Consider the following 112,250-nt stretch of genomic DNA (forward strand, 5'->3'; position numbering starts at 1 on the left):
AAAAAACAAACAACCACACCCTAAACGGGAAAAAGAGCGTGGCCAAAAACAACAAACAAAAACCACCAAACACACTATTGAGTTCTCAAACAACAGACATTTTTTGCTTTGTCACCCTGTTTTGGGGCAACCCCACCAGCTTAATCGGAATCTTGCCGGCAAGTCAAGTTGCTTCATTTTGGCTTATTTCATCCGGTCTGAGGCAACCTCGCCAGCTTAGTAGAATCTCAGCTGGCTTGTCAAGTCGCTCCGGTCCGGGGTGTTTCACCCGCTCCGCGGCGACTTCAAAAGATTAGCGCGACCCAGCCTGCAAGGTCAAATCGGCTGGTCAGGGCGATTTCGAGGCGGGCGGACCAGCTCGAACGTGCTGACTACGACCCTACTCTCTCGATCTCGGCACCGAGGCTCAACAGGTTTTCCACGAACAACGGGTAACCGCGATCGATGTGGAACACGTCGTGAACCTCGGTCTCCCCATCCGCGACCAAGCCGGCGAGGACCAGGCCGGCGCCGGCCCGGATATCCGAGGACCACACCGGGGCACTGGAAAGCTGCGGGATCCCCCGCACCACCGCGTGGTGGCCGTCGGTCCGCGCATCGGCACCGAGCCGGATCATCTCCTCGACAAACCGGAACCTGGCTTCGAACACGTTCTCGGTGATCATCGACGTGCCGTCGGCCACCGCCGCCAGCCCGATCGCCATCGGTTGCAGGTCCGTCGGGAAACCGGGGAACGGCAGCGTCGCCACGTTCACCGCTTTGGGACGCTCGTACTGAACCACCCGGAATCCGTCATCGTTCTGGGTCACGGTGGCGCCGGCGTCGTGCAACTTGTGCAGCACCAGCTGCAGGTGTTGCGGATCCACACCAGTCACCGAGATGTCTCCGCGCGTCATCGCCGCGGCGATCCCCCACGTGGCTGCCACGATCCGGTCACCGATCACCCGGTGTTGCGTGGGATAGAGCCGGTCGACACCCGTGATCGTCAGCGTCGATGTCCCCGCACCGCTGACCTTGGCGCCCATCTGGTTGAGCATCGCGCAGATGTCGACGATGTCGGGTTCGCGTGCAGCGTTGTGGATCGTGGTGACACCTTCAGCCAGTACCGCGGCCATCAGGATGTTCTCGGTAGCCCCCACTGACGGGAACTCCAGTTGGATCTCGGCACCCCGCAGATGATCGGCCTCGGCCACCACACAGCCGTGCTCGATATTGCAGGTCGCCCCCAGCTGGCGTAACCCGGACTGGTGCATGTCCAGGGGCCGCGACCCGATCGCGTCACCGCCTGGAAGCGCGACCTTCGCTTTCTTGCAGCGCCCTACCAGTGGTCCGAGCACGCATACCGAGGCGCGGAACTGGCGGACGGCCGCGAAATCCGCGTCGTACTTGGGTTCATCGGGCGACGTGATCCGCACGGTGTCACCGTCCAGCTCGACGGTGGCGCCCAACCCCCGCAGCACCTCGGCCATCAGCGGCACATCGAGGATGTCGGGGCAGTTGGTGATCGTGCTGGTGCCCTCGGCCAGCAATGAGGCCGCCATCAGTTTCAGCACACTGTTCTTTGCCCCGCCGACAGCAACTTCGCCTGATAACCGGTTTCCTCCGGTCACCAAGAAACGCTCGCTCACGCCGGTCAGTGTAGACAGCCTGCCGTCGAGTTTCCGCCTGCTCGGACAGATCCGGCGAGCCCGGCGGGCTTGTTCTCCCGCCCGGTACGGTTCAGCTATGGCGGTTCATCTCACCCGTATCTATACCCGCACCGGCGACGACGGCACGACCGGGCTGAGTGACTTCAGCAGGGTTTCCAAGAATGATTCGAGGTTGGCGGCCTACGCCGACTGTGACGAAGCCAACGCCGCCATCGGCGTCGCAGTCGCCCTCGGCGAACCCGATCAGCAAATCCTGGCGGTACTACGCCAGATTCAGAACGACCTGTTCGACGCGGGAGCAGATCTGTCCACCCCCGTGATCGAGAACCCCGAGCACCCGCCGTTGCGGATCTCCCAGGCCTACATCGACCGCCTGGAGAAGTGGTGCGACGAGTTCAATGAACCGCTGCCTGCGCTGAATTCGTTCATCCTGCCCGGCGGCAGTCCCCTGTCGGCACTGCTGCATGTCGCCCGCACAGTGGCTCGCCGTGCCGAACGGTCGGCGTGGATCGCGGTAGATGAGCACGGCGACTCGGTCAGTGTGCTGCCGGCGAAGTATCTCAACCGGCTATCGGATCTGTTGTTCATCCTGTCTCGGGTCGCGAACCCGGACGGAGATGTCCTCTGGAAGCCCGGATCGAATCAGTAATTCCGCCGGCGAGCTCGCGGCGAGGGCCGCGACTCGAGCCATGACGTGAACGCCGTCAGCGCACCCCGGTCCAGGGCGATCTCATAGCCTTGCCGGCGCTCGGGGCTGGTGTCGCGCAGTTCGAGAATCACGATCTGATCGGTCATGATGTCGAACTCGTCGCCACGCGGAGGGCGGCGCGACTCCACTTCCAGCCCCCGTCGGCTCAATCGTCGATCAGGCCACCACCGCATGCTGGACAGCCGGTAGAACCCGGCCTCCCCACCGCGGTAGCGCATCACTCCATGGCGCCAGCCGTGGCCGCCGTCGGCGGGAAAATCGCGCAGGATGGCCGCTGTACCGCCAACCTGACGCAACTTCCACAGTCGGTAGCTCAGGGCACCGACCGCCAGTAGCAGAACGCAGACGAGCGCGACCATGCCGATCATGGGCGCGCTCATCTGTCGTCTCTGTCGTCAGTCGATCTGGCCGAGAGCGCGCAGCCGCGCCCGACCCCATGCCGCTGTCTGCTCGTCGTCCGACTCTGCATCCTGCTTGGCAGAGTCAGCGTCGATCTCAGACTCGAACTGAGCGTTCTCCACCAGGATCCGGACCGTCTCCTCCGTCACCGAGAGGAAACCGCCGTCAACGGCGATCCGCAGATCGTCCTGGCCTTCACGCTCGACCCGCACCATGGCGTCGTCGACGAGCTCCGCGACCAACGGAATGTGCCGCGGCAGGATGCCGATCTCACCAGCGGTGGTCCGGGTGAAGACGAACGTAGCGGTGCCGGACCAGAGCTCACGCTCGACGGCAACGATCTCGACGTTCAAATCAGCCATTCCACACTCCCGTCCTTTGTGCTCCTCGCGTGCGCAGCCTTCGGGCTGGAGCTCTCATCACAGCTTGGCGCCGAGGCTTTCGGCCTTCTTCGCCAGGTCGTCCAGACCACCGATGAGGAAGAACGCCTGCTCGGGCAGGTGATCGAACTCGCCCTTGGCCAGCTTGTCGAAGGCCTCGATGGTCTCCTTGAGCGGCACGGTCGAACCCGGCTGGCCGGTGAACTGCTCGGCCGCCATCATGTTCTGGCTCAGGAAGCGCTCGATCTTACGGGCGCGGTACACCAGCACCTTGTCCTCTTCCGACAGTTCGTCGATACCGAGGATGGCGATGATGTCCTGGAGATCCTTGTAGCGCTGCAGGATCCGGATGACTTCCTGGGCGACGCGGTAGTGCTCGTCGCCGACGACGCTGGGGTGCAGGATCGTCGAGGACGATGCCAGCGGGTCCACCGCGGGGAAGATGCCCTTGGAGAACACCGCACGCGAGAGCTCCGTGGTGGCGTCCAGGTGGGCGAACGTGGTGGCCGGCGCCGGGTCGGTGTAATCGTCGGCGGGCACGTACACAGCCTGCATCGAGGTGATGGAACGGCCACGCGTCGAGGTGATGCGCTCCTGCAGTTCACCCATCTCGTCGGCCAGCGTCGGCTGGTAACCCACGGCCGAAGGCATACGACCCAGCAGGGTCGAAACCTCGGAACCGGCCTGGGTGAACCGGAAGATGTTGTCGATGAAGAGCAGCACGTCCTGGTTCTGCTCGTCGCGGAAGTACTCGGCCATGGTCAGGGCCGACAGGGCGACGCGCATACGGGTGCCTGGCGGCTCGTCCATCTGACCGAACACCAACGCGGTGTCCTTGAGGACGTTGGCGTCGGCGAGCTCGACCCACAGGTCGTTGCCCTCACGGGTGCGCTCACCCACGCCGGCGAACACCGAGGTACCACCGAAGTTGCGGGCAATGCGGTTGATCATCTCCTGGATCAGAACCGTCTTACCCACACCGGCGCCACCGAACAGGGCGATCTTGCCACCACGCACGTACGGCGTGAGCAGGTCGACGACCTTCAGACCGGTCTCCAGCATCTCGGTGCGGGGCTCCAGGTCGGCGAAGGCCGGCGGCTTGCGGTGGATCGACCAGTGATCGAAGTCCTTGCCGTAGCCAGGCTCGTCGAGGCAGTCGCCGAGCGCGTTGAACACGTGGCCCTTGACGCCGTCGCCGACCGGCACCGAGATCGAGCCGCCGGTGTCGCGAACGTCGGTGCCACGCACCAGGCCGTCGGTGGGCTGCATGGAGATGCAGCGCACCAGGCTGTCGCCGAGGTGCTGGGCAACCTCAAGCGTCAGGGTCTTCGCGAGCGCGCCATAGGTGATATCGGCGTGCAGTGCGTTGAACAGTTCGGGAACGGCACCGCGCGGGAACTCGATGTCCACCACCGGGCCGGTGATGCGGACTACGCGGCCCGCGGTCTTTTCTGCAGTAGCAGTCATTCTCTCTTCGCTTTCCTACGAGGCTCTGTCGTCTTTGGTCCGGCTAGCGCGCGTCGGCCAGCGCGTTCGCGCCGCCCACGATCTCGCTGATTTCCTGGGTGATCTGCGCCTGACGTTCGCGGTTGGCCGCAAGCGTGAGCGCCTTGATCAGATCGTCGGCGTTGTCCGTGGCCGACTTCATGGCGCGCCGGCGCGAAGCCGACTCCGAGGCGGCGGCCTCCAGCAGCGCTGCGTACACGCGGGTGGCGATGTAGCGCGGCAGGAGCGCGTCGAACAGGTCCTCGGCATTCGGCTCAAACGAATACAGCGTGTGCGGACCGGTTTCCGGCTCACCGACGTACTCGACGACCAACGGCGCAACCTGATGAGCCACCGCGGTCTGCGAGAGCATGGACCGGAATTCGGTGGACACGATGTGCAGTTCGTCGACGCCCAGGATGCCGTCGGCTCCGGCGTCATCGCCCTCGTCGTCAGCGCCGGACATGAACGCCGACACCAGGGTGTCAGCGATCTCCTTGGCGTTCTCGTAGGTGGGCCGCTCCGAGAACCCGGTCCACGATTCGGTCACCGTTCGCTGCCGGAAGCTGTAGTAGCCCAAGGCTTTCCGGCCGACGACGTAGAGCACCGGGCTTTTGCCCTGGTCCCGCAGCAGCGAGAACAGTTCTTCGGCCCGACGCAGCACGTTGGCGTTGTAACCGCCGCAGAGACCGCGGTCCGAGGACACCACGAGCACACCGGCCCGCTTGGGGTTCTCCCGCTCGACGAGCAGCGGGTGATCCAGCGCGCTGGCACCCGCAAGCTCGGTGAGCATGTTGGTGATCTCGGTGGAGTAGGGCCGGGCCGCGTCGACCCGGGCCTGCGCCTTGGCGATCCGCGACGTGGCGATCAGCTCCTGTGCCTTCGTGATCTTCTTGATCGACGAGGCGGATTTGATACGTCCGCGTAGTTCGCGAAGTGTGGCTGCCATTGGTTACCTAGGCCTTCTTGGGAGCCGGCTTGCGGACCTTGACCGATTCCTTCTCCAGGTCCTCGGGATTCAAGGCTTCGGCCTCTGCGTCCTTGACGACCACGGAGCTGCCGTCGGTGGCGGCGAAGCCCTTCTTGAACTCGTTGATGACCGAGACCAGCTTCTCCTCGTTCTCCTCGGAGAGCTTCTTGGTCTCCTTGATGCCGGCGAGGATCTCAGAGTGGCTGGCCTTCACGTGCTCCAGCAGCTCGTCGACGAAGCGGGTGACGTCCTCGGCCGGAACCGAATCCAGGTGCCCCTGAGTGCCGAGGAAGATCGAGACGACCTGATCTTCGACCGCCAGCGGGCTGTACTGCGCCTGCTTGAGCAGCTCGACCAGGCGCACACCACGATCCAGCTGGGCCTTGGAGGCCGCGTCCAGGTCCGAGGCGAAGGCCGCGAAGGCCTCCAGCTCGCGGTACTGCGACAGGTCCAGACGCAGCGAGCCTGCGACCTCTTTCATGGCCTTGATCTGCGCGGCACCACCGACACGGGACACCGACACGCCGACGTTGACTGCCGGTCGCACGCCCTGGTTGAACAGGTCGGACTCGAGGAAGCACTGACCGTCGGTGATCGAGATGACGTTGGTCGGGATGAACGCCGAGATGTCGTTGGCCTTGGTCTCGATGATCGGCAGACCCGTCATCGAACCGCCACCGAGTTCGTCGGAGAGCTTTGCGCAACGCTCCAGCAGGCGGGAGTGCAGGTAGAAGACGTCGCCGGGGAACGCCTCGCGACCCGGCGGGCGGCGCAGCAGCAGTGAGATCGCGCGGTAGGCGTCGGCCTGCTTGGAGAGGTCGTCGAAGACGATCAGCACGTGCTTGCCGTCGTACATCCAGTGCTGACCGATGGCCGAACCGGTGTACGGCGCCAGCCACTTGAAGCCGGCGGGGTCAGAGGCGGGGGCCGCGACGATGGTGGTGTACTCCATCGCGCCGCCCTCTTCCAGCGCGCGCTTCACGCTGGCGATGGTGGTGCCCTTCTGGCCGATGGCGACGTACACGCAGCGCACCTGCTGCTTCGGGTCGCCGGTCTCCCAGGCCTCACGCTGGTTGAGGATGGTGTCCACGCAGACCGCGGTCTTGCCGGTCTTGCGGTCACCGATGATCAGCTGGCGCTGGCCACGGCCGATCGGGGTCATGGCGTCGATGGCCTTGATACCGGTCTGCAGCGGCTCGGACACGCCCTGGCGCTGCACCACCGAAGGGGCCTGCAGCTCGAGGGCGCGCCGCTCTTCGGCGGCGATGTCGCCCTGGCCGTCGATCGGCTGACCGAGCGGGTTGACGACGCGACCGAGGAAGGCGTCACCGACCGGCACCGAGAGCACCTCGCCGGTGCGCTTGACCTGCTGGCCCTCTTCGATCTTCTCGAACTCACCCAGGATGACGGCGCCGACGCTGTGCTCGTCGAGGTTGAGCGCCACACCCAACACACCGCCCGGGAACTCGAGGAGCTCCTGGGTCATGACCGAGGGCAGGCCCTCGACGTGGGCGATGCCGTCACCGGCGTCGACGACGGTACCGATCTCTTCACGCTCGGTGTCGGCGGAAAACGAGGATACGTAGTCCTCGATGGCACCTTCGATATCAGCAGCCGAGATTGTCAACTCTGCCATGGTTTTTCGTCTTCCTACCTTGATCTTTGGGGTGGTCCTGGGGGTTCGTGGCTCGGGTCAGTCGGGCAACTGGGTCGCAGCGGCGGCCAGTCGGGACGAGATCGAGCCGTCGATCACTTCGTCACCGACGGTGATCGACAGACCACCGAGCAGTTCCGGGTCGACGTGCAACTGCACCGACACCGGGTGTCCGTAGATGCGGGTGAGCACCGCCGACAACCGGGTCCGCTGGGCATCGGTCAGGTCAGCCGCGGCAGTCACGTGAGCGACCACCTCACCGCGGCGGGACACTGCGAGCTCGGCGAGGTCGATGACCGCCTCGTCGGCGCGCTCGCCGCGAAGCAGTCCCACAGTCTGGGTCAGCAGCGCAGCTGCCGTCCCGTTCGCACCCGCGTTGCCGCCAAGCACCTTGTCCAGCAAGGCAACCCGGCCGTCGATCGGGGCGGTGTAGTCACTGAGCAGGGCCGAGAGCTTGGGCTCGGCGTCGAGCAGCCGGCCGAACCGGAACAGCTGGTCCTCCACCTCGTCGACCTCACCGGCGGTCTCGGCACGCTTGAGCAGCGCCAGACGTGCGGTGTGTTCAATCGCGTCGACCAGGTTCGATTCGGTCGACCAGCGCTGCGAGGCGGCGGTCCGCAGCACGTCGAGCGCAGGATTGCCAACCTTGCCGGACAGCAGGCGGTCGACCAACTCGACCTTGGCGGCACTGTCGTCGGTCGGCTCGGCCAGGTGCCGGTTCAACGTCGGCTCCGACAACAGCAGCCTGGCCACCGAGGTCAGTTCCTCGGCCAGCGTGGTCAGCCCGTCGGCATCCAGACCGCTTGCGACAGAGTCGAACTCGTCGACCACGACAGCCAGCGACTCGCGGCTGGCCGCACGCAGCTTCGCCGTGGCGGCGGTGTCGATCACCACTGCCGACGGCGCCATCTCGTCCAGCTCGGCGAGGAACCGGTCGACGGTGGCGGCCTGCGCGGCCGGGTCAGCGACGTGTGCCCGCACCAGAGCGTCGGCCCTTGCCACCGACTCCGATCCGAGACCGGTCCGCAGCTGCCGGATGAGTTGCTGGCGCATCAGCTGAACCTGCTGGACACCCTGCGCCTTGATCCGCTCGGCGTCCGTGCCGGCCTGCTCGGCCAACTGAGCGGCGATCCGCTCGGAGTCCTGCGAGGCCTCGCCGGTCACCTTGGCCGATTCGGCCTTCGCGTCGGCGAGCGCCTTGGCATGCATCTCGTCGGCATCGGCGAGCTTCTTCGCCGAATCGGCGCTCTCGGCGAGGGCGACCCGCACGGCTTCCTGCTGCTTCTGCATCAGAGCCCGCACCGGAGGCACCACCCACTTGACGATGATGTAGGCGATGACGGCAAAGCCGATCAGCTGCCCGATAAATATCGACATCTACTGCGTCCCACCTGATTTCACGTCGATGCCCAAAATTCGGTTGGCCAAGGTCTGCGAAAGTCCGTCCACCGACGACTCCAGGCCCGACCGCACCTCGGCACTCTGGGCAGCAAGCTGCTCGTCGGCCTGGCGGACATTCTCGGCCACCTCGGTGCTCGCCTCGGCGCGCTTGGCATCGACCACCTCGCGACCCGCCGCGCGGGCCTCGTCACGGATGGCCGACGCCTGGGTACGTGCCCCGGCCATCGCCTCGTCATAGTCGGCTTGGGCTGCGGCCACCTGCTCGGCTGACTTCCGATTGTCGGCGGCGGTCTTCGCCAGCATCGCTTCACGCTCTGCCAGCACCTTGCCGACCGGTGGCACAACCCATTTCGCGATCACGCCGAGCGTGATCAGGAAAATGATCAGCACGGCGAAGAAGGTGCCGTTGGGGACCAGGAAGTTGCTCTGGCCCCCACCGCCTTCTTCCGCTGCCTGGCTTGCAGCCAGGATCGTTGCGCTCAGTTCACCCATGCTGATGGACTACTGCAGGCCCGGGGTGGCGAAGACGAACAGCGCCATGAAGGCCAGGTTGATGAAGTACGCGGCCTCCACCAGACCGACGGTGATGAAGAACGGGGTGAAGAGCCGGCCCTGGGCCTCGGGCTGCCGGGCGATGCCGGAGATCAGCGCGTTACCCGCGATACCGTCACCGATACCAGCGCCGATGGCGCCGCCGCCCATGATCAAACCGCCACCGATCAGCGCGCCGGCCGTGATGAGGGCGTTGGGGTCGAGTTCCATTCCTTTTATCCTCCTTGATAACTGGTGGCTGTGCCGCCAGAGGTTCGTGTTGTGCAGTTGTAGAGATCAGTAGTGCGGGTCAGTGCGCGTGTTCTTCATCGTGGTCCAGCTCCATCGACTGGCTGAAGTACAGGATCGTCAGCAGCGAGAAGATGAATGCCTGGATCAGGCCGACGAACAGGTCGAAGGTCTTCCAGATCGCGTTGGGCGCCCACTGGATGTACCAGGGGAACATCGCGATCAGCGAGACCAGGATGCCGCCGGCGAAGATGTTGCCGAAAAGACGGAGGGCCAGCGAGATCGGCTTGGCGAGTTCCTCGACGATGTTGATCGGCGCGAGCAGGGCGACGTGACCCTTGACGACCTTGATCGGGTGCCCGATGATGCCGCGGCGCCAGATGCCGGCAGCGTGGTAGGCGAGGAACACGAACAAGGCGAGCGCCAGCACGAAGTTGATGTCGGAGGCCGGCGGCTTGTACCACTCGGCCGCGGCGCCGTCCGATCCCCCGTACTGCAGCGGCAGCACCGCCAACCAGTTGGAGACCAGGATGAAGACGAAGATCGTCACCGACAGTGGCAGCACGAACGGCGCCACCTTCATGCCGATCGCGCTCTCGATCTGGCCGCGCATCTGGATGGTCAGTGCCTCCCAGAACAGCTGCACACCGCCCGGCACGCCGGTCGAGGTGACCTTGGCCCGCAGCACGAACGCCAGCGCGATCACGATCACCGCGGTGACCGCGGTGGCCAGGATGGTGTCACCGTTGAACGTCATCCCGAACAGCTCGAACACCATCGTGTGGTGGCCGACGTGGATGGCGGCGCCACCCTCTTCGGCAGCGAGCACGGTCGTCGTCTGAGTCATATAGGTCAGCTCAACCCTTCGATTCCGTATCCAAGACATCCAGGCCGTTAGAGCGGATCTTCCGCAGCACGGGGATGCTGGTGCTCATCACCAGCAGAGCCTGGAAAATCGCCAGCCCGAACAGCACCGCGATGCCGCCCGAGGTTTTGAAGACAAATGCGATGCCGAGTGCGATCGCAGTGATGATCAGCAGCCGCGTCGCGGAGTTCACGGCCATCTTCTTCTTGAGCGGGTGATCCTCGGCCGTGATCGATTCGACGGCCCGGCGTACCAGCAGGGCGTTGACCAGACCGAGGCCCAGTCCGACCCCGAAGAAGACTCCGAAATAAATGTGTCCGGCGAACCCGGCGGCCACAACCGCCAGCGCGGACAGTGCCACGCAAACAATCAGGAGACGCAGCGGCCGGAAGGCCACCGATGGGAACACCAACGGCGCGTTCTGCGCTGGTGTCGTCACCACTTCACCCCAATCTCGCCGTTACGGAACGCTGTCCCCTCGGATGCGCCGGCGACGTACACCGCCTGGCAAAACCCTGTGCGTGCCCGACGAGAATATCGGAGGGCAACGGGCGGGCTGGAATCACCCACGGGGTAGCTCCCTTGTGTCGGTCGTTGATCGGCACCTGACGGTTCGTCGAACCGATGGGCCGGGCCGGCAACCCGCGAGGTTTTTCGGGTTCTGGCAGCACGGTACCACATGGTAGGCACCCTAAAACGGGGCCTACTACTTTTTGTCGTACTCGCCTTCGTGCTCGTCAGCGGACCCTTCATTCCCGCGTTGCAACAGCGGTATCAGCGTCACCACGATCGCCACCAGAATGGCCGCCACGACCACCGCTCCGGTGTAGCGCGGATCGAAGAAAATGGTCGCCGCCGCACCGAAGGCGATGATGCCCACCCACAGGTAGATCAGCAGGACCGCACGGCGATGCGAGTGCCCGATCTGCAGCAACCGATGATGCAGATGCATCTTGTCGGGGCTGAGCGGACTCCGGCCGGCCCGGGTGCGCCGCACGATGGCCAGCAACGTATCCAGGGCAGGCACCAGCATCACGGCGATCACCAAGAGGAACGGCGACATCAGCGCGAAGACGTCGCGGGCGCCATAGGCGTTCTGCGAGATCGGCCCGGCGGCCGTGGTCGATGCCGCGCCCAGCATCAGGCCGATGAGCATCGACCCGGAGTCGCCCATGAAGATCTTGGCCCGGTGGAAGTTGTGCGGGAGAAAGCCCAGACAGGCACCCGCCAGCACCACCGAGATGACGGCGGGCGGATAGAACAGGACGTCGCCGCCGTGGTCACGTAGCAGTCCGACCGAGAACACGCAGATGGCCAGGGCGGTGATCAGCCCGAGGCCGGCGGCCAGACCGTCGAGTCCGTCGACGAAGTTCATCGCGTTGACGATCGACACCGTCAGCGCAAGCGTCAGCAGGATCGACGACACCTGGTCGAGCACGATGGTGCCGACTCCCCCGAACGGGATGTAGAGCACGCTCCAGGCCACGCCCATGGTGACCAGCACGCTGGCCGCGGTGATCTGCCCGGCGAATTTCGTCAGGGCATCCAGGCCCCAGCGGTCGTCGATCAGCCCGATGGCCATGATCAGCCCACCCGCCACCACCACTGCGGGCATGCCGGTCGAATAGACGAAGCCACGCGTGAGTGCCGGTAGTTGGGAAGCCAGCAGCACCGCGGCGGCCACGCCGATGTACATCGCCAACCCACCCATGCGCGGGGTGGGCTGCACATGGACGTCACGCTCTCGGGGGTAGGCGACGGCGCCGAGCCGAATGGCGATCACGCGCACCCAGCCGGTGGCGAAATACGTGATGATCGCGGCGGTCAGCCCGACCAGCGCCAGCTCACGCAGCGGAACACCGGCGCCCCGGTCCGACAGAGCGAGAAGCCCGGAATTGACCGCGGGGACCACTGCGTCACCGGCCGACATCACCGATGAACCGTACTGCAGCAAGCTGAGATCACTCCGTAGGTGTTGTTGTGAGCGTGGACGTTTCCACGCCGACGACCCTGGCGATGTCGGCAGCACTGATCGGGCCGGTCCGCAGGATGCGCGGGTGGACGCCGGTGAGGTCGACGATGGTGGATGCGGCCTGTTGTTCGGCCGGCCCGCCGTCGAGATAGACCTCGACCTTGTCGCCGAGTTGCTCGTGGGCCGCAGCTGCCGTCGACGCAGCGGGCTGGCCCGAGACATTGGCACTGGACTGGGCCATCGGGCCGACTTCCCGCAGCAGCTCGATGGCCACCGGGTGCATGGGCATCCGGAGCATGACGCTGCCGTTGGCGTCCCCGAGGTCCCACTGCAGTGACGGCGCCTGCGTGACCACCAGGCTCAGTGCGCCCGGCCAGAATGCCCGGATCAATTCCCGGGCAGCCGGTGGCACCGAGTAGACCAGGCCGTCGATGGTGTTCCATGAGCCGACGAACACGCCGACCGGCATGTTGCGGCCACGGCCCTTGGCGGCGAGCAGACTGCCGACCGCATCGCGATCGAAGGCATCCGCACCGATCCCATAGACGGTGTCGGTCGGCATAACCACCAGCCGGCCGCCTTTCACCGCGCTGATCGCCGAGGCGATACCGGTCGCACGCTGTTCGGCATCGGTGCAATCGAAGATGGTCATGTCGGCTCCCCGGTCGGTGCGCGCATCAACTCAGCTTCTCCCAATCCGGGTCGCCGTCACAAAGCGGGGTCGTCCGACCAGGTCACGGCGCGCGGTGACCTCGGTGAAGTGCCCGTCGCGGACGAACGTCTCGACCGACAGCTCGGAGGTGGTGTCGTCATGCTCGACGGCGCAGGACGCACCGGCGCGCAGCCACCGGGCTGCGAGTGTGACGATCGGCCGGATCACGGACATGCCGTCGGGGCCGCCGAACAACGCGGGCGCGGGATCATGTTCGGCCACTTCGGGTTCCAGGACTGCGGCCTCTGGGATGTAGGGCGGGTTGGACACCAGCAGGTCCACCCGGTCGTCGAGTTCGGGCAGCAGACCCGGGGTGGTGACATCGGCGGCCAGGACCTCGACGCGCGTCCCCGCGGCGTTGCGGCGCGCGAACTCCAGGGCCGGGGGCGAGTTCTCGACTGCCAGCACGCGCGCGTCGGGCCACTGCGCGGCCAGTGCCAGCGCCAGCGCACCCGATCCCGTGCAGAGGTCGACGATCAGTGGTTGATGCGAAGGATGTTGCCCTAGACCTGATTTCAAGGCCCACTCGAGCAGCGCCTCGGTCTCCGGCCGCGGGATGAACACACCGGGGCCGACCGCGAGCGTCAACGGACCGAACGGCGCGGTGCCGGTCAGATGCTGGAGGGGAATCCGGCGGGACCGGGCGGCGACGAGTTCGCCGTAGGCCTGCTCGAACTGTTCACCGGCGTCGTCGAGAAACATCAGCCGCCCACGATCCACACCCGCCACATGCGCGGCCAGTAGCTCGGCGTCGATGCGCGGGGAGGCGACGCCGGCGGCGGCCAGCCGTGCCGTTGCGGCCTCGATCGCCTGCCGCACGGGGGTCATGACCTCGTCGGCGTGGCGGCTGATGTCTCCTGCTGTAGCCGGGCCTGCTTGTCAGCGGCGCCCAGCGCGTCGAGCAGCGCGTCCATGTCTCCGTCGAGCACCTGGTCGAGGTTGTGCGCCTTGAAGTTGATGCGGTGATCCGCGATCCGGTTCTCGGGGAAGTTGTAGGTGCGGATCCGTTCGCTGCGGTCGACCGTACGGATCTGGCTGGCCCGGTCGGCCGATGCGTCGGCCGACGCCTGCTCCTCGGCCAGCGCCTGCAGTCGAGCGGCGAGCACCACCATGGCCCGGGCCTTGTTCTGCAGCTGCGAGCGCTCGTTCTGGCAGGTCACGACGATGCCGGTGGGCAGGTGCGTGATGCGTACCGCCGAGTCGGTGGTGTTGACGCCCTGACCGCCCTTGCCGGAGGACCGGTAGACGTCGATGCGCAGGTCGGACTCGTCGATCTGCACCTGTTCGACGTCGTCTGGTTCGGGATATACGAGGACACCGGCCGCCGACGTATGCACGCGACCCTGCGATTCGGTGACCGGCACCCGCTGCACGCGGTGGACACCACCCTCGAACTTCATCCGCGACCACACGCCGTCGGCGGAATCGCCCTTGGCGGCGATGGTGATGGTGGCGTCCTTGTATCCGCCTAGGTCCGACCAGGTCTCGTCGAGCACGGTGACCGTCCAGCCGTGGCGCTCGGCGTACCGGATGTACATGCGGGCCAGATCGGCAGCGAACAGTGCCGATTCTTCCCCGCCTTCCCCGGACTTGACCTCCAGCACGATGTCATCGGCATCGTGGGGATCCCGCGGTGCCAGCTGATCGGTCAGCTGCGCATCGAGTTCGGCGACCTTGGCGGTCAGCTCGTCCACCTCGTCAGCGAAGCTGGCGTCGTCGGCGGCGAGCTCACGAGCCGCCTCCAGGTCGCCGCGCGCGGCTTCGAGCTTGCGGTAGGTGCCGACGACGGGTGAGATCTGGGCGAAGCGCCGGCCGACCTTGCGGGCGGCTGCGGCATCGGCATGCAGGTTGGGGTCGGCGAGTTGGCGCTCCAGGTCCGCGTGTTCGGCCAACAACGCCTCGATCGCGGGAGCAATGTCTGTCACGTCAGCCTCCTCGACATGGGTCCGGAAACGAGAACAGCGCCCGGATCTGACGCATATGCGACAGATCGGGCGCCGTTGACGTAGCTACTTGTCGGCTGCGGCAGCCTGATCACCGGCAGGCTTGCGCTTGCCGTACCGCTTCTCGAAGCGGGCCACGCGGCCGCCGCTGTCGAGGATCTTCTGCTTGCCGGTGTAGAACGGGTGGCACTGCGAGCAGACCTCGACCACGATCTGGCCGCTCTGCTTGGTGCTGTGGGTCTGGAAGGTATTGCCGCAACCACAGTGCACCGTGGTCTCGACATACTCAGGATGAATGCCTGTTTTCATGGTTCCTCTTCAATCGTTGGCCCGGGTCGCCCGCAATTCAGATGGACGTGAACCGGGACCGAGGGTCGGCGGTCCATTATGCCAGTTCAGCCGCCAGCATCCTAAACGCGGGATGACCGGTGCCTATTCCCCATCGGTGTCGGATCGAAGTTCGGACAATCGACGCTCCAGGAATCGACGTTCCGGGTCGGTCGTGGCCAGCAGCAGGGCCCGCTCGAAGGCGCCTTTTGCCTCGTCTGTTCGGCCCAGGCGGCGCAGCAATTCCGCCCGGCTGGAAGGTAGGTAGCGGTAATCGCCGAGCTCAAGCGCGTCCATGAGTTCGAGGGCGCGTCCGGGATCACCCGCCTCGGCGGTGGCCACCGCACGGTTCAGCCCGACCACCGCTGATCCGGTGAGCAGCTCGAGCCGCTCGTACAGCGCCACAACTGTGTGCCAGTCGATGTCCGGCTCGGTCTGCAGCGAGGCGATCGCGGCCTGCAGCACGTACGGCCCGCCGGGTCGCCGCAAGGCCAGTGCACGGTCGAGGGCGGCCCGCCCGTCATCGACCTTGGTCTGGTCGTGCAACGACCGGTCCTGTTCGGCGAGCGGGACCAGTGCGCCGGAGACGATCCGTGCCGCCCGTCGTGAATCGTGGAGCAGCATCAGTGCCAGTAGCCCGTGGGTCTCGGGCTCGTCGGCCTTCAGCCCGGCCACCAACCGCCCCAGCCGGATCGCCTCGGCGGCGAGGTCGTCGCGTTCGGTGAACCCCTGATTGAAGATCAGGTAGATCACCGCGAGCACGGCCGACAAGCGGTCCGGCAGAACACGGTCGGCCGGCAGCCCGAACGGGATGTTCGTCGCCTTGATCTTGGCCTTCGCCCGGGTGATCCGGCGTTTCATGGTCGCCTCGGATACCAGGAACGCCCGCCCTATCTCGGCCGTGGTGAGCCCGCCCAACGCCCGCAACGTGAGCGCCACCTGCGCCTCCGGAGCCAGTGCCGGATGGCAGCACATGAAGATCAGCTCGAGACGTTCGTCGGGGACGGCGCTGTCGTCGAGGTCGACGTCGTCGAGGTATGAGGGCTGCTGATCGGCCTTGAGCAGCCGGGTTTTGGTCCGAAGCGTCTGTTCCCGCCGCAACCGGTCGATCGCCACATTGCGCCCGGCGCGGACCAGCCAGGCCACGGGCGCCTCCGGCACGCCATCGCCGGGCCACCGCTCGGCCGCCCTGACGAACGCCTCCTGCGTGGCCTCCTCGGCGAGATCGAAATCGCCGAGGAAACCGATGAGTGAGGCCAGGACCCGGCCCCACTCACGCTGGAAGATCGCGTCGATCAGTGCCCCGCCTCCCCGGGAATGTCGACGAGTGGACGGACCTCAACCGCTCCACCGAGCCGCACCGCCGGTATCCGTTGGGCGAACTTCAGGGCTTCATCGAGGTCTGCGGCTTCGATCACGAAGTAGCCGGCGAACACCTCCTTGGTGTCGGCGTACGGCCCATCGGTGATCAGGCCCTCCCCCGGACCGTGTCGGACCGTGGTCGCGGTCTCGACCGGCTCCAGGTGGCCGCCACCGACGCAATGCGGCTCATGACGGAGGGCCATGTACTCCGCAGTCAATGCGACATGTTCGTCGGGCGTGAGGTCCTCGTCGTGGCTGCCGGGCCTGGTGTAGATCAGAGTTGCGTACTTCATCGTTGTCTCCTTCAAGGGGATCGTCTAACAGCATTGAGACGAACGGGAGACATTGAAAGGGACAGCAGCGGGGACAGTCAGCTCAAATTTGTGTGTAGGCCGTGCCGTCGCGCTTCCACAGCACCCGGCCGGCCGGATCGGTACCGAGCGCGACCAGTTCACGCTTGAGAATCTTGTTCGTCGCCGTGCTCGGCAGGTCGTCGGCCAGCCACACGTATCGCGGCCAGGATTTCGGTGACAGGTCCTGTTGCTGTGCCAGGAATGCGCTGAACTCGTCGGGCGCCAACTCCTGACCGTCACGCAGCACGACGGCGGCCATCACCTGGTCACCGACGAACTCGTCGGGGACCGGATAGACCGCCACCCGGCTGATCACCGGCTGCCGCAACAGGATTCGTTCGATCGGCGCCGCGGTGATGTTCTCGCCATCCACCCTCATCCAGTCGGCGGTGCGCCCGGCCAGGTAGATCCAGCCGTCGGCGTCGCGGTAGGCCAGATCGCCCGACCAGTACATGCCGTGGCGCAGCCGTTCGTCGGTCGCACCCTGGTCGTTGTGGTAGCCGCGGAACATCCCGCTGCCGTTGGTGTTGACCAGCTCACCGGTGGCAGCCTCGGCGTTGATCAGGGCCCCGGTGTCATCGAATTGTGCAGCCGCGCATTCTTCAAGGGTCTCCGGGTCGTAGATCGCCACCCCCGGGAAACCCTGACCGACGCTGCCGGCGGGGGTGCCCTCGGAACGGGTGATGATGATCGCCAGTTCCGTCGAGCCGAATCCGTCCCACACGCTGCACCCGAACCGGCGGCTGAATTCGTCGATGTCGCGGTCGGCGGCCTCGTTGCCGAAGGCCACACGCAGGGTGTTGTCGTGGTCATCGGGTTGCTCGGCGGTGGCCAGGATGTAGGCCAGCGGCTTGCCGACGTAGTTCATGTACGTCGCGCCGTAACGGCGGATGTCCGGGAGGAACCCGGATGCGGAGAACTGTGCCGGCGCCATGGCCGCGCCCGAGCTGAGCGCCACACCCCACCCGGCATACACCCCGTTCGAGTGGAACAGCGGCATGGCCAGGTAGCAGGTGTCCGCCTGGGTCAGGTCGTAGCGCTGCACCAGTGCGGCGGCCGAGAACAACACGATGGAATGCGGCACCTGAACGGCCTTGGGCTCGCCGCTGGTGCCCGAGGTGAAAATCATCATGAAGGTGTCGTCGGGCCCGACCTCGCGGTGCGGGGTGAGTTGCTGCGGCGACCAGGCGGTGTCCGATACATCGATGACGGTGACGCCCGGCAGGTCGAGGCCGTCGAGCAGCCCGCGATGGTGTTCATCGACCAGAACGACCTGACATCCGACCCGGGCGATGTCGCGGGCCAGCGCATCGCCCCGACGGGTGTTGTTGATGCCGCACAGCACGTAGCCGCCGAGGGCCGCGGCCGCCAGCGCTGTCAGCATGTCGGGCGTGTTACCCAAAAGCGTGCCGACATGCAGCGGACGCTGCGGGTCAGCCACCCCGATCAGCGTCGCAGCCTGAGCCTTCGCCTCGGCGATATGCTCACGCCAGGTCCAGGTCCGGTCGCCGTACTTGATGGCGACCGTGTCGCCTCCTTCACGTTCCCGGAGCAACTGCTGCAGCGTTTCGGCCATCGGAATGATCCCCAAGCTCGTTGAAGAGTGAACAGATTAGAAAAACTGTCTACCATGGATGTGGCGCGACACGAAGCACCCTTGGCAGAATCATGTACCTACTGCCCCGCAACCGCCCCCGAAGTTCAGGAGACGCCACAGTTGACCAGCACCACGGCACCCCGCAGCGTGCGAGATCGACTGATCGACGCTGCCGAAGAATGTCTGCGGACCAAGGGCATTCGTGCGACCACCGTCTCGGAGGTCGCCGAGGCCGCCGGAGTGTCCCGCGGATGGCTCTACCGCCATTTCCCGGACAAGGTGACGCTGCTCGGCGCCGTGATCGTGCGACTCAATGACACGTTCTGGTCGGAAGCCCAGGCCATGCTTCAGCAGATCGAGGGACTGGATCGTCAGATTGCCTGGGGTGTCGCCAACGGGCTCAGGGCGTACGACGATCCGGGCGCGGTGTTGATGAAACTCCGGACCGACGAACCCGAGGAATTCGCGGCCTGTGCGGGCGCCGGTGTGCAGGGCATGATCCCCGACCTTGCCGAGTTCTGGTCGCCCTATCTGGCGGCCGCCCGCGACCGTGGCGAGGTCCGCGCCGACATCGACATCCCCGAAGCGTCGGAATGGGTTGCGCGAGTCTTGATCTCGCTGGCGACAGTGCCGGGGAACACACTGGATCCCAGTGACGGGGACGCGGTCCTCGCCCAGGTTCGGCGCTACTTGATGCCCGGGTTGCGCCCGGACACAACTTCCTGACGGCACGCAAAAGGCCCCCGCGGACGGGGGCCTTGCGCGTCGGGATCCGGTCAGACCGGGGTTAGTCGACGTCCATCGAGCCCGGAGTGGTCTTGGAGACCTGCACCAGGAACTCGTAGTTGGTCTTGGTCTTGCGCAGCTGGCTCATCAGCAAGTCGATGGCCTGGTGGCTGTCGAGACCCGAGAGCACCCGGCGCAGCTTGTGCACGATCGCGAACTCATCCGGGCTGAGCAGCAGCTCGTCCTTGCGGGTACCGGACGGATTGACGTCGACCGCCGGGAACACCCGGCGCTCGGCGATCTTGCGATCGAGCTTGAGCTCGGCATTGCCGGTGCCCTTGAACTCCTCGAAGATCACGGTGTCACCCGTGGAGCCGGTCTCGACCATCGCGGTGGCGATGATGGTCAGCGAGCCACCGTGCTCGATGTTGCGGGCCGCGCCGAGGAAACGCTTCGGCGGGTACAGCGCGGTGGAGTCCACACCACCGGACAGGATGCGGCCCGAGGCCGGGGACGCGTTGTTGTACGCACGTCCCAGACGCGTGATCGAGTCCAGCAGCACGACGACGTCCTTGCCCTGCTCGACCAGGCGCTTGGCCCGCTCGATCGCGAGCTCGGCGGCCTGGGTGTGGTCTGACGGCGGGCGGTCGAAGGTCGAGGCGATGACCTCGCCCTTCACCGAACGCTGCATGTCGGTGACCTCTTCCGGGCGCTCGTCGACGAGCACCACCATGAGGTGGCATTCCGGGTTGTTCCTGGTGATCGCGTTGGCGATGTCCTGCATGATCGTGGTCTTACCGGCCTTGGGCGGTGACACGATCAGGGCTCGCTGTCCCTTACCGATCGGCATGATCAGATCGATGACGCGGGTGGTCAGCCGCTCGGGCGTGGTCTCCAGGCGCAGCCGCTGGTTCGGGTAGAGCGGGGTCAGCTTGGTGAAATCGGGACGGTTCTTGGCCGCCTCGACCGGACCGCCGTTGACACTGTCCAGGCGCACCAGCGGGTTGAACTTCTGCCGCGGGTTCTGCCCGCCGCCGCCCTCGCCCTCGCGGGCCACCCGGACCGCACCGGTGACCGCGTCACCACGGCGCAGACCGTTCTTGCGGACCATGTTCATCGACACGTAGACATCGTTCGGCCCGGCCAGGTAGCCCGAGGTGCGGACGAATGCGTAGTTGTCCAGCACATCGAGGATGCCGGCCACCGGCTGGACGACGTCGTCCTCGCGCAGTTCGGTGTCGTTACCGCCCTCAGCGCCACGCTCCCCACGACGGCGACGGTCGCGGTCGCGGAACCGGCGGCCGCGACGGCCCTGACGGCCGTCCCCGTCCCCATCGTCATCGAGGTTGGAAGAGGAGTTGCCGCCCCGGTTCTGCTGGTTGTCCTGCTGATCGGACTGCTCGCGGCCCTGGCCCTTGTCCTGCCTCTGGTCGCGGTCCTGCTTCTGGTCGCGGTCCTGCTTCTGGTCGCGGTCCTGCTTCTGGTCGCGGTCCTGCTTCTGGTCGCGCTTGTCGTCCTGCTTGTTGTCGGCCTTGTTCTCGGCCTTGTTGTCAGTGTCGGACTGCTCGCGCTTGTCGCGCCGGTCCTGTCGGTCGCGCTTGTCCTGCCTGGCAGGCTTCTCCTGCGGCTCGGCGGCGGACTCAGCGCTCTTGGTGCCGGCCTCGGCCGCGGAATCGGCCTTCGCCTCAGCCTTGGCGGATTCACCGGCGGCCTCGCTACCAGCGTCTTTACCGGCGTCGTCCTTGACGGCGTCGGCGGCCGGGGCACCGGCCTGACGCGTGGAACCGCGACGCTCACGGCGTCGCGTGGCCGGCTGCTCGGCAGTCTCGGCACCGGCGTCCGGCTGGACGTCAGCGGGGGCCTGCTTGGCCTCGGCGGTGGCACCGTTGGATTCGCCACGGTGGGCACGAATAGCTGCGATCAGCTCACTCTTACGCAAACCGGATGCGCCTTCAACACCGATTTCCTTGGCCAGCGCTCGCAGCTCAGGCAGCACCATGGTCGACAGCGACGCGGGCCGGGCGCTCGAAGCGCGCCGCGCGGTGTCCGATCCGGGCGCAGAGGCAGCAGCCGGCGCCGCAGTGTCAGCGGTCGCAGTGCTTTCAGATGTCACGGCGTTCGGCAAATCCCCAGTGCCATTGGCATTGTCAGCCGTGAAGAGGTCCGTATCTGTCACGGATTTCCTTTCTTTCCCTCGCTCATCAGGTCGTGCGAGGGTTCCCCAAAGGTCGATGCGCGTTCAGCTGAACCGCTGAGCGCGAGCTCACACCGTCGCCTGTGCAACGGCGATCGCCAGGATCCGCCGATATACGGCGAACCGTCAGTCCACGAGTAGAACACAAGAAGATTGGGTGGTCGTCCTGGTGTCGACGCAGGCAGAGACGCTGCGAGTGCTGGACGAGAGCGAGAATAACTCGCTTTGGTGAAGTAATCAAGCAACGTCAACACTGGGCGTGTGGCGCTGGGCTCTCCTTGTGTCGCACATCGTCAGTTCTTGGCGGCCACACCCGACGTCCAGCGGACGCCGGTTCCGACCGACATTTCCTTGACGGTGAACCCTCTGGCAGTGCCGTAATCCACGGCCTCATCAGGCAGTCCTACCTGCGAACTCAGCCCCAGAACCGTAGGTCCGGCCCCGGACAGCACTGCTGCAATGCCACAACGCCGGAGCAGCTGCAGGTATTCCGCCGAGGCCGGCATCGCCGCTGCGCGTTGTGGTTGATGCAACACATCCTGCGTGGCGGTCATCAACAGATCGGGCCGCTCGGTGAGCGCCACCACGAGTAGGGCGGCCCGGCTGACGTTGAAGCGGGCATCGACGTGGCTGACCTGCTCGGGTAGCACGGCCCGGGTCTCGGCGGTGGACGAGCGCTGCTGCGGAACCGCGGGGAACAGGCGGATATCCGGATGCACGCGCACCGGCGCCGCGCGGTACCTCGGTCGGCCGTCGTCATCGGTTTCGGTCCAGGACACCACGGCCCCGCCCAGCACCGCCGCTGCCGCGTTGTCCGGGTGACCCTCGAACTCGCTGGACAGCTGGATCAGCTGATCCTCAGTCATGGGATCCGAACCAGCTTGCGCCACAAGGCCATTGACTACTGCCAGGCCACCGACCACCGCAGCGGCCGACGATCCGAGCCCACGCGAATGTGGAATCTCGTTGCGGCAGCGCACGATCAGGCCGGCGGCACGGTGGCCCGTGGCCTGCAACCCGGCCTCGATGGCGCGAACCACAAGATGCGTCGCGTCCAGTGGAACCTGACCCGCACCCTCGCCCTCAACCTCCAGCTGGAGACCGGATTCAGTTGTCTCGACGATGATTTCGTCGTACAGGCTGAGCGCCAACCCCAGGCTGTCGAAGCCTGGTCCGAGGTTGGCACTGGAGGCTGCGACGACAGCAGTGGCCGTGAGCCCGGCGGGCAGGGTCTGATTCACCAGGCTCAGACCAGTCCGAGTTTGGCAACGACGGCGACGGGATCAACGGGCACCGGGGTGACGGTGGGCATGTCCTTGAGCGCGGTGTCGGGATCCTTGAGGCCGTTGCCGGTGACGGTGCAGACCACTGTCGAGCCACGCTTGACCCAACCGTCCTCGATCGACTTGAGCAGACCGGCGACGCTGGCCGCCGACGCGGGCTCGACGAACACGCCTTCGCTACGGGCGATCAGGTGGTACGCCGCGAGAATCTCATCGTCGGTGGCCGCCAGGAACCGGCCCTTCGACTGTTGCTGGGCCTCTACCGCTCCGGACCACGATGCCGGCGAACCGATCCGGATGGCGGTGGCGATGGTCTCGGGCTCCTTGACCGGCTCACCCAGCACCAGCGGGGCGGCTCCGGCCGCCTGGGTGCCGAGCATGCGCGGAAGCCGGTCCGACAGACCGTCGCGGTGGTACTCGGTGTAGCCCTTCCAGTAGGCGGTGATGTTGCCCGCGTTGCCCACCGGCAGCGCGTGCACGTCGGGGGCGGTGCCCAGCGCGTCGACGATCTCGAACGCAGCGGTCTTCTGCCCCTCGATGCGGTACGGATTGACCGAGTTCACCAGGGCGATGGTCGGGAAATCCGCGGTGATCTTGCGGGCCAGTTCCAGGCAGTCGTCGAAGTTGCCGTCGACCTGAATGATCTTGGCGCCGTACATGACGGCCTGCGCCAGCTTGCCCATCGCGATCTTGCCCTGCGGGATCAGCACCGCACAGGTGATGCCGGCCTGTGCGGCGTAGGCCGCCGCCGAGGCCGAGGTGTTGCCGGTGGAGGCACACATCACGGCCTGCTGTCCGCGGGCCAGCGACTCGGTGACGGCCACGGTCATGCCGCGGTCCTTGAAAGATCCGGTCGGGTTGAGGCCCTCGACCTTGAGATGCACTGTGCAGCCGGTGAGTTCACTCAGGCGCTTGGCATGGATAAGCGGCGTGCCGCCCTCGAGCAAGGTGATCGGCGTCCAGTTGTCGCCGACCGGCAGGCGGTCTCGGTAGGCCTCGATCAATCCCGGCCAGGGCCGGTGCACCGGCCCTGCACTGGTCTTTCCTTGAGTCCCGGGGTTCATGCGTTCGTTCCTTCCATACGCAGCACGCTGTTGATGGTCTGCACCGCGTCGAGATCGGCCAGCGCCTCGACGGTTTCCGAGAGCGCGGCATCAGTGGCCTGGTGGGTGACCACCACGATGCACGCACCACACGGCTGCCCGTCGTCGTCGACCATGCCCTCCTGGCGCACCTCGGCGATGCTGACCTCGCGCTTGGAGAATTCCGCTGCCACAGCGGACAACACGCCCGGCCGATCCGAGACGTTCATGTTCACGTAGTAGCGGGTGGGGATGAATCCGATCGGGGCGATCGGCAGCTTGGCGTACTTGGATTCCCGCGGACCACGGCCACCCTGGACCCGGTTGCGCGCGGCCATCACGACGTCGCCCATCACGGCCGACGCGGTCGGCGCTCCCCCGGCACCCTGGCCGTAGAACATCAGCCGACCGGCCGCCTCGGCCTCGACCACCACGGCATTGAAGGCGCCGTTGACCGCGGCCAGCGGGTGCGTCAACGGCACCAGCGCCGGGTAGACGCGCGCCGAAACACGTTGCTTACCTTCATCGGTGGTGAGCCGCTCGCAGATGGCCAGCAGTTTGATGGTGCAGCCGAGCGAGCGGGCGGACTCGAAGTCAGCCGCACTCACCTTGGTGATGCCTTCGCGGTAGACGTCGTCGGCGGTGACGCGCGTGTGGAAGGCGATCGAGGCCAGGATCGCGGCCTTGGCCGCGGCGTCGTAGCCCTCGACGTCGGCGGTGGGGTCGGCCTCGGCGTAACCCAGCGCACTGGCATCGGCCAGCGCCGAGCTGTAATCGGCTCCGGTGCTGTCCATCTCGGACAGGATGTAATTGGTGGTGCCGTTGACGATGCCCGCCACCCGCAGTACCGAATCACCGGCCAGCGACTGGGTCAGCGGACGGATGACGGGGATCGCACCGGCCACGGCGGCCTCGAAATACAGGTCGACGCGCGCCTTTTCGGCGGCCTGCGCCAGCTCGCCGGTGGACTGAGCCATCAGCGCCTTGTTGGCGGTGACCACTGACTTGCCCTGCTCGAGGGCGGCCAGGATGGCCTTGCGGGCCGGCTTCACCGGGCCCATCAACTCGACCACGATGTCCACGTCGTCACGCGACACCAACTCGACGATGTCGTCGGTGAGCAGCTCCTTGGGCACGCCACGGTCACCGGAGACCTTGCGCACCCCGATGCCACGCACCTCGAGCGGGGCGCCGATGCGGGCGGCAAGATCGGTGGCGCTCTCGTTGATGATGCGCACCACTTCGCTGCCGACGTTGCCCAGCCCCAGTACCGCTACGCCGATGGACTTCTCACTCATTGACCACTCACCTCCAGGCTCAAAAGATCGTCGACAGTCTCCCGACGGAGCACCAGCCGTGCCTTGCCGTCTTTCACCGCCACCACGGCGGGCCGGCACAGCAGGTTGTACCGGCTCGACATCGAGTAGCAGTAGGCGCCGGTCGCGGCCACCGCGAGCAGGTCCCCCGGCTCGATGTCATCGGACACCCACGTGTCGCGGACGACGATGTCGCCGGTCTCGCAGTGCTTTCCGACGATGCGCGCCAGAGCCGCGGGTGCGTCGCTGGTGCGGGACACCAGACGGGCGTCGTACTCGGCGTCATACAGCGCCGGGCGGATGTTGTCGCTCATTCCGCCGTCGACGCTCACGTAGCGTCGCTGCGCGGTGGTGCTGATCGCCACGTCCTTGACGGTGCCGACCTCGTACAGCGTGATGGTCCCCGGCCCGGCAATGGCGCGGCCCGGTTCCACCACGAGCTTCGGTGTCGGCAGTCCTACAGCCTCGGACTCGGCGCGCACGATGGCCTTGAGCTTGTCGGCGAGTTCCTTCATCGGCGGCGGGTCGTCGGCCGGGACGTACGAGATCCCCAGTCCCCCACCGAGGTCGATGACCGACATCTGCGATGTCTTCTCGACACCGAATTCGGAAACGACGTCACGCAGCAGGCCGATCACGCGGTGGGCGGCCACCTCGAACCCGGCGACGTCGAAGATCTGGCTGCCGATGTGGCTGTGCAATCCGACCAGTCGTAGGTTGTCGGCGGCGAACACCTTGCGTACCGCTTCCATCGCCGCACCACTGGCCAGCGACAGCCCGAACTTCTGGTCCTCGTGGGCGGTCGAGATGAACTCGTGGGTGTGCGCCTCCACGCCTGGGGTCACGCGAACCAGCACGTCCTGGACGATGCCCGCGGCGCCGGCGACACCGTCCAGACGCTCGATCTCGATCAGGGAATCGACCACCACATGCCCAACCCCGACCTTGACGGCAGTGGTGAGCTCAGCGACAGATTTGTTGTTGCCGTGCAGGGTGATTCGCCCCGTCGGGAAGTCGGCGTGCAGCGCCACCGCGAGCTCTCCCCCGGTCGCGACGTCCAGCGAAAGGCCCTCCTGATTGACCCAGCGGGCGATCTCGGTGCACAGGAACGCCTTGGCCGCGTAGTGCACGTAGTCGCCGCCACCGAAGGCCGCGGCGATGTCGCGGCAACGCGACCGGAAATCGTCTTCGTCGATCACGAACAACGGGGTGCCGTACTCGGCGGCAAGATCGGTGACCGCCACCCCGGCGACGGAGACCACGCCGTCGGTACCACGAACCAGGTTTCGCGGCCACACATTCGGGGCCAACAGCAGGATCTCGTCGGGGCTCTGCGGCTTGGCGGGGGCACCGGGATGGTGGATCTCTTCGGCGTGCCGGGGACCGGCGGGATGTGCGTTCACATCCGCTCCGGGGCGGTCACGCCGAGGATGCCCAGACCGTTGGCGATCACCTGGCGGGTGGCCTCACACAACGCAAGCCGGGCCGCGTTCAGGTCGCCGGGCTTCTCGTCGCCCTGTGGCAATACGCGGCAGGCGTCGTAGAACCGGTGATAGTCGCCGGCCAGGTCTTCCAGGTAGCGGCACACGCGGTGCGGTTCACGCAGTGCGGCAGCGGCTTTGAGCACACGCGGGAACTCACCCAGGTTGCGGATCAGGATGCCCTCTTTGTCGTGGGTCAGCAGATCCAGGTGAGCGGTGTCGGCGGTGACTCCGAGGTCGGCGGCGTTGCGGGCCAGCGCCGACAGCCGGGCGTGCGCGTATTGCACGTAGTAGACCGGGTTTTCGCTTGACGCACTGGACCACAGCGCCAGGTCGATGTCGATCGGGGTGTCCACCGAGGACCGGATGAGTGAATACCGCGCGGCGTCGACGCCGATGGCCTCGACCAGATCGTCGAGGGTGATGACGGTGCCGGCGCGCTTGCTCATCCGGACCGGCTGGCCGTCGCGGACCAGGTTGACCATCTGGCCGATCAGCACCTCGACGGTGTCCGGGTCGTCACCGAGCGCCGCCGCGGCCGCCTTCAGCCGGGCGATGTAGCCGTGGTGGTCGGCGCCGAGCATGTAGATGCACAGGTCGAACCCGCGCTGACGCTTGTCCAGGTAGTAGGCCAGATCGCCGGCGATGTAGGCCGCATTGCCGTCGCTCTTGATGACGACACGGTCCTTGTCGTCACCGAATTCGGTGGTGCGCAACCACGTTGCGCCATCCTTCTCGTAAATGTTGCCGGTCTCGCGCAGCTTGGCGATGGCTTGATCGACCCGGCCGGAGGTGTGCATCGAGTCTTCGTGGGTGTAGACGTCGAAGTCGGTGCCGAACTCGTGGAGCGATTCCTTGATGTGGGTGAACATCAGGTCCACGCCGATCTCGCGGAAGACTTCCTGCTGCTCGTCGGCGGGCAGGCTCATCGCATCGGGCCGCTTGGCCAGGACGTCAGCGGCGATGTCGTTGATGTAGGTGCCGGCGTACCCGTCCTCCGGAGCCGGCTCCCCCTTGGCCGCAGCGACCAACGACCGGGCGAACCGGTCGATCTGGGCGCCGTGGTCGTTGAAGTAGTACTCGCGGGTGACGTCGGCGCCCTGAGTCGACAGGAGCCGTCCCAGCGCATCGCCGACGGCGGCCCAACGGGTGCCGCCGATGTGGATGGGTCCGGTCGGGTTGGCCGAGACGAACTCCAGGTTGACCTTCTCGGCGAGCTCGACAGAGTTGCCGTAGCCCGTGCCCGCGGTCAGCACATTGGTGACGATGACGCCCTGCGCGGACGCCTCGATGCGCAGGTTGACGAAGCCGGGCCCGGCGACCTCGGCCGCGGCGATGCCGTCGGCGGCGGTCAGCGCGGTGGCCAGCCAGCCGGCCAGCTCGCGCGGGTTGACGCCGACCTTCTTGGCGAGCTGCAGCGCGAGGTTGGTCGCGTAGTCGCCGTGCTCAAGGTTGCGCGGGCGCTCGACCGTGACGGTGTCGGGCAGCGCGGCGGGGTCCAGGTCGTGTTCGGTCAGCACTGCGGCGGCAGTAGCCTTGAGCAGCTCTGCGAGGTCGGCGGGGGTCACGAGGGTCCATCCTATGGTCTGGGGTCGCTGCGCCCCGAATCAGTATTCGCCGCAGCATGCGCTACGCTATGCAAGCCCAATCGGCGCAGCTGGCCTCCAGCCCGCGCCCCCGTAGCTCAGGGGATAGAGCGTCTGCCTCCGGAGCAGAAGGCCGCAGGTTCGAATCCTGCCGGGGGCACCACGTCTGACCTGGTAAAACAGGGTATCACGGAGTGGCCTACCTATCCCCTACCCATCCGCTCGCCGCTGGTGCGTCGGGATGCGTTCGCTGGGCACCGACCCCCCACCCGCCCTGGCGTAGAGGCATGCGCCAGCCCGTCAGGCCTTAGGACCCCTCGTCATCGTGTAGACGATGTAGAGGTGATCGCTGGGGTTGGCCCAGGTGAAATTGATTCGTTTGCCGACGCCGTCGAGATTCCATTCGATGTAGTCGGGTCGCTCGACGCATCCGCGAAACCAATTCTTGACGCCGTTGGCTACCGTGTAGCCGCGGTAGATCGGAAGCACTGAGAGACCAAAACTGAACCCGTTGAGTTCGACAATTCCGCCGCCAAGTGTCTGGTCAGCGAGGCCGCTGCGAAATGTTTCGTCTTCATGCCAAAGTATCGGGTACGCCCCCCAAAAGTCCGTGAGGGTGTGTTCGAGTTTCGTGAATGGATCGAACTTCAGGCTCTCGTTCTGCGGATCGCCCGCGACGCACAGCCCCAGTCCTTTCGGCCACACCTTCTTGCCCAACAGATAGTCGATCGCAACAGGCGGAATCGGGCTATGGAGCCTGCCCTTATTCGCCGAGAATGCTTTGCCCGCCGCATGATTGAGCAAGAGCTTGAGCGCCCACCGCTCGAAGTCATCGCCCGAAATGGTGATCTCTTCGGGGCCGCCCCAGTCGCCCGCGCCGCCCAGAAAATCGAGTGCGATCTGCCGAACGAATGTCGCGAATTGTAAAGCGGCTGCATCGGCCCCACTCAGAGCGGTGTTGTGGTTGACGCATAGAGCGTTGACCACAAAATTCTTCGGACTCACGCCTGTCGGAATCCCGAAGCCGTGATTGTGCATAATCTTGGCTTCGGGGTCATCAAAGGTGTACAGCTTGATCATGGAGTGCGAGAAGTAATGCTCACCGGAAATCCTCGTGGAACATCCGCCGTGCAAATTCGCATAGCATTTTGGATGCTGGAAGTTTGGATCTTCGTCCGTCATGAGACTTTCCGAATGATCCAGATTGGCGTCCCTTTGCGCTCTCGGACAGAATCTCCGTCCGAATCGAACAACTCGATGACAACGCCGGAATCTTGATCGGTATGAGGCTTAATAAAAGCAATTCGCCAGGCCTGCCCTAGCTGGAATGTATCGTCATCGCCGGGGATACACCAGTCGCCAATACTGGCTTGCTCGACGGGCGTTCGAACGGCGTCGTCGGGGTTTGGCCGTATCCACGGATCGTCGCCGGGTCGGCCGGACAGTTGCCATTCGAGGTGGCTACGGGACTCACGGTTTTCCAACGCCTTCGCATTAGAGATCGCGCGTCGATATTGGCGTTCCTCGTCGTCATCGCCACCGTAGATCCAGACCCCTTCGTGCTCGGTGCCGAACTCTGCGAGCCTGCGATGTATGGCTTCGAGGCCTTTGTTTTGCTCCTTCTGTTGTTTTTCCAATGTTTTGACGAGGTCATGCACGGTCTTGATGTCGACCCATGTGGCGCCTTTGAATAGTTCGGAGTCAAGGACGGCCTTTGTCTCGAACTGTTTATCGTGACTGTCCTCGTACGTAACCGTTGCTTTATGAACGGGTGGCAGCGTCATGTCTTCGATAACTTGCTCATATGTATAAGTTTCGCCTGTGTAGCTCATGTGGGCCTGAATCGTAAGCTTCTGTTCGTCGGTCAACTCGGATTCGGTCTTTCCAGCAACCGGTGCCCATTTTTTTTGATGCTGTTTTCGCGAAATGGAATGATCCCAACCGGTGCGCCACTCCTGGCCGGGTGCGAGTATTGGGAATTCTGGTATGGGAACGTCGGCCAGCTTGCCTTTCGAAGCCAGGTTCGGCGTCGCCTTTAGCGGGGGATCAAACGCAGCTTTGACATGGTAGGCGGGTGTCGTGCCAAAATTCTTCACGACGATCTCGATGAATTGCTTTGCTGACGGGTTCAGTTCAGTAAACAAGACGACGTTTGGTTGCGCTTGTTCTTCGGCAATCCTGACCTGAGTTTCGATTGCCTCTCGCGCCTGGCGCTCTTGATCCAAGCGCGCTTCCCGCGCCTCACGGACTTGATCCTGCGCTTTATCGACTTGCTGTTTCGCGTATCGACCCGCGACAACGACGGTCGCGATTCCGACTAGCACCGCTACCCATGCCGCCGAGGCCGACCAGAAATCTGGCGATCTGGCAGCCAGGTTCTTGCCAATCGGGTTTAGTCGACCTGTCATGTCCAACGCGGCGGCTCCACCGAGGATCACCAAGACGCCGACCGGCCACCACTGTTTCACAATGTCGCTGCCTCGCCCCATCCCACAAACCTATTCGGCGCTACCGACAGTTTCGATCAGCCGCGCCGTTTGCAATGGCCGAGCGTTGAGATCTTTGGGAAGATCCCGAACTGATTGCTCGCTGCGGCGCGCCTGTCTCAGGGTGTCGGCACGCTCGATCAGAATTGATCCATGTCAACGCCCGATAGGAACATCATCAGGGCGGAGCCGTGCGTTCAGTGCGGAGCACCCGTTCAGTAGGTGATTCGCACGTTCACCGCTGCGGGTGGTGTGGAAGTGGGCGAGACAGAGTGAAAACCAGGTGCACCAATGGGTGCCTCGGACACGTCTAGACCCGCTGCCCCCAATCACCGGGCGAGACGGGTTACCTTCACTCGCGCCACCACGTCGACGCGGCGACCCGCCACCCGGTAGGAGACTCCCGCGTATCCACCGGAGCGGGTTACCTTCACCCGGCGACTACCAGGGATGACCCGACGCCGCGCTGCCTTGGACGACAGAGCACCACCGACCAGCGCGCCACCGACGACGTCGCGAGTGAACCGCCCGCGCGAGTCACGCGGACAAGAAGAACGGCGATCAGTGCAAGAATGCGGCGCTGTGCGGGGCGACGGACTGCAAATTTCACGGCGGCGCGGCTAAGCACGTACGCAATGCAGCGCGCGTAAGACTCGCCAATGCAGCCGACCGGATGGCCAAGGAATTGCTCAACATGGCGACCGACGAGAGCGTTTCGGATGCCGTGAAGCTCAATGCAATTCGGGATGGGCTCGACCGTGCTGGACTCAGGCCAGGCATCGAAGTTGAAATCGGAGTCAAGCCCATCGATCAAATCATGGACGGTCTTCGCGGTGTCGAAGGCGGGTCTGGCGGCCCTGACCGTATTACAAACTCTATAGAATATTTTCTATAGAGTTTTGCGAAAGGATGCCCGCAGTGATCACCTTGTCCGCCGAAGAGCAGGCCATCGTCGAAACCGTCCGCGACTTCGTCGACAAGCAGGTGCGCCCCGTCGTCCGCGAACTCGAACATGCCAACACCTACCCCGAAGAACTCATCGAGGCGATGAAGGAGATGGGCATCTTCGGCCTCGCGATCCCGGAACCGTATGGCTTCGCGGCGGTTTCGACGCCGTGCTACGCGCAGGTCACCGAGGAACTCGCACGTGGGTGGATGAGCTTGGCCGGCGCGATGGGCGGACACACCGTGGTCTCCAAGCTGCTGCTGCAGTTCGGCACCGAGGAGCAGAAGGAGAAGTACCTGCCGCGGATGGCCACCGGTGAGTTGCGGGCCACGATGGCGCTCACCGAACCCGGCGGCGGCTCCGATCTGCAGGCCATGCGCACCGTCGCAACGAGGGACGAGAGCGGCTATGCGATCAACGGGTCGAAGACCTGGATCAGCAATGCCCGCAAGGCCGGCCTCGTCGCGCTGCTGTGCAAGACCGATCCCGCCGCCTCCCCCGCCCACAAGGGTGTGTCGATCCTGTTGGTGGAGAAGGTTCCCGGTTTCACCGTCTCCAAGGATCTGCCGAAGCTCGGCTACAAGGGTGTCGAGAGCTGCGAGATCAATTTCGTTGACTGTCACGTGGATTCGGATGCAGTACTGGGCGGCGTCGAAGGTCGCGGCTTCGCCCAGATGATGAAGGGACTCGAGGTCGGCCGGATCCAGGTCGCCGCCAGGGCGACCGGGGTGGCGCGCGCAGCCTTCGATGACGCGCTGCAGTATGCCCAGGACCGCGAGAGCTTCGGGGTCCCGATCTGGAAGCACCAGTCAGTGGGCAACATGCTCGCCGATATGGGCACCAAGCTCTACGCCGCTCGCAGCCTCCTGCTCGATGCCGCTGAGCGCATCGACGGCGGCGGGCGTTGCGACATGGAGGCCGGTATGGCCAAGCTGTTCGCCTCCGAGACCGCGATGGAGATCGCGCTGAATGCCGTGCGCATCCACGGCGGCTACGGCTATTCCACCGAGTACGACGTGGAACGCTATTTCCGGGACGCTCCACTGATGATCGTCGGGGAGGGCACCAACGAGATCCAGCGCGGCGTGATCGCCAAGCAACTCGTCAAGCGCGGCGGACTCGACATCTGAGGCAGCCGACATGAATGGGAACTCGAAAAGACACGCGCCCATGCGGTTGTCCGACGTCGTCGCGGCCCACGTTCGCGAGCTCATCGTTTCGGGGCAACTGCATTCCGGCGAATTCATCCGCCCGGAGGCGGTCGCCGACGAACTCGGAGTCAGCGCCACGCCGGCGCGCGAAGGTCTGCTCCAACTACAGACCGAGGGCTTCCTGTCCGTCGAGCCTCGGCGCGGCTTCATGGTGACCGCCTTGTCCAGCGAGGACATCCGCGACATCTACGACGCCCAGGCGCTGCTGGGCGGCGAGCTCGCGGCCCGCGCCGCCGCGACGATCACGCCGGCAACGGTCGACGAACTCGAACGTATCCAGGATGCGCTCGAACGTGCCGCTGCCGCCGGCGATTTCGACGAAGAGGAACGTCTCAACCACCAGTTTCATGCGCTCATCTACCGGTTGAGCGGCTCCCGCAAGATCCGGTGGCTGATCAAGACGACGCTTGCCTATGCGCCCCGCAAGTTCTTCGCCGCGGTGGAAGGGTGGCCCGAGGCCTCGGCCCAGGATCATCGCGCCATCATCGAGCACCTGCGGGCAGGCGATCCCGACCAGGCCCGCGCCGCGATGGCCCGACATGTCCGCAATGCCGGCGCGCTGCTCGCCGAACACTTGGCACAGCACGACGACCCCGCCTGATCGCCACCGCACCGGAGCGGGCGGTGCTGGCAAACGACACTTTGAATCCATCGGTACGCCGATTTCAGCGGTCCTGCCTGGGGCGAACAGAACGTGGAGCTGCCCCCCAAAAAGGCGGACGAAAAGCCTTCAGCAAACTGCCCTGAAGGTATACAGTTGCCCCAACGTTTTGGCAATCCTTCAGGGGGGACACAAGCATGCAGAAGTTCGTCGTAGTGGCGGTGGCCGCCGGTGCCTTGAGCGCCGGACTCGCACTCGCCGCGCCGGCCGCGGCAGCACCGAACTGCTCCGACATCGTCGACCAGATCAACAGCGAGGACGGATACACGCCGACCAGCGGCGAGAAGTGGTCCTGCGCCACCGAGATTCAGGCGAACAAGTGGGCCACCTTCCCGGGCAGCATCACCGGCAAGTGGGGCAGCTTCCCCGCCGGCACCGCCGACAAGTGGGCCAACGCCCCCGCCGATGTCGCCAAGAAGTGGAACGACTTCCCCAAGAACCTGAAGGATAAGTGGACCGGAGGCGGTGACGAAGCGGAGTAATCCTCCGAACACCGCCTCACATCAGTGGTGATCCGTTTACAGCGGGTCACCACTGATCTGTTCAGGGCCCGTTCGTCTCCCCCACTCCGAGCGCGGCGAGCAGGGCCTCGCGATGCGCGACGAACTCCGGATTGCGATATGTGCGGGCCTCCGGCGTCTGGAAGTCCAGATGACGATCGACGACGAACGATCCGCCGTCGAGGACGAGAACCCGGTCGGCCAGCGTCACAGCCTCGTCGACGTCGTGGGTCACCAGCAGCACGCCGGGCTGATACTTCGCGCACAGTTCCTTGAGTAGGTGGTGCATCCGGACCCGGGTGAGGGCGTCGAGCGCCCCGAACGGCTCGTCGGCCAGCAGCAACGCCGGATCGCGCACCAGAGACCGGGCGAGTGCCACGCGTTGCTGCTCACCGCCGGACAGTTCGTACGGCCAGGCCTGCTCGCGTCCGGCCAGTCCGACATCGGCGAGCACCGCGCTCGCCCGTTGTCTGACCTCGCGGCCAGACAGACCGAGGGCGACATTGTCGAGCACCCGCGACCAGGGCAGCAACCGCGAATCCTGGAACACCACCGACACATCGCGCGCGACGAACAGGTCCCCCGCCCCCACCACGCCGTGGTCGAGTCCGGCCAATGCGCGCAGCAGCGTGCTCTTACCGGAGCCGCTGCGTCCCAGCAGGGCCACGAATTCGCCCTTGCGGATGGTGAGATCGACTGCATCGAGAATCGTTGTGCCACCGAATGATCGACTGAGCTGCCGGACGACGGCCACCTCGTCGGTCAGGTTCCCAGTGCGCGCCGCCACGACAATGCTCTCCTCTCGACGGCCCGGACCGCATAGTCCCCGGTGAGCCCGAACACCGCGTAGACGAGTAGGCCGACCACCACGACGTCCAGTTGCCCGTACAGCCGCGCCTGGGTCATCAGATAGCCGATGCCGCTGGTGGCATTGACCTGCTCGACGACCACCAACGCGGTCCACGAGATGGTGACCGCGAGCCGCAGACCGGTGAAGAACCCGGGCAGGGCACCCGGTATCGCGACCTTGCGGATGAACTGACTGCGCGACAGCCCAACGGTTTCAGCCAGTTCGACGTGCCGCAGGTCGACGCCCTTGAGCTGCGCGGTGGTGTTGATGTACACGGGGATCAGCACGCTGGTGGCGATGATGCTGATCTTCATGGTGTCGCCGATGCCGAACCAGATGATCGCCAGCGGAATGATGGCCAGCGTCGGCACCGCCCGCTTGACCTGGATCGGCCCGTCGACGATGGCCTCGCCGATGCGGCTCAGCCCGGAGATCAACGCGAGTGCCAGGCCCAGTGTCACCCCGATGACCAGCGAAACCGACGCCAGCTTGAGTGAGGCGAGGATGTTCGTCGGCAACCGGCCGTCCGACCACATCCCACCGGCGGTGCGCAGGATATCCAGCGGCGGCGGCAGAGTGCGCGGATCGAGGATGCCGAGCTGCGAGGTGACGATCCAGATCGCCAGCAGCAGAAGCGGTCCGATCGCCAGCGACGCGGGGATGGCCCGGCCCGGCCCCAACCGTCGCCGCCGCTGTGCCCCCGATCGATGTTCCAGGTGCGTATAGTCCTGGCGTTCAACAGGATTCGACGCTGGTCTCACCGCCGAAGCGGGGACCACCTGGACGGTGGTCACTGCTTACCCGTCGACGTCGCGTTGAGATCGGCGAACCGGGAATCGAACTCGTCCTTGGCGTGCAACTGTTTCCCGGAGAACGCGCCCGCCTGCTGCAGCAGGTCGATGGTCTCCTGCTGGGTGTTGATCAGCTCATCGGTGAATCCCGGCACTGACGACTTTCCGTCGGCCGCCGCGATCGCCTTGGCGTCCTCGGGGCTGACCTTCTGATCCTTGATCAGGTACTCGTCGATCCAGGTCTGCTTGTTGTCGTTGAGCCACTGCTCGGCGCGGTACCACGCGATGACGAACTCGCGGATCGCCGCGGCGCGGGCCGGATCGGACAGTGCTTCCTGACTGGCGTAGACGTAGTACAGACCCGGGTAGGCACCTGGGGCATTCGGGATCTCGATGCTCCCCTCCCCCTTCGTGGAGGCGAGATACCGTACCCGGTCCGGTTGTTTGAGCACCGCGGCGTTGATCTGCTCGGCACGCAGGCCGTCGGCGAACTCGGCCAATCCCAGATTCACCGGTTGCACGTCCTTGATACTCAGGCCCACGGACTTGAGATTGCGCAGCACAACCGCCTGTTGTGCGGTGCCTTCGTTGATGGCGATCTTCTTGCCGGCCAGGTCTTTGAGCGTCGCGATGCCCGAGCCCGGCGAGGTTGCCAGCACCAATCCGTTCCCGTCGTATTTCACCGCACCGACGATCGGTACCCCGGCGTCCGAATACTGCGCGAGGATGGGCGGCACATCGCCGACCCGGCCCAATTGCGCGTTGCCGGAACGGATTGCCTCCAGGCGTAGCGGTCCGCTGCTGAAGTTGGCGTAGCTCACGTCGGCGCTGAGCCGGTCCTGCTCACCGGAGAGCGCGAACAAGGTCTTGAGCCGGTTCGCGTCATCGGCCACCACCAGGCTGGTCCCCTTCGGGACCGCCACGGGAATCGGCGCGTCGGCCGACAGGCCGCCGGCACCCGACGCGCCTGACCCCGACGATTGGCAGGCACTGACCATGCCCGCCACCAGGCCGGCGGCCAGGAGCACCCCGGCCAAGCGGGTCAACGGATTACGCATGTCAGGTCCCCTGTCAGCTCGCTGCCGACACGGCAGCGTCCGTGTCGGCACTGAATCGATTGGCCGGCCGGTCCAGGCCGAGATGGTCACGAAGCGTGGTGCCGGTGTATTCCTCGCGGAAGATCTTGCGGCGCTGAAGCTCTGGGACGACATGGTCGACGAAATCGGTCAGCGACGACGGCAGCGCCGGCGGGATGAGGTTGAACCCGTCGGCGGCACCAGTGGTGAACCATTCTTCGATGGTGTCGGCAACCTGTTCGGGAGTGCCTGCGATCAACCGGTGCCCGCGGCCGGTGCTGAGCCGTAGCAGCAACTCACGGACAGTGAGGTTCTCGGTTTCCACCAATCTCTTGACCAGGGCGAGCCGACTCTTGATGAACGTGTCACGAGGGTCCTCGGGCGGGAAGCTCAGTTTCCGGTCGAGATCGTCCTTGGTCACCGCGAATCCGACGATGGCGCTCAGTTGATCCAGCCCGTAATCGGGCACGGTGAGGTCCTCGAGTTCGCGCTGACGCTGGTGCGCCTCGGCCTCGGTGCCGCCGATGATCGCCGACAGTCCGGGCAGGACGTGCACCTGGTCGGGGTTGCGACCGTGACGGCGGACGCGCGCCTTGACGTCGCGGTAGAAGTCGCGGGCCTCCTCCAGCGCGGGCTGTGCGGTGAAGATGGCCTCGGCGTACCTGGCGGCGAGATCCTTACCGGGCTCGGATGATCCGGCCTGGAACAGCACCGGATGCCCCTGCGGAGAGCGCGGCACTTCCAGCGGCCCGGCCACGTCGAAGTACGGCCCGGAATGGTTGATGGCATGGATCTTGGCCGGATCCACAAAGCGCGGTGCCACCTTGTCGCCGACGATGGCGTCGTCTTCCCAGCTGTTCCACAACTTCAACGCAACCTGGAGAAACTCATCGGCACGCCGGTAACGCTCCGCGGGGTCCGGGTGACTCGGCACGCCGAAGTTGGCCGCGGCCGACGCGTTGGCCGTCGTCACGACGTTCCAGCCGGCTCGGCCCCGGCTCACGTGGTCCAGAGTGGCAAATCGCCGCGCCAGTCCATACGGGTCGTTGTAGGTGGTGGATGCCGTCGCGATCAGCCCGACGCTCGTGGTGGCCCCGGCCAGTGCGGCGACCAGGGTGACCGGGTCCAGGGCGTCGAACGGGCGAAACTCGGTCTGGTCCTTGAGCACTGGATGGTCGGCAAAGAAAATTGCGTCGAGCTTTCCGCGCTCGGCGATACGGGCCAGTTCGATGTAGTGGGCGATGTCGGTGATGCCCGCCAGATCGGTTTCGGGAAGGCGCCACGCTGCTTCGTGCTGCCCGATATTGCGCAGGAATGCGTTGAGGTGCAACTGCCGTGCGGGCGCAGTCATGGCGACGAGCTCCTTTGGTCTTCTGAACCGGGCTTCGTCTATTTCAGGGGGCGGGCTGCGCTGCGAGAACAGTTAGGATCAGCGAAATTTCAGCTAACCCCAGAATGCACACGAGCGTGCGGCTGCCTGCCGCGGATCTGGCAGGAGCGCGCACGCTCGACGAGAAAGTTGGTGCTGCCGGCCGGGGATCAGCCCAGGCCGGTCCACTTCTTCAGGACCTTGCCCGGGAAGCCTCCCCACTTCTCGGCGGTCTTGCCGGGGAAGGTCGCCCACTTCTCGGCCGTCCGACCCGGGAAACCGCCCCACTTCTCGGCTGTCTCGCCGGGGAACTTCGTCCATTTGTCGACGATGGGGCTCTCCGGCAGGTCGACCCCGCCGGTGAGCGCGCTCTTGGCGGCGCCCGTGACGGCGTCGGTGACGGACGAGGACACGCGATCGCACGGCGAGCACCCGACGGTGCTGTTGCCCTTGGAATCGGCCGAGGCCGGCGCGGACAGCGCCACGGCGGCGCCGACGGCCCCCGCCGCCAGCGTCGTGGCGATCAAGCTCTTCTGGATCATGAGTTCCCCAACTGTCGTATCCACCGTCTGACGACGACGCCGATTCATACGCTAGTCCCAGAATCCTGCGGGTGCCGATCTCTGACGCGCCCTTGGCATCGTTTGCTGTAGCTGGCCTCACGTCGATCAGACGGTGGCCGTCCCCGACCACGCCCCGGGCTCACGGCACCCCGCCCGAACAACCGGTAACAGCCAGGTGAACAACCGTGCGCCCGCGCGCTTTTATACCTGGTGAGCAGGCGTTCTGCAGGACATCCTGACAGCTGCCACGAGGCCGTTCCGAGCGCGACAACGCCGGGCTCCTTGTTGTCGAACAGAGATCCAGGCTACGCCGACGCCTATTCCATGATCTTGATCACGTTTTGCTGGAATAGCCCGGTCGGCAGACTTCAGGCGAAGGCTTTGGCCACCTCGGCCACCCGGCGCAGCTGGTCGATATCGGAGCTGGTCGGGATCAGGTGCACCTCGTCGGTGCCGATGTCCTCGAACTTGCCGAGCACCTCGATCAGTTGCTCTTCGGTACCGGCCCAGCCCGTCATGGGAGCCATGGCGTCGACGTATTCGGCCGGGATCCAGTTCATGTACCGAAGCAGGTGCCGGTGTACCTGGGCGCGGGCCTCCTCGGGCTTACCGAGCGCGAACCAGAACGAGGTGGCCAGGTGCGGCTTGGGCTTGCCGGCCTCGGCCCACGCGGTGCGGGCGACGTCGAACAACTCGGCCTGGCGGGCCAGATCCAGATCGAGAGTCGTGCCGGCGACCCCGTCGGCCCAGGCCGCGGCATCCCGGATGGTCTTGGGCCCGATGCTGCCGATCTGCAGGGGCGGCCCGCCGCTCTGAACCGGCGGCGGCCCGACCGGAAGCACCGATTCGGTCACCTTCTCCCCGGCCCACACCCGTTTCATCACCGCGACGCGCTCGGCCATTCCCCGCCGCGTCTGGGACGCCGGGTCAGCGCCGACCGCGTGGTAGTCCTCGTGGCGGCCGCCGACACCTATGCCCACGGTCAACCGCCCGCCGCTGAGCAGATCTCCGGTGGCCAGTCCCTTGGCCAGCATCACCGGATCGTGCAGCTGCGGCACCATCACCGTGGTGACCAGCCGCACCCGGTCGGTCCAGGCCGCCAGCGCGCCCAGCAGGGTCAGGCTGTCCGGATTGTCGAAGGCGATGCGTTCACCCCAGCACAGCGACGAGAACGGACCCCCGTCGATGACGTGCGCCCAGGACCGCAGCGTCGTCGCATCCAATTGAGGTTCCATGACCGGCATCGTCATTCCCACACGCACGCTCGGATTCTGTCACGCCTGGGTGGCAGCATGAACCCCATGGCCATCACCACGTCCTCGGTCGCGCATGTGCGGCTCACGGTCACCGATGTCGAACGGTCCCGGCAGTTCTACGAGAGCGTTTTCGGCTGGCCGGTTCTCATCGAGCTGCCGCAGGACGCCGACGTCGCCACCCGCACCCGGCTGAGTTTCCTGTCCGGCGGGGTCATCTACGACGCCGGGGCAACATTGATCGGCCTGCGCCCGGTCGGCCGGGATGCCTTCGACGAGAACCGAACCGGGCTGGACCACTTGGCCTTCCGGCTCAGAAGCCTCGCGGAACTGAACGATGCCGCGCTCCACCTCGATGATCTGGGTATCGCGCATGAACCCGTGAAGGACATCGGCCCCTCCTACATCCTGGAGTTCCGCGACCCGGACAACATCGCGCTGGAACTCACCGCGCCGAAGTAGGTTTCAGCGCCGCAGCCCGGCGACCCTGAGCAATTCGGGGCGTCGGAGCACCATTCCGATCCACATCAGCACGCCGAGGTAGACCGCGAACAGGGTGTGACTGAACAGCGGGGCTTCGATGCGCATGTTCGCGGTGACCGCTCCGCCGAGGTAGGCCGTGATGCCCACCGCGCCGAGCACGGCCGTGCGCGGGACGACGTAGACAATCACGCACGCCGCCAGGACGATCCCCATCACCAGGGCCTGCCCACTGGGAAAACCGAGGGTGGCAGTTCCGTCCTTGACCTGCTGAGGAAGGGTGAACTTGCCGAACACATCAAATACGAGAAAGGCGCCGACGAGCACGCTGATCCCTATTCCGATCTTGTGGCTCAGCGATTTGCCGTCGCGGCCTTGGGCATGGGTGTCGGGTGTGGACAGGACGGCCATGGGTTGCTCCTAGGGGTGTCGAAAAGGTGACAGCGGGTAGACCGGTCCGCCAGGCGAAACTCATCGCCGAAGGGTGGGGGTGGTTATCCCCCAGCCGGCTCTGGGGAAAACGCTGTGTCGCCACGCCGCACAACTTCGTAGGTTGAAGGCATGGTCGTAATGAGCGAAACCGCCCAGCCCGCACCTCCCCAGCCGGCTTCCGAGTCCGTGTGGAAATCACGCAACATCGGCGTCGTGCCGACCGCGTCGATGATCACCGGTGCCGCCGTCGCGCTCGTGTGGTTCTGGATTCCGTTGTCCATCATGGTCATCGGGGCCTCATCGATTCCGTCGGTGATCGGATTCCTGCTCGCCTGGGTGGTGTTTGTCTACCTGATGCGCGGCGTGGAGTGGTTCGAGCGGACCCGCAGTGAGGCCGTGTTCGGTTTCGGAATCGGCACCCCGCCCCGCCGACTGTCACCGCATACGGGCTTCCAGGGCTGGGCACATCAGCTGTGGCTGGACGTCAGCAGTACCCGCTTCTGGAAAGGCGTCTGCCACCACTACCTGCGGATGATCTACGACATGCTGGCCACCGGCCTCGCATTCGCCTTGCTGACGTTCGCCTTCCTGGGCCCGGCCGCGGCCGTCGCCATCCGCCACAGCGACAACGACGCCGGTCTGATATTCCTCTCCCCACCGATCGCCTGGCTGCTGGCGATCGTCGCCGTCATCGCCGCGGTAGCCATCCTGATACTCGCCCCGGCCGTGGACGCCGCGATCGACCGATGGCTCCTGTCGCCGTCCCCCACCGCGGCCCTGGAATATCAGGTGAGTGCGTTGGCCGATGCCCGGCAGGGCGCCGTGTCCTCGGCCCAGACCGAACGCCACCGCATCGAGCGGGACCTGCACGACAGTGTGCAGCCCCGCCTGGTGTCCCTGGCGATGACGATCGGCCTGGCGCAGACAAAGCTGGATTCGGACCCGCCCACCGCCAAGGTGCTGATCGCCGAGGCTCACGACGACGCCAAGGCCGCACTCGTCGAACTGCGCAACGTGGTCCGCGGCATCGCGCCGACGATCCTGTCGGATCGAGGCCTCGACGCGGCGCTGTCCTCGGTGGTGCAGCGCACCGAAACCTCTGGGGTACCAACCACATTGCACATCGAACTGCCCCACAGGCTGCCCGATGAAGTGGAATCGGTTGCCTACTTCGTGGTCGCCGAGGCGTTGACCAACATCGCCAAGCACGCCAACGCCTCCCAGGCGGTGGTCACCGTGCGCCTGGATGACACCGCCAACGTGCTGCACGTCTCGGTGTTCGACGACGGTCAGGGCGGTGCCGTCGTCGACGCCGGCGAGAATGCCACCGGCCTGCGCGGACTCGATGAACGGGTACGTGCCGCCGGCGGATCCTTCGGGGTGTCCAGTCCCAGCACGGGTCCGACGATCGTTACGGCGGTGCTGCCATGCGCATCGTGATCGCCGAGGACTCGGCGCTGCTGCGGGCCGGTATCGAGCGGATCCTGGCCGACGCCGGGCACGAGGTGGTGGCCGGGGTGCCCGACGCCACCAACCTGCTGCGGCTGGTCAACGAGCATCACCCCGACCTGGCCATTCTTGATGTCCGGATGCCGCCGACGTTCACCGACGAGGGCATCCGGGCCGCAGCCCTGCTGCGCAGCCAGAACCCCGAGTCTCCTGTGCTGGTGCTCTCGCACTACGTCGAGGAGCGTTACGCGGCCGATCTGATCTCCTCGGACACAAGAGGATTCGGCTACTTGTTGAAGGACCGGGTGGCTGACGTGCCGGCATTTCTCGACGCCGTCGAGGTGGTGGGTGGCGGAGGCACGGTGCTCGATCCCGAGGTGGTGTCACAGATCCTGGTTCGTTCGGCCCGGCACAGTGTCCTGGATCAGCTGACCCCTCGCGAACGCGACGTCCTGCAACTCATGGCAGAAGGTAGGACGAACTCGGCCATCGCCGCCGCGCTGCACATCTCCGTCGGCTCGGCCGAGAAACACATCGCCTCGATCTTCACCAAATTCGACCTCGCTCCCGACGAGAGCGAGAACCGCCGCGTGCTCGCGGTGCTGCGTTACCTCGAGACCTAGACCGAATACCCCCACCGGGAAGGACTTTCATCGTGACCACCATCGCCCCTCCGCCACCGGTCAACCCGCCGCCCCAGCTGAACACCGGCGGACGCACCGCCTTCCGTCTCGTCCTGATCGCCGCGGCGACGCTGCTCGTGGTCGGGTCGGTGGCATCGCTGGGTGTCGCGGCCTGGGCCGTGAGCACCGTCCGCGTCGTCACCGATCACGAGGCCCTGCCGGGCACGATGCGATCGTTGGTGATCGACACCGCACGCATCCCCATCGCGATCCGGATCATTGCGGACCGCGAAACCCGGGACGCCGCCGCGGATCTGCGCCTGGTGAACACCACCCACAGCGGCGCGCACCGACTGCAGGTCACCACCGACGGCGACGAGACCCGGATCACGGTAGTGGGCAACCCTTCCCGTGTCCTGGAGTGGGCCCGGGGCGGGGAGATCACGGTCGCCGTACCACCCGAGCAGGCCCGTCGGCTGACCGTGCGCACCGAGCAGGAGATCGGCACCGTGATCGCACAGGCGGATCTGGACCAGTTGATCGCCCGCACCACAGACGGTCCGATCATCCTGCGGGGTGCTGCCCGCCGCGTCGAGGCCCACACCGTGAACGGCGAGATCTTCTCCCGCTCCCCCATCGCGGTCACCGAACAGTTCAACGCCACCACGTCTGACGGTGACATCGCCGTCGACTTCGGCGACGCCGTGCCGCGGCGGGTCGATGCGGTGAGCCGCAACGGTGACGTGACCATCGGATTGCCCGGGCGGGGACCGTATCTGGTGCATGCCCAGTCCGGGTCCTCGACCCAGGTGCGGGTGCCCGAGACGACCGTCCCCGACACGGCGGTCGCCGAGGTCACGGTCCGCTCCGATGACGGTGACGTGGTTGTCGAGGATGTCGGCCTCGGACAGCGCTAGCCGTCCGAGGTCACCCCTGCGATGATCTCGGCCACCGAACCCGAGCGGGCCTGGCGCCACCCGGTGCCCGCCCACACATTGGTGGCCTGCGGATCACCGGCGGCCACCGAGGCCTTACGCACCGGGCTGGTCAGGTAATGGATCTCGGGGTAACCCAGCGGGGCCTGCGCATCGTGATCGACGATGAAGCGGTTCTTCAGACCGCGCGCGTACCGACCGGAAAATGCCCGCGTAACAACGGTTTCGGTGAACTCAGGATTCCGCAGGGCGGCCCGGTGCACGGGGCTGCTGCCGGATTCGTCGGCCAGGAGGAACGCGGTGCCGAGCTGGGCCGCCACCGCACCGGCGGCCAGCACACCCGCAACGTCGTCGGCGCTGATCAACCCGCCGGCAGCCGCCACCGGAACGTCCACGGCCGCCAGCACCTCGGCCAACAGCTGGTCCAGCGGTTGCGGTGCGGGCGCGGCGGCCGGGTCGAAAGTGCCCCGGTGTCCACCCGCTGCGGGCCCCTGTACGGCAAGTGCGTCGACACCGCGGCTCACCGCAAGCCGCGCTTCGTCGGCCGTCGTCACGGTTCCGATGGTGCTGATTCCGGCACCGCGCAACCGGGAGACCTCCGCCTCGCTCGGCAGGCCGAACGTGAACGAGACCGCTTCGGGCCGCAGATCGAGCACCACGTCCAGCTTGGCGGCCCACGCATCGTCGTCGTAGCGCGGGTCACCGAGCGCCACCCCGTAGCGCTGCGCCTCGCCGGCCAGCTCGGCGGCATACACCTGGATTTGTTCGGGAGTGCCCGCACTGAGCTGGGGCGCAAAGAGATTCACCCCGAGTGGCTCACGGGTCAGGCCCCGCGCGGCGGTGATCCGGTCGGCGAGCGCGTCGGCCGTCAGATAACCGGCCGCCAGGAAGCCGAGCCCGCCGGCATTGCTGCCCGCCGCGGCCAGCTCCGGCGTCGAGGGCCCACCGGCCATCGGCGCCACGATCACCGGACGTCGCAGCCCGCGAATATCGAATGTGCCCATCACCGCACCGCCTTTCCGAACAACAACACGTCGTGAGGTTCGTCGCTGATATTGGGAAACATCCCGTAGCGCGCGAGCCTTCCCTCCAGCGACAGACCGCACCGGCGCAGCACGCCGGCCGAGCCGGCATTGTCGACGTGGCAGTACGCGGTCACCCGGTACACCGTGGGATCCCGCTGCAGATCGGTCAGCATCAACGAAACCGCTTCCGACATCAGGCCGCGTCCCCACCACTGCCGGGCCAGGCAGTAACCGAGCTCCACCGAGTACGGCTGCGGGCGTCGCCGCGCACACAGCCCGGCCACCTCGCCGTCGACTTCGATCAACCAGGTGTGCTCGTCACCGACGTTGAACAACGTGGTGATGACGCGGCGCGTCTCGGCGACCCCCGAATGCGGCCGCCAGGACAGATACCGCGTCACCTCGGGGTCGGAGGCGATGCGGGCGAACAGGGCCTCGGCATCCTCGACGACCGGTGGGCGCAGCCGCACCTGTGGCCCGGCCAGGATCTGGGTGTTGGGCATGGCCCCATCCTGCACCGTTGCCGGGGCGGCCCGTCCAGCGGTTTACTGGACTGATATGGCAATCACCTTCAACCACACCATCGTCGCCGCCAAGGATCGGCAGGTCTCCGCCGAGTTCTTCACCGAGTTGTTCGGCCTGCCCGGCCCCCAGGAATTCGGTCCGTTTCTCGCCGTGACGATCAATCACGGAGTCAGCCTCGATTACGCCCAGATGGGTCCTGACGAAGAGATTCGGCCGCAGCACTACGCATTTCTGGTGTCCGAGGACGAGTTCGACTCGATCTACGGCAAGATCCGGGACCGCGGCATGCAGCACTGGGCCGATCCCCATGGTCAGCACCCAGGCGAGATCAACCACAACGACGGCGGCCGCGGCGTCTACTTCCAGGACCCGTCCGGGCATTACCTGGAGATCATCACCCGCCCGTACGGGGGCTGACCGGCTTCAGCGGTGGCCGCGCTCGTGTTCCTGATCGCGGTACGCGTTGGCCAGTGTGTCGACGTGACCGGGCAGCGCGCCGGCCGCCACATCAGCCAGGCTGGTCTCTTCCAGCACCGAACGCATGCTGGCCCGCAGCGCACGCCAGACATCGGTCAGCGCCGCCGTCGGACCGGAGTACGGCAGATCCCCCAGACCGATGTCGCGCACACTGGCCAGCGGTCCGTCGATGCAGCGCAGCACGTCGGCGATGCTGATCTCGTCGGCCGGCCGCGCCAGCTCGTAGCCGCCGTCACGGCCCCGGTGGCTTCGGACCAGGCGATCCGTACGCAGGGCGGTGAGGATGTCGACGAGGAACTGTGCTGGAATGCCCTGCGCCTTGGCCAGGTCATCGGTTTTGACCAGCTCGCCTTCGTCGACCGTGGCGAGTTGCACCATGGCTCGGACGGCATACTCCGCCTTCGCCGACATCCGCATGCTCAGGATTGTGCCAGTTCGGTCATGGCCCGCACGGATGCGGGAAGCGGCGTGCCCGGCACGACGTCCGGCGAATAGCGCATCTAGTCGGGTATCCCGGCCGCATCGGGGACCACGACGGCGAACAGGTCCGACATCGCGGCCAGGCTCGCCGACTGCATGACGGCGGCGGGCACCGGTGCGCTGTCGGGGCCGGCCAGCGTCCGGGTGGCGGTGGCGGCGGCCACCACGGTCGGGGCGTATCCGAGGTTGAAGGCGCCGCGCGCGGTGGAGTTGACGCACATGTGCGTCATGAATCCGGCCAGCACCAGGTTCGACGCGTTGAGCCCTTTCAACCGGTCCTCGAGGTCGGTCTGCACGAACGAGTTGGGGAACTGCTTGACCACCACGGGTTCTCCCTCACGTGGAGCCACCGCTGCGACGATCGCGCCGCTCTCACCCTCGATGTCATACAGCGAACCCGGACCGTCGGAGTGCTGGATGTGAATGACCGGGATACCCGCGCTGCGGGCCCGGTCCAGTAGTTGCGCGGTCTGCTCCAGCGCGGCCTGCACCCCTTCGAGCTCCATGATTCCCTGGGTGTAGGTGTTCTGGCAGTCGATGAGGATCAGGGTGGAATCGGCGAGTCGGGCCGGTGCGGCAGGGAGGCTGGCCAGTTCGCGCAGCGTGGGGCGGCTCATTTCGGTGAGCGTAGTGGCCCGCCACCGCGTTTAGGCTGCATTGGTGGCATCGAAAGACTGGTCGAGGGGCAAGATCACGCTGGTCATGGGCGCCGTCGCACTGCCCATCGCAGTGATCCTGATCGTCACTGCACGGAGCGAGAAAGCCCCGAGCGCAGACTGCCAACGCGTCGATCAGATCGCCCACCACCTCGTCACGGCAGGCGCTCTCCCGGGAGGGGACGGAGTTGCCGACCCGAACATCACCCGAAAAGCAGCTGAGGCGGCCGCCGCGGCCCGCGAGGAAGCCGCTTCGATCGAAGATCCCGATTTGAAGCAGAAAGCGCTGGCATTCGCAGACGCACTGCACCAGTTCAGCCAGGGCAATCCCAGCGCGCCGCCGAACGGGTGGCCCGACAAGAACTACATGGGCGGATACCAGAATTCGTTCAGCACGCTCTACGAGCTGAAGCAGGCCTGTCCGAACGTCGGCACCGACCCGATGCCAGCCGATATGCCGACCATGCCGCCCAGATAAGCGAAATGGTCGAACCCGTGTGCGGGATCGACCATTTCGTTGGTTCCAGGGCGAGGACTACCCCGCCGTGACCGCCAATACCCGCTCGGCCAGCTCGGGCCGGCAGACGATCAGATCGGGCAGTGTGGGGTCGGCCGAGTTGTAGACCAGCGGCGAGCCGTCGATACGCGAGGTGTACAGGCCGGCCGCGCGGGCCACCGCGACAGGCGCGGCTGAATCCCACTCGTACTGACCACCCGCGTGTACGTACACGTCGGCGATCCCGCGGATCACCGCGGCGACTTTAGCCCCGGCCGAACCCATTTCGACCAGCGTGCCCTCCAGCGCATCCCGCACCGCGAGCGCCACCGCCGGCGGACGGGTGCGCGACACCACGACCCGGGGCGGGCCGTCGAAGGGGCGCGGGGCGGCCACCTCGGGGGTGGACAGGGTCGTGTTCTGCGCCGGCAACGCGACCGCCCCGGCCACGAGTTCGCCTGCGCCCCACAGCGCCACGTGCACGGCCCAGTCGTCGCGGCCGAGTTCGGAGAACTCCCGGGTACCGTCGAGCGGGTCGACGATCCAGACCCGATCGGCGCTCAGCCGGGCCGGATCGGCCCGCTCATCGGCCGTGGCCTCCTCCGACAGCACCGAGTCACCGGGACACAGCGCGGCCAGCTCGGCCATCAGGAAGTCGTGGGACTGCTTGTCCCCGGCTGCCTTTCGCTCGGCAGCCGAGGCGTCGGCGAAGTCGGCGCGGACATCGAGCAGCAGATCCCCGGCCCTGGTGGCCAGCCGGGCAGCCAGTTCGTGGTCGTTCACGACGGCAGCTCCAACAGCTCGATCACCATGTCGGCCAGTTCGGCGGTGCTGAGATCCGGCGTGAGCCGCAGATCCGGGTTCTTGGGCCGCTGGTACGGGCTGTCGATACCGGTGAAGTGGGTGATCTCACCGGCCCGCGCCTTGGCGTAGAGGCCCTTGGGGTCGCGGCGTTCGCAGTCCTCCAGCGGGGTGTCGCAGAACACCTCGTAGAAATCGAGACCCGCATCCGTGGCGACCTTGCGCGCGAGTGCGCGGTGCTCCTCCAGTGGGCTGATCGCGGGGACCAGCACAACCTGACCGGAATCGGCCAGAATCGCCGCGATGTGAGCGAGCCGGCGCTGGTTCTCGGCCCGGTCGGCCATCGAGAAGCCCAGGTCCGCGTTCAGCCCGTGGCGCAGGTTGTCCCCGTCCAGAACGTATGCCGGAAAACCCTTTTCGAGCAGCTTCTGCTCGACGAGCACCGCCACCGAGGACTTACCCGAGCCGGACAGACCGGTGAACCAGACGGTCCGGCCCTTCGACAGCCGATCCTCGGCGGTGCACAGCGACTCGTGGCGAACCGTGTTGGGGCTCGCGGTGTCGTGCCGGGTCTCGCGCAGCACCATGCCGGCGCCCACGGTGCCGTTGGTGTTGGGGTCGATCAGGATGAACGATCCGGTGGCGGCATTGCGGCTGTATTCGTCGAGCAGCAACGGCGCCTGGGTGCGCAGCGAGACACGGCCCAGCTCATTGAGTTTGAGCGCGGTCGCGGACTTGTCCCGGTGCAGGGTGTTGACATCCAGCCGGTAGTCCAGTCCGGTCACCTTGGCCCTGGTGGTACGGGTGGTGTGCTTGACCAGGTATTCGCGGCCGGGCTCCAGTGACGATTCGTCGGCCATCCAGCACACCGTGGCGTCGAACTCCTGGGTGACCCGGGGCTGGTTGTTGGGCCGGGCGATCATGTCGCCGCGGGAGATGTCGATGTCGTCGGACAGGCTGATCGACACCGCCATCGGCGGGAATGCCTCGTCGACCACGCCGCTCGGGCCGTCGATCTGGGTGATGCGCGTGGGCTTTCCGGCCGGCAGCACGATCACGTCGTCCCCGGGACGCAGCACACCGCTGGCCACCGTGCCGGCGTAGCTGCGGTGGTCGGCGTGTTCGTGGGTCTGCGGCCGGATCACGTACTGCACCGGGAAACGCACGTCGACCAGGTTGCGGTCACCGGCGATGTAGACGTCTTCGAGGTGACTCAGCAGCGACGGACCCTCATACCAGGGCGTCACATCGGATTTGGTCACCACGTTGTCGCCTTTGAGGGCCGACAGCGGGATGGTCGTCACGTCATGCACGTCCAACCGGGCGGCGAACGCATGGAACTCGTCGCGGATCGCCTCGAAACGTTCCTGATCCCAGTCGATCAGGTCCATCTTGTTCACGGCCAGCACGATGTGCTGGATGCCCAGCAGCGACGCCAGGAACGCGTGGCGGCGCGACTGCTCGAGCAGTCCGTGGCGGGCGTCGACCAGCACGATGACCAGTTGCGCGGTGGAGGCTCCGGTCACCATGTTGCGGGTGTACTGGATGTGCCCCGGGGTGTCGGCGATGATGAATTTCCGCTTGGCCGTGGCGAAGTAGCGGTAGGCGACATCGATCGTGATGCCCTGTTCCCGCTCGGCGCGCAGGCCGTCGGTGACCAGTGCCAGATCGGTGTAGTCGTGGCCGCGTTCCTTGGAAGTGCGCTCGACGGCGGCCAGCTGATCCTCCATGACCGCCTTGGAGTCGAACAGCAACCGGCCGATCAGGGTGGACTTGCCGTCGTCGACGGATCCTGCGGTGGCGATGCGAAGAAGCGTCGACATCAGAAGTAGCCCTCTCGCTTGCGATCTTCCATTCCGGCCTCGGAGATCCGGTCATCGGCGCGGGTGGCACCGCGCTCGGTGAGCCGGGACACCGCGGTCTCGGCGATGACCTCCGAAACCGTTGCGGCCGTGGACTCCACACATCCGGTGCAGGTGACGTCGCCGACGGTGCGGAACCGCACGGTCTTCTCGATCACCGGTTCGTCCTTGCGGGGCTGCAGGTACTTGTGCACCGCGAGCAGCATGCCGTCGCGCTCGAACACCTTGCGCTGGTGCGCGTAATAGATGGAGGGCAGCTTGATCTTCTCGGCGCCGATGTAGGACCAGATGTCGAACTCGGTCCAGTTGGAGATCGGAAAGGCACGGATGTGCTCGCCCTTGTGGTGCCGCCCGTTGTAGAGGTTCCACAGCTCGGGGCGCTGCACCTTGGGGTCCCACTGGCCGAACTCGTCGCGGAAGGAGAACACGCGCTCCTTGGCGCGGGCCTTCTCCTCGTCGCGCCGGGCACCGCCGAAGGCGGCGTCGAACTTGTTCTCCCGGATACCGCGCAGCAGCGTGACGGTCTGGATCGGGTTGCGCGACGGGATGGTCTCCACCACGCGACCGGCATCGATGTCGTCCTGCACCTTGGCGACGACCAGGCGCGCACCGTAGTGCTCGACGAGTTCGTCGCGGGCCTCGTAGACCTCGTCGAAATTGTGGCCCGTGTCGACGTGCATGACCGGGAACGGCAGCCGGCCCGGCGCGAACGCCTTGACGGCCAGGTGCAGCATGACGATCGAGTCTTTACCCCCGGAGAACAGCAGCACGGGCTTCTCGAACTCCGCGGCAACCTCGCGGATGATGTGGATGGCCTCGGCCTCCAGCGCCCGGAGGTGGCTCAGCTCGTAGTGGCCGGCCCGGCCGGATTGCTGATCGGTTTTCTGTGCGGCGGTCATCACTTCCCCATTAAGTTGGTAGGAATGGCCAGAATTGCAAGCATGGCCAGGAATCTAGCTGCCCTGTCCCCGCGGTGTCAATGGTGGGTAACCGTCAGGCCCGGTGCCCGCTGACGTGGGCACCGGCCTGCCGCGGCAGTCGCACCGTCGCGACCACGGTCAGCGCCAGCAACGCGCCCAGGATCAGATAAGTCAGCGAGTACGAGCTCCACTGGCTGAGCAGAAGCGCCGCCACCGCGATGCCGAGGCCGGCCGCCAGCTCCTGCACCGAGGCATTGAGCGTGTTGGCGTGCGTCAGGTGCTCACCGTCGACGTCGGAGAACGCCAGGCTGTTGTAGGCGGTGAAGCCGATCGACCGCAGCGCCCCGCTCAGATAGAGAACGACTGCCATCACCGCGACCGGCAGCCCGGGCCGCAACGCGGCCAGCAGGCCGAAACAGGCGACCGACGCCAGCCCGTTGACCAGGAGCACGGTCCGGATGCCGAAGCGGCGCATCAACGGTGTGGTCGCCGGCTTGATGGTCAGGTTCCCGGCGAACAGCGCGGCCACCATGACGCCGGCCGCCAGCGGCGTCCAGCCGAACTCCAGCTGGAACTGCAGCGGCAGCAGGAACGGCACCGCGGTGATCACCAGGCGATACAGCGACCCCGCCACCACCGTGATGCGCAGCGTGTGCACCCGCAGCACCCGTAACTGCACCAGCGGGGCCGACGCGTCGAGCAGTCGCCACAGCGCTCCGACGAGCAGCAGGACCGCCGCGACAGCGCATCCGGTGACCAGTCCCCAGTCGGTCCCCGAGACCCGGACGTTCTCCAGCGCGATCAGCGCCGCAGCAATCCCCGAACCGAGCGCCAGCAGACCTGGCCAATCCAGCGATCGGACCGTGGACTGCGGCTCGCCGCGGACGAGTTTGACCGCGAGAACGATTCCGATCACGCCGACCGGAATGTTGACCGCGAAGATCCACCGCCAGCTGCCCAGGGTCGCAATCGCCCCGCCCAGCACCGGGGCCAGCACCGGTGCGGTCAGCGCGGGCCAGGTCAGTAGTGCGATCGCTCGCACCAGGTCGGACTTGCCGCTGTGCCGCAACACGGCCAGCCGCCCGACCGGCACCATCATGGCGCCGCCGATCCCCTGCGCGATCCGCATCAGCACCAGCATCGGCAGCGAGGTGCTCACCGCACACCCGATCGAGGCCAGCGTGAACACCGCGATCGCCCCGATGAACACCCGGCGCGTACCGAACCTGTCGGCCAACCATCCGCTGGCCGGGATCAGCACCGCCACGGTGACCAGATAGGCCGAGATCGCCACGTTGACGTCGATGGCCTCGACGCCGAACGACGCGGCGATCAGCGGAATGGCCGGCGCGATGATCGTGGCATCCAGGATCTCCATGAACAGCGCGCCGGCCACCAGCAACGCCAGACCCCTTGGGAACGGCGAATTCTCGGGTACGGACATCACGCTGCCCCGCGTCCTGGAGCCGAGGCAGTTACCCCGCAGGTAATTGAGACGCTGACCGCCGGCCGCACACACTGGTGGCCATGAGTACCCAGACCGGCCCGGAGGTCATGGCACAGTTCCTGCCCCAGTCGCCGTTCGTGGCCAAGCTCGGCATCGTCGCCGAAACACTCGACGGGCCCGAGGTCCGACTGCGGTTGCCGTGGGATCCGACGAACATCACGATCGCCGACATGGTGCATGGGGGTGCGATCGCAGCGTTGGCCGATGTCACGGTGATGGCTGCGGCCTGGGCGCAGGCCGAGGTTCCGGATTCGCTTCGCGGAGTGACTGTTTCGATGACGATCAACTATCTGGCACCGGCACGGGCCGCCGATCTGATCGGACTCGGGCGTGTGCTGCGTCAGGGTAGGTCCCTGGTGAACAGCGAGGTCGATATCGTCACTCCTGACGGCGAGGCGGTGGCCAAAGCCATCGCAACGTACAAGGTGGGGTGAGCGGGCACCGAGAATAGGGTGTGGCGGTCGCTACAACTTCACCTCGTTGAGCTTGCCGGTGGAGACGTCGAAGATGAAGCCGCGCAACGACTCATGCTTCGTGACGAATGGGCTGGCCTCGATCCGGCGCAATGACTGACGCACATCTTCTTCAAGGTCGACGAACGCCTCGGCCGCCCAGTTCGGCTTGATGCCGGTGTCGTCCTGGATCTGCTGTTTGAACCCGTCATCGGTGAACGTCAGCATGCCGCAGTCGGTGTGGTGGATCAGGATGATCTCCTTGGTCCCCAGCAGCCGCTGACTGATCGCCAACGAGCGGATCTCGTCATCGGTGATGACGCCGCCGGCGTTGCGGATGACGTGCGCCTCGCCGTCACCAAGGCCGAGGATGCGATAGACGTCCAGCCTGGCGTCCATGCACGCGACCACGGCAACGTGCTTGCTCGGCGGCAACGGCAACGGCCCGGAGAAGGTCGTGGCGTAGACCTCATTGTTGGCCAGGTACTGGTCGGTGACAGACATGATTCGACGCTAACAACGGGCAGGCGGCACGGCTAGACGCAGAATCAGGCTGAGCCGATGAGGTGCAGTCTCTGCTGCGGTGCCCAGGCGGCGGCCGTCCTGCCGGGGGATATCGGACGGCCGCCGCGGTCAGGGGTCAGGCGGCCGGCGCCGACAGGTCGTACACCGGGACGTCGCCGACGACGCTCTTGGTGAAGTGCTGTCTCACCCAGGTGGTGATCTCCCCTGCGCTCCCGCCGGGATCACGCTGCGAGCCGGTTGGGCCGCCTCGACCACCCTCGGACCGATCGAGGAAGTAGCGGACCTGGCCGTCGGCGACGTACCGCTGGAACTGCGCGAGCGTGGGCGAGTTGTCACTGCCCATGAACCCGCCGATCGCCATCAACGACTCGCCGGTCTTGAGCTCGAGATCGCTCACCAGCATCGAGCCCACGCTCGCGGCGGCCCAGCGACCGTCGGTACCTGCGATGAGCTCAGCCAGCGCCGGGTCGTCGGCCCGGCCGAAGCCCGGACCACCGGGACCGCCGAACCCCATGTCCCGGTTGGGGCCCGAGGTGGCCATCGGCCCACCGCCGTGGACCTTGGCCACCGTCTCGATGGTGTAGGCCCCGGTCGCGGCGAGCCCGAAGACCATGGCCGCCAGCGCCACCACCGCGGGGAGCTTGCCCGGCCGGTGGGCGACGAAGGCCAGGGCAGCCGCCGTCAGCACGGAGCCGATCAACACGATCCAGCGCAGCGCCGGTAGCCAGTCGGGGGTCCGGTTCAGCAGCACGAACGCCCACACCCCGGTGCCGGCCAGCATCACGGCCAGCACTGCGCGGGCCGCGAGTCGTGCACGCACACGCCACAATTCGACGACGGATATACCCACCAGTGCGGCGACCGCCGGCGCCAGCGCCACGGTGTAATAGGGGTGGATGGTCCCGTCCATGAAGCTGAACACCACCGCGGTGACCAGCAGCCAGCCGCCCCACATCAGCAGACCTGCCCGCAGGCTCGCGGTCCGCGCCGTGCGCCGGGTCAGCCATAGTGCGGCAACCAGTCCGAGCAGCGCGGCGGGCAACAGCCACGACGCCTCGGTGCCCATGGACATCCCGAACATCCGGCCGACGCCCGGATCACCGCCGAACAGCAGGTTGGCACCGCCGCCGGGGCCGTGACCGAAACCGGGACCACCTCCGGGTCCACCCGGTCCGGGACCGTTGCCGGGCCCTGAGCCCGCCCGGCCCAGGATGCGTTGCAGCCCGTTGTAGCCGAATGCCAGTTGCAGCAGGCTGTTGTCGGTCGATCCGGCGATGTAGGGCCGCGAGTCCGCCGGCCACAGCGCCACCAGCGCGATGTACCAGCCCGACGAGACGATCATCGTTGCCGCGCCGATCAGGAGCGTGCCCAACCGTTTCCACACGCCGACCACGGGCGCGGCGACGAGGAACATCAGGGCCAGCCCCGGCACCACCAGGAAGGCCTGCAGCATCTTGGTCAGGAAGGCGAAACCGAGCGCACACCCCGCCAATGCCACCCAACCGGCACTGGCCCTGGCCGACACCGGACCGACCGCACGGACCATGAAGTAGGCCGCCAGCACCAACAGCAGCACCAGCAGTGCATCGGGATTGTTGTAGCGGAACATCGAGGCCGCCACCGGTGTCAGTGCCAGTGCCACCCCGGCGATCAGGGCGGCGCCGGGGCCGCTGGTACGCCGCACGGTGGCATAGAGCAGTGCCACCGCACCGACACCCATCAACGCTTGCGGCAGCAGCATGGTGAACTCGTTGAAGCCGAACAGCCGACCGGACAACCCCATTGCCCACATCGCGGCCGGCGGCTTGTCCACGGTGATGGCGTTGCCGGCATCCAGCGATCCGAACAGCCAGCCCTTCCAGGACTGGGTGCCGGCCTGGGCTGCGGCGGCGTAGTAGCTGTTGGCCCACCCCGAAGACCCGAGCCCCCAGAGGTAGAGCACCGCTGTGCCGGCCAGCAGAGCCCAGTAGGAGGGGCGAATCCAGCGCGGCGTCAACGTATTCGGGGACTCCGCGATCCGTGCGGCCTCGGGTGCCGCGTCGACGATGGCCGTCATAGTTCTACCCCTCGATTCGGCTCAGTGGCCCGCCGCGTCCGCGAGGGATGGAATACCCACCCCCGCAACAGGACGAAGCGCACCGCGGTGGCCAACAGGTTGGCCGCCACCAATACTGCAAGCTCGACACCGCGGTGCGGCACGGGCGCCACGACGTGCAAGAGTCCCAACGATCCACTGGTGATGGTCAGCGCGACCCCGAACACCGTCAGCCCCTCGAGGTGATGGCGGGTGACGTTGCCCGACCCGGCGATCCCGAAGGTGAATCGGCGGTTGGCCGCGGTGTTTCCGACCGCGGTCACCAACAGGGCGATCAGGTTGGCGGCCTGCGCACCGACCCCGGCCCGCAGGGCCGTGAACAGCAGCAGGTAGGCCAGCGTGGAGACCACACCGACGGCGCCGAAGCGCACCGCCTGGCGCAGCAATGATCCGGGTGCGGCCGATTTCCGCGACGATCCGAGCTGCGCGGCGATCGTGTTCACCGGGATCGACCCGTTGGCGAATCCGCGCAGCAGCCGGCCGATGCCCTTGAGGTCGGCGGTGGCGGTGGCGACGATGTCCACCCGGCTGTCCGGATCGTCCACCCAGTCCACCGGAACCTCGTGAATGCGCAGACCGCTGCGTTCGGCCAGCACCAGCAGCTCGGTGTCGAAGAACCAACCGGTATCGGCCACATGGGGCAGCAACCGGCGGGCAACGTCGGCCCGAATCGCCTTGAAACCGCACTGTGCATCCGAGAACCTCGCCGCCAGAGTCGATTTCAGGATCAGGTTGTAGCAGCGCGAGATGAACTCACGCTTGGCGCCGCGGACCACCCGTGAGCCGCGCCCCAGCCGGGTGCCGATGGCCAGATCGGAGTGGCCGGAGATCAGTGGTGCCACCAACGGCGCAAGCGCGGCCAGGTCGGTGGACAGGTCGACGTCCATGTAGGCGAGCACCGGCGCGTCCGACGTCGACCACACCGCGCGCAGTGCGCGTCCGCGCCCCTTCTCCTCCAGCCGGACCACCCGCACACCGTCGAGTTCGGCCGTCAGTTCGGCGGCGATGCGCGGGGTTTCGTCGACGCTGGCGTTGTCGGCGATGGTGATGCGGACCGGCACCGCGAAGTTCTCGGCGAGGTACCGGTGCAGCCGGCGTACCGAATGAGCGAGCGCGGCCTGCTCGTTGTACACCGGCACGACGACGTCGAGCACCGGAACTCCGGCCTCCCGGGCGGCGAGTGTGGCATTGGGCCGCGACGCGAAATGAAAACGCTGCTCGGGTTCTTCGACCAAAGTTGTCATGAGTTCATCGTTCTCCGCAGGCTTGTGATCCGGGTTGGGCGAAGCTATGCGCCGGCTATGTGTTCGTCGCACGCTGAGTCAGGTCGTAGATGGTGACGTCGTCGACGGTGACCGGGTTGTAGTGGGCCTGGACCCATTCCGCGATCTCGGTGGCCGCCTGGCTGCCGCTGGGGGTGTGCCCGCCGAACCCGCCGGCCATGATGCGGGATCGGATGAAGTAGTGGATGGCGCCGTCATCGACGAGGCTCTGGAACTCCTGAAGTGTGGGCGCCGGATCGGTGCCGTTGAAGCCCCCGACCGCCATCACCGGTGCGCGGGTGGCCAATTGATAACCCGCGGCATTCGACGAACCCACCACGGCCGCCGCCCACTGGTAGCGGTCGGCATCGGCTGCCAGCGTCGCGGTCACAGTCGGCCCGGGTTCGGGAGCCGCGAACATCCCACCGAATCCCCCACCACCGCGCGATGGACCGACGGACGGTATCGCCCCGGTGTGCGCGCTGGCCGCGGTGGCGATCGAGTACGCGACCGGACCGGCCAGGCAGGCCGCGGCCGCCAGCACCGCCGTCACCCGCACCATCGGGCGCTCCAACCGCCCGACCACGAGCAGCAGCACCGCGGCACCCACACCGACCACGGACACCGCAGCCCGCAGCCACGGATACGCATCGCCGTTACGGGCCAACAGCACCGCGGACAGGATCGCGGTCACCAGTACCGCACCCGACATCGCCCTGGCGGCCCGAATGTCGGCGCGGTACTGCCACAGCAGCGTGGCACCGATACCGATCACCGCGCCGATCGCCGGGCCGAGCGCCACGGTGTAATACGGATGGACGATGCCGTTCATGAAGCTGAACACCACGGCGGTGACCAAAAGCCAACCGCCCCAAAGGATGAGAGCGGCGCGGGTCGCGTTCGTGCGGGCGGCCCGGCGGGTCAGGTAGAGGCCGGCCACCAGACAGATCAGCGCCGCGGGCAGCAGCCAGGCGATATCGGCGCCCATCTGCGACCCGAACAGCCGGCCGGGACCGACATCGAAGTTGAGATTGCCCAGGCCACCCGTTTCATCACCGGTGAGCCGGCCCAAGCCGTTGTACCCCAAGGCCAATTCGACGATGCTGTCGTTCTGCGAACCACCGATGTAGGGCCGCGACGAGGCCGGCCACAGCTCAACCAACACCAGATACCAGCCACCGCTGACGACCATGGCCGCCACGGCCGTGACGACATCGAGCACACGCCGGCCCAGCGGACGGTCCCCCGCCATCAGAGCCGCCGCACCGAAGGCCGGCAGAACCAGGAACGCCTGCAGCATCTTGGCCAGGAAGCCGAAGCCGACCGCGGCCCCTGCAGCGACGAACCACAAACGGCTGGCGTCCTTTTCGATCCCGCGCTGCACGCAGTAGGCCGCCACGACGAGCAGCAGCACCAGCAGCGCATCGGGATTGTTGAACCGGAAGATCAACGCCGCCACCGGCGTCAGCGCCAGCACGGTACCCGCCAACAGGCCGGCCCAAGGTCCGGCCGCGCGGCGCACCGCCGCGTAGAGCACCGCGACCGCACCGACCCCCATCAGCGCCTGCGGCACCAGCACGCTCCACGAACTCAGCCCGAACAGGCGCACCGAGAGGTCGGTGATCCACAATGCCGCGGGCGTCTTGTCCACGGTGATGGCGTTGCCGGCGTCGCTGGACCCGAACAGCATCGCCGTCCAGTTCTCGGCACCGGCCTGTGCGGCGGCCGAGTAGAAGGCGTTCGCCCACCCGCTGCTCGACAGATTCCACAGGTAGAGGACCGCGGTGCCGGCCAGCAACAGACCGAGGGCGACCCGGTGCGAGAAGGCCGGGAACCGCGTCACCCGCCGGGCGTCTGTGCGAGTTTGGGCCTGCTCGGCAGGCAGAAGCTCGGCGGCAACAAGGGTCACGCTCTCATCGTCGCCGTGGCCGCTAGGTGCCCGATTGGTCCGTCCTGTGCGTGCCCTGTGAGCTCTCGCCCGGCAGTCGCACCACGAACTCGGTCGAACCCGCAGTACTGCTCACCTCGATGACGCCGCCATGCGCCTTGAGCACCGCGGCCACGATCGCCAGACCCAACCCCGTGCTGCCCTCGCGCCGCGACCGCGACGAGTCGCCGCGGGCAAACCGTTCGAACACATCGGGCAGCAGTGTCGCGGGTATGCCGGGACCGTCGTCGGTGACGGTCAGCAGTACCGCATCGGGTTCGGGTTTCAGCGACACCGTGACCGAGGTACCGGGAGGGGTGTGCGTCCGTGCGTTGGCCAGCAGATTCGCCAGCACCTGACGCAGCCTGGCCTCATCGCCTTCGACCACCACCGGGTCCTCGGGCAGGTCCAGCGACCACTGGTGGTCCGGGCCCGCGATGTGGGCGTCGCTCACCGAGTCGACGATCAGCCGGGACAGATCGACGGTGTCACGTTCCAACGGCCGGCCGGCGTCGAGGCGGGCCAGCAAGAGCATGTCCTCGACCAGTTGCGTCATCCGGGTGGTCTCGGACTCCACCCGGTTCATCGCGTGGGCCACGTCGGCGGGCAGGTCATCGCGTTTGCGCTGGGCCAACTCGGTGTAGCCCCGGATCGCCGCCAGCGGCGTCCGCAACTCGTGGCTGGCGTCGGCGACGAACTGACGCACCCGCGTCTCGCTGGCGTGCCGGGCCGACAGCGCGCTCGCGATGCGGTCGAGCATCCGGTTCAGCGAGGTGCCGAGCTGTCCGACTTCCGTGTGGGCGCTGGCCGGGTCGACCGGGACGATCGGTGTGGGCAGCTCCACCTCGCCACGGTCGAGCTCGAGATCAGCCACTCGGCGTGCGGCCGCCGAAACGCGTGACAACGGGGCCAGTTGGCGCCGGATGATCAGCGTTCCCGCGGTCGTCGCAGCGATCAGCGCGATCACCGCCAGCACACCGAACATCCCGAGCACCCACAACAGGGTGTCGTCGACGACGGCAGTCGGCAGCCCGGTCACGATCGTCTGCGGGCCGCCGTGGCGCGGATGCAGGCCGATCAGCCGGTAGCGGCCCAGCCCGTCGAGGTCCACGGTTTCGGGATCCCGGGTTGCCGGAATCTGGGACAACTGGACCGCCGCGGCCGGGCTGACCTCGACGCGGTCCCCCTCAGCGGTGATCACACCCGCGTCCACCGGCCGGTTCGGCGCCACCACCGCCCCGACCGTGCGCGCGGCCTGCCCCGGTGCGTTGAGGAATCCGGGCCCCGGGCCGTCCTCGGGGTCGAAGGGTACGCGGTGATGACGGTGCATGCCCGGCGGCGGCGGGGATCCCGGTGGTGGAGGCGGCAATTCGAAGATGGCGGCCGAACGCCGGCCGGCCTCGATCAGTTGATCGTCGAGCTGGTTCATCAAAAACCGTTGCAGCGCAAGCTCTGTCGCCACCCCGATCGTGGCGCACACCACCGCCAGCAGGGCTACCTGAGTGACGACCAGCCGGGCCCGCAACGACCAGGTCCGCGGCGACCACCACCGGGTGGCGCTTCCGGTCCCGGCCGTCACCTCAGCGCGCGGGCCGGAGGACATAACCCGCACCGCGCAACGTGTGGATCATCGGTTCCCGTCCGCTGTCGATCTTCTTGCGCAGATACGAGACGTACAGCTCGACGATGTTGGAGCGGCCACCGAAGTCGTAACTCCACACCCGGTCCAGGATCTGGGCCTTGCTCAACACCCGCTTGGCGTTGCGCATCATGAACCGCAGAAGCTCGAACTCGGTGGCGGTCAGTGTGATCGGGTCACCGGCGCGGGTCACCTCATGGCTGTCCTCGTCGAGCACGAGATCGCCGACGATGATCTTGGCGCCGCCGTCTTCACTGGTCACCCCGGTGCGCCGGAGCAGCGCCCGCAACCGCAGCACCACTTCCTCGAGGCTGAACGGCTTGGTGACGTAGTCGTCGCCGCCGGCGGTGAGACCGGCGATGCGGTCCTCCACCGAATCCTTGGCGGTCAGCAGCAGCAGCGGCAGGCCGGGAATCTGTTCGCGCAGTCTGCGCAGGACGTCCAGACCACTCATATCGGGCAGCATCACGTCGAGGACGACCACATCGGGTGGGCTCTCCCGCGCCGCGGCGATCGCGCTCGCGCCATCGCCTGCCGTGGCAATGTCCCAGCCCTCGTAGCGCAGCGCCATCGACACCAGTTCGGCCAATACGGGCTCGTCGTCGACCACCAGGACTTGGATCGGATTGCCATCGGCGCGGCGCATGACGGCGCGCCCGGACTCGGAATCGGTGCCACTGGTCGTCGAACTCACCCGCTCATTATTCGCCCGCTCGTTAGGCCCAGACTGAGCGCTTTCTATGCGCCAGCTGTGAAGAATCGCCACATCCGGGGCAGCGCCCGCACACAGCCGACACACAGACAGCACCGGCAACGTGGACCTCATGAGCATCCGACCCACAGTTGCCGCAGTCGGCATCGCGGCGGCTATTGCGGGGCTCGGCGGTGCGGCGGTGTATGCCGCCACCGATACCCAGGGCCCCGGCCATCACGGCGGCGGGCCGCCAACTGCGCACGGCGGCGGGTCACCGCCCTGGATGGAGGGACCCGGAATGGCCGGGCAATCCCACGACCGGCCCGATCCCGCCACGATTCACAGCGAGGCGGTGCTGGCCGACCGCGATGGCGGCTACCGTACGACGCTTGTCCAGACCGGCATGATCACCGAACTGAGCGCAAGCTCGGTCACCGTGCGCAGCAACGACGGATTCACCCGGAGTTACACCCTGCCGGACGCCGCCAAGCCCCCGTTCGCGGTCAACGACCGGGTCCTGATCCAGGCCACCGGCACCGGGCCGGCACCGGCGGGCAAGCCGACCGTCACCAGCATCGGCGAGGCGCCCAAGCGTTAACCGTTGCCGTACCCGTCGGGCAGCTCCACCTTCACCGTCGGCTTCGCGAAAGAGGTCTCGAGTTCGGTGGGAGCTGTTGTCTTCGTTTCGGTTTCACCGACTTTGACCGCGGGAACCGCTCCACTGCTCGGCGCCTCCGCCACCATGGTGCCGAATGCGCCCATCGCTGCCAGTGCGATCGCTCCGACGCCGGCCATTGCGTACTTGGTCCGCTTGCTGCGTTCGTCTCCTGTCATACAAACCTGCCTACCGGGGCCCGCGAGCCAGGTAAACCGGCCGACGTACGCACCGGCGGGCGAGATCAGTCGCGATCAGTGCGGTGTGGCAAACCCGGACGGCGTCGTCGCCGAGACCGACGGCGAGGCCTCCGATGTCTCGGGGGCTGTCGGCGGAGTCGTCGGGGTGATGGTTTGTCCAGTGGTGATGGCCGGTGGTTCGACCCGCTGTTGGGCCCCGATGAGGCCACCACCCATCCCCACCCCGAGCACCGCCGTGGCTAACCCGCCCATCGCGCCGACCCCGGCGGCGATGAATTTCAGATTTCGCTGATTGTTTCCCTTCGCGCTACCCAATGCGCTCACCTCCGCAGCGACGTATAGCCGCTGCGGCCGGAGGTGAAACCGCTACCGGAGCCTCGCGCTGCGATCGATGCGTGGATCAGTGCGTAGTGGCGAACCCGGACGGCGGCGTGTTGCCCCGCATCGCAGGTACAGCCATCGAAACCGCCGGCGCGGCCGGAGGCGTCGTCTCCGTGGTGGTCTGGCCGACGTTCATGTGGGAACCAGATGCCACTGCCTGGGCCCCCGTACCCACGTGAACGTCCGAGACCGCCCCGAACACGCCCAGCCCCACCACTGCCGCACCACCGGCGACCGCAGCGATCACTTTCACATTCTTCAGTCCGCTGACCTTCATGTATTTCAGTGAACGCCCGATTTCTATGCCAAGGCTGTGGCAGGACTGTCAGTTACCCACCGAGCATGGGCGCGCCGAAAACCCACATTGCCGCGGTGACCGTATTCACGTTCCCGCCTGCTCTACCCTGTCTGGCATGCAGCCGTGGGCAGGAACGACCGGATGACGCGCTTCCTGGCGCGCCGGCTGCTCAATTACATCGTGTTGCTGGCCCTGGCATCGTTTTTGACGTTCACCCTGACGTCGCTGAACTTCAAACCGCTCGACAGCCTCGAACAGCGCAATCCACGGCCACCGCAGTCCGCGATCGACGCCAAGAGCGCCGAGCTCGGCCTCGACCAGCCCATTCCGCTGCGTTACGCGAACTGGGCCGCCGGGGCGGTCCGCGGCGACTTCGGCACCACGGTGACCGGGCAGCCAGTTGTGGACGAATTGTGGCGGCGTATCGGGGTGACGCTGCGATTGCTCGTCATCGGCGCGATCTCGGGCGCCGTGATCGGCGTGGTGGTCGGGGCCTGGGGCGCGATACGCCAGTACCGGCTGTCCGACCGTGTCATCACCTTGTTGTCCCTGCTGGTGATCAGCACTCCCTCGTTCGTCATCGCCAACATGCTGATCCTGGCGGCGCTCAACGTGAACTCGATTCTCGGCGTTCAAATATTCGAATACACGGGGGAAACGGCGCCGGTGCCCATCGGCGGTGCCTGGGACCAGTTCGTCGATCGGCTACAGCACCTCGTGCTGCCGACGTTCACCCTGGCGCTGATGGCCATCGCCGGCTACAGCCGGTATCAGCGCAACGCGATGCTCGACGTGCTCGGCCAGGACTTCATCCGCACCGCGCGAGCCAAAGGGCTGACCCGGCGTCGCGCCCTGTTCAAGCACGGGCTGCGTACCGCACTCATTCCGATGGCCACTCTGTTCGCGTATGGGGTGGCAGGGCTGGTCACCGGTGCGGTGTTCGTCGAGAAGATCTTCGGCTGGCACGGCATGGGCGAATGGGTGGTGCAGGGCATCGCCACCCAGGACACCAACATCATCGCGGCCATCACGGTGTTCACCGGCAGCGTGATCCTGGTTGCCGGCCTGCTCTCCGACGTCATCTACGCGATGCTCGACCCGAGGGTGCGAGTCACATGACCCAGACTTCTGCCCCCACCGGTGATGCCGCCGCGGCCCGCTCGGGTCTGCACACCGAGGAATTCGCCACCCGGCGCACGCTGGTGTTCCGCCGGTTCCTGCGCAACTGGCCCGCCGTGGTGTCGCTGGCACTGCTCGTGATCATGTTCGTGGCCTGCTACGCGCTGCCGTCGGTGCTGCCCTACAACTATTCGGACCTCGACTACTACGCATTGCAAGAGCCGCCGTCGGCCGACCACTGGTTCGGCACGAACGCACTCGGGCAGGACATCTTCGCCCAAACCCTGCGCGGCATGCAGAAATCCATGCTGATCGGCGTCTGCGTGGCGTTCATCTCGACCGTCATCGCCGCCACGGTCGGCTCGGTGGCCGGATACTTCGGCGGCTGGCGCGATCGCACGCTCATGTGGATCGTCGACGTGCTGCTGGTCGTGCCCAGCTTCATCCTGATCGCGATCGTCACGCCGCGTTTGAGCCAGTCCGATCGGGTGTTCTGGCTGATCGTGCTGCTCTCGGCGTTCAGCTGGATGATCAGCTCGCGCATCGTGCGTGGGATGACCCTGAGCCTGCGGGAGCGCGAATTCGTCTTGGCTGCCCGCTATATGGGTGTCAGCAGTTGGCGCATCATCGTGCGCCACATCCTGCCCAATGTGGCATCCATCCTGATCATCGACACCGCGCTCAACGTCGGCGTGGCGATCCTGTCCGAAACCGGTTTGAGTTACCTCGGTTTCGGCATCCAGGCGCCCGACGTATCGCTGGGCACGCTGATCGCCGACGGCACCAAATCCGCCACCACCTTCCCCTGGGTGTTCCTGTTCCCGGCCGGGGTGTTGGTGCTGATCATCCTGTGCGCCAACCTGATCGGTGACGGCCTGCGCGACGCCCTCGACCCGAGCAGTGGCCGCTTGCGCCGCCGCAGCAAGAAAGCACGCCGATGACCCGTCTACTCGAAGTATCCGATCTGACGGTGGACTTCCCCACCGATAGCGGCGCGGTACATGCGGTGCGGGGCCTGAACTTTCATGTGGATTCCGGCGAAGTCGTGGCGCTCGTCGGCGAGTCCGGTGCCGGGAAATCGGCCAGTGCCATGGCGGTGGTCGGGTTGCTGCCCGAGTTCGCCGAGGTGTCCGGATCGGTGCGGCTCCGTGGCGAGGAACTGATCGGGTTGTCCGACGCGCAGATGTCACGGGTCCGGGGCAACACCATCGGCACGGTGTTCCAGGATCCGATGTCCGCACTCACCCCGGTCTACACCGTGGGTGATCAGATCGCCGAGGCGCTCCAAGCCCACAACCGCGACGTGGGCCGACGCGCGGCCCGGTCGCGGGCCGTCGAACTGCTGGAGCTGGTCGGCATCGCCCAGCCGGAACAACGCGCCCGCTCGTTCCCGCACGAATTGTCCGGCGGCGAACGCCAGCGGGTGGTCATCGCCATCGCCATCGCCAACGACCCCGATCTGCTGATCTGCGACGAACCCACCACCGCCCTCGATGTCACGGTGCAGGCCCAGATCCTCGACGTGCTCAAGACCGCGCGCGACGTCACCGGCGCCGGGGTGCTGATCATCACCCACGACCTCGGGGTGGTGGCCGAATTCGCCGACCGGGCCCTGGTGATGTACGCCGGGCGCGCCGTCGAGGACGCTCCGGTGGCCAAGCTGTACGAGAAGGCCCGGATGCCCTACACCGTCGGCCTGCTCGGCTCGGTGCCGCGCCTGGACGCCCCTCAGGGGACCCGTCTGGTGCCGATCCCCGGTGCACCGCCGTCGCTCACCGCGACGCCGCACGGTTGCCCGTTCGCGCCGCGCTGCCCGCTGGCCATCGACGAATGCGAGGCCGCCGAACCCGAGCTGATCGAGTTGGGGCCGGGCCACCACGCCGCCTGCATCCGCACCGATCAGGTAGGTGGACGCAGTGCCGCAGAGATCTATCAGGTACCGGGCACCGCCGGCAGCACCCCTGAGAAACCTTCCGACGACACCGATGTGGTGCTGCGGGTGCGCGAGCTGACCAAGACCTACAAGCTCTCCAAGGGCGTGGTGCTGCGCAGGCAGGTCGGTGAGGTCCGTGCGGTCGACAATGTCAGCTTCGACCTGCGCAGCGGCCGTACCCTCGGCATCGTCGGGGAGTCCGGATCGGGAAAATCCACCACCCTGCACCAGATCCTGGATCTGTCTGCACCGCAATCGGGTTCGATAGAGGTACTCGGCTCCGACGTGGCCACCCTGGACCGGAAGACGCGCCGCGCCCTGCGCACCGACCTTCAGGTGGTGTTCCAGGATCCGGTGGCCTCACTTGACCCACGACTGCCGGTGTCAGACGTGTTGGCAGAGCCGCTGACCGCCAACGGTTTCGGGAAACAGCGGATCGACGAGCGGGTGGCCGAGCTCCTCGAGTTGGTGGGCCTGCGACGCGCCGATGCCAGCCGTTACCCGGCCGAGTTCTCCGGCGGGCAGAAGCAGCGCATCGGGATCGCCCGCGCTCTGGCGTTGCAGCCCAAGATCATTGCGCTCGACGAACCGGTCTCGGCATTGGATGTCTCCATCCAGGCCGGGATCATCAACCTGCTGCTCGACCTGCAGGACCGGTTCGGCCTGGCCTATCTGTTCGTGTCGCACGACCTGTCGGTGGTCAAGCACCTGGCCCATGACGTCGCGGTGATGTACAAGGGCGCGGTTGTCGAACAGGGCTCCGGCGATGAGGTGTTCGCCGCTCCACAGCACGCCTACACCCGCAAGTTGCTGGCCGCCGTTCCGCAACCAAAGCCCGCCAACGGTTAGGTATTGCCGCATCGAGGGGTGGCGGCATCTAGCATCGACTGGGTGAACGGGTTCAAGGGGTTCAACGGATTCAAGCTCCAGCATTTCGCCATCGTCGCGGCAGTCACCGCACTGGCCCTGGCCGGCTGTTCGGGCGGTGACCGGGAGGCCCCGTCGGCCGGCGGTAATGCCGAGGTCGGCACCACCAACGACATCAATCCGCAGGACGTCGCGAACCTGCGCCAGGGCGGCAACCTGCGCCTGGCCCTGACCGAGTTCCCGTCGAACTTCAACCCGCTGCACCTCGACGGCAACACCGGCGACGTCGGCTCGCTCACCAGGCCCACGATGCCCCGCGCCTTCGTGATCGCGGCCGACGGATCAGCGACGGTGAACACCGACTACTTCACCAACGTCGAACTGACGGGCACCAACCCGCAGGTGGTCACCTACACGATCAATCCCAAGGCCGTGTGGTCCGATGGCACGCCGATCACCTGGGAGGACATCAAGTCCCAGATCGACGCCACGAACGCGAAGAACCCCGCGTTCATCATCGCCGCACCCAACGGCAGCGAGCGGGTCGCCTCGGTGACCCGCGGTGTCGACGACCGCCAAGCCGTGATGACCTTCGCCAACCCGTACGCCGACTGGAAGGGCATGTTCGCCGGCAACGGTCGGCTGCTGCCCAAGAGCATGACCGCCACGCCCGAGGCTTTCAACAAAGCTCAACTCACCGCGCCCGGGCCGTCCGCGGGCCCGTTTCTGGTGTCCAACATCGACCGGGGCGCACAGCGGATCACGTTGAGCCGCAACCCGAAATGGTGGGGCACCCCGCCGCTGCTGGACAGCATCACCTACCTGGTGCTCGATGACGCCGCACGCATCCCGGCGCTGCAGAACAACACCATCGACGCCACCGGCACCGCGTCGCTGGACGAACTGACCATCGCGCGTAAGACCGCGGGGATCAGCATCCGGCGGGCACCGTCGGCCAGCTGGTACCACCTGACGTTCAACGGCGCGCCCGGGTCGATCCTCGCCGATCCGGCCCTGCGCAGTGCCGTCGCCAAGGGCATCGACCGCCAGGCCATCGCCAATATCACCCAACGGGGTCTCACCGACAATCCGGTGCCGCTGAACAACCACATCTTCGTGGCGGGTCAGCAGGGCTACCAGGACAACGCTGCGTCGGTGGCCTTCGACCCCGACAAGGCCAGGGCCGAACTCGACGCGCTGGGCTGGAAAGTTCCTGAGGGACGGCAGTTCCGGGAGAAGGACGGCAAGGAACTCGTCATCCGCAATGTGTTCTACGACGCGGGCAGCACCCGGCAGGTAGCCCAGATCGCGCAAAACATGCTCGGCCAGATCGGGGTGAACCTCAAGCTCGACACCAAGCCGGGCACCGGGTTCTTCACCAACTACATCATCAAGGGTGACTTCGACATCGCCCAGTTCGCGTTCCTCGGCGACGCTTTCCCGCTGAGCTCGCTGACCCAGATCTACGCGCAGGACGGGGCCAGTAACTTCGGCAAGATCGGCAGCCCGGAGATCGACGCCAAGATCGAGCAGACGCTGGAGGAGCTGGACCCGGCCAAGGCGCTGGCTCTGGCCAACGAGCTCGACCAGATGCTGTTCGCCGAGGTGTTCAGCCTCCCCCTGTTCCAGTCACCCGGAAACGTCGCGGTGCGCAGCAGCCTGGCCAATTTCGGGGCTCCCGGGCTGGCCGACACCGACTACACCAAGGTCGGTTTCCTCAAGTAGCCGTGGAACGGGGCGCACGTGGAGCTGATCGGCGACACGAGAGTGCGCATGGCCCCGGGGATGTACAGCTGGTGCATTCTGCTGACGTTCACGATCCCGGCCACGGCGCCGGCCGATGAGCTGATCGGCAATGTGCTGGCCCACCCCCGCTACGGCCATGACTGCATCTCCCCATGGACCGGGGTGCCCGACGCGGTACATGGACCGTATCGGCTGGATTCCCTCAAAGCCGATGTTTTCCAACGTTGTTCACCCGCCGACGCGGTGGCGTCCCTGTGGTCGTGGCCGGCGACCAACCTGAACGCGTGGGTCAGCACCGAGTTGCTGCTGTCGCGGGAGTTGGTGATGGCGTGGACATCGCCGATCCTGACGAGCGCGGATGAGATCTACCGGCTGACTCTTCCCAGAGAAGGCAACGAACACGATTATGGATGGGTTGTGGGCCTCAGCGGGTTCCACGAATTCCTCGCCGTCTGCCGTGAACGCGGCGTGGCCACCGTGATCATCGCGTCAGATGATTGAGGTTGCGCCACGCCAGGGGTGGATCGGCAGCGCAGCCTCCACTGCGGTGGCCGCCGCGATCCCCGACACCGCCACCCGGATCGCGGGACGCGCAGGCAGGGCGTCCAGTTCGGCGGCGGTGGTCGAAAGTTGTTCGGCCACACCGTCGCGCACCGCACGGATCACTGCCAAGGCAGCACGTTCCCTGGTGTCGATCACACTGTGCACGACTGTCGACATCTGAACCAGGACCGCACCGGGCACCAGGGCCGCGATCCGCTGGGCAACAGCCGGCGGCGTGGTCAGGTCCCGGCCACCGGACAGCACGACGGTGGGCCAGTGAAAGTCCGGTAACTCGGTCAGCAGGTCGAAGGGCTCGGCCTCGAAGGGTTCGAAGAACTTCGCACTGCCGATCATGTCGGCCATCTCCAGCGCCGGGTCCAGCGGCAGGCCATCGGGCACCCCGGCGTAGTTCAACTCGCGGAATGCGATCCGCCCCACGAGGTCTACCTCGTTGCGGTACGGCGCTTTTCGTGTCGACATCCGACTGAGCCGGGCGAGCGCAGACCAGACCACCGTGCGCCCACGCAGCAACAGATCGAGTTGACGGTCCAGCAGGGGGGCGCCGCCGAACCCATACAGCAGGCCGGCCAGTTCCCCACCCCTGGTGGCCAGTGCCCCATCGGCCACCAGGCGCCGCACCTTGGGTGCCAGGTCCGCGGTCTCCGGGACCGTACCCTCCCACAGGAGACCGCGAATGGCGCTGCGCATGGCTTCGATATCAGCGGTGGACAGCAGTGGCGAGTCCAGCACCATCGCCGCCACCCGGTCCGGATGGCGCACCCCGAAACCAGCGGCGATGTAGCTTCCGTACGAGGTGCCGTACAGCACCGCGTCGTGGACGCCGGCGTCATCGAGCACCGCGGCGATGTCGTCGACGACCTGCTCGACAGTGATGGCCGCCGGTGGCAGATCCGCGCCCGCGTCGGTGTGCCGCGACATCCCGACCCCACGGTGCTCGATCATGATCACGTCGAATCCGGCCGCGGCCGCTCGCCTGCGCAGCGAGCGATACGGCTGGATCGATGCCACGCCGGGACCGCCCGGGATGATCACCACCGGGTGCGCCGATTTGCGCCCGGCCCGCACGTAGAACAGGTCGAACTGCTCGTCAGAACCCGGACTGACCGGGCGTCGCACCGCCCGCACCCCCGGTAGCGCGGCGAGCTTGTCGTGCGCCCGCCTGCGCTTGGCGTTCATCGTCATCGCGCTCCATTGTGCCGCGCACCGCTCAGATCAGATAGATGGCGAAGATCGCCCCGAACAGCACCACCAGCCAGCCGTCGGTGGCGAGTTTGAGCCACTTCGGTGCCGTCCGGACCTCCATGAACTGCCGGATGATCAAACGGGACTTGATCAGCGTCAACACGAGCACCAGCGCGGTGATCGGCACGCTGGCCCGCAACGTGTCCGAATACTGCGCCGGCGCCAACCACCAGGATCCGACGGTGATGGCGACCAGCACCAGCCAGGTCTGAGTCACAGCCTTGTCGGTCATCGTCACCTCACCACGTAGAGCAGGCCGAAGATGATCACCCAGAGCAGGTCGACCATGTGCCAGTAGACCGCGCTCGCCTCCACCACCGACGCGCGGCGACGGGACGGATTGCGCAACTCCCGCACGATCACGCCCAACACGATGAGCCCGATCAGCACGTGGATCAGGTGCACACCCGTCAACACGTAGTAGAACGAGTAGAACATCTCCGAATTGGTGTGCCCGTTCCGGATCTTGACCACCCATTCATAACCCTTGCAGGCCATGAACATAAGGCCACCGACACCGCCCGCGTAGGTGAGTCGGATGGCCGCTTCGTGGCGGCCGGCACGGGCCGCCAGCACCGCACGGGCCACCAACCAGGAACTGGTCAGCAGGATCACCGTGTTGACGACACCGACCGTGATGTCGAGATGCTGTTGGGCACGCAGAAATTCGTCCGGATGCATGGTCCGGTAGATCATGAAGACGATGAAGTAGCCACCGAAGATGACCAGGTCACCGAGCACCATCACCCACATGTGCCCATCGCCGGGCAGATGCTCCGACGACGCCTTCGGCCGTGAATCAGTTTGCGTCAATGCATGTTTCCTCACGATTCAGGGCCTGCCGGAGCAGCACGATCAGGGCAGAAAGCCAAACGGAGAAGACCACCACCGCCCACCAGAAGGAGATCGACCCATTCCAGGCGAACGGCCCCGACTGGAACAGGAACATCTGGGTGGCGATCACCTCGGTGATGATCTGCCAGATGGTCACGTAGGCGAACCACACGGGGAAGATGTTGTGCTTGTGGTAGAGGATGGCGATCGCAAATACCAGGTAGGCCGCCGTGAAACAGCCCAATGAGCCGTTGTAGGAAAGCATTCCGAGGTCATAGAGCAGGCTGATCAATTCAGGGTCGCGGTCTGGCCGGAACGCCGCGGTGAGAAAGCACACCGACACCAACAGGAACCCCGGCAGTGCACCGACGCCCATGCCACCGATGTAGCCGTAGGCGAACACCGACCCCACCGACATGCGCTTGATCTGGTAGGCGACCAATCCGTTGGTCATCGCCGCGCCACCGAGCAGGATCAGCAGTAGGCAGAAGCCGATCTTGATGGTCAGGCCGTGTTCGGCGAAGAACGCCACCTTGTCGGCCGCGGTGACATCGGGGCGCGGCGGCGGCGTCACCCGGGTCAGGATGCAGATGATGACGCCGAAGGCGCCGTACCAGAGCGGGAAGAACCAGGTCATCAGGCGCACGTCGGGCCTGCCCGGCGGCGCCTGGGTCAGCACGGTCACGCCTGCACCCGTCCTGCTACGACACCCTCTGACACGGCCTGGCTGATCACCGCGCGGCGCAGCACGAAGAACATCACGATGACGAAGATCGCGAAGGCCCCGTTGCGCAACCAGAAGGCCAGCACGCCGTCCCACGCCAGCGGCCCGGTGTGAAACACCGCCGCGCCCGCAGCCGGGATCATCGCCAGCGCGGTGGCCAGCGAGTAGTGCCCCACCCAGCGGGGGAACACCGGAGCGGGCCCGTTGTCGAAGTAGACCGCCACCGCCAGCAGGGCGAACTGCGACACCACCATGCCGACCGGCGCGATGAACACGATCCAGGCCAGATCGTTGAGCAGCATGATCAGTTCCGGGTTACGGTCCGGCCGAAACGCGGCCACCAGGAACAGAATGTTGGACAACGCGAAGATCGTGGCGCCGCTGACCACCGCGGTGAGATAACAGTAGGCGAACACATGGGTCTGGCCCTTCATGCGCTTCATCTGGACGACGATCACCATGAAGAACGGCAGGATGAGGATTCCGCAGAGATTGAAGGTCACCTGGCTGAACCGGATCCACGCGGTGTGGTCGGCGTAGAACTCGGCGACCTGCTCCGCGTTCCAGGTCGGCGACATTGGCGGCCAGAAGCCGGGAAACGCCAGCAGCGCGACCAGCAGCACGACCCCGACGGCCGGCCCGGTCCACAGGCTCACCCACTGGGCCTTGATGTTTCCGGCTTTCGGCAGGTCTTGAACCTGCTCCAGGATCTGCACCCCGACCTCCTAAACTGACTCCAGTCAGAACCCCTTGCTCCCGAAACCGTAATGGCAGCCGCGCAATAATGAAAGACCCATACTGAGTACAGTCAGTTACTCGTGCCGTAGCATCGAGCCGTGCTCAAGGCCACTGCCCGCAGCCGCAAGGGCTTGCAGACGCGGGAGCGGTTGCTGGGCGCAGCGATCTCCGAGTTCAAACGCGACGGCATGGCCGCAGCCGATACGGCCGCGATCGCATCGGCCGCAGGTGTCGCCCACGGCACCTTCTTCTTCCACTTCCCCACCAAGGAACACGTCCTGCTGGAATTGGAGCAGCGCGAGCAGCAGCGGATGGCCGGCGACCTGGCCCGGTTCTTCTCCGGGCCGCACGACGTCCGGGACACTCTGGGCGAAACCGTGCGGATACTGGAGAAGCTCGAACGACGCTTGGGCGGTCGTCTGTTCAAAGACTTTCTGGCCCTGCACTTTTCCACCACCCGCCCCCCGTCGGAGGAATGGACGCACCATCCGGTGATCGTCGCGGTGATCGAGGAGCTGCAGCGGGCCCAAGACCGCGGTGAGATCCCGGCCGCAGTGGACGTGATGCACAACGGGATGTCATTTCTGGCCGGGCTCTACGCGCTGCTGATCACCATTCCCGACGCCGCCGCGGTGCGGGCTCCGGTGATGGCCGAGTACCTGACCACCTACTTGTACGGCCTGCGGGTCCTGCCTTAGGTTCGGGCTGATCCAAACGCGTGCCCACCGGTGTCGGGCCGGATACAACAGTGCCATGACCACCGTCGAGAACGTGACCCGTGTCCTGCCCGGTACGCCGGAGTGGGATGACCTGCTGGCCTCGATCGCCGTGGGCGCCAAGGACCGCGACCTGAACGACGAGAACCCCTTCGATCAGGTCGCCGCGCTCAAGCGGGCCGGGTTCGGCACCCTCCGGCTGCCCGAGTCCCTCGGTGGCGCAGGATTCACTGTGCCACAGCTGTTCTCCGCGGTGATCGACGTAGCCAAGGCCGATCCCATTGTGGCCCATATCTTCCGGACCCATTTCTGGTTCACCGAGGAGCGGCTGCGCAGTGTCGACGATCCGGAGTCCAGGCGATGGCTGGGCAAGATCGCCGAGGGTAGGATCTTCGGAAATGCGTTCAGCGAGAAGGGTTCATTGGCCGTGGGCAGCCTGGTGTTCAACACCCGGTTGCTGGCCGACGAGGCGAACGCGGGTGCCTTCCGGCTGACCGGCGAGAAGTACTACAGCACCGGCACCCTGTTCTCGGACTACCTGACCGTGACCGCCACCACCGACCACGACTCGGTGGCCAACGTCCTGGTACCGACCGACCGCGAAGGCGTGCGCCTCGTCGATGACTGGGACGGATTCGGCCAGCGCCGCACCGGAACCGGCACCACGACGTTGACCGACGTGGCCGTCGCTGCCGACGAAGTCCTCACCGACACCCCGTACGACGCCGACCCCGTTCCGACCGTGCAGTACGCCTCGCTGCAGTTGTTCATCCACGCGGTGGTCGCCGGCATCCTGGCCAATGTCGTGGACGACGGTGTGGCGCTGCTGCGCTCACGCGAACGCAACTTCAGCCATGCCGTCACCGAACGGCCCACCGATGATCCGCTGCTCCAACGCCAACTCGGCGTGCTGGCCAGCACGGCCTACGTGGCGCGAGCTGCCGTGTTGGACGCGGCGGCGGCGATTGGCGCTGCCACGGATTCTGCCGTCGACGGCGTCCCCGACGCCCACCTGGCCGCGGAAGCCCAACTCAAGGTCGCCAAAGTCAAGGTGCACCTGGACGACGTCGCCCCCGAAGCCGCCACCCGGCTGCTGGAACTCGGCGGAGCGAGCGCGGCCTCCCGGCAGCGCAACCTGGACCGGCACTGGCGCAACATCCGCACCATCACCCTGCACAACCCGGTGGCCTACAAGGCGCGGGTGATCGGCCAGAACCTGTTGCACGGCACGCCCATTCCGGCCAACGCCTATTTCTGAGTGATCAGCTCCGCTGCTTTCTCGCCTACCAGCACGCTGGGCGCGTGGGTATGGCCGCGGATGAGCGTCGGCATCACAGACGCGTCGGCGACCCGCAACGCCTCGATTCCCCGGACCCGTAGCTGCGGGTCGACCACGCTGCCCTCGTCGCTGCCCATGCGGCAGGTGCCGACGGGGTGATACAGGGTGTGTGACACTGAATTGATTGCACGCGTGAGTGTTTCGTCGTCCAGCGCGGACGCGTTCAGCGGCCTGGCCACCTTGCCGATCAGGTCCCGCAGGGCCGGGGCCTGGGCGATCTCGGCAGTGATCCGCAAGCCCGCCATCAGCGCGAGGCGGTCCGCGTCGTCGCTCAGATAGCGAGGGTCGATGATCGGCTTGTCCATCGGGTCGGCCGAGGCCAGCGTGATGGTGCCGTGGCTGCGGGGCTTGAGCAGGATGGGACCCATCACGACGGCGTGACCGTACGGATCGCCGATGCCCTCGTCGAAGAAGGGAGCCGGAGCGAAGATCAGCTCCAGGTCCGGAAGATCCAATTCGGGCGTGCTGCGAACGAACCCGTAGGCCTCACCGACATTCGAGGTCAGCATGCCCCGGCGCCTGGCCAGATAGTTGACGAGCTCCAGCGGCTTCTCGGCTGCGAAGAGGCTGTCATCGCGGACGTCGAATCCCAACGGAACGACCAGGTGATCAAGCAGATTGGTGCCCACGCCAGGCGCGTGCCGAATCACCTCGATACCGTGGCCGTCCAGCTGGTCGCGGTCGCCGATGCCGGACAGCATCAGCAGTTGCGGGGAATTGATCGCGCCGCCGCACAGGATGACCTCGCGGCGCGCCGTCACCACATCCCGAACTCCGCCCTTCTCGAATTCGACCCCGACGGCTCGGTTTCCGGCGAAGACGATCCGCGTGACGGTGGCCTCGGTCAGCAGGTTGAGATTTCGCCGGCGCAGGGCCGGCTTGAGATAGGCGTCAGCGGTGCTCCAGCGGGCACCGCGACGCTGAGTCACCCTGGTCTCGCAGAACCCGTCGTGGCCGCATTCCCTGGCCGCGGCCAGCCAGGCTGCCGTCGAACTGCGCGGGCTGCGCTGCGCCTCGACCACCAGCGGCCCGGCCTCGATGCGCTTCAGGTACTTTTCCAGGCCGGCGTAACTCCAGTCCGCACCGGCGTGCTCGCCCCACTCGTCGTAGTCGGCGGGGAAACCCGGTACCCACATCATCGCGTTCATCGACGATGAGCCGCCGAGGGTCTTGCCACGCGGCCAATAGATCTGGCGGCCATCGAGTTCCGGTTGCGGTTCGGTCAGGTAGTCCCAGTCGACCTCGCTGCGGAACAGCTTCGAGAACGCCGCCGGGATGTGGATGAATTTGTTGCGGTCGCGCGGCCCGGCCTCCAGCGCGAGCACCGAGACATCCGATTGTGCGCTCAGCCGGTTCGCCAGTACGGCGCCTGCCGAGCCGGTCCCCACCACGATGTAGTCAGCCTCCACGTGGCGGAGTGTATTTGCACGGCGCGGCCGGGCGGGACTAATTCGATGTGGTGGTCAACTCGATGTGGTGTGCGCCGCCGACGGCGGCGTAGCGCTCCGGGCTGCAGGTCAACACGATGACCTGCCCGTCCCCGCCGACCGCGTCGAACACCGCACCCATCTTGGTCAGCCGCTCCGAATCGGTGAAACCGAGCGCGTCGTCGATGATGACGGGCACGCTGTCCTCCTTGGCCACCATCGCGGCGCCGGCCAGCCGTGCGACGATGGCCAACTGCTCCTTGGCACCACCCGACAGCGATTCGTACGGCACCGTGCGCCCGGACAGCGTGCGGGTCCGGATGTTGAGATCGCTGTCGACGTCAACCTCGAAATCCTCACCGAACACGAGCCGGCCCAGCCGCTGTACCTCGAGGCGGAACGGATCCGCGTAGCGCTGACGGGTGGCGTCGCGGTGGCGCGCCATCACCGAGCGCAGAGTCTCGGCGGCACGGGCCCGGCGGTGCACCCGAAGGTACTCGGCGTGGGCGTGCTCGCGTTCGGTCTCGGCGGCATCGAGATGCCCCTTGCGTCCCTGGGTGCCGTACACCCTGAGTTGTGCCGCCAGCTCACGCAGCCCGTCGGCCGCCTCCCGGTGGCGGGTATCCAGCACGTCGGCGCAGCAGACCGCCTCATCGAGCGCGGTCTTCACCGAATCCGGTGCGGTGGCTGATAATTCGGTGCTCAGGCCTGCCACGCGGCCCGTGGCGGCAGTGGCCTCCTCGTCGGTGACCTGGGCCTTCACCGCCAACTCGTCGTCACCGGCTTGGGCGCGCTGGATTTCCAACCGACCGCCTGCCACCGTCAACTCGGCCTGCGCCGTGGTGAGCTTCTCGCGCAGCACGCTCAGGCGGGTCGACTTTTCCGTCAGCTTCTGGGCCGCCGCGGCGATCACCTTGCGGCTGGTCTCGCTGTCGGCCACTGCCTTGCGGTGCACCGCCACCGCGGTGTCGAGTTCGCTTCGGGCGGTGGCGATATCAGCGGGTCCGGCCAGCTCGAACAACCCGGCCTCATCGGGCTGCCCGGCACGCAGTTGCACCAGGCGAGCTCGCAGATCCGTCAGCTGGTCATCGCCGGTGAGCGCGTCGACAGTGGCGCGCAACCGATCCCGGCTGCCGAGCAGTTCCCGGCGCCGGCCATCGAGGGCCCGCGCGGCATCGACGCCGTCGACCCCGGCTGCTGCCAGCGCGGCGGTCAACACGTTCTGCGCCTCGTCGAGACGGGCCTGCGTCTGCGCGGCAGGCGTTCCCGGCACCACGCGGACGGTGAGCACGCCGGGCACGTCGATCTCGGTGTCGGCGGTGGTGTTGACCGACCACGGGCTGCCGGCCTCCAGTGCGACCCGGGTCTCGTCCACTCGGATATCGAGGCTCTCAACGGCGACGAGTTCGATTCGCGCCGAGGCGAGTTCGGCCTGCCCTGCGGCGCGTTCCACGGCGACTGCCGCCGCCTCGATGGCTCGCATCCCCGCGTCGTCGAGCACGATCCCGGCCAGTTCGCGGTTGACCCGGTCGAGGTCACGCACGCCGGCGTCGATCCTGCTGAGCCGGGCAGCCAACCGGTCGGCCTCGTCGCGGTCGGTCATGTGCGTCAGGGTGGCACGGGCGGTCTCTACCCGGGCTTCGTGCTCCTGCGCTGCCACCCGAGCCTGTTCGGCCACGGCTTCGGCAGCCTCGTGAACCTCACGGGCCGTGGTGGTTTCACCATCGGCCACACTCAGCGCGGCCTGCAGTTCGGTGATGGTGGCGGCCCGCTCGTCCAGGTCGGCGCGCAGCCGTCGGCGTTCGGTGAGCGCGGCGGCCGCCGCGGCCTGCGCCACCCGGGCGCCCTCGGCCACCACCTCGGCCTCCTTGAGCCGTTGCACCAACACGGCAACCGCTTCGGCCGCCTTGCGGGCCGCGGCCAGGCCGGCCTGGGCCGCTTCGCGTTCACCGGCGAGTCCGGTGACCTCGACGCTGAGTTCGGCATGCCGGCGCACCGCATCGTCGACCTCGGCCACCGCCGCGGCGCATTGGGCCACGTCACCCTCGGCGGCAGCCAGTCGCTTGGTCACCGCCGCCCACTCACCGGTGGGCCGACCGGTGGCGGTGAAGTAACGCAGATACTCCGCGTCGATGCGCTCGATCAGCAGCGGCTCGTCCCCCGAGAGCGCGACCGCCTCACCGGCGGCCACGTCCAGGGCCCGGGCCAGCGCGTCCGAGCCCGACAGGTCGACCGGGGCGGTCGAGCTGGACTGCAACACCCGCTGGGCCTGCCACAGGCTGGTGTCCACGGTTTCGGCGAGCATGGTCAGTACCCGCTCGTGCGCCTCGTCCCCGCTGAGTTGCTCGCGCACCGGTGCCAGCACGGTCAGCTGGGTTTCGGCACGCTTGTGAAAGCGCTTGCGGTACATGAACCGGTAAGGGCCGGTGGAGATTTCGGCCATCACCTCGGCGCCGACATCGGCGTGAGTCGGCTTGACCTGCTTGACTTCCTTCTTGCCCGAGCGGTCCTTGGCCTCGAGCAGCAGATCCAGCGCCTCGATCATCGAGGACTTGCCGATCTCATTGGCGCCGCTGACCACCACCACACCGTGATCGGGGAACTCGATCTCGCGGTGGGTGACGCCGCGGTAGTTGGTCAGGACGAGGCGGTGCAGTTTCATGCCGCACTCCCCCGGTCCACCAGGCGCAGCAACAGCCCCAGCGCCGCACGCGCATCGTCGGCTCCGGCCCCTTCGGTGCGGGCGGTGGCCACCAATTCGTCCACGGCAGCCGCCGCGAACCCGCCGATACCAAGGTCGTCGAATTCGCCGTCGGCGGGCAGTACCGCGATCTCGGTGTGCCGCTCCCACTCGGTGAGGGCTGCGAACAACCGGGCGTACCTGTCGAGGCAGGCATCGAGCGCGGCCTTGTCCGTCACGGTCAGTGACCCCGTCAACGCCAGGCGGACCACGGTGCGTTCCTTGTCCGCCAACAGATCCAGATTGAGATCCAGATCGGCCACGTCGCGGTCGGTGTCCACCTCGCGGCGCAGCGTGATGAAGCGCCAGCGGCCCACCCGCTGCGAATCCACCCGTACCGGACGGTGTGGATCGGTCTCGTCGATCTCGACCACCAGGACATGCCCCGGATCGGATTCGATGTCGTCATAGTTGGTCACCTCGGGTGAACCCGAGTACCACACCCGGCCGGTCGACCCGACCTCGGTGCGGGAGTGCTTGTCCCCCAACGCCACATAGTGCACCGCACCGCGCGCCAACGCGTCCTCGACGACGCCGAGCCGGATCAGTGACGGCTTGTCCTTGTCCGGATCGAGGATGTCGACCCCGCCGTGGCCCACCAACACCCGGGTGGTCCCGTCGGCGGGCAGCTCGGCCAGCACGTCACCCACCAGGTCGGAGGTGGGCGCCTTGGACCGCCACGGAGCGGCAACGATCTGCAAGCCGGGGCGCACCTCGTGCACCCCCGCGCGATCGAGGACCACGACGTTGTCCGGGCATTCCGCGGTGAACAGTGCGCTGGTGTAGACCGAGGCGGCATCGAGCGGATCGTGGTTGCCCGGCAACAGATACACCGGTACCCCGATGGCACGCATGGCCTCCAGCGACAGGCTGACCTCGCGCGGAGCCAACTGGTTGTGCTCGAACACATCACCCGACACCACGACGAACTCCGCACCCGAGGCCGCGGCCACCGGGCCGAGGGCCGAGACCGCCTCCCGGCGCGCCGCCGAGTAGCGGGGCTGGGCCTCACCGTCACCGGTGCTGAGGAAGTGACGGGTCATGCCGAGCTGCCAGTCGGCGGTGTGCAGAAAACGCATCGGCCCCGTCCTTCCTGTCTTGATCCCCCGGCAGGTTCATCTTCCGAGCAAAGCGAGTGTAAAACCGGGGGCCGACAAGTCCCGGGACCTGCGACGGCATGGCCGCACTTGGGTGCTTACCCTGTTGAAATGGCCGATCCGATCAGTCCGATCAGAACCCTGCTGCTGATGCGCCACGCCAAGTCCGACTATCCCGACGGGGTCGCCGACCACGACCGACCGCTGGCCGCGCGGGGGATCAGGGAGGCGGGGCTGGCCGGGGACTGGATCCGGGCCAACTTCGCCGAGGTGGATGCGGTGCTGTGCTCGACGGCGACGCGGACCCGTCAGACTCTGGTACGCACCGGTATCGAGGCGCCGGTGCAGTTCGCCGAACGCATCTACGACGCCAGACCGGGCACTGTCATCGACGAGATCAACGGTGTCTCGTCACGTTTCGGCACCGACCCGTCGACGGTACTGGTGATCGGCCACGAGCCGGCCATGTCCGCAGTCGCACTCGGCCTGGCGGACGGCTCCAACCGCGCTGCGGCGGAGAGCATTTCGCTGAAGTTCCCCACCTCGGCTATCGCGGTGCTGCGTACCAACGGCCCCTGGGACCAGCTCGCGCTGGGCGGCGCGACACTGGTGCGCTTCCACGTGCCCCGCTAGGAGTTGGTGGCCAGTGTCAGTTCCATGAGCTTGATCGCCATGGGGCAGGCATCGATCCCCGGCGCCTGCGGGTTGACCCACCAGCCGACCACACCGGCCGCGTCGCTGGCCACGCCGCATGCCCCGTTGAGCCCGTTGGGCCTCATGATGATCGAATCCACACCCGCGATCCGGCGTTGCTCGATCGCGTACTGCAGCTTCTCGGCGGTCTGACGCTCGTTGTCCAGGCTGCCCTGCTCGTACCAGAACCGGGTGATGTCGACCAGGCCGGCCGGGTTGGCCGCCTGCCAACGGCACACCGCGCCGACGAACGTGCTCTGGATGTCCAGCGGGTCGGCACCCACCGTCTTGGCCAGGATGTCGGTGGTCAGGACATCGCATTCCTTGAGCAGGTTGGGGTAGGTCTTCTCGGACTTGTTGTTGCTGGGGCCGCCACTGGACCCCTCCTTGGCTGCGGTGCCGTCCACGGTGCGGGTGCAACCGGTGAGCCCGACGAACACTGCCAGCGCGGCCATGACCCCGGCGACCCCACGCTGCATGCTCATTTGGAATTCACAATCGACTGGCGGGTCAGCTCCTTGGCCACCTCACACGGATCGGGATAGGGCTTCTGGTCGAAACTCACGGACCACTCGATGAAATCGTCATCGAACTGGATGCCGATCTCACACAAGTTGACGTCGCCGGCCTTGAGCGGGTTCTCCCCGACCGCGATGAAACCGCCGTGCCCCTCGATGTTGATGTCCTCCACGCTGGTCCGCGACAGTTCCTCGGTCTTGCGTTCCCGGCCGATCGGGCTGCCCCGGAACCACGTGAACGAGAAGTGGGGGCCCAGGATGCTGCCGCCCTGCAGCCACTGGCAGCCCGAGGAATTGGTGGCGGTGTTGACCAGACCCTGAACCTGGGTCAGCTGAGTCACCGTCTCGTCGCTCACGCCGCCGCAATGCGGAAAGTGCGGGCCGTGCTTACCCGTGCCACCGGCACTCTGCGTCTCGGTCTGCGGAACCTGGGGGGACGCGGGCTCGTCAGTCGAGCACCCGGCGAACACCGGGACCATTGCCGCAGCCAATACCGCCAGGGCTCTGGCATTGCGGAGTAGTGGCTTGGTGGCCGTACGGACCGTCACGCCATGCACTGTAGCTGCAACACCTATGCCCCATACCGACATACCGACTGACCTGGACTTTCACCGAACCGGACACGACAGCGGCTGGACACGACCCACAGCGGGGCGGTGTGCAAGAGTAGCCAGATGCTCTGGGCGCTGCTGCGACAGTACGTGCGGCCGTACCGGCGGCTGCTCGCCATCGTCGCGGCACTGCAGGTGATCAGCACCCTGGCGTCGCTCTACCTGCCGACGGTCAACGCCGCGATCATCGACGACGGAGTTGCCAAGGGCGACACCCGGCGCATCGTCGAACTCGGCGGAGTGATGCTCGGTGTCACCGGTCTGCAGGTGGCCTGCGCGATCGGCGCGGTGTTCTTCGGATCGCGCGCGGCCATGAGTTTCGGCCGCGATCTGCGCTCGTCGATCTTCCACCACGTCACCACGTTCTCGGCCGAGGAGACCGCCCGCTTCGGTGCCCCATCGCTGCTGACCCGCACCACCAACGACGTCGGCCAGATCCAGCAGTTGCTGCAGATGACCGCCACGATCCTGATCACCGCCCCCATCATGTCGATCGGCGGAATCCTGATGGCGCTGCACCAGGACGCCGGATTGTCGTGGCTGCTGCTGGTCAGTGTTCCGGTGATGGCACTGGCGAACTTCTGGATCATCAGACACCTGTGGCCGATCTTCCGTCGCATGCAGCGCGTGATCGACGGCATCAACCGGGTGATGCGCGATCAACTGTCCGGCATCCGGGTGATCCGGGCCTTCGCGCGCGAACCCGTCGAGCAACAACGGTTCGCCGACGCCAACGGGGCCCTGTCGGCCACCGCACTGGAAGCCGGGCAGTGGCAGGCGCTGATGCTGCCGGCCACCACCCTGGTGATCAACATCTCCAGCGTCGCGCTGATCTGGTTCGGCGGACTGCGCATCGACGCCGGCCACATGCAGGTGGGCTCACTGATCGCGTTCCTGGCCTACTTCATGCAGATTCTGATGGCCGTGTTGATGGCGACGGTCCTCGCGGTGATGTTCCCGCGCGCGTCGGTCTGCGCCGAGCGCATCAACGGCGTGCTGGGCACCCGGCCCCAAATCACCAGCCCCGATCATCCGGTCCGGCCGGTTTCCCTGACCGGCGAGATCGACTTCGACGACGCGTCATTCAGCTATCCCGGTGCCGATCGCCCCGTGCTGCAGCAGGTCTCGCTGCGCGTCGGGCGCGGGACCACCACCGCCGTGGTCGGGTCCACCGGATCCGGCAAATCCACCCTCCTGGCGATGATCTGCCGTTTCTACGACGTCACCGCGGGCGCGGTGCGCGTCGACGGCGTCGATGTCCGTGAACTCGACCTCGAACAGCTGTGGTCCTCGATCGGCCTGGTCCCCCAACGGGGCTACCTGTTCTCCGGGACCATCGCCGAGAACCTGCGCTACGGGGCTGCGCCGGGACAGGAACTCACCGACGAACAGATGTGGGACGCACTGCGGATCGCGGCCGCCGACGATTTCGTGGCGGCCCATCCCGACGGGCTGGGGCGCCCGGTGGCCCAGGGCGGCATCAATTTCTCCGGTGGGCAGCGCCAACGGCTCGCGATCGCGCGCGCGGTGATCCGCAGGCCCGCGATCTACCTGTTCGACGACGCGTTCTCGGCACTCGACGTACACACCGATGCCCGCGTACGGGCCGCCCTGCGCGAGATGTCGGCCGACGCAACCGCGGTCATCGTCTCGCAACGGATCTCGACGGTGATCGACGCCGACCAGGTCGTCGTGGTCGAAGACGGCCGCATCGTCGGCGTCGGCACCCACGAGTCGTTGCTCGCCGACTGCCCGACCTACGCCGAGTTCGCCGAATCGCAGGCGATCACCGCCGGGGATCCCCGATGACCGGGCCCGTGCTGCGCCGCAGCGGGACCCCGGCCGCGCCCGTCGAGCGCACGCGCGACTTCCGCGGGTCGGCCCTGCGCCTGCTCAAACGCCTGGTGCCGCAACGCGGCCTGGCGATCTCGGTGGTGTTGCTCGGGGTGGGCGGCATCGCGATCGGCGTGACCGGCCCCCGGATTCTCGGTCACGCCACCGATCTGCTGTTCAACGGTGTGATCGGGCGCGAACTGCCCGCCGGGCTGACCAAGGAGCAGGCCGTCGCGGCGGCCCGGGCCCGCGGCGACACCGCCTTCGCCGACCTACTGTCCGGGATGAACGTGGTTCCCGGCCACGGCGTGGACTTCGCGGCGGTGGCCCGCACCCTGGCCCTGGCGCTGGGCCTGTACCTGCTTGCCGCGGTAATGGTTTGGCTGCAGGCCCGCTTGCTCAACGTCACGGTGCAACGCACCATGGTGGCGCTACGGGCCGAGGTCGAGGACAAACTGCACCGACTTCCGCTGTCCTACTTCGATTCCCGTCAGCGCGGTGAGGTGCTCAGCCGGGTCACCAACGACATCGACAACATCCAGGGCTCGGTGTCGATGACCATCAGCCAACTGCTGACCTCGGTGTTGACGGTGTTCGCCGTGCTGGTGATGATGCTGACCATCTCGCCGCTCCTGGCGCTGCTGACCGTCATCACAGTGCCGCTGTCACTGTGGGTGATCCGCTGGATCACCCGTCGCTCCCAACCGCTGTTCGTGGCGCAGTGGCGCAACACCGGTCGGCTGGCGGCCCACATCGAGGAGACCTACAGCGGCTTCACCATCGTCAAGACCTTCGGGCACCGGGAGGCCGCGCAGCTGCGGTTCGACGAGCTCAACGACGACGTCTACCGGTCCAGCATCGGGGCGCAGTTCTTCTCGGGTCTCGTCGGCCCCGCGACGATGTCCATCGGCAACCTCAGCTATGTGGCCGTGGCGGTGGTGGGCGGCCTGCAGGTGGCAGGAGGCCAGATCACCCTGGGCAGCATCCAGGCGTTCATCCAGTACGTGCGGCAGTTCAATCAGCCGCTGGGCCAGGTGGCCGGGATGTACAACACGCTGCAATCCGGGATTGCCAGCGCCGAACGGGTCTTCGAGCTGCTCGACGCCGACGAACAGTCCCCCGAACCGGCTGGGCCATTGGAAATCCGCAGTGGCCGGGTCGAATTCGACCGGGTGAGTTTCGGCTATCTGCCCGACACTCCGGTGATCGAGGACCTCTCCCTCATGGCCGAGCCGGGTAGCACCGTGGCGATCGTCGGCCCCACCGGTGCGGGCAAGACCACGTGCGTGAACCTGCTGATGCGGTTCTACGACGTCGATTCCGGCCGGATCCTCATCGACGGTGTGGACATCTCGACGGTGAGCCGGCAGTCGCTTCGATCCTCGATCGGCATGGTGCTGCAAGACACCTGGCTGTTCGGCGGCACCATCTACGACAACATCGCCTACGGCCGTCCGGATGCCTCTGAGGCCGAGGTGCTCGAGGCGGCCAGGGCGGCGTATGTGGACCGGTTCGTCCACACCCTGCCCGACGGGTATGGCACCCGTGTCGACGACGACGGCGGCGCCATCAGCGCCGGCGAGAAGCAGTTGATCACGATCGCGCGTGCGGTGCTGGCACGCCCCCGCGTACTGGTGCTCGACGAGGCCACCAGCGCGGTGGACACCCGCACCGAACTGCTCATCCAGCAGGCAATGGCCGAATTGCGCAGGGACCGGACGAGTTTCATCATCGCCCACCGGCTTTCGACGATCCGCGATGCCGATCTGATCCTGGTGATGGACGCCGGCCGGATCATCGAACGCGGCACCCACGAGGAACTCATGTCGCGGCATGGGCGGTACTGGGAAATGACCCAGGTTTAGTACCGGAAGTCCGTTACAAACCGTAGTGTCGGTGTAATGACGTCCCGTACCGTGCACACGTTCTGCCGGTACTGCCTGGCCTCGTGCGGGCTGGAGGTGACGGTCGAGGACAACCGGGTGGTCAAGATCGCCGCCGACAAGCTCAACCCGCACACCTGGGGCGATTTCTGCGCAAAAGGCCGCACCGCCGGGCAGGTGGTGGAACACCCGCGGCGCATCCTTCGCCCCATGCGCCGGGTCGGTGACGGCTATGTCGAGGCGACCTGGGACGAGGCGATCAGCGACATCGCGCAGCGGATGAACCGGATCATCGACGCCGGGGGCCCGGATGCGGTGGCCGCCTACTACGGCAATCCGGCCGGCTACTCGTCCTCGAACCTGGTTTTCATGAACGCGTGGCTGGACGCCATCGGCACGTACAACCGCTACGCGGTCGGATCAGTAGACCAGAACGCGCTGCACGTGGTGGCCGAAGCCATGTACGGATCCCCACTGATGGTGCCGGTCTCCGACGTCGACAACTGTGACTACTTCCTGATCGTCGGAGCCAATCCCGCTGTGAGCGCATGGAACTGGGTTGAATCTGTGCCGGGCGGCTGGCGCCGCGCGCTGGCCCGCCAGAAGCAGGGCGCACGCATCGTCGTGGTGGACCCGATCCGCACCGAGAGCGCGCAGGCCGCCGATCTGCATCTGCCGGTGCGTCCTGGTGCGGACTGGGCGCTGCTGCTGGCGATGGTCAAGGTGATTCTCGACGAGGGCCGCGAGCACCGCGGCGATTGCACCGAGTTGGCCACCGGAGTGGCCGCCCTACGTGACCTGGCCGCCGATGCCGATCTGGACGACCTGGCGGCGCGCTGCGATATCGCCCGTGACGTGATCGAGCAGGTGGCCCGCGAATTCGCCTCGGCGCCAGGGGCGATGGCCATCACCCGCACCGGGGTGTCGCTGCACGCCGCGGGCACGGTGGCCGAATGGCTGGGTCATGTGCTCAACCTGATCACCGGGCGGATGGACCGCCCCGGCGGACGCCGCTTCGAGCCGGGCTATGTCGACACGCTGCGGCTGGCCGGGCTGGCGGCCACCCGCCCGCACACCAGCAGGGTGGCCGGGCGTGAGCTGGTGGCCGGGGCGCACGCCCTGGCCGAGCTGCCCGACGAGATCACCACGCCGGGGCGCGGCCAGATCCGGGCGCTGCTGGTCAATTCCGGCAACCCGGTGATCTCCGGCCCCGACGGGGCCCGGCTCGACGAGGCCCTGGCACAGCTCGATCTACTGGTGGCCATCGATCTGGTGCAACGCGAGAGCCACCGGCACGCGCACTGGCTGCTGCCCGCGGTGCACTGGCTCGAACGCGACGATCTGCTGGCCTTCACCAGCGGTATGCACGACGAGCCGTACGTGCAGTACGGGACCAGGGCCGTCGAGCCGCCGGCGGGCGCCCGCGAGGAGTGGCGGGTGTTCGCCGACCTGGCACTGGCCATGCGCCGCCCACTGTTCGGCGCCAAGGGGTTCAACGGTTTCGTCCGCGCCACCCGCTGGCTGGCGGCGCGGACCCGACGGCCCGGGTTGGCGTTCGGGCCGCACTGGATGGACCGGCTGATCATCCTGACCTCGCGCAAGGTCGACGGGCACAAACTCACCTGGCGCGAACTGAAGGCGCACCCACACGGCCTGGTGCTCGGACCGCGGCAGTTCGGCCGGTTCCGCGAAGCGTTGCGCACCCCGGACCACAAGGTCCATGCAGCCCCCGAGCAGTTCGTGGCACGGGCCCGTGAACTGCTCTCCACATCGGATCTCGAAGCGCCGGAAGGATTCCCGTTCCTGCTGGGTAACGGGCGCCGGCGGCATTCGATGAACTCGTGGCTGAACGAATTGCCCGGCCTGCATCCGGGCGGGAAGGGCAATGAGGTACTGCTGCACCCCGGCGACGCTGCAGCGCTGGGTATCGCGACGGGCGACCGGGTGCGGGTGTTCTCACCGGTCGGGCGACTCGAGGTGACCGCGGCCCTCAGCGACCGGCCCCGCCGCGGGGTCGTCGTACTCGATCATGGCTGGGGCTCAGGGGTATTCGACCCCCGTCACGGCAGCCCGCCGGACTCCTACGGGGTCAACCGCAACCTGCTGGCCGACCGGGCAGCGATGGACCCGCTTTCACAGACCTCGGCGCTGGGCTCGGTTTACGTGGGAATCGAGCGACTCTAGGCGCCGGGCCCCTCGGCCCGCAGATCGTCAACTGCCTTCATGGCGTCGCGCAGCTTGTCCAGCCACTCCTCGGTGTGCTCGCCGACCAGGCGCACCGACCAGGCCAGCGCATCCGAGCGCGACCGGGCCACGCCTGCGTCGACCAGGGTGTCGAGCACCTGCCGTTCGGGCTGCTTCAGGCGGGTCATCACCGGTACGGCGATGTGCGTGAACAGGATTCGCTCCGGCTCTGCGTCGCCGGTACTGATTTCCACGCCCCAGGAGACCTTACGGTCGAACCGGCCCTGCGCCTCGTCGGCGATGCGCATGCGTTCGCCGCGCGTCTCCTCCCGGAATCGCGAGGCGCGCCCGGAGGCACGGGCTTTGGTCTCGGCTTCTTCCGGATCGGGAAGCCGGCCGATGACGGTGATCTCCTCACGGTCGACGACCACGGTCGGATCGCCCGTGAACCAGGTATCGGGCAGTCGGCCCGCGAACCACTCGGCGGCCTCATCCGCGGACCGGCGATGGTGTTGATGTTTGTTCATGATTACATGATTACACCGTTACACCGCTGATGGGACGGCGTTCACCACCGGCGAACGCAGATTTTCTGCTTTCCGGGCTAGTTGCGCTTGAGCAGCAGTGCGGCGCCGCCGGCGAGCACCAGGGCCACCAGCAGGAGCCCCGCCCAACCCGCGCCGGCGATCCACCACACGGCGCCCAGCACGATGATCGCCGGTGACACCGCGAACAGCACCATGCCGGGGTGCTGCTTCAAGACCGCGAGCGCACCCTGGGCGCGAATCGGGTCGATTTCCTTTGCCATGTCACCAGAATGCCAGGGCAACGGCGCGTTTGTAACGCTGTGGCGGCGCCGAGGCGAAAAATCCGCCACCTGGTTACAAACGCGACCCTCTGTAGCCTGGTGGCGACTTCTTCCCCACCCGACGATTCGAGGAATGACTGTGAACGGAACCCCGCAACCCGGTTGGCTGCCCGATCCTGAAGGCCGCTTCGAATACCGGTGGTGGGACGGGCAATCCTGGACCGATCAGGTATCCCATCAGGGCCAGGCCGGCCGGGCGCCGATGGGCGGAACGCCGCAGCAACCGCAGCCCCAGCAGGCGCAGGTTCAGGCTCAACCCCGGGGTGACGGGTTCGCCGGCATCAGCGGCGAACTCGTCGATGGCCGGTTCAGCGAGAAAGAGGCGACGCCGATCGCCAACCAGAACAAGAAGATGCTGCGGGTCCGCCTGGGCGAACCGTTCATGGCCCGACAGGGCTCGATGGTCGCCTACCAGGGCAACGTCGACTTTGCCTTCGAAGGCGGCGGCGCATCGAAGTTCATCAAGAAGGCGCTCACCGGTGAAGGCCTTCCGCTGATGCGCTGCCAGGGCTCCGGCGATGTGTTCCTGGCCGATCAGGGCTTCGACGTCCACCTGCTGCAACTGTCCAACTCGGGCCTGTCGGTCAGCGGCAAGAACGTCCTGGCCTTCTCCTCGAGTCTGGACTGGAACATCGAACGGGTCCGCGGCGGCAGCATCGCCACCGGCGGGCTGTTCAACACCACGCTGCGCGGCACCGGGTGGGTGGCGCTGACCACCGACGGCCCGCCGGTGGTGCTCGACGCCGCCGAGGCCCCGACCTTCGCCGACACCAACGCCGTGGTGGCGTGGTCGGCACACCTGCAGACCCAGCTCAAGACGAGCTTCAAGGCGGGTGCGCTGATCGGCCGAGGCTCCGGTGAGGCCGTGCAGGTCTCGTTCCACGGCAACGGTTTTGTGATCGTGCAGCCGTCGGAGGGCATCACCGTGCCGATGCAGTGAGCGGCGCGGGCGCCAGCTTCCCGCCGTCCCGCATCAGCGCGTAGAGCGCCGCCGCGGACACCAGCCCGATCGCCGTGAGGCCCAGCCACACCAGTTCGGACAGGCCCGCGGCGCGGGCGGCGCCGATCAGCGAACCGGTCGCCAGGTTGCCCAGCAGGATCCCGATGCCGACGACGGTGTTGTAGAACCCGTAGTGGGTCGCGACCAGTCGATCGCCCGACAGCGCGACGACGGTGTCCATCTCGAACGGGAACACCGCGGCCGAGCCAAGCGCCAGCAGCGCCGACGAAACGAGCAGTGCCGCCACCGCGGCGGCGGTACCGAACCGGCCGCCGTCAGGCACCACTGCCAACGGAACGAAGGCCGCCGCCAGGACCATCAGGCCGACCACCAGGCTGCGCCGTGGCCCCCAGCGGTCCCCGAACCACCGCGTGATGCGCAACTGACCGCCCACCGCGATCAGACCGGACACCACGAATATCCCGGCTACCAAAGCGGTTTCGTTCCCAGGCCGCAGCTGCGCCGCCTGCAGCGGCAACGCCAGATACACCTGGAAGGACAGCACGTAGGAGCCGATCATCGCCACCGCGAACAACACGAACCCGCGGTTGGCGATGACGCTGCGCCAGTCCTGCAGCACCGAACTCCGCTGTTCGACCGGCTCGGCACGGTGCCGCGGCAGGGCCAGCAACTGGGCCACCGTCAGCACCGCGAACACCCCGGCAGCGACTGCTGCGGTCACCCGGAAATCGAAGGCCAGCAACGCCATTCCGGCCAGCGGGCCCAGCAGGATCCCGGCCTGGTAGAACACGTTGAAGGTGGCGAACGCCTCGAGCCGCCGGTCACCCGCGTCGGCGGCCAGATAGGCCCGCACGGCGGGATTGAACAGTGCTCCGGCGAAACCTGTTGCCGCCGAGGCGATCAACATCGCCGGTAGCGAGTCCGCGACGACGAGCAGACCGAACCCGGCGGTGCGCAAGAGGCACCCGGCCACGATCAGCGGCTTGTACCCCAGCCGGTCCGCCAGGGTGCCGCCGACTATGAACATGCCCTGCTGAGAGAAGTTCCGCACTCCCAGCACCAGCCCTACCGCCCAAGCGGCCAGGCCGAGCGGCCCGGCCAGATAGCCGGCCAGGTACGGCATCAACATGTAGAAGCCGAGATTGATGCCGAACTGGTTGACCATCAACAGCCGACTCGGCAGATCGAAGCTGCGGAACTGCGTGATCAGTCCGCTCACCGGGCCACCGCCGTCGGGTCGGCGACCGTCTCGCATCGGGTCCAGGTCTGCACCACGCGGTCGGCGGTGTTGGCGATCGTCTCCGGTTCATCGGCCGGTTGATGATCGAGCAGACCGAGGTCCCGGCAGTAGTCGTCGTTGTACACGGTGTCGAAGTAGCGCTGCGGGCCGTCGGGGAACACCGCGGCAATCGTGGTGCCGGCCGGATGGTTTCGGGCCGCCCAGCCCGCGACCAGACCAACCGCGCCGACGCTCCAGCCCCCGCTCGCGTAGTACGTCGACGCCAGCGTCCGGGCGGCCCACACCGCGTCGGCCGGCGCGACCCAGTGCACCTCGTCGAACGCGGCGTAATCCACGTTGCGCGGATAGATGCTCGAACCGAGGCCCCGCATGACGCGGGTCGCGGCGGGCTGACCGAAGATCGTCGAGCCGATCGTGTCCACCCCGATCAGGCGCAGGTCCGGGTTGAACTCACGCAGCACCCGCGCCACGCCTGCGGAGTGCCCGCCCGTACCGACCGAGCAGACCAGCACGTCGACATGTCCGATCTGGGCATTGAGTTCCAACGCGAGCGGCCGGTAGGCGTCGACGTTGTCGGGGTTGTTGTATTGGTCCGGGTACCAGGCGTTGTCCTCGGCCGCGAGCAGCTCGGCCACCCGGTCCCGCCGGGCCTGCTGCCACCCACCGGTCGGGTGCGGCTCGCTCACCATCGAGACGTCGGCACCGTAGGCGGTCAACATGCGCTCGATGATGGGCTCCAGGCCCGGATCGGTCACCAGGGTCACCGGGTGGTGGTAGATCGTTCCCGCGAATGCGAGACCGAGACCCAATGTGCCGCTGGTCGATTCGATGATGCGACCGGCCGGTTTCAGGTCGCCGCGGGCCCGGGCCTGCTCCACCATGTGCATGGCGGGACGGTCCTTCATACCGCCCGGGTTGAAGCCTTCGAGCTTCGCCCAGAATCCGCGCCCGGCATCGGCGAACGGAGTGGACACCCACAGGGTGGGAGTGTGGCCGACCATGGTGTTGGGCCCACGGTTTCGGCGCAGAACGTGGAATGAACGTGTGGACAGGGCATGGTTCATGGAATCGTCGATTCTGTATCCGGCCGCGCTGAAGCGCGGCACCTGATCTGGACAGCGTTGGGGCATCAGCGCATTGCGCACTGGCAGCCCCGCGCTGAGAGATCAGCGGCGCGCGATACAGATCCGGATCAGAAGCGCTTGACCGGCGAGTGGGATCCGATGGCGGTCAGGTGGACCCCGCTGCGCCCGCACGGCGGCGCACCCGCACAGCACCGCGCAGCCGACGATGAACGCCACCACCGAAAGTGCGGCCGCTGTGGCGGTAGCCCGTGGCAGCACCGCAGCGGTGAAACCCTCAAGCGTGTGAGGCGCCGAACCATCACTGACGTGCGGGTGATCCAGCATCATCGCGCTGCTGCCTTCGCCGATCGCGGCGGAAACAGCATGCGGCAGATGCACCGCCTGTTCGTGGCTCGTCACCTGCCATTGGCCCGCGAGCACGGCCGCCCACAACACGGTCGCCATCATGGCCACCAGCCGTGACAGTGAGTGCATACGAGACCCGCGTGGTATCACGATATTTCCGACTGTAGCCGGGCGATGCCCACAATTCCGGGCGCGCGTGATTTGAATCCAGCCTGTGACCCTCTCGCGATCATCGGAATCGCCTCAGCCGCAGGCTGTTACTGACCACGAACACCGAGGAGAACGCCATCGCCGCACCGGCCAGCATGGGGTTGAGCAGTCCAGCGGCCGCCAACGGCAATGCCGCGATGTTGTAGGCGAACGCCCAGAACAGGTTGCCCTTGATGGTGGCCAGCGTGCGCCGGGACAGCCGGATGGCATCGGCGGCGGCCCGCAGATCACCGCGCACCAGGGTCAGGTCGCTGGCCTCGATCGCCACATCGGTGCCGGTGCCCATGGCCAGGCCGAGATCTGCCTGCGCCAGAGCCGCGGCGTCGTTGACGCCGTCGCCGACCATGGCCACCACGCGGCCCTCGTCCTGCAGCCGTTTGATGACATCGACCTTGTCCTGCGGCAGCACCTCGGCGTAAACCTCGTGCACGCCAACCTGTTCGGCGATCGCGTGCGCAGCCGCCTCGTTGTCGCCGGTCAGCATGATCGGTTCCAGACCGAGGGCGCACAGCTGCCCGATCGCCTCTTTCGAGGTGGGTTTGACCGCGTCGGCGACCACCAGCACGGCCCGCGCCTGCCCGTCCCACCCGACGGCGATCGCGGTGCGGCCCAGGTCCTGCGCCTCACGCATCGCGGTGTCCAGCTCCGGCGGCAACAGTTGCGACCAGTCGGCCAGCAACTGGCGCCGGCCCACCACCAGGGCATGGCCGTCGACAATGCCCTGTACCCCGAGGCCTGCCACGTTGGCGAAGTCCTCCACCGCGGGTAGCTCGCCGAGCTTGTCCCGGGCACCCTTGGCGATCGCCCGGGCGATCGGGTGCTCGGATCCGTCTTCGACCGCCCCGGCCAACCGCAGCACCTCGGTGGGATCCTCACCGGGCGCGGTGATCACATCGAGCAGCGTCATCGCTCCGGTGGTCACCGTCCCGGTCTTGTCCAGCACAACGGTGTCCACGCGGCGGGTGGACTCGAGCACCTCGGGCCCCTTGATCAGGATCCCGAGTTGGGCACCGCGGCCGGTGCCGACCAACAGCGCGGTCGGGGTGGCCAGGCCCAGCGCACACGGGCAGGCGATGATCAGCACCGCCACCGCGGCGGTGAACGCCGCAGCCACCGATCCGCCGGTCCCCAGCCAGAATCCGAGGGTGCCCACCGCGAGCGCGATGACGATCGGCACGAAGACCGCGGACACCCGGTCTGCCAAACGTTGTGCCTGCGCTTTGCCGGATTGCGCGTCCTCGACCAACTGGGCCATCTGGGCCAGCTGGGTATCGGATCCGATTCGCTTGGCCCGCACCACGAGCCGACCGCCGACGTTGACCGTGGCGCCCACCACCTGATCACCGGAACCGACTTCGACCGGGACCGATTCACCGGTGAGCATCGAGGCATCCACCGCCGACGAACCCTCGACCACCTCACCGTCGGTGGCGATCTTCTCGCCGGGCCGGACCACGAACTCGTCACCCACCGCCAGCGACTCGATCGGAATGCGTTGTTCCACACCGTCCCGCAGGACCGCGACGTCCTTGGCGCCGAGCTCGAGCAAGGCGCGCAGCGCTGCCCCGGCCCGCCGCTTGGAGCGTGCCTCGAAGTACCGTCCGGCCAGGATGAAGGTGGTGACGCCCGCGGCGACCTCCAGGTAGATGTTGCCGGTGCCGTCGGACTGCGAGATGGACAGTGAGAACGGGTGCGTCATTCCCGGCATCCCGGCGGTACCCCAGAACAGGGCATACAGCGACCAGCCGAACGCCGCGATGGTGCCCATCGAGATGAGCGTGTCCATGGTGGCGGTGCCGTGCCGCAGGTTCGTCCAGGCGGCGCGGTGGAACGGCAGCGCGCCCCACACCACCACCGGTGCGGCCAGGGTCAGCGAGAGCCACTGCCAGTTGGTGAACTGCAGCGCGGGGACCATCGCCATGGCCACGACCGGGATGGTCAGCAGCGCCGAGACGATCAGCCGGGTGCGCAACGCGGCGGTCGGGTCGTCCTCGATGTGGCTCTCGCCCGGTTCGGTGGCGGGCAGTTGCGCGGTGTAGCCCGCGGTTTCGACGACCTCGATCAGCTGCTCGGGCGTGACCTCACCCGCCACGTCGACAGTGGCCTTCTCGGTCGCGAAGTTCACCGTCGCCGTGACGCCGTCCAGGTGGTTGAGCTTCCGCTCGATACGTCCAGCACATGAGGCACACGTCATCCCGCCGATCTCCAGTACGACGTGTCCGGTGGCGGTACTCACGGTGTCCCCTCAACGGTGAATTCGGCGGTGTGCACCGTGTCGCGGTGCTTGAAATCCAGGAACAGCCGGTACTCGCCGGCGCTGGGAAGTGTGGTGTGGAACGCGATCTGCGGCCCCGGCGCGGTGGCCGCGTCGGCCGCATCGCTCATCGGATGGACGTGCAGGTAAGCCAGGTCCGACGCGCGCACCGCGACCAGGTGCCCATAGGCGCCCAGGTAGGGCTGCAGGTCGGTCACCGGCTTGCCGTCCTTACTGACCGAGAGTGTCAGCTCCGAGGGTTGACCGGCCCTGGCCACCCCGGCGAGCGTGACGGTGTACCCGTCGACAGTGGCGGTGTCGGCCGGCGCGGGCAGTGGTTGTGGCTGGTACTTACCCGCCACTGTCATGTCGGCGCCGAGGGTGGCCGCACGGCCGTCGGCCGGAACGAAGTCGGCGAATACCCGGTAGTCGCCGGGCTGGGCCAGATCCAGCGGAACACTCCACGTACCCGACTTGTCGAGCACCGGATGCACGTGCTGATAGCCGGCGAGATCGCGGCGCACCACGATCAGATGCAGCAGCTTTTCGTGGCTCTCGACGTACTCGGTCACCGGGGCGCCGGTGCCGTCGACGATCCGGAACCGCAGCGGTACCGCGGCGCCGGACGGCAACGCAGCCTCATCGAGTTGAAGCGTGTATGCCTCCGCGTGGCCGGCGTCGTGGCCCGTAGCCGGGGGGCTGCTCGGCGTGACCGCCGAGCCGATCCCGAAGGACACGGCAAACACCACGACGAGTCCGACGACGAACCCGATGAGCTTCTGCGGCGCACTCATGATCGACCTGCGTCAGCCCGCGACGGCGTAGCCGGCCTCGGCGACCGCATCGTTGATGGCCGACGGATCCAGCTGACTGTCGCTGTCGATGGTCACCAGCCCGGTCGACAGGTCGACCTCGACCGTGCGCACGCCGGGGAGGCCGCCGACCTCTTCACGCACCGACGTGGCGCAATGCCCGCAGGTCATGCCGCTGACGGTGATGGTCTGGGTGCTCATGCGATTTCCTCCTGAACCAGCTTCGTTGTCGATTCATACTATACCCCCCTAGGGTATGAATTCCATATGCCCCCTCGCCCGGTGCTGCACTATGGGCACATGGAGCAGACACCGGGCGGCTACCGGGCCCTTGTGGTCGACGACGAAGCCGCGCTGGCCGAGGTCGTCGCGAGCTACCTCACCCGCGAACAATTCGAGGTCACCATCGCTCACGAGGGGTCCGAAGCACTGCGCCTGGCCCGCGAGGTCGACCCCGACGTGGTCGTCCTCGACCTCGGCCTGCCCGGCATCGACGGCGTGGAAGTCTGTCGACAACTGCGCACGTTCTCCGACGCCTACGTGGTGATGCTGACCGCCCGCGACACCGAGATGGACACCATCGTCGGCCTGTCGGTGGGCGCCGACGATTACATGACCAAACCGTTCAGCCCGCGGGAACTGGTGGCCAGAATCCGGGCCATGCTGCGCCGACCCCGCGTCGCCACGCCCGGGGCGGCTGATGGCCGGGTGTTCGGCGCGCTGCGCATCGACGTCGACGGACGCCAGGTCTTCCTCGACGACGAACCGATCATGCTGACGCGCACCGAATTCGACGTCCTCGCCGCCCTCTCGGCCCGCCCCGGCGTGGCCCTCAGCCGTCGCCAGCTCCTCGAATCCGTGTGGGAAACCAACTATGTCGGTAACGAACACCTCGTCGACGTTCATATCGGTCACCTCCGCCGCAAACTCGGCGACGACCCGGCCGATCCGCTGTACGTGATCACGGTGCGCGGCGTCGGATACCGCATGGGTACCGGGCAGGACGGCCAGCGATGACCATCGGCCTGCGCACCCGACTGCTGTCGGCCCAGGCCCTGGTACTGATCGCGGGTGCCGGCACCACCGGACTGGTGGCAGCCATCGTCGGACCGCCGCTGTTCCGCGAACATCTGCACCGCGCAGGAGTTTCCGGCGACTCGGCCGAACAGATGCACGCCGAAGAGGCGTACGTCTACGCCACGATGATCTCGATCGCCGTCGCGTCCTGCGTCGCGATACTGGCGGCACTGATCGTCACCTGGTACGTCGGCAGACGCCTGCAACGGTCGTTGACCGAGGTGGCCCAGGCCGCCACCGCCATCGCCGACGGCCACTACGACTCGCGGGTGCCACCCGCCCATCTTGGTGACGAATTCGACTCCCTGGCAAGTTCTTTCAACCAGATGGCTGGGCGCTTGGAGGCCGTCGACGCCGGCCGCCGCAGGCTGTTCAGCGATCTTGCCCATGAGATCCGAACTCCGGTTTCGGTATTGGAGGCCTACTTCGAGGCCATCGAGGACGGCGTGAGAACCCTTGACCCCGAGACCGTCTCGATGCTGCGCCAGCAGACCCACCGGCTGGTCCGGTTCGCCGGCGACGCAGCCTCCCTGGCCAAGGCAGAGGAGAGCCCGGCCACGATCACCCCTGTCCCGGTGGCGACGCACACCGTGGTGGCCGCGGCCGTCGCCGCGGCCCAGGACCGATTCGACGACAAGGGCGTCACGCTGGATTGGCGGGCAGCCGAAGACCTGCCCGCGCTCTGGGCCGATCCCCACCGGCTGGCCCAGATTCTGGGCAACCTGCTCGACAACGCATTGCGGCACACCCCGGCCGGCGGGCAGGTGACGATCAGTGCCGCCACCGGCCCCGAGAGCGGCACCGTCACACTGACGGTGACAGATACCGGCGAGGGCATCCCTGCCGAGCACCTGTCCCATGTCTTCGAGCGGTTCTACCGGGCCGACGCCGCACGCGACCGCGACCACGGCGGATCAGGCATCGGGCTGGCGATAGTGAAGGCCCTGGTCGAAGGGCACTGCGGGCGGATCGAGGTGACCAGCCCGGTGACCGGTTCGAGTGCGGGGACCACCTTCACGATCACCCTGCCGACCGGCTAGAGCGAACCCAGGATCTGGCGCATGGTGTCGATCTCCTGCTGCTGCGTCTTCACGATGGTGCGGGCCATCTCGACCGCAGCGGAATACTGACCGTCCTTGATCTCGTCCTGGGCCATGGTGATCGCGCCCTCATGGTGAGCGATCATGTGCGTCAGGTACAGCTTGGCCGCCTCGGCGCCCTGGGCGTTGCGCAGCGCGGTCATGTCGGTCTCCGACACCATGCCCTGCATCGCGGGCATGTCACCCTGCATGGCGGGCATGTCACCCTGCCTGGCGGGCATGTCGCCCGGCCCCATGTTGCCGTGACCCATGTCGCCATGGCCCTGCTGCGGCATGGGCGGCATCGGCGGGTTGCCCCACTGCTTCAGCCAACCCTGCATCTGCGCGATCTCCGGGGCCTGGGCACCCTTGATCTGGGTGGCGAGGTCCGTCACCCGCGCGTCGATGCCCGGCTTGGCCAGCAGCACGTCGCTCATCTCGACGGCCTGCTGATGGTGCGGAATCATGTGCTGGGCGAACATCACATCGGCGTCGTTGTGAGCCGAGTTGTCCGCATTGCCCGAAGCCTGCGGCGTCGTCGCCACGGCCGAAGTGGCGGTCGTCGCATCGGTAGCCCCGTCGGTGGACTGGCTACAGCCGGCCACCAGAGCCGCCGCGACCACCGCGCCGGCACTCAGCATCATCAGTTTCGTCATCCCTCAAGCGTCCCCAGGCTCGATGTGGCTGTCCTAGTCTTTCGATGAAGATTCGATAAAGGTCTACGCGATCCGGGCCCGGAACAGCTTGACGTCATTCTTGACGCCCTTGAGGTGGCGGGCCCCGGCGAACGACCAGCTGAACCGGTCCGCCTCACCGACCGCTGTCCGGGTGGACTCCGCCACCAGCACCGTCCCGGGCCGCGCCGCGCCGGTGACCCGGCTGGCCAGATTCACCGAACCCCCGAACCAGTCACCGGCCCGGCTCACCGCCGGCCCGGTCGCCAGCCCGACCCGCAACCGCGGGAACTCCTCGTCGGTTTCGGTGGCCGCCACCAATTGCAAGGCCGCATCCAGAAGCGCCGCCGCGTCGGTGCTGACGAGCATCACCGCATCGCCGATCGTCTTGATCAACCGCACCGGGCCGACCGCGACCTCACGTGCCGCGTCGGCCAGCCGATTCGCCAGCCGCTCAAGGTCTTCGGGCTGCACCACTTCGCCGAGCCGGGTGAACCCGACGATGTCGGCGAACGCGATGGTGACCAGCCGCGCGCCGGGCAGCTGAACCCCCTCGGCCCGCTCGGAGGCACTCACGGCCTCGGTCTCCAACGAATGACGAAGCTGAACGAACAGCATGTCGCGGATCATCGGACCGATCAGCGGCGCCGCCTCGGCCACGAGCGCCTCGGTCGCCTTGGCGGTTTCCAGTTCCGTTGCCCCCGGCGTCAATACTGCCGCCAGCGCGGCGTGGCGCATCACCTCGGCGGCCCGGCCCAGGCCCTCCGAGAGCACCCGGGTGATCAACACCATCTGATCCGGGGCGATGCCGAGCTCCAGAAAACGCTCAGCGAAGCCCACCGCCTCGGCATCGGCCCGCAACAGCACCGCGGCATCAGGGTCCTCGACGGTCGCCAGCCCCATCGCCCGTTGCAGACGCTGCGCCAGCTCGACGTCCAGTCCCGTCTGCTCGCTGATCTCGCGGGTCGACACATACGTGCCGTCGTCCCCGGCCACCCGGCGCGAGGCCAGCAGCATCGGGGTGACGGCCTGGCGGATCTGCTCGGCGCTGATACCGCGGGCCAGAAGCCATTGGACCAGCTCGGCGCGCTGCGCACCGGCCTCACCGTCGAGTCCGTCCAGGAGTGTGGGGTCGGCCGTCATCAGGTCAAGGTATACCCACGCACCGCATGAACCGCCGGAGCCGTCGACGAGGTCAGCAGCATCGACATGTCCTGCGGGTAACGGACATCCACGATCACCGAATCCCCGAACCGGTACGGCTTGCCCGCCACCAGACCGGCGAACTGTTTACGCAGGCGCGACATTTCGGCGCGCACGGTCACCACTCTCGATCGGTCACCGTAGAGGTCCTCGGCGAGTTCCGGTGCAGACCGGCCCTGTTCGCTGGTCGCCAACACCAGCAGGATCTCGGCATGCCGGCTGGAGATGCCGCGCCGCCAATTGCCGAACTGGCCGACCATCTCCAGTGACGGTTCCCCGTCGCGCAGGTCGAGGATGACCTTCGAGGGCACCGCGGTGGACTCCACGTCGTCGGCCACCCGGACCAACCACCCGCCCGGCAACGACTCCACATCGCACATGCCCAACGGCGGGATCCACACTCGACCGGGTAACCCGTTCTCGGGCAACAGGATCCGATTGTGTATCGGCAATGACGCCACCGCCGCCACCCAGCCCTCCGCATCGACCGCCAGCGCCGGGCCACCCACCCTGGCCAGCATCGGTGCCGCCACAGTGCGCAGCTGGTTCAACGTTCGGTCATGTGCTTCCCGGAGCTGGGATTCGGCCAGCCGCGCCACCAGATCCACCAGGGCCACCGTCGTCGGATGCACCGTCGGCGCCGGTCCGGACACGTCGACCACGCCGATCACGTGCCCGGTGCGCGGATCCCGAATCGGGGCACCGGCACACGTCCACGGGTGGTGGCTACGCAGGAAATGCTCGGCCGAGAAGATCTGGACCGCTCGATGGGAGACCAGAGCGGTGCCGATGCCGTTGGTGCCCACGGCGTTCTCACTCCACGACGCGCCCTCGATGAAGCCCAGACGGTCTGCGAGCCCGAGCACCCGCGCCGAGCCGGACCGCCACAGCACCCGGCCGCGGGCATCGGCGATGACCAGGATGTTGTCGCCCTCTTCGATCACCGATTCGAGTCCGCGGGTGACATCGTCGAGCACCGCCATCAGCCCCGACTGTTGCCTGAGCAAGTCCAGTCCGGTGGTTTCGATGCGGGGCGGAATGTGATGGTCGGGGTTGATCCCCTTGGCCCGCAATCTGTTCCAGGAATCTTCGATCACCGAACGCGGGCGCGCCGGCGCCCGGTCACCTGACATGGTCGCGTCGTACACGGCAGACAACAGCATCGCGTAACGCCGCGGGTCCTCACCGGATGAGACCGCGGGCTCAGGTACCGCCGAACCAGCCATCACCGCTGATTGTGCTCCACATCACAACTCCACGCCACGCCGACCTACCGATAGACCAAGCCTCCATCGATCAGACCGGCCTGACCAGTCATGTAATCGGCGTCCGGCCCAGCCAGATAGGCCACGAATCCGGCGACGTCCTCAGGGGTTTCCGGCCGCCCCAACGCGATGCCACCCGCGTACTTCTGGAACGTCTCCCCCTCGGCGGCACCGGTGAGTTGGGCGAATCTCTTGTCGATCTCGACCCACATGTCGGTGCCGACGATTCCCGGGCAGTACGCGTTGACGGTGATCCCCGCGGACGCATACTCCTTGGCCGCAGCCTGAGTCAGACCGCGGACAGCGAACTTGGTGGCGCTGTACACCCCGAGCATCGCGAAACCGTCGTGCCCGGCGATCGACGAGGCGTTGATGATCTTCCCGGGCCTGCCCAGTTCGATGAACTTGGCTGCCGCAGCCTGGATCCCCCACAGCACGCCCTCGACATTGATCGACCACACCCGGGCGATATCGGCCGGCGTCACATCGGCGATCGGTCCGACCAGAGCCACCCCGGCGTTATTGACCATCACGTCGAATCCGCCGAGTGCGACGGCGGCATGCTCGACCGCGGCGTACACCGAATCACGGTCGCTCACATCGGTGACGAATGTCGTTGCTTTGGGGCCGATTTCGGAGATCTCCGCGGCGACCGCATCGATGCCGTCGCCCGCCACGTCGACAAGTGCGACGTCGGCCCCCTCGCGCGCCAGCCGCAATGCGATGCCGCGTCCGATCCCGCGGCCCGCGCCGGTGACCAGTGCCACCTTGCCCTGCAATGTCACGATGCTTCTCCATTCGGATTGTCGGCCGGGTTGACCAGCACTTTCATTTTCTTGCCGGCGTGCAGGGCTTCGAAGCCCTCGTCGATCACGTCATCGATCCCGATGGGCGTCACCCACCCCTGCGTGTCGTACACCCCCTGCGCCATCAGATCGATGACGGCCTCGAAGTCCGCCGAGGTGTAACACAGAGAGCCCTGGATGCGGGATTCGTTCATCACCAGATTGAGCAACGGTGTCGTCAGCGGTTTTTCGTAGATCGCGACGCTGATCGTCGGTTTGCGCGCACCCACGCACGCGGTGGCTGCCGTGATGGCCGGCGCCACCCCGGCAGCGTCGAACGCCGCGTCGGCACCCCGGCCGTCGGTGCGATCGGCGATGAACGCGGGAACGTCGGTGGCGGTCGGATCCAGGGTCTTGGCCCCGAGCACCTCAATGGCGGCCCGCCGGGTCGGCGAGGGTTCCACCACGAACACCTCGTTGAGCCCCTTGCCGCGGAGTGCAAACCAGAGCCCGATGCCGATGGGCCCGGCTCCGAAGATCACCGCCGTGTGCAGCGGGCCGACCTCCCCGAGAGTCGCGGCGTGGTAGGCCACCGACATCGGTTCGACCAGCGCGCCGAGTTCGAGCGACACGTTGTCGGGCAACCTGTGCAACATGTTGACCGGAACGACGGTGTACTCGGCCATACCGCCGTCGGACATCAGGCCGTGGAAACCGATCTGTTGGCAGATGTTGTAGGTGCCGGCCCGGCACGGCGAGCAATGTCCGCACCGGTAGATGGGCTCGATCGCCACCCGGTCACCGGGCGCGTACCCGGTGACACCGGCACCGACCTCGGTGATGGTTCCGGAGAACTCGTGGCCCATGGTCAGCGGCAGCTGCCTGCCGGTGAGCGGATGCGGCTCGGTCGGCACAAAGATCGGGCCCGCATAGTATTCATGCAGGTCAGTGCCACAGATGCCGTTGAAACCCACCTTGATCTTGACGGTGCCGGGGGTCGGATCGGGCTCCGGGACGTCGGCGACCTCGACCTTGTTCGGTCCGTAGTACACGGCTGCTTTCATGATGAACGTTTCTAGGCCCGCGCCCCGGCCCGGCGTAAGAGTTGCAAGACGTTGCGGTGTCCTCTCGCAGGTCATTTCGCAGGCAAATGCCTGGCGGGCTGCAACCCCGTGCAACCCTTGTCGCGGCCCTTGACCGCCGTGTGAGCTGAGCCACATGACACAGACCACCGTCGCACCGCTGTCCACACTGTCACCGCAGGAACGGGTCGACGCCTGGCTGGCCGACTTCGAGTCCGCCCTGGCCGACCGGGACATCGAACGCGTCGTCGGGAAGTTCGCGACCGACAGCTTCTGGCGTGACCTGGTCGCGTTCACCTGGAACCTCAAGACCGTCGAGGGCCACGAGGGCATCGCCGACATGCTGGCCGGGCGCCTCGGTGACACCGATCCGTCCGGCTTCCGGACGGCGGAGACCCCGACCGAGGACTTCGACGGCGAGCACGTCATCACCTCGGCGTTCATCGAGTTCGAGACCGCGGCGGGCCGCGGAAAGGGCCACCTGCGACTGCGCGACGAGCTGGGCTGGACCCTGCTGACCACGCTGCAGGAGCTCAAGGGCCACGAGGAGCGGAAGGGCGCCAACCGACCGTTGGGCGCCACGCACGGCTCAGATCCCGACACCCGCTCGTGGTCCGAGAAACGTCTCGACGAGGACCTGACGCTGGGCTACAGCGAACAGCCCTACACCCTGGTGATCGGAGGCGGACAGGGCGGCATCGCGCTCGGCGCCCGGCTGCGCCAACTCGGGGTGCCGGCCATCGTCGTCGACCAACACGAACGACCCGGTGACCAGTGGCGCAAACGCTACAAGTCGCTGTGCCTGCACGACCCGGTCTGGTACGACCACCTGCCGTACCTGCCGTTCCCGCCGAACTGGCCGGTGTTCGCGCCCAAGGACAAAATCGGCGACTGGCTCGAGTTCTACACCCGGGTCATGGAGGTGCCCTACTGGAGCTCGACCACCTGCCTGTCCGCGGCCTACGACGAAGACGAACAGCGGTGGACCGTCGAGGTGAACCGCAACGGCGAGGCGGTGACACTGCGGCCGGTGCAGCTGGTCCTGGCGACCGGCATGTCGGGCAAGCCCAACATCCCCACCCTGCCGGGCCAGGAAGTGTTCCGTGGCGAGCAGCACCATTCCAGCCATCACCCCGGCCCGGACCGCTACGTCGGCAAACGCGCCGTCGTGATCGGCGCCAACAACTCCGCGCACGACATCTGTAAGGCGTTGTACGAGAACGATGTCGACGTCACGATGGTCCAGCGATCCTCAACGCACATCGTCAAGTCGGACTCGCTCATGGAGCTTGGCCTGGGCGAGCTGTACTCGGAGCGCGCGGTGGCCGCCGGAATGACCACCGAGAAAGCCGACCTGACCTTCGCGTCGCTGCCGTATGCCATCATGGCCGACTTCCAACGCCCTATCTACGACGCAATCCGCCAGCGCGACAAGGACTTCTACGCGCGGCTGGAAGCCGCCGGATTCGACCTGGACTTCGGCGACGACGACTCCGGCCTGTTCATGAAATATCTGCGCCGCGGCTCGGGCTACTACATCGACGTCGGCGCCTGCGAGCTGGTCGCCGACGGCAGCATCAAGCTCGCGCACGGTGAGGTCGACCGGCTGACCGAGGACTCGGTGATCCTGGCCGACGGCACCGAATTGCCCGCCGATGTGGTGGTGTACGCCACCGGGTTCGGCTCGATGAACGGCTGGGCGGCAGACCTGATCAGCCAGGAAGTCGCCGACCGGATCGGCAAGGTGTGGGGCCTGGGCTCGGGAACCACCAAGGACCCCGGCCCGTGGGAAGGCGAACAACGCAACATGTGGAAGCCCACCCAACAGCCCAACCTGTGGCTCCACGGCGGCAATCTGCACCAATCCCGGCACTATTCGCTGTATTTGGCGTTGCAGCTCAAGGCTCGCTATGAGGGCCTGGCAACGCCGGTGTACGGACTGCAGGAGGTCCATCACCTGAGCTGACGACCCACGAGATGGCGCCCCGAACGTGACTCCCCCCACGCCGTTCGGGGCGCCCGCGTGTCTGCGGGGTATACATGCGAGGGTGCGTCGATGGTTGTGGAGTCTCGCGGTTCTGCTGATCGCCGCGGCGACCGTGCTGGCCACCGGGTACTGGGTGTCGAAGTCACGCACCTTCGCGATCACCGGGCATCTGGTGCACCGGGTCGACACCTCGGCCAAGGTCATCGCCCTCACCTTCGACGACGGCCCGACCACGCATACCCCTGAGGTGCTGCGGATGCTCGGCGACTCCGGGGTTCGGGCCACCTTCTACCTCACCGGTGCGGAATTGACCGCTGCGCCGCAGTTCGGCACCGCGATCGCCGCCGGCGGCCACGAGATCGGCAATCACAGCTACTCGCATCGACGGATGGTGCTGACGTCATCGGCCACCGTCGCCGACGAGATCGAACGAACCGACACCGCCATCCGCGCCACCGGGTACCCGGGCCCGATCACCTTCCGCCCGCCGTACGGCAAGAAGCTCTGGACGCTGCCGCACTACCTGTCCACCCATCATCGGACCATGGTCACCTGGGACGTCGAACCTGATTCGGCTACCACGGCTGATGCCGACGCAATCGTGGCCGAGACTGTCTCGAAGGCACGGCCGGGCTCGATCATCCTGTTGCATGCGATGTATGACAGCCGCGCCGCCTCGCGTGCCGCGGTACCCCGGATCATCGGCGAATTACACTCGGCTGGTTACCGATTCGTCACCGTGTCCGAACTTCTGGCCGGCCCGTGACCGAACTGCTGCACGGGCTGGACCCCATCGTCGGCGCGGCGCCCCGGGTATTGATCCTCGGCAACATGCCGAGCGTGATGTCGCTGGCCTCTGGTCAGTACTACGGCAATCCGCGCAACGCGTTCTGGCGGATCACCGGCTCCCTGTACGGATTCAGCGCCGACACGGCGTATCCGGACCGGGTCGATGCGTTGCGGGCTCACCGGGTGGCAGTGTGGGATGTGCTCCGGTCCTGCCGGCGAGTCGGCAGCCTGGATTCTGCGGTGGAGCGGGACAGCATGTCACCCAACGACTTTGCGGCATTCTTCGCCGTGCACCGCACGCTCGAGCGGCTGGTGTTCAACGGGGCTGCCGCCGAGGCCAACTACCGGCGTCTCGTCGGCCCGCCCTCATTGCCCAGTGTGCGGGCTCCCTCGACCAGCCCCGCACAGACCATGCGCTACGAGGACAAACTGGACGCCTGGCGGGATGCGCTGGACGGCCAGGGCAGCCGTCGCATGACAATCTGAGGAATGTCTGGCCGTTGATCGCTTGTTGCGGCCCAATCGACCGTTACGATTTCGCCCACCATGACATATCCGCCGCAAAGCCCGTGGCCGGCTCAGCCGCCGTCCTGGCCACCCGCACCCCCGACCGCACCCGCACCGCGACGCGGCAACAGGACAGTCGCTTGGGTCGCCTTGGTGCTGGTGGTGTTGGTTCTGCTCGGAGCGGGACTCTGGTATTTCCTCGGTTCCGGGGGACAGACCAAGACGGTCAAGGATTCCGCCTTGCAGCGCACGCTGCTGAACGGCGCCGACGCGGGCATCATCTTGCAGGTCGGAGCGCTGGTGGGCGACCCCGAATACGACAACGGGGCCGTTCAGACCACCTGGGACACCGAGCGTGGGCTCGATCAGTGCGTGATCGGCGATCCGGCCACCGCGAACTGGTACCAGGACACCGGCTCGACGGCGGTACGCCGGCAGTTCCTGCAATCCCAGGAAAGGGACGAGATCGGACCGGTCGTGATGTTCGACCAGGCGGTGATCGCCTATCCCGATGCCGACGCCGCGCGCGCGGTGGTTCACGACATCCGGGACAAGTGGCAGCAATGCGTCGGTAAGGATGTGAGCCAAACCTTTCCGGATGAAGATCCGATGCTCTGGCACGTCGGCGATGTCTCGGAGAGCGATGGCGTGGTCTTGTCATATCTGACCCAGCTCGGCGACGATGCCGATGGCTGGGTGTGCCACTTCGGCATGGCACCGCGACGCAACGTGGTGGTCGAGATTCAGGTCTGCAGCGCTACGGCCAGTGCGGATTCGGTCGAGCAATTGGTGGCGAAGGTGAGCGAGAAGGTTGACGCCGCCGCAGAATCGCACGGGTCGCGCCATCGGCATTTTCGGTTCTGGCGACACCACTGAGCGCCGGATAACCGGGCCATCCGGTCCACGGCGACCGCGCAGGTCGTTGCTCGATTCGTCGTTGCCGTGGAAAAGGCCCATCGTGGCAGTGCGGCATCCCTGCCCCTAGGGCGTTGCTGCGTTCTATTCTCGTTGCAGCAGGTTCTCCGATGGCGGGGGCTTCGAATGACGGAAACTGCGACGTGCCGCGCGTGTGGCACCGAGCCGCGGGCAGGCGCCCGGTACTGCGACGCGTGCGGCGCGCCCGTCGCATCGACAGCGGGCGCCGAATACAAGCAGGTCACCGTCTTGTTCGCCGACGTCGTCCGGTCCATGGACATCGCAGCGACCTTGGGCGCCGAACGGCTCCGCGAGATCATGAGTGACCTGTTCAACCACTCCGCCGCCGTGGTACGCCGATACGGCGGCACCGTCGACAAATTCACGGGTGACGGAATCATGGCCATATTCGGCGCACCGGTTGCGTTGGAAGACCACGCTTTTCGCTCCTGCCTGGCCGCGCTCGAGATCCAGCAGCAGACCGCCCTGCTGGCGGTACAGGTGACGGCCCGCGACGGCCTCGACCTGCAGCTGCGCATCGGACTGAGCTCAGGTCAGGTCATCACCGGCGAAGTCGGCACCGACACGATGAGTTACACCGCGATCGGTGAGCACGTGGGCATGGCGCAACGCATGGAATCGGTCGCGCCGCCAGGCGGGGCGATGCTCACCGAGTCGACCGCACGGCTGGTCGAAGACACCATGATGCTGGGCGAGGCTGAGATGGTGCAGGTCAAGGGCGCCGATCACCCGATCCGAGCACGCCGGCTGCTCGGGCTCAATTCCGCACACAACCTGCTCAATGTCGACGAATCGACCTTGGTCGGCCGAGGTTGGGAATTGTCCGCAGTCGAGGGCATCCTCGAACGCTCGGTCCAGGGGCACGGCAGCATCGTTCTTCTGGTTGGTGGGCCCGGTATCGGCAAGAGCCGGCTGGTCAGCGAACTCGCGGCAAAGGCCGCCGCGCGCGGTGTGCCGGTGCACTCCACATTCTGTGAGTCCCACACCGGCGAAATCCCATTTCATGCCATCACCGGCCTGCTGCGTGCGGGATTCGGTGTGGCAGACCTGGACAGGGAGGCGGCCCGCGCGAAGCTTCGAGCCCAGGTTCCCGACGACACCACAGAGAGCCTGGAGCTACTCGACGACCTGCTCGGCATCGGCGACCCCGACGTCGTCCTGCCGGTGATCGACCCCGATGCTCGGCGGCGCCGGCTCACCACCGTCGTGAACGCGGCGTCGCTGGCGCGGAGCACCCCGGCGGTCTATGTCATCGAGGATGCGCACTGGATCGACAGCGTCAGCGAATCGATGTTGTCGGACTTCCTGTCAGTGACGCCGCAGACCTCGTCCCTCGTCGTGATCACCTACCGCCCCGAATACCACGGCGCATTGAGTCATGTCCATGGCGCGCAAACGATAGTGCTTGCACCACTGGACAATTCGGAAACATCAGCCTTGATCAACGAGCTGCTGGGAACCGGTGACGGCGTCGCCGACCTGACCGAAACCATCACCGGGCGGGCTGCCGGAAACCCGTTCTTCGCCCTCGAGATCGTGCGCGACCTGGCCGAACGCGGCCTGCTCCGCGGCGAACGCGGCGCGTACGTGCTGTGCGACGGGCAGGGCCCGGTGAGCGTTCCGGCCACGCTGCAGGCCACCATCGCCGCGCGGATCGACCGGCTGGATCCGGCGGCCAAGCGAACGCTGAGCGCCGCTGCGGTGATCGGGTCCCGGTTCAGCGCGGGGCGGTTGGCCTGCCTCGACACCGAACCGATCTTCGAGGATCTGATCGAAGCCGAGCTGATCGATCAGGTGCAGTACACACCGCACGCGGAGTACGCATTCCACCACCCGATGGTGCGGACCGTGGCCTACGAATCACAGCTGAAGTCCGATCGCGCTGAACTGCATCGGCGCCTCGCCGACACCATAGTCGCGCGCGAACCCGAACTGGCCGACGAGAATGCAGCGTTGATCGCCGAACACCTGGAAGCCGCCGGTGACCTGCATGCGGCATACAGCTGGCATATGCGCGCCGGAGCGTGGGCGAACAACCGCGACACCGCCGCAGCCCAGATGTGTTGGGAGCGCGCCCGCCAGATCGCCGACCTGCTGCCCGAGGATGATCCCGACCGGGCGGCGATGCGGATAGCCCCCCGCACTCTGGTATGCGGCAATGGCTTCCGCAGCAACGTGAGTGTCTCCGGCGCCCGGTTCGAGGAACTGCAGGAGCTGTGCGAGGCCGCCGGAGACAAAGCTTCCCTGGCCATCGGTATGGCCGGGCTGACCGGCGAGCTGATGCTGCAGGGTCGGGTACGCGACGCGTCACGGCAGGTGTCCGAGCACATGACCCTGATCGAGTCCATCGGCGACCCGGCACTCACCGTCGGCTTGTCGGCGACTCCGATCTCACTCAAGATCGAGAGCGGCGAAATGGGTGAGGTTCTGCGCTGGTCGCAGATGGCGATCGACCTGGCCGACGGCGACACCACCAAGGGCAATTTCATCATCGGCTCGCCGCTGGCGGCGGCCTTCGCAGCGCGAAGCATTGCCAAATGGGCCCTGGGTCTTGAGGGTTGGCGTGCGGACCTCGATCATGCGCTCGCCATGGCACGCAACACCGACAGGTTCACGCACGCGCTCGTCATCACCTGGACGTACTTCACCACGGTGTCCTGCGGAGTACTGCTCGCCAGCGACGACGCGCTGCGCGACATCGATGAGGCGCTGCAGATCACCGAAGGGGCCGGCGACGACATCGCGCTCGGCCTGGCCCGGGTGACCATGGGATACGCCCTGCTGAACCGAGATTTGCCGGCGGACCGGGAGCGTGGACTGTCCATCCTCGGCCAGGTTCGGCAGATGTGCGTGAGCGGGCGGTTTTATATGTCCGAGCTGATCGGCATCGATGTGTACACCGCGCGGGAACGAGCCAAGCGCGGCGACCGGGCCGGGGCCATCCGGGTGCTACGCGAAGCGATCGACGACCTCTTTCACAGCGGCCAGCTTCCGTACAACATCTTGGCGACCGGAATCCTCGCCGAGGCACTGCTGGACCGGGGCGCCGAGGGCGACGTGGCCGAGGCCGAGGCGGCGATCACCAGACTGGCGGCGACGCCGGCCGAGGACGGCCTGATCATTCGCGACATCATGCTGCTGCGGGTGAATGCGCTCATCGCACATGCCAAGGGTGAGGATGCGGCCTACCGCGAGTTCCGCGACCGGTACCGGGATATGGCCACCCGACTCGGCTTCGAGGGGCATACGGCGCAGGCCGCGGCTCTGCCCTGAGTTGGCGGTTGGTGGTTGGCGGCCGGTCGGGATCCACCGAAACCGCGCTTGCGTCAGTGGGCCGGAGTAGACTCGAACACATGTTCGAAGCCAGTTCCGATGCGGGTCTGATCGACGCGATGTCCGCGTCGGCCCGCGCGGAGTCGATGGCGATCGCGGGACGGCTTTCGGCGATCGGTGAGCTGGACACGTTGCGGGAACGGGAGCTGGCCGAGTCGATCTTTTGGCGTACCGATCCGTTCGAGGAGGTGGCTGCGGAGGTGTCAGCGGCGTTGAACATCAGTCGGGGCCGGGCCGGCACGCAGATCCACCATGCCCGGGTGCTGCGCGACAAGTTGCCGTTGGTGGCGGCGCGGTTCGCTGTCGGGGATATCGACTACCGGGTGGTGCGGATGATCATCGCCCGCACCGGCATCGTGGACCCGTCGGTGTGGTCTGGGTTGGATGAAGAACTGGCCACCCGCGCCCACAATTGGATGCGGTTCTCCGAACGGCAGTTGCGGGATCGGGTGGATCAATGGATCGCCAAACTCGACCCGAACGGGGTGCGGGTACCGCCGAATGTGGACGATGAGCGGTTCGTTCAGATCGAACCGAGCAGCCCGGGCATGGCCTCGGTGTGGGCCAATGTCCACGCCGCCGATGGGGTCGCGCTGAGTCAGCGGTTGGATGCGGTGGCCAACACCGTGTGTGCACACGATCCCCGGACCCGTGAGCAGCGCCGCGCTGATGCTGTCGGGCCGGTGGCTCGGTTGGAATCGCAGTTGCCGTGCCTGTGTGGTCGTGAGGATTGCCCGGCCACACAGAAGCGGGCCGCGGCCGATGCTGCGTTGGTCCATGTGCTGGCCGGCCAGGCCACCGTGGACGGCACCTCCGATGATCCGGGGTATCTGGCCGGCCATGGCATCCTGCCCGCCGAGTCAGTACGCGACCTGGCCGCCACCGCCAAGATCAAGCCGGTGGTGGTGCCCACCGGGGCGGCTGACGCGCAGACCACGGCTACCGACGCCGCGAACGATGAGTCGGCCGACGCCGAGGAGTCGGTGGTGCCGGCTGACTCTCATTCCGGGAATGGCGAGCCGCAGTACCGGCCGTCTGTGGCGTTGAGTGAGTTCATTCGGTGGCGGGATTTGACGTGTCGGTTCCCGGGCTGTGACGCCCCCGCCGAACGTTGCGATATCGACCACACCGCACCCTGGCCCACCGGCCCGACACATCCGTCGAACACCAAATTATTTTGCCGGGCACACCATTTGGTGAAAACGTTCTGCCCCGGCTGGACCGACCGCCAACTCCCCGACGGCACCGTTGAGGTCCAGACCCCCACCGGGCACACCTACACGACCGAACCCCACGGCGCCGGCATGTTCCCGACCCTGGGCCAACCCACCGGGGACTTGAAGCTCCCCGAACCCGAAGCCCCGCATCCGAATCGCGGCGCGAAGATGCCCACCCGCAGCAAGACCCGCGAACAAGACCGCCAAGACCGCATCGCCGAAGAACGACACCTACGCGCCGAACTTAACAACGACCTCGCATACGAACGCGACTACCAAGCCTGGCTCGCCGAAGAGTACGGGCCACCCCCACCCTTCTGAGCGGGGCGATCAACCTTCGGTGAGCTCAGCTGCGTTCTGAGCCGCGTACTCCCCAGGTGTGCTGCCCAGCATGGACCGGAAGTCGTTGATGAAATGGGCCTGGTCATACCAGCCGAGTCGCACTGCGAGATCGGCGAAATCGACTCCGGGCACGGACTCGATCTCCAGGGCGGCCTGCTGCAGCCGATATCGGCACAGCACCCACTTGGCCGTCACCCCGACATAGCGCCGGAACACCCGCTGCGTCGTACGCGTACTCCACGGTGAGAGCTCCATGACCTGCTCCACCCGATGCAATGTCGCGTCGTCACGCATCCGGTCGATCAACGGGCACAGCGCGCGGTAGGTCGGGTCGGGCTCGCCGGCCATCGCACCGATCGCCTCGTCCAGATCCGGTGCGCCCAACAGCTCGTCGTCCACCGGCACCACGCGGCCGGTCAGCGCGGCGGCGTCCCCACCGAAACGGGCGACGAAGCCGCCCGGCCGAAATCGAGCCCCCACGACACCGCCCCGACCACTGATCGTGATGCGGAAAACCTTGGGCACCACCCCGTGCAGCAACGTGCAGGGCAGTCGATGACCATGGCGCACAACATCATCACCCCACTCACGGGTGAGATGCATGGCAGGGAAAGTGATCACCGTGCTCTCGAATGGACCAGTCTCGTGCCGGTCCCAGGTCAC

The 112,250-nt window shown here is 66.7% G+C and carries 110 protein-coding genes and 1 tRNA gene (1 of these 111 running past the window's edge); 36 read left to right on the forward strand and 75 right to left on the reverse strand.

The genetic code is table 11. The features are described 5' to 3' along the window. On the forward strand, positions 1-220 hold a 220-nt coding region (locus AB0I14_RS27220), incomplete at its 5' end, for a hypothetical protein (RefSeq protein WP_358028516.1). 151 nt (positions 221-371) lie between these two features. On the opposite strand, the gene murA is transcribed toward AB0I14_RS27220, so the two are convergent. Further along, on the reverse strand, positions 372-1,628 hold the full coding sequence (gene murA, locus AB0I14_RS27225; RefSeq protein WP_358028519.1) for a UDP-N-acetylglucosamine 1-carboxyvinyltransferase: 1,257 nt from the start codon (positions 1,626-1,628) through the stop codon (positions 372-374). Between the two features lie 97 nt (positions 1,629-1,725). On the opposite strand from murA, the gene AB0I14_RS27230 reads away from it, so the two are divergent. Next, positions 1,726-2,298, forward strand: coding sequence for a cob(I)yrinic acid a,c-diamide adenosyltransferase (locus tag AB0I14_RS27230; protein WP_358028522.1), 573 nt, complete (start codon positions 1,726-1,728; stop codon positions 2,296-2,298). Here the strand turns inward: AB0I14_RS27230 and AB0I14_RS27235 are convergent. The 18 genes from AB0I14_RS27235 to fadD1 form a co-directional block, all read right to left on the reverse strand. Then, positions 2,292-2,738, reverse strand: a complete 447-nt coding sequence (locus AB0I14_RS27235; RefSeq protein ID WP_358028525.1) for a DUF2550 domain-containing protein — start codon at positions 2,736-2,738, stop codon at positions 2,292-2,294. The genes AB0I14_RS27230 and AB0I14_RS27235 overlap by 7 nt on opposite strands. A gap of 15 nt (positions 2,739-2,753) precedes the next feature. Then, on the reverse strand, positions 2,754-3,119 hold the full coding sequence (locus AB0I14_RS27240; protein ID WP_358028527.1) for a F0F1 ATP synthase subunit epsilon: 366 nt from the start codon (positions 3,117-3,119) through the stop codon (positions 2,754-2,756). Between the two features lie 57 nt (positions 3,120-3,176). Further along, a complete protein-coding gene (gene atpD / locus AB0I14_RS27245; RefSeq protein WP_358028529.1) occupies positions 3,177-4,604 on the reverse strand; it encodes a F0F1 ATP synthase subunit beta in 1,428 nt (475 codons plus the stop codon). Between the two features lie 43 nt (positions 4,605-4,647). Beyond that, a complete protein-coding gene (locus tag AB0I14_RS27250; protein ID WP_358028532.1) occupies positions 4,648-5,571 on the reverse strand; it encodes a F0F1 ATP synthase subunit gamma in 924 nt (307 codons plus the stop codon). Positions 5,572-5,578: 7 nt separating this feature from the next. Further along, on the reverse strand, positions 5,579-7,228 hold the full coding sequence (gene atpA / locus AB0I14_RS27255; protein WP_358028533.1) for a F0F1 ATP synthase subunit alpha: 1,650 nt from the start codon (positions 7,226-7,228) through the stop codon (positions 5,579-5,581). Positions 7,229-7,285: 57 nt separating this feature from the next. After that, the gene (locus AB0I14_RS27260; protein ID WP_358028534.1) at positions 7,286-8,623 is read right to left on the reverse strand and encodes a F0F1 ATP synthase subunit B/delta; all 1,338 of its coding nucleotides are present in this window, start codon (positions 8,621-8,623) and stop codon (positions 7,286-7,288) included. Further along, complete coding sequence (locus tag AB0I14_RS27265; protein WP_358028537.1) at positions 8,624-9,139, reverse strand: F0F1 ATP synthase subunit B; 516 nt, start codon at positions 9,137-9,139, stop codon at positions 8,624-8,626. A 9-nt stretch (positions 9,140-9,148) separates the two neighbouring features. Then, positions 9,149-9,409 carry a F0F1 ATP synthase subunit C gene (locus AB0I14_RS27270; protein WP_003888102.1) on the reverse strand — a complete coding sequence of 87 codons (261 nt, stop codon included), beginning with the start codon at positions 9,407-9,409 and terminating at the stop codon, positions 9,149-9,151. 79 nt (positions 9,410-9,488) lie between these two features. Further along, the gene (gene atpB / locus AB0I14_RS27275) at positions 9,489-10,274 is read right to left on the reverse strand and encodes a F0F1 ATP synthase subunit A (RefSeq protein WP_358028541.1); all 786 of its coding nucleotides are present in this window, start codon (positions 10,272-10,274) and stop codon (positions 9,489-9,491) included. Positions 10,275-10,284: 10 nt separating this feature from the next. Next, the gene (locus AB0I14_RS27280) at positions 10,285-10,731 is read right to left on the reverse strand and encodes an ATP synthase subunit I (protein ID WP_358028543.1); all 447 of its coding nucleotides are present in this window, start codon (positions 10,729-10,731) and stop codon (positions 10,285-10,287) included. A gap of 267 nt (positions 10,732-10,998) precedes the next feature. Beyond that, positions 10,999-12,222, reverse strand: coding sequence for an MraY family glycosyltransferase (locus AB0I14_RS27285; RefSeq protein ID WP_358029008.1), 1,224 nt, complete (start codon positions 12,220-12,222; stop codon positions 10,999-11,001). Between the two features lie 31 nt (positions 12,223-12,253). Continuing rightward, positions 12,254-12,916 carry an L-threonylcarbamoyladenylate synthase gene (locus AB0I14_RS27290; RefSeq protein ID WP_358028547.1) on the reverse strand — a complete coding sequence of 221 codons (663 nt, stop codon included), beginning with the start codon at positions 12,914-12,916 and terminating at the stop codon, positions 12,254-12,256. 30 nt (positions 12,917-12,946) lie between these two features. Continuing rightward, a complete protein-coding gene (prmC, locus tag AB0I14_RS27295) occupies positions 12,947-13,804 on the reverse strand; it encodes a peptide chain release factor N(5)-glutamine methyltransferase (RefSeq protein WP_358028550.1) in 858 nt (285 codons plus the stop codon). Further along, positions 13,801-14,901, reverse strand: coding sequence for a peptide chain release factor 1 (prfA, locus tag AB0I14_RS27300; RefSeq protein WP_358028553.1), 1,101 nt, complete (start codon positions 14,899-14,901; stop codon positions 13,801-13,803). The genes prmC and prfA overlap by 4 nt, the downstream gene beginning before the upstream one ends. Positions 14,902-14,985: 84 nt before the next feature. After that, complete coding sequence (gene rpmE / locus AB0I14_RS27305; RefSeq protein WP_358028556.1) at positions 14,986-15,228, reverse strand: 50S ribosomal protein L31; 243 nt, start codon at positions 15,226-15,228, stop codon at positions 14,986-14,988. 123 nt (positions 15,229-15,351) lie between these two features. Continuing rightward, entirely contained in the window at positions 15,352-16,545 is a 1,194-nt protein-coding gene (locus AB0I14_RS27310; RefSeq protein WP_358029011.1) for a sigma-70 family RNA polymerase sigma factor, read from the reverse strand. Further along, entirely contained in the window at positions 16,542-16,901 is a 360-nt protein-coding gene (locus tag AB0I14_RS27315) for a YciI family protein (protein WP_358028558.1), read from the reverse strand. The genes AB0I14_RS27310 and AB0I14_RS27315 overlap by 4 nt, the downstream gene beginning before the upstream one ends. 82 nt (positions 16,902-16,983) lie before the next feature. Then, the gene (gene fadD1, locus AB0I14_RS27320; RefSeq protein WP_358028560.1) at positions 16,984-18,537 is read right to left on the reverse strand and encodes a fatty-acid--CoA ligase FadD1; all 1,554 of its coding nucleotides are present in this window, start codon (positions 18,535-18,537) and stop codon (positions 16,984-16,986) included. A gap of 141 nt (positions 18,538-18,678) precedes the next feature. Between fadD1 and AB0I14_RS27325 the strand changes: the two genes are divergently transcribed. Next, positions 18,679-19,284 (forward strand): TetR/AcrR family transcriptional regulator, encoded by a 606-nt coding sequence (locus AB0I14_RS27325; RefSeq protein ID WP_358028563.1) that lies wholly within the window; start codon positions 18,679-18,681, stop codon positions 19,282-19,284. A 61-nt stretch (positions 19,285-19,345) separates the two neighbouring features. Here AB0I14_RS27325 and rho read toward each other — a convergent pair whose 3' ends face one another. The 6 genes from rho to argS all read right to left on the reverse strand — a co-directional run bounded on the left by rho (position 19,346) and on the right by argS (position 28,208). After that, a complete protein-coding gene (rho, locus tag AB0I14_RS27330) occupies positions 19,346-21,460 on the reverse strand; it encodes a transcription termination factor Rho (protein ID WP_358028566.1) in 2,115 nt (704 codons plus the stop codon). Between the two features lie 311 nt (positions 21,461-21,771). Beyond that, positions 21,772-22,719 (reverse strand): homoserine kinase, encoded by a 948-nt coding sequence (thrB, locus tag AB0I14_RS27335; RefSeq protein ID WP_358028569.1) that lies wholly within the window; start codon positions 22,717-22,719, stop codon positions 21,772-21,774. A 5-nt stretch (positions 22,720-22,724) separates the two neighbouring features. After that, positions 22,725-23,825 carry a threonine synthase gene (gene thrC / locus AB0I14_RS27340; RefSeq protein ID WP_358028572.1) on the reverse strand — a complete coding sequence of 367 codons (1,101 nt, stop codon included), beginning with the start codon at positions 23,823-23,825 and terminating at the stop codon, positions 22,725-22,727. Then, positions 23,822-25,141, reverse strand: a complete 1,320-nt coding sequence (locus AB0I14_RS27345; protein WP_358028575.1) for a homoserine dehydrogenase — start codon at positions 25,139-25,141, stop codon at positions 23,822-23,824. The genes thrC and AB0I14_RS27345 overlap by 4 nt, the downstream gene beginning before the upstream one ends. Continuing rightward, positions 25,138-26,523: a diaminopimelate decarboxylase gene (lysA, locus tag AB0I14_RS27350; protein WP_358029014.1), complete on the reverse strand. Its 1,386-nt coding sequence runs from the start codon at positions 26,521-26,523 to the stop codon at positions 25,138-25,140. Before lysA ends, AB0I14_RS27345 begins: the two co-directional genes overlap by 4 nt. 35 nt (positions 26,524-26,558) lie before the next feature. After that, the gene (gene argS, locus AB0I14_RS27355) at positions 26,559-28,208 is read right to left on the reverse strand and encodes an arginine--tRNA ligase (RefSeq protein WP_358028578.1); all 1,650 of its coding nucleotides are present in this window, start codon (positions 28,206-28,208) and stop codon (positions 26,559-26,561) included. Positions 28,209-28,313: 105 nt separating this feature from the next. Between argS and AB0I14_RS27360 the strand changes: the two genes are divergently transcribed. After that, positions 28,314-28,389: transfer RNA gene (locus AB0I14_RS27360), tRNA-Arg, on the forward strand. Between the two features lie 137 nt (positions 28,390-28,526). Here the strand turns inward: AB0I14_RS27360 and AB0I14_RS27365 are convergent. After that, the gene (locus AB0I14_RS27365; protein ID WP_358028581.1) at positions 28,527-29,408 is read right to left on the reverse strand and encodes a hypothetical protein; all 882 of its coding nucleotides are present in this window, start codon (positions 29,406-29,408) and stop codon (positions 28,527-28,529) included. Next, complete coding sequence (locus AB0I14_RS27370) at positions 29,405-30,715, reverse strand: hypothetical protein (protein WP_358028584.1); 1,311 nt, start codon at positions 30,713-30,715, stop codon at positions 29,405-29,407. Before AB0I14_RS27370 ends, AB0I14_RS27365 begins: the two co-directional genes overlap by 4 nt. A 670-nt stretch (positions 30,716-31,385) precedes the next feature. Between AB0I14_RS27370 and AB0I14_RS27375 the strand changes: the two genes are divergently transcribed. From AB0I14_RS27375 to AB0I14_RS27390, 4 genes are all read left to right on the forward strand, one after another. Then, on the forward strand, positions 31,386-31,607 hold the full coding sequence (locus AB0I14_RS27375; RefSeq protein ID WP_358028586.1) for a hypothetical protein: 222 nt from the start codon (positions 31,386-31,388) through the stop codon (positions 31,605-31,607). Between the two features lie 14 nt (positions 31,608-31,621). Beyond that, complete coding sequence (locus AB0I14_RS27380; protein ID WP_358028589.1) at positions 31,622-32,788, forward strand: acyl-CoA dehydrogenase family protein; 1,167 nt, start codon at positions 31,622-31,624, stop codon at positions 32,786-32,788. A gap of 40 nt (positions 32,789-32,828) precedes the next feature. Further along, positions 32,829-33,470: a GntR family transcriptional regulator gene (locus AB0I14_RS27385; protein WP_358028592.1), complete on the forward strand. Its 642-nt coding sequence runs from the start codon at positions 32,829-32,831 to the stop codon at positions 33,468-33,470. Positions 33,471-33,667: 197 nt separating this feature from the next. Further along, positions 33,668-34,012 carry a hypothetical protein gene (locus AB0I14_RS27390; protein ID WP_358028595.1) on the forward strand — a complete coding sequence of 115 codons (345 nt, stop codon included), beginning with the start codon at positions 33,668-33,670 and terminating at the stop codon, positions 34,010-34,012. A 61-nt stretch (positions 34,013-34,073) separates the two neighbouring features. Here the strand turns inward: AB0I14_RS27390 and AB0I14_RS27395 are convergent, their stop codons facing one another. The 6 genes from AB0I14_RS27395 to AB0I14_RS27420 form a co-directional block, all read right to left on the reverse strand. Further along, entirely contained in the window at positions 34,074-34,817 is a 744-nt protein-coding gene (locus AB0I14_RS27395) for an ABC transporter ATP-binding protein (protein ID WP_358028598.1), read from the reverse strand. After that, positions 34,793-35,674, reverse strand: a complete 882-nt coding sequence (locus tag AB0I14_RS27400) for an ABC transporter permease (protein WP_358028600.1) — start codon at positions 35,672-35,674, stop codon at positions 34,793-34,795. Before AB0I14_RS27400 ends, AB0I14_RS27395 begins: the two co-directional genes overlap by 25 nt. After that, positions 35,671-36,729 carry an ABC transporter substrate-binding protein gene (locus tag AB0I14_RS27405; protein ID WP_358028603.1) on the reverse strand — a complete coding sequence of 353 codons (1,059 nt, stop codon included), beginning with the start codon at positions 36,727-36,729 and terminating at the stop codon, positions 35,671-35,673. The genes AB0I14_RS27400 and AB0I14_RS27405 overlap by 4 nt, the downstream gene beginning before the upstream one ends. A gap of 13 nt (positions 36,730-36,742) precedes the next feature. Next, positions 36,743-38,098, reverse strand: coding sequence for an LLM class flavin-dependent oxidoreductase (locus AB0I14_RS27410; protein WP_358028605.1), 1,356 nt, complete (start codon positions 38,096-38,098; stop codon positions 36,743-36,745). Between the two features lie 188 nt (positions 38,099-38,286). Then, entirely contained in the window at positions 38,287-38,658 is a 372-nt protein-coding gene (locus AB0I14_RS27415; protein WP_358028607.1) for a hypothetical protein, read from the reverse strand. A 389-nt stretch (positions 38,659-39,047) separates the two neighbouring features. Further along, the gene (locus AB0I14_RS27420; RefSeq protein WP_358029017.1) at positions 39,048-39,929 is read right to left on the reverse strand and encodes an LLM class flavin-dependent oxidoreductase; all 882 of its coding nucleotides are present in this window, start codon (positions 39,927-39,929) and stop codon (positions 39,048-39,050) included. Positions 39,930-39,980: 51 nt separating this feature from the next. On the opposite strand from AB0I14_RS27420, the gene AB0I14_RS27425 reads away from it, so the two are divergent. Continuing rightward, a complete protein-coding gene (locus AB0I14_RS27425) occupies positions 39,981-40,394 on the forward strand; it encodes a VOC family protein (RefSeq protein WP_358028610.1) in 414 nt (137 codons plus the stop codon). Between the two features lie 3 nt (positions 40,395-40,397). On the opposite strand, the gene AB0I14_RS27430 is transcribed toward AB0I14_RS27425, so the two are convergent. After that, a complete protein-coding gene (locus tag AB0I14_RS27430; protein WP_358028613.1) occupies positions 40,398-40,823 on the reverse strand; it encodes a DoxX family protein in 426 nt (141 codons plus the stop codon). A 159-nt stretch (positions 40,824-40,982) separates the two neighbouring features. Between AB0I14_RS27430 and AB0I14_RS27435 the strand changes: the two genes are divergently transcribed. From AB0I14_RS27435 to AB0I14_RS27445, 3 genes are read left to right on the forward strand one after another with little or no spacing between them, the layout of a single operon-like run. Next, positions 40,983-42,284, forward strand: a complete 1,302-nt coding sequence (locus AB0I14_RS27435; protein WP_358028615.1) for a sensor histidine kinase — start codon at positions 40,983-40,985, stop codon at positions 42,282-42,284. Next, positions 42,272-42,916 carry a response regulator transcription factor gene (locus AB0I14_RS27440; protein ID WP_358028617.1) on the forward strand — a complete coding sequence of 215 codons (645 nt, stop codon included), beginning with the start codon at positions 42,272-42,274 and terminating at the stop codon, positions 42,914-42,916. Before AB0I14_RS27435 ends, AB0I14_RS27440 begins: the two co-directional genes overlap by 13 nt. A gap of 32 nt (positions 42,917-42,948) precedes the next feature. Then, a complete protein-coding gene (locus AB0I14_RS27445) occupies positions 42,949-43,833 on the forward strand; it encodes a hypothetical protein (RefSeq protein ID WP_358028620.1) in 885 nt (294 codons plus the stop codon). Here the strand turns inward: AB0I14_RS27445 and AB0I14_RS27450 are convergent. Together AB0I14_RS27450 and AB0I14_RS27455 are read right to left on the reverse strand one after the other, a co-directional pair. Continuing rightward, positions 43,830-44,855: a nitronate monooxygenase gene (locus AB0I14_RS27450; protein WP_358028622.1), complete on the reverse strand. Its 1,026-nt coding sequence runs from the start codon at positions 44,853-44,855 to the stop codon at positions 43,830-43,832. The two genes, AB0I14_RS27445 and AB0I14_RS27450, sit on opposite strands and share 4 nt — an antisense overlap. Continuing rightward, complete coding sequence (locus AB0I14_RS27455; protein WP_358028624.1) at positions 44,855-45,379, reverse strand: GNAT family N-acetyltransferase; 525 nt, start codon at positions 45,377-45,379, stop codon at positions 44,855-44,857. The genes AB0I14_RS27450 and AB0I14_RS27455 overlap by 1 nt, the downstream gene beginning before the upstream one ends. A gap of 55 nt (positions 45,380-45,434) precedes the next feature. Between AB0I14_RS27455 and AB0I14_RS27460 the strand changes: the two genes are divergently transcribed. Next, complete coding sequence (locus AB0I14_RS27460; protein ID WP_358028626.1) at positions 45,435-45,818, forward strand: VOC family protein; 384 nt, start codon at positions 45,435-45,437, stop codon at positions 45,816-45,818. Positions 45,819-45,824: 6 nt separating this feature from the next. On the opposite strand, the gene AB0I14_RS27465 is transcribed toward AB0I14_RS27460, so the two are convergent. Together AB0I14_RS27465 and AB0I14_RS27470 are read right to left on the reverse strand one after the other, a co-directional pair. After that, complete coding sequence (locus AB0I14_RS27465; RefSeq protein WP_358028629.1) at positions 45,825-46,295, reverse strand: RrF2 family transcriptional regulator; 471 nt, start codon at positions 46,293-46,295, stop codon at positions 45,825-45,827. Positions 46,296-46,378: 83 nt separating this feature from the next. After that, a complete protein-coding gene (locus AB0I14_RS27470) occupies positions 46,379-46,975 on the reverse strand; it encodes a cysteine hydrolase family protein (protein WP_358028631.1) in 597 nt (198 codons plus the stop codon). A 43-nt stretch (positions 46,976-47,018) separates the two neighbouring features. On the opposite strand from AB0I14_RS27470, the gene AB0I14_RS27475 reads away from it, so the two are divergent. Continuing rightward, complete coding sequence (locus AB0I14_RS27475) at positions 47,019-47,492, forward strand: hypothetical protein (protein ID WP_358028633.1); 474 nt, start codon at positions 47,019-47,021, stop codon at positions 47,490-47,492. Between the two features lie 57 nt (positions 47,493-47,549). Here the strand turns inward: AB0I14_RS27475 and AB0I14_RS27480 are convergent, their stop codons facing one another. From AB0I14_RS27480 to AB0I14_RS27495, 4 genes are all read right to left on the reverse strand, one after another. Next, a complete protein-coding gene (locus AB0I14_RS27480; protein ID WP_358028636.1) occupies positions 47,550-48,293 on the reverse strand; it encodes a 3'(2'),5'-bisphosphate nucleotidase CysQ in 744 nt (247 codons plus the stop codon). Beyond that, complete coding sequence (gene cysN / locus AB0I14_RS27485; RefSeq protein ID WP_358028639.1) at positions 48,290-50,134, reverse strand: sulfate adenylyltransferase subunit CysN; 1,845 nt, start codon at positions 50,132-50,134, stop codon at positions 48,290-48,292. The genes AB0I14_RS27480 and cysN overlap by 4 nt, the downstream gene beginning before the upstream one ends. Beyond that, positions 50,134-51,072 (reverse strand): sulfate adenylyltransferase subunit CysD, encoded by a 939-nt coding sequence (gene cysD, locus AB0I14_RS27490; protein WP_358028642.1) that lies wholly within the window; start codon positions 51,070-51,072, stop codon positions 50,134-50,136. The genes cysN and cysD overlap by 1 nt, the downstream gene beginning before the upstream one ends. Positions 51,073-51,166: 94 nt before the next feature. After that, positions 51,167-52,537 carry an MFS transporter gene (locus tag AB0I14_RS27495; RefSeq protein ID WP_358028645.1) on the reverse strand — a complete coding sequence of 457 codons (1,371 nt, stop codon included), beginning with the start codon at positions 52,535-52,537 and terminating at the stop codon, positions 51,167-51,169. Positions 52,538-52,620: 83 nt separating this feature from the next. Between AB0I14_RS27495 and AB0I14_RS27500 the strand changes: the two genes are divergently transcribed. After that, positions 52,621-53,034 (forward strand): PaaI family thioesterase, encoded by a 414-nt coding sequence (locus AB0I14_RS27500; RefSeq protein WP_358028648.1) that lies wholly within the window; start codon positions 52,621-52,623, stop codon positions 53,032-53,034. A gap of 30 nt (positions 53,035-53,064) precedes the next feature. Here the strand turns inward: AB0I14_RS27500 and AB0I14_RS27505 are convergent, their stop codons facing one another. The 6 genes from AB0I14_RS27505 to AB0I14_RS27530 form a co-directional block, all read right to left on the reverse strand. Then, positions 53,065-53,556 (reverse strand): carbonic anhydrase, encoded by a 492-nt coding sequence (locus AB0I14_RS27505; protein ID WP_358028651.1) that lies wholly within the window; start codon positions 53,554-53,556, stop codon positions 53,065-53,067. A gap of 136 nt (positions 53,557-53,692) precedes the next feature. Next, entirely contained in the window at positions 53,693-55,633 is a 1,941-nt protein-coding gene (locus AB0I14_RS27510; protein ID WP_358028652.1) for a glycosyltransferase family 39 protein, read from the reverse strand. Next, the gene (locus AB0I14_RS27515; RefSeq protein WP_358028655.1) at positions 55,630-56,916 is read right to left on the reverse strand and encodes a bifunctional glycosyltransferase family 2/GtrA family protein; all 1,287 of its coding nucleotides are present in this window, start codon (positions 56,914-56,916) and stop codon (positions 55,630-55,632) included. The genes AB0I14_RS27510 and AB0I14_RS27515 overlap by 4 nt, the downstream gene beginning before the upstream one ends. 55 nt (positions 56,917-56,971) lie before the next feature. Then, positions 56,972-58,777, reverse strand: coding sequence for a glycosyltransferase family 39 protein (locus AB0I14_RS27520; RefSeq protein ID WP_358029020.1), 1,806 nt, complete (start codon positions 58,775-58,777; stop codon positions 56,972-56,974). A gap of 88 nt (positions 58,778-58,865) precedes the next feature. Then, positions 58,866-60,464 carry a HAMP domain-containing sensor histidine kinase gene (locus AB0I14_RS27525; RefSeq protein ID WP_358028657.1) on the reverse strand — a complete coding sequence of 533 codons (1,599 nt, stop codon included), beginning with the start codon at positions 60,462-60,464 and terminating at the stop codon, positions 58,866-58,868. Then, positions 60,442-61,146: a response regulator transcription factor gene (locus AB0I14_RS27530; RefSeq protein WP_358029024.1), complete on the reverse strand. Its 705-nt coding sequence runs from the start codon at positions 61,144-61,146 to the stop codon at positions 60,442-60,444. The genes AB0I14_RS27525 and AB0I14_RS27530 overlap by 23 nt, the downstream gene beginning before the upstream one ends. A 178-nt stretch (positions 61,147-61,324) precedes the next feature. Between AB0I14_RS27530 and AB0I14_RS27535 the strand changes: the two genes are divergently transcribed. Then, a complete protein-coding gene (locus tag AB0I14_RS27535) occupies positions 61,325-61,792 on the forward strand; it encodes a hypothetical protein (RefSeq protein WP_358028660.1) in 468 nt (155 codons plus the stop codon). On the opposite strand, the gene AB0I14_RS27540 is transcribed toward AB0I14_RS27535, so the two are convergent. From AB0I14_RS27540 to AB0I14_RS27550, 3 genes are all read right to left on the reverse strand, one after another. Continuing rightward, positions 61,789-62,028 carry a hypothetical protein gene (locus AB0I14_RS27540; protein ID WP_358028663.1) on the reverse strand — a complete coding sequence of 80 codons (240 nt, stop codon included), beginning with the start codon at positions 62,026-62,028 and terminating at the stop codon, positions 61,789-61,791. The two genes, AB0I14_RS27535 and AB0I14_RS27540, sit on opposite strands and share 4 nt — an antisense overlap. A 75-nt stretch (positions 62,029-62,103) precedes the next feature. Beyond that, the gene (locus AB0I14_RS27545) at positions 62,104-62,373 is read right to left on the reverse strand and encodes a hypothetical protein (RefSeq protein WP_358028665.1); all 270 of its coding nucleotides are present in this window, start codon (positions 62,371-62,373) and stop codon (positions 62,104-62,106) included. Positions 62,374-62,449: 76 nt separating this feature from the next. After that, positions 62,450-62,707: a hypothetical protein gene (locus tag AB0I14_RS27550; RefSeq protein WP_358028668.1), complete on the reverse strand. Its 258-nt coding sequence runs from the start codon at positions 62,705-62,707 to the stop codon at positions 62,450-62,452. Between the two features lie 162 nt (positions 62,708-62,869). On the opposite strand from AB0I14_RS27550, the gene AB0I14_RS27555 reads away from it, so the two are divergent. From AB0I14_RS27555 to AB0I14_RS27575, 5 genes are all read left to right on the forward strand, one after another. Beyond that, positions 62,870-63,847, forward strand: a complete 978-nt coding sequence (locus AB0I14_RS27555; RefSeq protein ID WP_358029027.1) for an ABC transporter permease — start codon at positions 62,870-62,872, stop codon at positions 63,845-63,847. Then, a complete protein-coding gene (locus tag AB0I14_RS27560) occupies positions 63,844-64,788 on the forward strand; it encodes an ABC transporter permease (protein ID WP_358028670.1) in 945 nt (314 codons plus the stop codon). Before AB0I14_RS27555 ends, AB0I14_RS27560 begins: the two co-directional genes overlap by 4 nt. After that, on the forward strand, positions 64,785-66,629 hold the full coding sequence (locus AB0I14_RS27565; RefSeq protein ID WP_358028673.1) for an ABC transporter ATP-binding protein: 1,845 nt from the start codon (positions 64,785-64,787) through the stop codon (positions 66,627-66,629). The genes AB0I14_RS27560 and AB0I14_RS27565 overlap by 4 nt, the downstream gene beginning before the upstream one ends. 90 nt (positions 66,630-66,719) lie before the next feature. Next, on the forward strand, positions 66,720-68,372 hold the full coding sequence (locus AB0I14_RS27570) for an ABC transporter family substrate-binding protein (RefSeq protein ID WP_358029030.1): 1,653 nt from the start codon (positions 66,720-66,722) through the stop codon (positions 68,370-68,372). A gap of 18 nt (positions 68,373-68,390) precedes the next feature. Further along, positions 68,391-68,894: a hypothetical protein gene (locus AB0I14_RS27575; RefSeq protein ID WP_358028676.1), complete on the forward strand. Its 504-nt coding sequence runs from the start codon at positions 68,391-68,393 to the stop codon at positions 68,892-68,894. Here AB0I14_RS27575 and AB0I14_RS27580 read toward each other — a convergent pair. Genes AB0I14_RS27580 through AB0I14_RS27600 form a run of 5 tightly spaced genes read right to left on the reverse strand, consistent with a single transcriptional unit; the run spans position 68,883 to position 72,473 of the window. Continuing rightward, the gene (locus AB0I14_RS27580; protein WP_358028679.1) at positions 68,883-70,139 is read right to left on the reverse strand and encodes an alpha/beta fold hydrolase; all 1,257 of its coding nucleotides are present in this window, start codon (positions 70,137-70,139) and stop codon (positions 68,883-68,885) included. The genes AB0I14_RS27575 and AB0I14_RS27580 overlap by 12 nt on opposite strands. 25 nt (positions 70,140-70,164) lie before the next feature. Continuing rightward, positions 70,165-70,431, reverse strand: coding sequence for a cytochrome C oxidase subunit IV family protein (locus tag AB0I14_RS27585; RefSeq protein ID WP_358028681.1), 267 nt, complete (start codon positions 70,429-70,431; stop codon positions 70,165-70,167). A 2-nt stretch (positions 70,432-70,433) separates the two neighbouring features. Then, positions 70,434-70,952 (reverse strand): cytochrome c oxidase subunit 3, encoded by a 519-nt coding sequence (locus AB0I14_RS27590; RefSeq protein WP_358029033.1) that lies wholly within the window; start codon positions 70,950-70,952, stop codon positions 70,434-70,436. Between the two features lie 46 nt (positions 70,953-70,998). Continuing rightward, on the reverse strand, positions 70,999-71,670 hold the full coding sequence (locus tag AB0I14_RS27595) for a hypothetical protein (RefSeq protein WP_358029035.1): 672 nt from the start codon (positions 71,668-71,670) through the stop codon (positions 70,999-71,001). A 44-nt stretch (positions 71,671-71,714) separates the two neighbouring features. Beyond that, positions 71,715-72,473: a hypothetical protein gene (locus AB0I14_RS27600; protein WP_358028683.1), complete on the reverse strand. Its 759-nt coding sequence runs from the start codon at positions 72,471-72,473 to the stop codon at positions 71,715-71,717. Positions 72,474-72,593: 120 nt separating this feature from the next. Here AB0I14_RS27600 and AB0I14_RS27605 point away from each other — a divergent pair, with 120 nt between their 5' ends. Together AB0I14_RS27605 and AB0I14_RS27610 are read left to right on the forward strand one after the other, a co-directional pair. After that, a complete protein-coding gene (locus AB0I14_RS27605; protein ID WP_358028686.1) occupies positions 72,594-73,193 on the forward strand; it encodes a TetR/AcrR family transcriptional regulator in 600 nt (199 codons plus the stop codon). A 55-nt stretch (positions 73,194-73,248) separates the two neighbouring features. Next, on the forward strand, positions 73,249-74,469 hold the full coding sequence (locus tag AB0I14_RS27610; RefSeq protein WP_358028689.1) for an acyl-CoA dehydrogenase family protein: 1,221 nt from the start codon (positions 73,249-73,251) through the stop codon (positions 74,467-74,469). On the opposite strand, the gene AB0I14_RS27615 is transcribed toward AB0I14_RS27610, so the two are convergent. Genes AB0I14_RS27615 through AB0I14_RS27625 form a run of 3 tightly spaced genes read right to left on the reverse strand, consistent with a single transcriptional unit; the run spans position 74,460 to position 79,796 of the window. Beyond that, positions 74,460-75,959 (reverse strand): GMC family oxidoreductase N-terminal domain-containing protein, encoded by a 1,500-nt coding sequence (locus AB0I14_RS27615; protein WP_358028691.1) that lies wholly within the window; start codon positions 75,957-75,959, stop codon positions 74,460-74,462. The genes AB0I14_RS27610 and AB0I14_RS27615 overlap by 10 nt on opposite strands. Before the next feature lie 37 nt (positions 75,960-75,996). Beyond that, complete coding sequence (locus AB0I14_RS27620) at positions 75,997-78,639, reverse strand: AAA family ATPase (protein WP_358028694.1); 2,643 nt, start codon at positions 78,637-78,639, stop codon at positions 75,997-75,999. Further along, entirely contained in the window at positions 78,636-79,796 is a 1,161-nt protein-coding gene (locus tag AB0I14_RS27625; protein WP_358028697.1) for an exonuclease SbcCD subunit D, read from the reverse strand. Before AB0I14_RS27625 ends, AB0I14_RS27620 begins: the two co-directional genes overlap by 4 nt. 129 nt (positions 79,797-79,925) lie before the next feature. On the opposite strand from AB0I14_RS27625, the gene AB0I14_RS27630 reads away from it, so the two are divergent. Continuing rightward, a complete protein-coding gene (locus AB0I14_RS27630) occupies positions 79,926-80,447 on the forward strand; it encodes a histidine phosphatase family protein (protein WP_358028699.1) in 522 nt (173 codons plus the stop codon). Here AB0I14_RS27630 and AB0I14_RS27635 read toward each other — a convergent pair. Continuing rightward, entirely contained in the window at positions 80,444-80,992 is a 549-nt protein-coding gene (locus AB0I14_RS27635) for a DUF3558 domain-containing protein (protein ID WP_358028701.1), read from the reverse strand. The two genes, AB0I14_RS27630 and AB0I14_RS27635, sit on opposite strands and share 4 nt — an antisense overlap. Next, the gene (locus AB0I14_RS27640) at positions 80,989-81,504 is read right to left on the reverse strand and encodes a DUF3558 domain-containing protein (RefSeq protein ID WP_358029038.1); all 516 of its coding nucleotides are present in this window, start codon (positions 81,502-81,504) and stop codon (positions 80,989-80,991) included. Before AB0I14_RS27640 ends, AB0I14_RS27635 begins: the two co-directional genes overlap by 4 nt. A gap of 195 nt (positions 81,505-81,699) precedes the next feature. Here AB0I14_RS27640 and AB0I14_RS27645 point away from each other — a divergent pair, with 195 nt between their 5' ends. The 3 genes from AB0I14_RS27645 to AB0I14_RS27655 are packed head-to-tail and all read left to right on the forward strand — an operon-like array spanning position 81,700 to position 87,536. Beyond that, a complete protein-coding gene (locus tag AB0I14_RS27645) occupies positions 81,700-83,445 on the forward strand; it encodes an ABC transporter ATP-binding protein (protein WP_358028703.1) in 1,746 nt (581 codons plus the stop codon). Further along, entirely contained in the window at positions 83,442-85,334 is a 1,893-nt protein-coding gene (locus tag AB0I14_RS27650) for an ABC transporter ATP-binding protein (protein WP_358028705.1), read from the forward strand. Before AB0I14_RS27645 ends, AB0I14_RS27650 begins: the two co-directional genes overlap by 4 nt. Positions 85,335-85,370: 36 nt before the next feature. Then, entirely contained in the window at positions 85,371-87,536 is a 2,166-nt protein-coding gene (locus tag AB0I14_RS27655) for a molybdopterin-dependent oxidoreductase (protein WP_358028708.1), read from the forward strand. Here the strand turns inward: AB0I14_RS27655 and AB0I14_RS27660 are convergent. After that, positions 87,533-88,063, reverse strand: a complete 531-nt coding sequence (locus AB0I14_RS27660; RefSeq protein WP_358028711.1) for a hypothetical protein — start codon at positions 88,061-88,063, stop codon at positions 87,533-87,535. The genes AB0I14_RS27655 and AB0I14_RS27660 overlap by 4 nt on opposite strands. 77 nt (positions 88,064-88,140) lie before the next feature. Continuing rightward, positions 88,141-88,344, reverse strand: a complete 204-nt coding sequence (locus AB0I14_RS27665; RefSeq protein ID WP_358028715.1) for a hypothetical protein — start codon at positions 88,342-88,344, stop codon at positions 88,141-88,143. A 133-nt stretch (positions 88,345-88,477) separates the two neighbouring features. Between AB0I14_RS27665 and AB0I14_RS27670 the strand changes: the two genes are divergently transcribed. Next, entirely contained in the window at positions 88,478-89,344 is an 867-nt protein-coding gene (locus AB0I14_RS27670) for an AIM24 family protein (protein ID WP_358028718.1), read from the forward strand. Here the strand turns inward: AB0I14_RS27670 and AB0I14_RS27675 are convergent. The 6 genes from AB0I14_RS27675 to AB0I14_RS27700 all read right to left on the reverse strand — a co-directional run bounded on the left by AB0I14_RS27675 (position 89,325) and on the right by AB0I14_RS27700 (position 95,512). Then, complete coding sequence (locus AB0I14_RS27675) at positions 89,325-90,584, reverse strand: MFS transporter (protein ID WP_358028722.1); 1,260 nt, start codon at positions 90,582-90,584, stop codon at positions 89,325-89,327. The genes AB0I14_RS27670 and AB0I14_RS27675 overlap by 20 nt on opposite strands. Then, positions 90,581-91,669, reverse strand: a complete 1,089-nt coding sequence (locus tag AB0I14_RS27680; protein WP_358028725.1) for a PLP-dependent cysteine synthase family protein — start codon at positions 91,667-91,669, stop codon at positions 90,581-90,583. Before AB0I14_RS27680 ends, AB0I14_RS27675 begins: the two co-directional genes overlap by 4 nt. A 102-nt stretch (positions 91,670-91,771) precedes the next feature. Continuing rightward, a complete protein-coding gene (locus tag AB0I14_RS27685; RefSeq protein ID WP_358028728.1) occupies positions 91,772-92,164 on the reverse strand; it encodes a hypothetical protein in 393 nt (130 codons plus the stop codon). Positions 92,165-92,264: 100 nt separating this feature from the next. Beyond that, on the reverse strand, positions 92,265-94,481 hold the full coding sequence (locus AB0I14_RS27690; RefSeq protein WP_358028731.1) for a heavy metal translocating P-type ATPase: 2,217 nt from the start codon (positions 94,479-94,481) through the stop codon (positions 92,265-92,267). Then, entirely contained in the window at positions 94,478-95,293 is an 816-nt protein-coding gene (locus AB0I14_RS27695; RefSeq protein ID WP_358028734.1) for a hypothetical protein, read from the reverse strand. Before AB0I14_RS27695 ends, AB0I14_RS27690 begins: the two co-directional genes overlap by 4 nt. Positions 95,294-95,305: 12 nt before the next feature. Next, the gene (locus AB0I14_RS27700) at positions 95,306-95,512 is read right to left on the reverse strand and encodes a heavy-metal-associated domain-containing protein (protein ID WP_358028736.1); all 207 of its coding nucleotides are present in this window, start codon (positions 95,510-95,512) and stop codon (positions 95,306-95,308) included. 99 nt (positions 95,513-95,611) lie between these two features. Between AB0I14_RS27700 and AB0I14_RS27705 the strand changes: the two genes are divergently transcribed. After that, the gene (locus AB0I14_RS27705) at positions 95,612-96,328 is read left to right on the forward strand and encodes a response regulator transcription factor (protein WP_358028739.1); all 717 of its coding nucleotides are present in this window, start codon (positions 95,612-95,614) and stop codon (positions 96,326-96,328) included. Beyond that, positions 96,325-97,428 carry an ATP-binding protein gene (locus tag AB0I14_RS27710; RefSeq protein WP_358028742.1) on the forward strand — a complete coding sequence of 368 codons (1,104 nt, stop codon included), beginning with the start codon at positions 96,325-96,327 and terminating at the stop codon, positions 97,426-97,428. Before AB0I14_RS27705 ends, AB0I14_RS27710 begins: the two co-directional genes overlap by 4 nt. Here the strand turns inward: AB0I14_RS27710 and AB0I14_RS27715 are convergent. The 5 genes from AB0I14_RS27715 to AB0I14_RS27735 form a co-directional block, all read right to left on the reverse strand. Beyond that, positions 97,425-98,123, reverse strand: a complete 699-nt coding sequence (locus AB0I14_RS27715) for a DUF305 domain-containing protein (RefSeq protein WP_358028745.1) — start codon at positions 98,121-98,123, stop codon at positions 97,425-97,427. The two genes, AB0I14_RS27710 and AB0I14_RS27715, sit on opposite strands and share 4 nt — an antisense overlap. Positions 98,124-98,186: 63 nt before the next feature. Next, on the reverse strand, positions 98,187-99,284 hold the full coding sequence (locus AB0I14_RS27720; RefSeq protein ID WP_358028748.1) for an adenylate/guanylate cyclase domain-containing protein: 1,098 nt from the start codon (positions 99,282-99,284) through the stop codon (positions 98,187-98,189). Further along, complete coding sequence (locus AB0I14_RS27725; protein ID WP_358028750.1) at positions 99,284-100,570, reverse strand: GAF domain-containing protein; 1,287 nt, start codon at positions 100,568-100,570, stop codon at positions 99,284-99,286. Before AB0I14_RS27725 ends, AB0I14_RS27720 begins: the two co-directional genes overlap by 1 nt. Before the next feature lie 44 nt (positions 100,571-100,614). Continuing rightward, entirely contained in the window at positions 100,615-101,394 is a 780-nt protein-coding gene (locus AB0I14_RS27730; RefSeq protein WP_358028752.1) for an acetoin reductase, read from the reverse strand. After that, positions 101,391-102,458: a 2,3-butanediol dehydrogenase gene (locus tag AB0I14_RS27735; protein ID WP_358028755.1), complete on the reverse strand. Its 1,068-nt coding sequence runs from the start codon at positions 102,456-102,458 to the stop codon at positions 101,391-101,393. Before AB0I14_RS27735 ends, AB0I14_RS27730 begins: the two co-directional genes overlap by 4 nt. A 154-nt stretch (positions 102,459-102,612) precedes the next feature. Between AB0I14_RS27735 and AB0I14_RS27740 the strand changes: the two genes are divergently transcribed. From AB0I14_RS27740 to AB0I14_RS27765, 6 genes are all read left to right on the forward strand, one after another. Continuing rightward, positions 102,613-104,442, forward strand: coding sequence for an NAD(P)/FAD-dependent oxidoreductase (locus AB0I14_RS27740; RefSeq protein WP_358028757.1), 1,830 nt, complete (start codon positions 102,613-102,615; stop codon positions 104,440-104,442). Positions 104,443-104,524: 82 nt separating this feature from the next. Next, positions 104,525-105,229 (forward strand): polysaccharide deacetylase family protein, encoded by a 705-nt coding sequence (locus AB0I14_RS27745; RefSeq protein WP_358028760.1) that lies wholly within the window; start codon positions 104,525-104,527, stop codon positions 105,227-105,229. Beyond that, positions 105,226-105,738, forward strand: coding sequence for a DNA-deoxyinosine glycosylase (locus AB0I14_RS27750; protein WP_358028763.1), 513 nt, complete (start codon positions 105,226-105,228; stop codon positions 105,736-105,738). The genes AB0I14_RS27745 and AB0I14_RS27750 overlap by 4 nt, the downstream gene beginning before the upstream one ends. A gap of 60 nt (positions 105,739-105,798) precedes the next feature. Beyond that, positions 105,799-106,635 (forward strand): sensor domain-containing protein, encoded by an 837-nt coding sequence (locus AB0I14_RS27755; protein ID WP_358028765.1) that lies wholly within the window; start codon positions 105,799-105,801, stop codon positions 106,633-106,635. A 165-nt stretch (positions 106,636-106,800) separates the two neighbouring features. Next, positions 106,801-109,968, forward strand: a complete 3,168-nt coding sequence (locus AB0I14_RS27760; protein WP_358028768.1) for an adenylate/guanylate cyclase domain-containing protein — start codon at positions 106,801-106,803, stop codon at positions 109,966-109,968. A gap of 80 nt (positions 109,969-110,048) precedes the next feature. Then, entirely contained in the window at positions 110,049-111,566 is a 1,518-nt protein-coding gene (locus AB0I14_RS27765) for a DUF222 domain-containing protein (RefSeq protein WP_358028771.1), read from the forward strand. Positions 111,567-111,575: 9 nt separating this feature from the next. On the opposite strand, the gene AB0I14_RS27770 is transcribed toward AB0I14_RS27765, so the two are convergent. Beyond that, positions 111,576-112,250: the 3' portion of a helix-turn-helix domain-containing protein gene (locus AB0I14_RS27770; RefSeq protein ID WP_358029041.1), read on the reverse strand. 102 nt of this gene lie beyond the right edge of the window; the window shows 675 of its 777 coding nt (coding positions 103-777); the start codon falls outside the window, past its right edge; its stop codon occupies positions 111,576-111,578.

The sequence above is a fragment of the Mycobacterium sp. NPDC050441 genome, from assembly GCF_040655355.1.
In the GTDB taxonomy this organism is placed as follows: domain Bacteria; phylum Actinomycetota; class Actinomycetes; order Mycobacteriales; family Mycobacteriaceae; genus Mycobacterium.

What these genes read in the sequence shown, in the direction of transcription:
- AB0I14_RS27765 (WP_358028771.1), top strand. Translation starts at nt 110,049, where the DNA reads ATGTTCGAAGCCAGTTCCGATGCGGGTCTGATCGACGCGATGTCCGCG.
- AB0I14_RS27315 (WP_358028558.1), bottom strand. Translation starts at nt 16,901, where the DNA reads ATGAAGTACGCAACTCTGATCTACACCAGGCCCGGCAGCCACGACGAG.
- AB0I14_RS27510 (WP_358028652.1), bottom strand. Translation starts at nt 55,633, where the DNA reads ATGACGGCCATCGTCGACGCGGCACCCGAGGCCGCACGGATCGCGGAG.
- AB0I14_RS27590 (WP_358029033.1), bottom strand. Translation starts at nt 70,952, where the DNA reads ATGTGGGTGATGGTGCTCGGTGACCTGGTCATCTTCGGTGGCTACTTC.
- AB0I14_RS27385 (WP_358028592.1), top strand. Translation starts at nt 32,829, where the DNA reads ATGCGGTTGTCCGACGTCGTCGCGGCCCACGTTCGCGAGCTCATCGTT.
- AB0I14_RS27670 (WP_358028718.1), top strand. Translation starts at nt 88,478, where the DNA reads ATGACTGTGAACGGAACCCCGCAACCCGGTTGGCTGCCCGATCCTGAA.
- AB0I14_RS27410 (WP_358028605.1), bottom strand. Translation starts at nt 38,098, where the DNA reads ATGACTGCGCCCGCACGGCAGTTGCACCTCAACGCATTCCTGCGCAAT.
- AB0I14_RS27620 (WP_358028694.1), bottom strand. Translation starts at nt 78,639, where the DNA reads ATGAAACTGCACCGCCTCGTCCTGACCAACTACCGCGGCGTCACCCAC.
- AB0I14_RS27375 (WP_358028586.1), top strand. Translation starts at nt 31,386, where the DNA reads ATGGCCAAGGAATTGCTCAACATGGCGACCGACGAGAGCGTTTCGGAT.
- AB0I14_RS27470 (WP_358028631.1), bottom strand. Translation starts at nt 46,975, where the DNA reads ATGAGCCGCCCCACGCTGCGCGAACTGGCCAGCCTCCCTGCCGCACCG.
- AB0I14_RS27260 (WP_358028534.1), bottom strand. Translation starts at nt 8,623, where the DNA reads ATGTCGATATTTATCGGGCAGCTGATCGGCTTTGCCGTCATCGCCTAC.
- thrC (WP_358028572.1), bottom strand. Translation starts at nt 23,825, where the DNA reads ATGAACCCCGGGACTCAAGGAAAGACCAGTGCAGGGCCGGTGCACCGG.
- AB0I14_RS27595 (WP_358029035.1), bottom strand. Translation starts at nt 71,670, where the DNA reads ATGACCTGGTTCTTCCCGCTCTGGTACGGCGCCTTCGGCGTCATCATC.
- AB0I14_RS27755 (WP_358028765.1), top strand. Translation starts at nt 105,799, where the DNA reads ATGACATATCCGCCGCAAAGCCCGTGGCCGGCTCAGCCGCCGTCCTGG.
- AB0I14_RS27540 (WP_358028663.1), bottom strand. Translation starts at nt 62,028, where the DNA reads ATGACAGGAGACGAACGCAGCAAGCGGACCAAGTACGCAATGGCCGGC.
- AB0I14_RS27495 (WP_358028645.1), bottom strand. Translation starts at nt 52,537, where the DNA reads ATGTCCGTACCCGAGAATTCGCCGTTCCCAAGGGGTCTGGCGTTGCTG.
- AB0I14_RS27230 (WP_358028522.1), top strand. Translation starts at nt 1,726, where the DNA reads ATGGCGGTTCATCTCACCCGTATCTATACCCGCACCGGCGACGACGGC.
- AB0I14_RS27565 (WP_358028673.1), top strand. Translation starts at nt 64,785, where the DNA reads ATGACCCGTCTACTCGAAGTATCCGATCTGACGGTGGACTTCCCCACC.
- AB0I14_RS27345 (WP_358028575.1), bottom strand. Translation starts at nt 25,141, where the DNA reads ATGAGTGAGAAGTCCATCGGCGTAGCGGTACTGGGGCTGGGCAACGTC.
- AB0I14_RS27240 (WP_358028527.1), bottom strand. Translation starts at nt 3,119, where the DNA reads ATGGCTGATTTGAACGTCGAGATCGTTGCCGTCGAGCGTGAGCTCTGG.
- AB0I14_RS27535 (WP_358028660.1), top strand. Translation starts at nt 61,325, where the DNA reads ATGAGCATCCGACCCACAGTTGCCGCAGTCGGCATCGCGGCGGCTATT.
- AB0I14_RS27695 (WP_358028734.1), bottom strand. Translation starts at nt 95,293, where the DNA reads ATGAGTGCGCCGCAGAAGCTCATCGGGTTCGTCGTCGGACTCGTCGTG.
- atpA (WP_358028533.1), bottom strand. Translation starts at nt 7,228, where the DNA reads ATGGCAGAGTTGACAATCTCGGCTGCTGATATCGAAGGTGCCATCGAG.
- atpD (WP_358028529.1), bottom strand. Translation starts at nt 4,604, where the DNA reads ATGACTGCTACTGCAGAAAAGACCGCGGGCCGCGTAGTCCGCATCACC.
- AB0I14_RS27530 (WP_358029024.1), bottom strand. Translation starts at nt 61,146, where the DNA reads ATGCGCCGCGCCGATGGCAATCCGATCCAAGTCCTGGTGGTCGACGAC.
- atpB (WP_358028541.1), bottom strand. Translation starts at nt 10,274, where the DNA reads ATGACTCAGACGACGACCGTGCTCGCTGCCGAAGAGGGTGGCGCCGCC.
- AB0I14_RS27720 (WP_358028748.1), bottom strand. Translation starts at nt 99,284, where the DNA reads ATGACGGCCGACCCCACACTCCTGGACGGACTCGACGGTGAGGCCGGT.
- AB0I14_RS27455 (WP_358028624.1), bottom strand. Translation starts at nt 45,379, where the DNA reads ATGCCCAACACCCAGATCCTGGCCGGGCCACAGGTGCGGCTGCGCCCA.
- AB0I14_RS27250 (WP_358028532.1), bottom strand. Translation starts at nt 5,571, where the DNA reads ATGGCAGCCACACTTCGCGAACTACGCGGACGTATCAAATCCGCCTCG.
- fadD1 (WP_358028560.1), bottom strand. Translation starts at nt 18,537, where the DNA reads ATGGCCGAAACGCTGCAGCAGTTGCTCCGGGAACGTGAAGGAGGCGAC.
- AB0I14_RS27505 (WP_358028651.1), bottom strand. Translation starts at nt 53,556, where the DNA reads ATGTCTGTCACCGACCAGTACCTGGCCAACAATGAGGTCTACGCCACG.
- AB0I14_RS27420 (WP_358029017.1), bottom strand. Translation starts at nt 39,929, where the DNA reads ATGACGATGCCGGTCATGGAACCTCAATTGGATGCGACGACGCTGCGG.
- AB0I14_RS27740 (WP_358028757.1), top strand. Translation starts at nt 102,613, where the DNA reads ATGACACAGACCACCGTCGCACCGCTGTCCACACTGTCACCGCAGGAA.
- AB0I14_RS27710 (WP_358028742.1), top strand. Translation starts at nt 96,325, where the DNA reads ATGACCATCGGCCTGCGCACCCGACTGCTGTCGGCCCAGGCCCTGGTA.
- AB0I14_RS27500 (WP_358028648.1), top strand. Translation starts at nt 52,621, where the DNA reads ATGAGTACCCAGACCGGCCCGGAGGTCATGGCACAGTTCCTGCCCCAG.
- AB0I14_RS27560 (WP_358028670.1), top strand. Translation starts at nt 63,844, where the DNA reads ATGACCCAGACTTCTGCCCCCACCGGTGATGCCGCCGCGGCCCGCTCG.
- AB0I14_RS27630 (WP_358028699.1), top strand. Translation starts at nt 79,926, where the DNA reads ATGGCCGATCCGATCAGTCCGATCAGAACCCTGCTGCTGATGCGCCAC.
- AB0I14_RS27365 (WP_358028581.1), bottom strand. Translation starts at nt 29,408, where the DNA reads ATGACGGACGAAGATCCAAACTTCCAGCATCCAAAATGCTATGCGAAT.
- AB0I14_RS27440 (WP_358028617.1), top strand. Translation starts at nt 42,272, where the DNA reads ATGCGCATCGTGATCGCCGAGGACTCGGCGCTGCTGCGGGCCGGTATC.
- AB0I14_RS27640 (WP_358029038.1), bottom strand. Translation starts at nt 81,504, where the DNA reads ATGGTCCCGGTGTTCGCCGGGTGCTCGACTGACGAGCCCGCGTCCCCC.
- AB0I14_RS27380 (WP_358028589.1), top strand. Translation starts at nt 31,622, where the DNA reads ATGCCCGCAGTGATCACCTTGTCCGCCGAAGAGCAGGCCATCGTCGAA.
- AB0I14_RS27290 (WP_358028547.1), bottom strand. Translation starts at nt 12,916, where the DNA reads ATGACCATCTTCGATTGCACCGATGCCGAACAGCGTGCGACCGGTATC.
- AB0I14_RS27405 (WP_358028603.1), bottom strand. Translation starts at nt 36,729, where the DNA reads ATGCGTAATCCGTTGACCCGCTTGGCCGGGGTGCTCCTGGCCGCCGGC.
- AB0I14_RS27550 (WP_358028668.1), bottom strand. Translation starts at nt 62,707, where the DNA reads ATGAAGGTCAGCGGACTGAAGAATGTGAAAGTGATCGCTGCGGTCGCC.
- rpmE (WP_358028556.1), bottom strand. Translation starts at nt 15,228, where the DNA reads ATGAAAACAGGCATTCATCCTGAGTATGTCGAGACCACGGTGCACTGT.
- AB0I14_RS27700 (WP_358028736.1), bottom strand. Translation starts at nt 95,512, where the DNA reads ATGAGCACCCAGACCATCACCGTCAGCGGCATGACCTGCGGGCATTGC.
- AB0I14_RS27425 (WP_358028610.1), top strand. Translation starts at nt 39,981, where the DNA reads ATGGCCATCACCACGTCCTCGGTCGCGCATGTGCGGCTCACGGTCACC.
- AB0I14_RS27515 (WP_358028655.1), bottom strand. Translation starts at nt 56,916, where the DNA reads ATGACAACTTTGGTCGAAGAACCCGAGCAGCGTTTTCATTTCGCGTCG.
- AB0I14_RS27270 (WP_003888102.1), bottom strand. Translation starts at nt 9,409, where the DNA reads ATGGAACTCGACCCCAACGCCCTCATCACGGCCGGCGCGCTGATCGGT.
- AB0I14_RS27415 (WP_358028607.1), bottom strand. Translation starts at nt 38,658, where the DNA reads ATGATCCAGAAGAGCTTGATCGCCACGACGCTGGCGGCGGGGGCCGTC.
- AB0I14_RS27610 (WP_358028689.1), top strand. Translation starts at nt 73,249, where the DNA reads ATGACCACCGTCGAGAACGTGACCCGTGTCCTGCCCGGTACGCCGGAG.
- AB0I14_RS27665 (WP_358028715.1), bottom strand. Translation starts at nt 88,344, where the DNA reads ATGGCAAAGGAAATCGACCCGATTCGCGCCCAGGGTGCGCTCGCGGTC.
- AB0I14_RS27390 (WP_358028595.1), top strand. Translation starts at nt 33,668, where the DNA reads ATGCAGAAGTTCGTCGTAGTGGCGGTGGCCGCCGGTGCCTTGAGCGCC.
- cysN (WP_358028639.1), bottom strand. Translation starts at nt 50,134, where the DNA reads ATGTCGACGCTTCTTCGCATCGCCACCGCAGGATCCGTCGACGACGGC.
- AB0I14_RS27285 (WP_358029008.1), bottom strand. Translation starts at nt 12,222, where the DNA reads ATGTCGGCCGGTGACGCAGTGGTCCCCGCGGTCAATTCCGGGCTTCTC.
- AB0I14_RS27625 (WP_358028697.1), bottom strand. Translation starts at nt 79,796, where the DNA reads ATGCGTTTTCTGCACACCGCCGACTGGCAGCTCGGCATGACCCGTCAC.
- prmC (WP_358028550.1), bottom strand. Translation starts at nt 13,804, where the DNA reads ATGACCCCCGTGCGGCAGGCGATCGAGGCCGCAACGGCACGGCTGGCC.
- AB0I14_RS27635 (WP_358028701.1), bottom strand. Translation starts at nt 80,992, where the DNA reads ATGAGCATGCAGCGTGGGGTCGCCGGGGTCATGGCCGCGCTGGCAGTG.
- AB0I14_RS27650 (WP_358028705.1), top strand. Translation starts at nt 83,442, where the DNA reads ATGACCGGGCCCGTGCTGCGCCGCAGCGGGACCCCGGCCGCGCCCGTC.
- AB0I14_RS27465 (WP_358028629.1), bottom strand. Translation starts at nt 46,295, where the DNA reads ATGCGGATGTCGGCGAAGGCGGAGTATGCCGTCCGAGCCATGGTGCAA.
- AB0I14_RS27430 (WP_358028613.1), bottom strand. Translation starts at nt 40,823, where the DNA reads ATGGCCGTCCTGTCCACACCCGACACCCATGCCCAAGGCCGCGACGGC.
- AB0I14_RS27660 (WP_358028711.1), bottom strand. Translation starts at nt 88,063, where the DNA reads ATGAACAAACATCAACACCATCGCCGGTCCGCGGATGAGGCCGCCGAG.
- AB0I14_RS27585 (WP_358028681.1), bottom strand. Translation starts at nt 70,431, where the DNA reads ATGACCGACAAGGCTGTGACTCAGACCTGGCTGGTGCTGGTCGCCATC.
- AB0I14_RS27725 (WP_358028750.1), bottom strand. Translation starts at nt 100,570, where the DNA reads ATGGCTGGTTCGGCGGTACCTGAGCCCGCGGTCTCATCCGGTGAGGAC.
- AB0I14_RS27715 (WP_358028745.1), bottom strand. Translation starts at nt 98,123, where the DNA reads ATGACGAAACTGATGATGCTGAGTGCCGGCGCGGTGGTCGCGGCGGCT.
- AB0I14_RS27460 (WP_358028626.1), top strand. Translation starts at nt 45,435, where the DNA reads ATGGCAATCACCTTCAACCACACCATCGTCGCCGCCAAGGATCGGCAG.
- AB0I14_RS27685 (WP_358028728.1), bottom strand. Translation starts at nt 92,164, where the DNA reads ATGCACTCACTGTCACGGCTGGTGGCCATGATGGCGACCGTGTTGTGG.
- AB0I14_RS27435 (WP_358028615.1), top strand. Translation starts at nt 40,983, where the DNA reads ATGAGCGAAACCGCCCAGCCCGCACCTCCCCAGCCGGCTTCCGAGTCC.
- AB0I14_RS27265 (WP_358028537.1), bottom strand. Translation starts at nt 9,139, where the DNA reads ATGGGTGAACTGAGCGCAACGATCCTGGCTGCAAGCCAGGCAGCGGAA.
- AB0I14_RS27735 (WP_358028755.1), bottom strand. Translation starts at nt 102,458, where the DNA reads ATGAAAGCAGCCGTGTACTACGGACCGAACAAGGTCGAGGTCGCCGAC.
- AB0I14_RS27680 (WP_358028725.1), bottom strand. Translation starts at nt 91,669, where the DNA reads ATGAACCATGCCCTGTCCACACGTTCATTCCACGTTCTGCGCCGAAAC.
- AB0I14_RS27525 (WP_358028657.1), bottom strand. Translation starts at nt 60,464, where the DNA reads ATGTCCTCCGGCCCGCGCGCTGAGGTGACGGCCGGGACCGGAAGCGCC.
- AB0I14_RS27555 (WP_358029027.1), top strand. Translation starts at nt 62,870, where the DNA reads ATGACGCGCTTCCTGGCGCGCCGGCTGCTCAATTACATCGTGTTGCTG.
- AB0I14_RS27705 (WP_358028739.1), top strand. Translation starts at nt 95,612, where the DNA reads ATGGAGCAGACACCGGGCGGCTACCGGGCCCTTGTGGTCGACGACGAA.
- AB0I14_RS27580 (WP_358028679.1), bottom strand. Translation starts at nt 70,139, where the DNA reads ATGACGATGAACGCCAAGCGCAGGCGGGCGCACGACAAGCTCGCCGCG.
- AB0I14_RS27450 (WP_358028622.1), bottom strand. Translation starts at nt 44,855, where the DNA reads ATGGGCACATTCGATATTCGCGGGCTGCGACGTCCGGTGATCGTGGCG.
- AB0I14_RS27655 (WP_358028708.1), top strand. Translation starts at nt 85,371, where the DNA reads ATGACGTCCCGTACCGTGCACACGTTCTGCCGGTACTGCCTGGCCTCG.
- AB0I14_RS27760 (WP_358028768.1), top strand. Translation starts at nt 106,801, where the DNA reads ATGACGGAAACTGCGACGTGCCGCGCGTGTGGCACCGAGCCGCGGGCA.
- AB0I14_RS27645 (WP_358028703.1), top strand. Translation starts at nt 81,700, where the DNA reads ATGCTCTGGGCGCTGCTGCGACAGTACGTGCGGCCGTACCGGCGGCTG.
- AB0I14_RS27235 (WP_358028525.1), bottom strand. Translation starts at nt 2,738, where the DNA reads ATGAGCGCGCCCATGATCGGCATGGTCGCGCTCGTCTGCGTTCTGCTA.
- cysD (WP_358028642.1), bottom strand. Translation starts at nt 51,072, where the DNA reads ATGACCGCCGCACAGAAAACCGATCAGCAATCCGGCCGGGCCGGCCAC.
- AB0I14_RS27370 (WP_358028584.1), bottom strand. Translation starts at nt 30,715, where the DNA reads ATGGGGCGAGGCAGCGACATTGTGAAACAGTGGTGGCCGGTCGGCGTC.